The organism is Pseudomonas sp. S2_A10 (assembly GCF_054668465.1).
Window position 1 is genome coordinate 5531526 of the sequence record NZ_CP162773.1, and the last position, 114280, is coordinate 5645805.

101 protein-coding genes and 1 pseudogene (2 of these 102 only partly in view) are annotated in these 114280 nt (G+C 60.3%); 58 read left to right on the top strand and 44 right to left on the bottom strand.

Annotated elements, in window-relative coordinates; translation table 11 throughout:
• Positions 1 to 415: the 5' portion of an AraC family transcriptional regulator gene (locus AB4N41_RS24760; RefSeq protein WP_423663296.1), read on the bottom strand. Its footprint begins 401 nt before the window's first position; the window shows 415 of its 816 coding nt (coding positions 1–415); its start codon is at positions 413 to 415; its stop codon lies beyond the left edge, outside the window.
• A 131-nt stretch (positions 416 to 546) separates the two neighbouring features.
• On the opposite strand from AB4N41_RS24760, the gene AB4N41_RS24765 reads away from it, so the two are divergent.
• Positions 547 to 1065, top strand: a complete 519-nt coding sequence (locus AB4N41_RS24765; RefSeq protein WP_252876554.1) for a carboxymuconolactone decarboxylase family protein — start codon at positions 547 to 549, stop codon at positions 1063 to 1065.
• Positions 1066 to 1251: 186 nt separating this feature from the next.
• On the top strand, positions 1252 to 3483 hold the full coding sequence (locus AB4N41_RS24770; RefSeq protein ID WP_460138147.1) for a response regulator: 2232 nt from the start codon (positions 1252 to 1254) through the stop codon (positions 3481 to 3483).
• Here AB4N41_RS24770 and AB4N41_RS24775 read toward each other — a convergent pair.
• The gene (locus tag AB4N41_RS24775; protein WP_041477048.1) at positions 3451 to 4896 is read right to left on the bottom strand and encodes a SulP family inorganic anion transporter; all 1446 of its coding nucleotides are present in this window, start codon (positions 4894 to 4896) and stop codon (positions 3451 to 3453) included. The two genes, AB4N41_RS24770 and AB4N41_RS24775, sit on opposite strands and share 33 nt — an antisense overlap.
• 160 nt (positions 4897 to 5056) lie before the next feature.
• Between AB4N41_RS24775 and AB4N41_RS24780 the strand changes: the two genes are divergently transcribed.
• Positions 5057 to 5401, top strand: coding sequence for a DUF7693 family protein (locus AB4N41_RS24780; RefSeq protein WP_150634953.1), 345 nt, complete (start codon positions 5057 to 5059; stop codon positions 5399 to 5401).
• Here AB4N41_RS24780 and AB4N41_RS24785 read toward each other — a convergent pair.
• The 6 genes from AB4N41_RS24785 to AB4N41_RS24810 form a co-directional block, all read right to left on the bottom strand.
• Positions 5368 to 6384, bottom strand: coding sequence for a lysozyme inhibitor LprI family protein (locus AB4N41_RS24785; RefSeq protein ID WP_460138149.1), 1017 nt, complete (start codon positions 6382 to 6384; stop codon positions 5368 to 5370). The two genes, AB4N41_RS24780 and AB4N41_RS24785, sit on opposite strands and share 34 nt — an antisense overlap.
• Before the next feature lie 184 nt (positions 6385 to 6568).
• Positions 6569 to 7102, bottom strand: a complete 534-nt coding sequence (locus AB4N41_RS24790) for a cysteine hydrolase family protein (protein WP_460138151.1) — start codon at positions 7100 to 7102, stop codon at positions 6569 to 6571.
• A gap of 64 nt (positions 7103 to 7166) precedes the next feature.
• Entirely contained in the window at positions 7167 to 8894 is a 1728-nt protein-coding gene (gene ggt / locus AB4N41_RS24795) for a gamma-glutamyltransferase (RefSeq protein WP_460138153.1), read from the bottom strand.
• 148 nt (positions 8895 to 9042) lie between these two features.
• Positions 9043 to 9630, bottom strand: coding sequence for an NUDIX domain-containing protein (locus AB4N41_RS24800; protein WP_024013397.1), 588 nt, complete (start codon positions 9628 to 9630; stop codon positions 9043 to 9045).
• Positions 9631 to 9728: 98 nt separating this feature from the next.
• A complete protein-coding gene (locus tag AB4N41_RS24805) occupies positions 9729 to 10364 on the bottom strand; it encodes a lytic polysaccharide monooxygenase auxiliary activity family 9 protein (protein WP_095182054.1) in 636 nt (211 codons plus the stop codon).
• Positions 10365 to 10571: 207 nt separating this feature from the next.
• On the bottom strand, positions 10572 to 11012 hold the full coding sequence (locus AB4N41_RS24810) for a hemerythrin domain-containing protein (protein ID WP_016775257.1): 441 nt from the start codon (positions 11010 to 11012) through the stop codon (positions 10572 to 10574).
• A 152-nt stretch (positions 11013 to 11164) separates the two neighbouring features.
• On the opposite strand from AB4N41_RS24810, the gene AB4N41_RS24815 reads away from it, so the two are divergent.
• Positions 11165 to 11590, top strand: coding sequence for a GNAT family N-acetyltransferase (locus AB4N41_RS24815; protein ID WP_460138154.1), 426 nt, complete (start codon positions 11165 to 11167; stop codon positions 11588 to 11590).
• A gap of 102 nt (positions 11591 to 11692) precedes the next feature.
• Here the strand turns inward: AB4N41_RS24815 and AB4N41_RS24820 are convergent, their stop codons facing one another.
• Positions 11693 to 12043: a hypothetical protein gene (locus AB4N41_RS24820; RefSeq protein WP_041477055.1), complete on the bottom strand. Its 351-nt coding sequence runs from the start codon at positions 12041 to 12043 to the stop codon at positions 11693 to 11695.
• A gap of 133 nt (positions 12044 to 12176) precedes the next feature.
• Between AB4N41_RS24820 and AB4N41_RS24825 the strand changes: the two genes are divergently transcribed.
• The 7 genes from AB4N41_RS24825 to AB4N41_RS24855 all read left to right on the top strand — a co-directional run bounded on the left by AB4N41_RS24825 (position 12177) and on the right by AB4N41_RS24855 (position 16139).
• A complete protein-coding gene (locus tag AB4N41_RS24825; protein WP_041477057.1) occupies positions 12177 to 12506 on the top strand; it encodes a DUF6388 family protein in 330 nt (109 codons plus the stop codon).
• Between the two features lie 165 nt (positions 12507 to 12671).
• Entirely contained in the window at positions 12672 to 13064 is a 393-nt protein-coding gene (gene tusD, locus AB4N41_RS24830; RefSeq protein ID WP_041477377.1) for a sulfurtransferase complex subunit TusD, read from the top strand.
• A 2-nt stretch (positions 13065 to 13066) separates the two neighbouring features.
• Positions 13067 to 13423 carry a sulfurtransferase complex subunit TusC gene (gene tusC, locus AB4N41_RS24835; RefSeq protein ID WP_095182056.1) on the top strand — a complete coding sequence of 119 codons (357 nt, stop codon included), beginning with the start codon at positions 13067 to 13069 and terminating at the stop codon, positions 13421 to 13423.
• The gene (gene tusB, locus AB4N41_RS24840; protein ID WP_056788919.1) at positions 13423 to 13716 is read left to right on the top strand and encodes a sulfurtransferase complex subunit TusB; all 294 of its coding nucleotides are present in this window, start codon (positions 13423 to 13425) and stop codon (positions 13714 to 13716) included. Before tusC ends, tusB begins: the two co-directional genes overlap by 1 nt.
• A complete protein-coding gene (locus tag AB4N41_RS24845) occupies positions 13713 to 14048 on the top strand; it encodes a TusE/DsrC/DsvC family sulfur relay protein (protein ID WP_016770652.1) in 336 nt (111 codons plus the stop codon). The genes tusB and AB4N41_RS24845 overlap by 4 nt, the downstream gene beginning before the upstream one ends.
• Positions 14045 to 15046, top strand: a complete 1002-nt coding sequence (locus tag AB4N41_RS24850; RefSeq protein WP_375122372.1) for a glycosyl transferase family protein — start codon at positions 14045 to 14047, stop codon at positions 15044 to 15046. The genes AB4N41_RS24845 and AB4N41_RS24850 overlap by 4 nt, the downstream gene beginning before the upstream one ends.
• Positions 15047 to 15137: 91 nt before the next feature.
• Entirely contained in the window at positions 15138 to 16139 is a 1002-nt protein-coding gene (locus tag AB4N41_RS24855; RefSeq protein ID WP_150634945.1) for a glutathione S-transferase family protein, read from the top strand.
• Positions 16140 to 16233: 94 nt separating this feature from the next.
• On the opposite strand, the gene cysG is transcribed toward AB4N41_RS24855, so the two are convergent.
• The 6 genes from cysG to ftsK form a co-directional block, all read right to left on the bottom strand.
• Positions 16234 to 17628 (bottom strand): siroheme synthase CysG, encoded by a 1395-nt coding sequence (cysG, locus tag AB4N41_RS24860; protein WP_460138157.1) that lies wholly within the window; start codon positions 17626 to 17628, stop codon positions 16234 to 16236.
• On the bottom strand, positions 17629 to 18909 hold the full coding sequence (gene serS, locus AB4N41_RS24865) for a serine--tRNA ligase (protein WP_041477066.1): 1281 nt from the start codon (positions 18907 to 18909) through the stop codon (positions 17629 to 17631).
• 15 nt (positions 18910 to 18924) lie between these two features.
• Positions 18925 to 19299, bottom strand: coding sequence for a fluoride efflux transporter CrcB (crcB, locus tag AB4N41_RS24870; protein ID WP_016775261.1), 375 nt, complete (start codon positions 19297 to 19299; stop codon positions 18925 to 18927).
• The gene (locus AB4N41_RS24875) at positions 19299 to 20621 is read right to left on the bottom strand and encodes a replication-associated recombination protein A (RefSeq protein WP_051600478.1); all 1323 of its coding nucleotides are present in this window, start codon (positions 20619 to 20621) and stop codon (positions 19299 to 19301) included. The genes crcB and AB4N41_RS24875 overlap by 1 nt, the downstream gene beginning before the upstream one ends.
• Positions 20622 to 20816: 195 nt before the next feature.
• The gene (gene lolA / locus AB4N41_RS24880; protein WP_016775262.1) at positions 20817 to 21437 is read right to left on the bottom strand and encodes an outer membrane lipoprotein chaperone LolA; all 621 of its coding nucleotides are present in this window, start codon (positions 21435 to 21437) and stop codon (positions 20817 to 20819) included.
• 67 nt (positions 21438 to 21504) lie between these two features.
• Positions 21505 to 23913 carry a DNA translocase FtsK gene (ftsK, locus tag AB4N41_RS24885; protein WP_041477069.1) on the bottom strand — a complete coding sequence of 803 codons (2409 nt, stop codon included), beginning with the start codon at positions 23911 to 23913 and terminating at the stop codon, positions 21505 to 21507.
• Between the two features lie 521 nt (positions 23914 to 24434).
• Between ftsK and aat the strand changes: the two genes are divergently transcribed.
• The 3 genes from aat to infA all read left to right on the top strand — a co-directional run bounded on the left by aat (position 24435) and on the right by infA (position 26212).
• On the top strand, positions 24435 to 25115 hold the full coding sequence (gene aat / locus AB4N41_RS24890) for a leucyl/phenylalanyl-tRNA--protein transferase (RefSeq protein ID WP_095182060.1): 681 nt from the start codon (positions 24435 to 24437) through the stop codon (positions 25113 to 25115).
• Between the two features lie 58 nt (positions 25116 to 25173).
• Complete coding sequence (locus AB4N41_RS24895; protein ID WP_041477071.1) at positions 25174 to 25881, top strand: arginyltransferase; 708 nt, start codon at positions 25174 to 25176, stop codon at positions 25879 to 25881.
• 112 nt (positions 25882 to 25993) lie between these two features.
• Positions 25994 to 26212 carry a translation initiation factor IF-1 gene (gene infA, locus AB4N41_RS24900; RefSeq protein ID WP_002553999.1) on the top strand — a complete coding sequence of 73 codons (219 nt, stop codon included), beginning with the start codon at positions 25994 to 25996 and terminating at the stop codon, positions 26210 to 26212.
• 984 nt (positions 26213 to 27196) lie between these two features.
• Here infA and clpA read toward each other — a convergent pair.
• Both clpA and clpS read right to left on the bottom strand, forming a co-directional pair.
• Complete coding sequence (gene clpA, locus AB4N41_RS24905) at positions 27197 to 29467, bottom strand: ATP-dependent Clp protease ATP-binding subunit ClpA (protein WP_016775266.1); 2271 nt, start codon at positions 29465 to 29467, stop codon at positions 27197 to 27199.
• Between the two features lie 30 nt (positions 29468 to 29497).
• Positions 29498 to 29881, bottom strand: coding sequence for an ATP-dependent Clp protease adapter ClpS (gene clpS, locus AB4N41_RS24910; protein WP_011334948.1), 384 nt, complete (start codon positions 29879 to 29881; stop codon positions 29498 to 29500).
• Positions 29882 to 30105: 224 nt separating this feature from the next.
• On the opposite strand from clpS, the gene AB4N41_RS24915 reads away from it, so the two are divergent.
• On the top strand, positions 30106 to 30387 hold the full coding sequence (locus AB4N41_RS24915; protein WP_236168574.1) for a cold shock domain-containing protein: 282 nt from the start codon (positions 30106 to 30108) through the stop codon (positions 30385 to 30387).
• A 78-nt stretch (positions 30388 to 30465) separates the two neighbouring features.
• Here AB4N41_RS24915 and icd read toward each other — a convergent pair whose 3' ends face one another.
• Positions 30466 to 31722, bottom strand: a complete 1257-nt coding sequence (gene icd / locus AB4N41_RS24920) for an NADP-dependent isocitrate dehydrogenase (RefSeq protein WP_056788899.1) — start codon at positions 31720 to 31722, stop codon at positions 30466 to 30468.
• Between the two features lie 481 nt (positions 31723 to 32203).
• On the opposite strand from icd, the gene AB4N41_RS24925 reads away from it, so the two are divergent.
• The 23 genes from AB4N41_RS24925 to AB4N41_RS25035 all read left to right on the top strand — a co-directional run bounded on the left by AB4N41_RS24925 (position 32204) and on the right by AB4N41_RS25035 (position 58748).
• Positions 32204 to 34429 carry an NADP-dependent isocitrate dehydrogenase gene (locus tag AB4N41_RS24925; RefSeq protein ID WP_460138159.1) on the top strand — a complete coding sequence of 742 codons (2226 nt, stop codon included), beginning with the start codon at positions 32204 to 32206 and terminating at the stop codon, positions 34427 to 34429.
• A gap of 203 nt (positions 34430 to 34632) precedes the next feature.
• Complete coding sequence (locus AB4N41_RS24930; protein WP_016775271.1) at positions 34633 to 35079, top strand: NUDIX hydrolase; 447 nt, start codon at positions 34633 to 34635, stop codon at positions 35077 to 35079.
• A 59-nt stretch (positions 35080 to 35138) separates the two neighbouring features.
• Positions 35139 to 36263: a tRNA 2-thiouridine(34) synthase MnmA gene (gene mnmA, locus AB4N41_RS24935; RefSeq protein WP_041477077.1), complete on the top strand. Its 1125-nt coding sequence runs from the start codon at positions 35139 to 35141 to the stop codon at positions 36261 to 36263.
• Positions 36260 to 36883 (top strand): high frequency lysogenization protein HflD, encoded by a 624-nt coding sequence (gene hflD, locus AB4N41_RS24940; RefSeq protein WP_039763308.1) that lies wholly within the window; start codon positions 36260 to 36262, stop codon positions 36881 to 36883. The genes mnmA and hflD overlap by 4 nt, the downstream gene beginning before the upstream one ends.
• 125 nt (positions 36884 to 37008) lie before the next feature.
• A complete protein-coding gene (purB, locus tag AB4N41_RS24945) occupies positions 37009 to 38379 on the top strand; it encodes an adenylosuccinate lyase (protein ID WP_003223822.1) in 1371 nt (456 codons plus the stop codon).
• A gap of 86 nt (positions 38380 to 38465) precedes the next feature.
• Positions 38466 to 39635, top strand: coding sequence for a ribosomal protein uL16 3-hydroxylase (locus AB4N41_RS24950; RefSeq protein ID WP_016775274.1), 1170 nt, complete (start codon positions 38466 to 38468; stop codon positions 39633 to 39635).
• Positions 39628 to 40053 (top strand): GNAT family N-acetyltransferase, encoded by a 426-nt coding sequence (locus AB4N41_RS24955; protein ID WP_016775275.1) that lies wholly within the window; start codon positions 39628 to 39630, stop codon positions 40051 to 40053. The genes AB4N41_RS24950 and AB4N41_RS24955 overlap by 8 nt, the downstream gene beginning before the upstream one ends.
• A gap of 164 nt (positions 40054 to 40217) precedes the next feature.
• Positions 40218 to 40979 carry a secretin N-terminal domain-containing protein gene (locus AB4N41_RS24960; RefSeq protein WP_024013416.1) on the top strand — a complete coding sequence of 254 codons (762 nt, stop codon included), beginning with the start codon at positions 40218 to 40220 and terminating at the stop codon, positions 40977 to 40979.
• Between the two features lie 474 nt (positions 40980 to 41453).
• Positions 41454 to 42779 carry an isocitrate lyase gene (aceA, locus tag AB4N41_RS24965; protein WP_016775277.1) on the top strand — a complete coding sequence of 442 codons (1326 nt, stop codon included), beginning with the start codon at positions 41454 to 41456 and terminating at the stop codon, positions 42777 to 42779.
• Between the two features lie 645 nt (positions 42780 to 43424).
• A complete protein-coding gene (locus AB4N41_RS24970; protein ID WP_003223812.1) occupies positions 43425 to 43838 on the top strand; it encodes an NADH-quinone oxidoreductase subunit A in 414 nt (137 codons plus the stop codon).
• Positions 43839 to 43848: 10 nt separating this feature from the next.
• Positions 43849 to 44523: a NuoB/complex I 20 kDa subunit family protein gene (locus tag AB4N41_RS24975; protein ID WP_016775278.1), complete on the top strand. Its 675-nt coding sequence runs from the start codon at positions 43849 to 43851 to the stop codon at positions 44521 to 44523.
• A 69-nt stretch (positions 44524 to 44592) separates the two neighbouring features.
• Positions 44593 to 46377: an NADH-quinone oxidoreductase subunit C/D gene (gene nuoC, locus AB4N41_RS24980; RefSeq protein WP_056788887.1), complete on the top strand. Its 1785-nt coding sequence runs from the start codon at positions 44593 to 44595 to the stop codon at positions 46375 to 46377.
• 2 nt (positions 46378 to 46379) lie between these two features.
• Positions 46380 to 46877, top strand: a complete 498-nt coding sequence (gene nuoE, locus AB4N41_RS24985; protein ID WP_003223804.1) for an NADH-quinone oxidoreductase subunit NuoE — start codon at positions 46380 to 46382, stop codon at positions 46875 to 46877.
• On the top strand, positions 46874 to 48229 hold the full coding sequence (nuoF, locus tag AB4N41_RS24990; RefSeq protein ID WP_024013417.1) for an NADH-quinone oxidoreductase subunit NuoF: 1356 nt from the start codon (positions 46874 to 46876) through the stop codon (positions 48227 to 48229). Before nuoE ends, nuoF begins: the two co-directional genes overlap by 4 nt.
• 136 nt (positions 48230 to 48365) lie before the next feature.
• Positions 48366 to 51080 (top strand): NADH-quinone oxidoreductase subunit NuoG, encoded by a 2715-nt coding sequence (gene nuoG, locus AB4N41_RS24995; protein ID WP_095182067.1) that lies wholly within the window; start codon positions 48366 to 48368, stop codon positions 51078 to 51080.
• A complete protein-coding gene (nuoH, locus tag AB4N41_RS25000; RefSeq protein WP_039763316.1) occupies positions 51077 to 52084 on the top strand; it encodes an NADH-quinone oxidoreductase subunit NuoH in 1008 nt (335 codons plus the stop codon). Before nuoG ends, nuoH begins: the two co-directional genes overlap by 4 nt.
• Before the next feature lie 11 nt (positions 52085 to 52095).
• Positions 52096 to 52644, top strand: coding sequence for an NADH-quinone oxidoreductase subunit NuoI (nuoI, locus tag AB4N41_RS25005; RefSeq protein WP_016775283.1), 549 nt, complete (start codon positions 52096 to 52098; stop codon positions 52642 to 52644).
• 9 nt (positions 52645 to 52653) lie between these two features.
• Complete coding sequence (gene nuoJ / locus AB4N41_RS25010; protein ID WP_007951462.1) at positions 52654 to 53154, top strand: NADH-quinone oxidoreductase subunit J; 501 nt, start codon at positions 52654 to 52656, stop codon at positions 53152 to 53154.
• Between the two features lie 3 nt (positions 53155 to 53157).
• Positions 53158 to 53466, top strand: a complete 309-nt coding sequence (nuoK, locus tag AB4N41_RS25015; RefSeq protein ID WP_003180046.1) for an NADH-quinone oxidoreductase subunit NuoK — start codon at positions 53158 to 53160, stop codon at positions 53464 to 53466.
• Positions 53463 to 55316 (top strand): NADH-quinone oxidoreductase subunit L, encoded by a 1854-nt coding sequence (nuoL, locus tag AB4N41_RS25020; RefSeq protein WP_024013419.1) that lies wholly within the window; start codon positions 53463 to 53465, stop codon positions 55314 to 55316. Before nuoK ends, nuoL begins: the two co-directional genes overlap by 4 nt.
• 39 nt (positions 55317 to 55355) lie before the next feature.
• The gene (gene nuoM / locus AB4N41_RS25025; RefSeq protein ID WP_016775285.1) at positions 55356 to 56888 is read left to right on the top strand and encodes an NADH-quinone oxidoreductase subunit M; all 1533 of its coding nucleotides are present in this window, start codon (positions 55356 to 55358) and stop codon (positions 56886 to 56888) included.
• 7 nt (positions 56889 to 56895) lie between these two features.
• On the top strand, positions 56896 to 58359 hold the full coding sequence (gene nuoN, locus AB4N41_RS25030) for an NADH-quinone oxidoreductase subunit NuoN (protein ID WP_024013420.1): 1464 nt from the start codon (positions 56896 to 56898) through the stop codon (positions 58357 to 58359).
• Positions 58360 to 58490: 131 nt separating this feature from the next.
• Positions 58491 to 58748, top strand: coding sequence for a hypothetical protein (locus tag AB4N41_RS25035; RefSeq protein WP_236168571.1), 258 nt, complete (start codon positions 58491 to 58493; stop codon positions 58746 to 58748).
• A 267-nt stretch (positions 58749 to 59015) separates the two neighbouring features.
• On the opposite strand, the gene AB4N41_RS25040 is transcribed toward AB4N41_RS25035, so the two are convergent.
• From AB4N41_RS25040 to AB4N41_RS25065, 6 genes are read right to left on the bottom strand one after another with little or no spacing between them, the layout of a single operon-like run.
• Positions 59016 to 60758, bottom strand: a complete 1743-nt coding sequence (locus AB4N41_RS25040) for an ABC transporter substrate-binding protein (RefSeq protein ID WP_016775286.1) — start codon at positions 60756 to 60758, stop codon at positions 59016 to 59018.
• A 47-nt stretch (positions 60759 to 60805) separates the two neighbouring features.
• Positions 60806 to 61078, bottom strand: a complete 273-nt coding sequence (locus AB4N41_RS25045) for a DUF2160 domain-containing protein (protein ID WP_038861868.1) — start codon at positions 61076 to 61078, stop codon at positions 60806 to 60808.
• Positions 61079 to 61088: 10 nt separating this feature from the next.
• Complete coding sequence (locus AB4N41_RS25050) at positions 61089 to 61889, bottom strand: carbohydrate ABC transporter permease (protein WP_073471306.1); 801 nt, start codon at positions 61887 to 61889, stop codon at positions 61089 to 61091.
• A 9-nt stretch (positions 61890 to 61898) separates the two neighbouring features.
• A complete protein-coding gene (locus AB4N41_RS25055) occupies positions 61899 to 62765 on the bottom strand; it encodes a carbohydrate ABC transporter permease (RefSeq protein ID WP_007912484.1) in 867 nt (288 codons plus the stop codon).
• Complete coding sequence (locus AB4N41_RS25060; RefSeq protein WP_016775290.1) at positions 62762 to 63874, bottom strand: ABC transporter ATP-binding protein; 1113 nt, start codon at positions 63872 to 63874, stop codon at positions 62762 to 62764. Before AB4N41_RS25060 ends, AB4N41_RS25055 begins: the two co-directional genes overlap by 4 nt.
• Positions 63874 to 64968 carry an ABC transporter ATP-binding protein gene (locus AB4N41_RS25065; RefSeq protein WP_016775291.1) on the bottom strand — a complete coding sequence of 365 codons (1095 nt, stop codon included), beginning with the start codon at positions 64966 to 64968 and terminating at the stop codon, positions 63874 to 63876. Before AB4N41_RS25065 ends, AB4N41_RS25060 begins: the two co-directional genes overlap by 1 nt.
• A 384-nt stretch (positions 64969 to 65352) precedes the next feature.
• On the opposite strand from AB4N41_RS25065, the gene AB4N41_RS25070 reads away from it, so the two are divergent.
• A complete protein-coding gene (locus AB4N41_RS25070) occupies positions 65353 to 67188 on the top strand; it encodes a sigma-54-dependent Fis family transcriptional regulator (protein ID WP_252876569.1) in 1836 nt (611 codons plus the stop codon).
• Positions 67189 to 67369: 181 nt separating this feature from the next.
• Here the strand turns inward: AB4N41_RS25070 and cysS are convergent, their stop codons facing one another.
• Both cysS and AB4N41_RS25080 read right to left on the bottom strand, forming a co-directional pair.
• A complete protein-coding gene (cysS, locus tag AB4N41_RS25075; RefSeq protein ID WP_460138162.1) occupies positions 67370 to 68752 on the bottom strand; it encodes a cysteine--tRNA ligase in 1383 nt (460 codons plus the stop codon).
• Between the two features lie 18 nt (positions 68753 to 68770).
• A complete protein-coding gene (locus tag AB4N41_RS25080; protein WP_375122384.1) occupies positions 68771 to 70468 on the bottom strand; it encodes a glutamine--tRNA ligase/YqeY domain fusion protein in 1698 nt (565 codons plus the stop codon).
• A gap of 251 nt (positions 70469 to 70719) precedes the next feature.
• On the opposite strand from AB4N41_RS25080, the gene AB4N41_RS25085 reads away from it, so the two are divergent.
• Both AB4N41_RS25085 and lpxH read left to right on the top strand, forming a co-directional pair.
• A complete protein-coding gene (locus tag AB4N41_RS25085; RefSeq protein ID WP_150634928.1) occupies positions 70720 to 71226 on the top strand; it encodes a peptidylprolyl isomerase in 507 nt (168 codons plus the stop codon).
• Complete coding sequence (lpxH, locus tag AB4N41_RS25090; RefSeq protein ID WP_252876571.1) at positions 71223 to 71969, top strand: UDP-2,3-diacylglucosamine diphosphatase; 747 nt, start codon at positions 71223 to 71225, stop codon at positions 71967 to 71969. Before AB4N41_RS25085 ends, lpxH begins: the two co-directional genes overlap by 4 nt.
• Positions 71970 to 72149: 180 nt before the next feature.
• Here lpxH and AB4N41_RS25095 read toward each other — a convergent pair whose 3' ends face one another.
• The 9 genes from AB4N41_RS25095 to AB4N41_RS25135 all read right to left on the bottom strand — a co-directional run bounded on the left by AB4N41_RS25095 (position 72150) and on the right by AB4N41_RS25135 (position 84825).
• A complete protein-coding gene (locus AB4N41_RS25095) occupies positions 72150 to 73679 on the bottom strand; it encodes a DHA2 family efflux MFS transporter permease subunit (protein ID WP_310216934.1) in 1530 nt (509 codons plus the stop codon).
• Between the two features lie 238 nt (positions 73680 to 73917).
• Positions 73918 to 75120: an HlyD family secretion protein gene (locus AB4N41_RS25100; protein ID WP_016775298.1), complete on the bottom strand. Its 1203-nt coding sequence runs from the start codon at positions 75118 to 75120 to the stop codon at positions 73918 to 73920.
• Between the two features lie 15 nt (positions 75121 to 75135).
• Complete coding sequence (locus tag AB4N41_RS25105) at positions 75136 to 76605, bottom strand: efflux transporter outer membrane subunit (RefSeq protein WP_252876572.1); 1470 nt, start codon at positions 76603 to 76605, stop codon at positions 75136 to 75138.
• Positions 76595 to 77077: a MarR family winged helix-turn-helix transcriptional regulator gene (locus AB4N41_RS25110; protein ID WP_016775300.1), complete on the bottom strand. Its 483-nt coding sequence runs from the start codon at positions 77075 to 77077 to the stop codon at positions 76595 to 76597. The genes AB4N41_RS25105 and AB4N41_RS25110 overlap by 11 nt, the downstream gene beginning before the upstream one ends.
• Positions 77078 to 77328: 251 nt before the next feature.
• Positions 77329 to 81003 (bottom strand): translocation/assembly module TamB domain-containing protein, encoded by a 3675-nt coding sequence (locus AB4N41_RS25115; RefSeq protein ID WP_460138165.1) that lies wholly within the window; start codon positions 81001 to 81003, stop codon positions 77329 to 77331.
• Positions 81000 to 82727 carry an autotransporter assembly complex protein TamA gene (locus AB4N41_RS25120; RefSeq protein ID WP_252876574.1) on the bottom strand — a complete coding sequence of 576 codons (1728 nt, stop codon included), beginning with the start codon at positions 82725 to 82727 and terminating at the stop codon, positions 81000 to 81002. Before AB4N41_RS25120 ends, AB4N41_RS25115 begins: the two co-directional genes overlap by 4 nt.
• A 66-nt stretch (positions 82728 to 82793) precedes the next feature.
• Positions 82794 to 83444 (bottom strand): GNAT family N-acetyltransferase, encoded by a 651-nt coding sequence (locus tag AB4N41_RS25125; protein WP_041477100.1) that lies wholly within the window; start codon positions 83442 to 83444, stop codon positions 82794 to 82796.
• 245 nt (positions 83445 to 83689) lie between these two features.
• Positions 83690 to 84526 (bottom strand): IS3 family transposase, encoded by an 837-nt coding sequence (locus AB4N41_RS25130; RefSeq protein ID WP_041475818.1) that lies wholly within the window; start codon positions 84524 to 84526, stop codon positions 83690 to 83692.
• Positions 84523 to 84825: a transposase gene (locus AB4N41_RS25135; protein ID WP_252876575.1), complete on the bottom strand. Its 303-nt coding sequence runs from the start codon at positions 84823 to 84825 to the stop codon at positions 84523 to 84525. The genes AB4N41_RS25130 and AB4N41_RS25135 overlap by 4 nt, the downstream gene beginning before the upstream one ends.
• Before the next feature lie 191 nt (positions 84826 to 85016).
• On the opposite strand from AB4N41_RS25135, the gene xthA reads away from it, so the two are divergent.
• Both xthA and AB4N41_RS25145 read left to right on the top strand, forming a co-directional pair.
• Positions 85017 to 85829, top strand: a complete 813-nt coding sequence (xthA, locus tag AB4N41_RS25140; protein WP_041477104.1) for an exodeoxyribonuclease III — start codon at positions 85017 to 85019, stop codon at positions 85827 to 85829.
• A gap of 179 nt (positions 85830 to 86008) precedes the next feature.
• Entirely contained in the window at positions 86009 to 87343 is a 1335-nt protein-coding gene (locus AB4N41_RS25145; RefSeq protein WP_252876576.1) for a substrate-binding domain-containing protein, read from the top strand.
• Positions 87344 to 87518: 175 nt separating this feature from the next.
• Here AB4N41_RS25145 and AB4N41_RS25150 read toward each other — a convergent pair whose 3' ends face one another.
• A complete protein-coding gene (locus tag AB4N41_RS25150; RefSeq protein WP_016775307.1) occupies positions 87519 to 88748 on the bottom strand; it encodes an acyl-CoA dehydrogenase in 1230 nt (409 codons plus the stop codon).
• A 171-nt stretch (positions 88749 to 88919) separates the two neighbouring features.
• On the opposite strand from AB4N41_RS25150, the gene AB4N41_RS25155 reads away from it, so the two are divergent.
• From AB4N41_RS25155 to AB4N41_RS25165, 3 genes are all read left to right on the top strand, one after another.
• Positions 88920 to 89849, top strand: coding sequence for a LysR family transcriptional regulator (locus AB4N41_RS25155; protein ID WP_056788837.1), 930 nt, complete (start codon positions 88920 to 88922; stop codon positions 89847 to 89849).
• Positions 89850 to 90048: 199 nt separating this feature from the next.
• Positions 90049 to 90450, top strand: a complete 402-nt coding sequence (locus AB4N41_RS25160) for a MerR family transcriptional regulator (RefSeq protein ID WP_041477108.1) — start codon at positions 90049 to 90051, stop codon at positions 90448 to 90450.
• Between the two features lie 145 nt (positions 90451 to 90595).
• Positions 90596 to 91495, top strand: coding sequence for a hydroxymethylglutaryl-CoA lyase (locus AB4N41_RS25165; protein ID WP_252867878.1), 900 nt, complete (start codon positions 90596 to 90598; stop codon positions 91493 to 91495).
• A gap of 651 nt (positions 91496 to 92146) precedes the next feature.
• Here the strand turns inward: AB4N41_RS25165 and AB4N41_RS25170 are convergent.
• On the bottom strand, positions 92147 to 93844 hold the full coding sequence (locus tag AB4N41_RS25170; protein ID WP_460138168.1) for an AMP-binding protein: 1698 nt from the start codon (positions 93842 to 93844) through the stop codon (positions 92147 to 92149).
• 300 nt (positions 93845 to 94144) lie between these two features.
• Between AB4N41_RS25170 and AB4N41_RS25175 the strand changes: the two genes are divergently transcribed.
• The 4 genes from AB4N41_RS25175 to AB4N41_RS25190 all read left to right on the top strand — a co-directional run bounded on the left by AB4N41_RS25175 (position 94145) and on the right by AB4N41_RS25190 (position 99895).
• Positions 94145 to 95308 (top strand): isovaleryl-CoA dehydrogenase, encoded by a 1164-nt coding sequence (locus AB4N41_RS25175; protein WP_024013438.1) that lies wholly within the window; start codon positions 94145 to 94147, stop codon positions 95306 to 95308.
• Between the two features lie 100 nt (positions 95309 to 95408).
• A complete protein-coding gene (locus tag AB4N41_RS25180; RefSeq protein ID WP_252876578.1) occupies positions 95409 to 97013 on the top strand; it encodes a carboxyl transferase domain-containing protein in 1605 nt (534 codons plus the stop codon).
• A 120-nt stretch (positions 97014 to 97133) separates the two neighbouring features.
• Positions 97134 to 97946 carry a gamma-carboxygeranoyl-CoA hydratase gene (locus AB4N41_RS25185; protein WP_252876579.1) on the top strand — a complete coding sequence of 271 codons (813 nt, stop codon included), beginning with the start codon at positions 97134 to 97136 and terminating at the stop codon, positions 97944 to 97946.
• Entirely contained in the window at positions 97946 to 99895 is a 1950-nt protein-coding gene (locus tag AB4N41_RS25190) for an acetyl/propionyl/methylcrotonyl-CoA carboxylase subunit alpha (protein WP_252876580.1), read from the top strand. Before AB4N41_RS25185 ends, AB4N41_RS25190 begins: the two co-directional genes overlap by 1 nt.
• Before the next feature lie 42 nt (positions 99896 to 99937).
• Here AB4N41_RS25190 and AB4N41_RS25195 read toward each other — a convergent pair whose 3' ends face one another.
• Positions 99938 to 100597 carry a LexA family protein gene (locus AB4N41_RS25195; protein ID WP_071172928.1) on the bottom strand — a complete coding sequence of 220 codons (660 nt, stop codon included), beginning with the start codon at positions 100595 to 100597 and terminating at the stop codon, positions 99938 to 99940.
• Positions 100598 to 100727: 130 nt separating this feature from the next.
• Between AB4N41_RS25195 and AB4N41_RS25200 the strand changes: the two genes are divergently transcribed.
• Entirely contained in the window at positions 100728 to 101126 is a 399-nt protein-coding gene (locus AB4N41_RS25200) for a DUF6124 family protein (protein ID WP_252878187.1), read from the top strand.
• A gap of 104 nt (positions 101127 to 101230) precedes the next feature.
• Here AB4N41_RS25200 and AB4N41_RS25205 read toward each other — a convergent pair whose 3' ends face one another.
• On the bottom strand, positions 101231 to 101449 hold the full coding sequence (locus tag AB4N41_RS25205) for a hypothetical protein (protein WP_095182091.1): 219 nt from the start codon (positions 101447 to 101449) through the stop codon (positions 101231 to 101233).
• Positions 101450 to 101544: 95 nt separating this feature from the next.
• Between AB4N41_RS25205 and AB4N41_RS25210 the strand changes: the two genes are divergently transcribed.
• On the top strand, positions 101545 to 102696 hold the full coding sequence (locus AB4N41_RS25210) for a M14 family metallopeptidase (RefSeq protein WP_252876581.1): 1152 nt from the start codon (positions 101545 to 101547) through the stop codon (positions 102694 to 102696).
• 59 nt (positions 102697 to 102755) lie between these two features.
• Here AB4N41_RS25210 and AB4N41_RS25215 read toward each other — a convergent pair whose 3' ends face one another.
• Together AB4N41_RS25215 and AB4N41_RS25220 are read right to left on the bottom strand one after the other, a co-directional pair.
• On the bottom strand, positions 102756 to 103301 hold the full coding sequence (locus tag AB4N41_RS25215; protein WP_041477122.1) for a cytochrome b: 546 nt from the start codon (positions 103299 to 103301) through the stop codon (positions 102756 to 102758).
• Entirely contained in the window at positions 103298 to 104404 is a 1107-nt protein-coding gene (locus AB4N41_RS25220; protein WP_252876582.1) for a catalase family peroxidase, read from the bottom strand. Before AB4N41_RS25220 ends, AB4N41_RS25215 begins: the two co-directional genes overlap by 4 nt.
• 156 nt (positions 104405 to 104560) lie before the next feature.
• Between AB4N41_RS25220 and AB4N41_RS25225 the strand changes: the two genes are divergently transcribed.
• The 4 genes from AB4N41_RS25225 (at position 104561) to AB4N41_RS25240 (ending at position 108691) form a co-directional block, all read left to right on the top strand.
• A complete protein-coding gene (locus AB4N41_RS25225; protein WP_056788806.1) occupies positions 104561 to 105067 on the top strand; it encodes an RNA polymerase sigma factor in 507 nt (168 codons plus the stop codon).
• Positions 105064 to 105819, top strand: a complete 756-nt coding sequence (locus tag AB4N41_RS25230; protein WP_122703728.1) for an anti-sigma factor family protein — start codon at positions 105064 to 105066, stop codon at positions 105817 to 105819. Before AB4N41_RS25225 ends, AB4N41_RS25230 begins: the two co-directional genes overlap by 4 nt.
• 208 nt (positions 105820 to 106027) lie before the next feature.
• Entirely contained in the window at positions 106028 to 107158 is a 1131-nt protein-coding gene (zapE, locus tag AB4N41_RS25235; protein WP_252876583.1) for a cell division protein ZapE, read from the top strand.
• Positions 107159 to 107377: 219 nt separating this feature from the next.
• Positions 107378 to 108691 carry a leucine-rich repeat-containing protein kinase family protein gene (locus tag AB4N41_RS25240; RefSeq protein ID WP_252876584.1) on the top strand — a complete coding sequence of 438 codons (1314 nt, stop codon included), beginning with the start codon at positions 107378 to 107380 and terminating at the stop codon, positions 108689 to 108691.
• 102 nt (positions 108692 to 108793) lie between these two features.
• On the opposite strand, the gene AB4N41_RS25245 is transcribed toward AB4N41_RS25240, so the two are convergent.
• Positions 108794 to 109498, bottom strand: a complete 705-nt coding sequence (locus AB4N41_RS25245; protein ID WP_041477129.1) for a YebC/PmpR family DNA-binding transcriptional regulator — start codon at positions 109496 to 109498, stop codon at positions 108794 to 108796.
• A 221-nt stretch (positions 109499 to 109719) separates the two neighbouring features.
• Between AB4N41_RS25245 and AB4N41_RS25250 the strand changes: the two are divergent.
• Positions 109720 to 111109, top strand: a pseudogene (locus tag AB4N41_RS25250) (type VI secretion system Vgr family protein).
• Between the two features lie 8 nt (positions 111110 to 111117).
• On the opposite strand, the gene AB4N41_RS25255 reads toward AB4N41_RS25250, so the two are convergent.
• Together AB4N41_RS25255 and AB4N41_RS25260 are read right to left on the bottom strand one after the other, a co-directional pair.
• Positions 111118 to 112509: an FAD-dependent oxidoreductase gene (locus AB4N41_RS25255; protein ID WP_252876586.1), complete on the bottom strand. Its 1392-nt coding sequence runs from the start codon at positions 112507 to 112509 to the stop codon at positions 111118 to 111120.
• A gap of 72 nt (positions 112510 to 112581) precedes the next feature.
• Positions 112582 to 113907, bottom strand: a complete 1326-nt coding sequence (locus AB4N41_RS25260) for an MFS transporter (RefSeq protein WP_460138173.1) — start codon at positions 113905 to 113907, stop codon at positions 112582 to 112584.
• A gap of 270 nt (positions 113908 to 114177) precedes the next feature.
• Here AB4N41_RS25260 and AB4N41_RS25265 point away from each other — a divergent pair, with 270 nt between their 5' ends.
• A protein-coding gene (locus tag AB4N41_RS25265; protein WP_252876587.1) for a LysR family transcriptional regulator crosses the window boundary here: on the top strand, positions 114178 to 114280 show its 5' portion. The gene runs 770 nt beyond the window's last position; 103 of the gene's 873 nt are visible here — the first part of the coding sequence; it begins with the start codon at positions 114178 to 114180; its stop codon lies off the right edge, out of view.

Sequence of the window (114280 nt, forward strand, 5' to 3'; positions counted from 1 at the left end):
CCATCACCGCCACGCGCCCGCAATGCCCTTCAAAGGCTTCATTGAACAGCCAGTCAAGGGTGCTGCGCAGTACCGGGATGTCGGTGAGTTTCAATACCAGATAGTCCGGTAACGCGGCGGCCAGGGCATTGCCCGAGCCACCGTCGAAGGTCAGCGAGGCACAGACAATCTGACTGGCCATGGCTTCGTCGGCAAACATTCGATGGGTAAACGGCCGGGGAAAGAAAATCAGTGACGGTTCGTCCAGACGGATCTCCCGCTCGTTGCCCGGTTTGAGCAGCAACGCCCCGGCTTGCAGAACATGCACGTGCCCGACCGGCTCGCCTTCGTGAACGCTCACGCCGCAAAACGCGCCGCTATGGAAGGTGCCGGCGTTCACGCCGAAATGACTGAGTAATGTGGAAAGGCGATCCATGGCTGACTCCCGAAGGCATATCTGGACGATCTGCCGCATATCCTCGACGATTTGCCGCCAAAGCGCCATTGGCAGCCCCTAAGATCTCTCCATCGCCGCTGCACTTCGCTGCGGAATTTCGGAGAATCACCATGAGCCGCATCCCCGCTATCAGCCTCGACACCGCCACCGATGCCACCCGTCCTGCACTGGAAGGCGTGAAGAAAAAAATCGGCTTCCTGCCCAACGTCTTCACTACCCTCGCCCAAGCGCCAGTTGCATTCGACACTTACCTGCAAGCTTCGGCGATCCTCGGCAAGACCTCGCTCAGCGCCCAGGAAAAAGAAGCCGTCTACCTCGCCACTTCGCAAGTAAACGGCTGCGACTACTGCCTGTCCGCACACACAATGTTCGCCGGCAAGGCCGGGCTCTCGCCACAGGACATCGTCGCGGCCCGTCAAGGCGAACTGAATGCCTACGCCGCCCTCGCCCGCCAACTGACCGAAACCCGTGGCCACTTGAGCGATGAACAGTTGGCCGCTGCTCGCGCTGCCGGTATCGATGACCGCAAGATTATCGAAGTGATTGCCCTGGTGGCCGTGCAGACATTGACCAACTACCTGAACAACACGGCGTTGACCGACATTGATTTCCCGACCGTCGAGGCCTGAGCAGTCGCTCACGAACTGAAGAAAAATCCGCTGGCGAAAAGATGCTCTTTTCGCCAGCGCTGTTTTTTGCTGCCATGATGTAGGTCAGAATAATTCGCAGCGCAAACAGTGTCTGGTGCGCTGAAACCAAACACCCTGCGCGCAGGTCTTTGTTCTCAGACAAATGCCCGGAAAGATACGAACCCCATGACAGACTGGTTGCAAGACAACGGCGAGATGGCCGGGCAGATCCGCCGTCACGACTGGGCGAATTCGCCCCTCGGCCCGTTGGAAAACTGGCCCGATGTACTCAAGACCACTGTCTCGCTCAGTCTCGCGTCGCATTTCCCTCAGGCGATCGTCTGGGGCCCGCAATTGATCACTCTCTATAACGACGCCTTCGTGCCGATTCTCGGCGACAAGCCGCATGCGCTGGGACGTCCTTTCAGCGACATCTGGAAAGAAGCCTGGCATGAGATCAGCCCGATAGCCGAGGCGGCCTATGCCGGCCAAGCCACCTACATCGAAAACTTTGCCCTGAAGATCGAACGCGGCAACGGTCCGGAGCAGGCGTTCTTCACTTTCTGCTACAGCCCGATTCGTGACTCGCTGGGCAATGTCGTCGGCATGCTCGACACGGTCACCGAGACCACCCAGACCGTTTATCTCAACCAACGCCTGGCCGTCCTCGATGCCATCGGCGAAGCGGTGACCAATGCCACCGATGCGCAAGCAATCCTGGCGGCGAGCACCCGGCTGATGGTCGAGCAGTTGCAATTGTCCAACTGCGCGTACGCCGACATGGATGCCGACGAGGACGGCTTCACCATTCGCGGCGACTATGCGGCACCGGGTTCGCCAAGCATCGTCGGCCACTACCGCCTGCGCGATTTCGGTGAGAAGGCAGTGCGTCTGCTGCGCGCCGGGGAACCGCTGGTCATCCATGACAACCGCAGCGAGCTACCACCGGAAGAGTCGGCGACCTTTCAGGCCATCGGTATTACCGCGACCATTTGTGTACCACTGATCAAGCAGGGCCGTCTGACCGCATTGATGGCCGTCCACGACAAAGTGCCGCGGGTCTGGTCGCAATTTGAGCAGGCATTGATGAGCGAAGTGACCGAACGGTGCTGGGCGCACATCGAGCGGGTGCGCGCCGATGCCAATGTGCGCGAAGGCCTGCTGGCGCTGGCGGAGCTCAACGCCACGCTGGAGCAACGGGTCGAAGAGCGCAGCTTGCGCCTGGCCCAGGCCGAGTCGGCGTTGCGCCAGTCGCAGAAGCTCGAAGCCATCGGCCAATTGACCGGCGGCGTCGCCCACGACTTCAACAATCTGCTGACGATCATTCGTTCGTCGGTGGACTTTCTGCGCCAGCCCAACCTGCCGGAAGAACGCCGTCAGCGCTACATGCGCGCGGTGTCCGACACCGTCGAGCGCGCCTCCAAGCTGACCAGCCAGTTGCTCGCCTTCGCCCGCCGCCAGCCGCTCAATCCGCAGGTAGTCGACGCCGGCGAACGTTTGGCAAACATCGGCGAGATGCTCGAATCGGTCACCGGCGCGCAGATTCACGTGTGCGTCGAACGCCCGGATCACCCCTGCTACATCCGTGTCGACCTCAGTCAGTTCGAAACCGCGTTGATCAACATTGCGCTTAACGCCCGCGACGCCATGAATGGTCAAGGTGAGCTGAAATTGCGCCTGGAGTGCCACAAAGCGCTGCCGCCGATTCGCGGTCACGCCGGGTCCAGCAGCCATTTCGTGTCGATTGCCCTGGCCGACACCGGTGCCGGCATCGACGCACACACCCTTGAACACATCTTCGAACCGTTCTTTACCACCAAGGCGGTCGGCAAAGGCACGGGGCTGGGGCTGTCGCAGGTGTTCGGCTTCGCCAAGCAATCGGGCGGCAACGTCGATGTTTCCAGCGTCCTTGGCCAAGGCACCGAGTTCACCTTGTATTTGCCGCAAGTGCCGGCGGACGAGGCTGAACAGGACAACACTGAGGACGATGGCGAGGTGCAGCCGGCCTGCGAAAAACGCCGGGTACTGGTGGTCGAGGACAATCTCGATGTTGGTCGTTTTGCCAACCAGATCCTCCAGGATCTGGGCTATGAAACCGCATGGGCAACCAACGCTGAAGAAGCCCTGCAGTTGGCGGGCGGCGATGCCAGCGCGTTCGATGCGGTGTTTTCCGACGTGGTCATGCCGGGCATCACCGGCGTCGCGTTGGCCAGGGAGCTGCGCCAGCGCCGCCCCGATCTACCGGTGATTCTGACCTCCGGCTACAGCGAAGAACTGGCCCGCAGCGGTTACGAAGGTTTCGAGTTTCTCGCCAAGCCCTACTCCGCCGAACAGGTCTCACGGATTCTCGGCAAGACCTGGCTCAAGGACGCAAAACCAGCGGCGTCAGTCGTGATCGACGCCGGCGCGCTTGAGTAATTTCTTGCAGCGTTCCGACAGATGAAACACCTGTAAGTGCTTGCCAGCCTTGGCGTAGCGTTCACGCAAGGTTTTCAACGCGGCAATCGCCGAGTAATCGACAAAGCTCAGGTGTCGGCAGTCGAGAGTGACTTTCGCCGGATCGTTGGCCGGATCGAACTGATTGAGAAACGGCGTGGTCGAGGCAAAGAACAGCGTGCCGTGCAGGCGATAGAGCTTGCTGCCGTCGGCCTCCAGGTGTTCATCGGCGTACAGTTCGCGCGCCTGCTGCCAGGCGAAGTTGAGCGCGGCGATGATGATCCCGCACAGCACGGCCGTGGCCAGATCGGTGAACACGGTGATGGTGGTCACGGCGATGATCACCAGCACATCGTGCAGCGGCACCTTGTTGATCACCCGCAACGACGCCCAGGCGAACGTCTGCTGCGATACCACAAACATCACCCCCACCAGTGCGGCCAGCGGAATACGCTCGATCAGCGGCGACAGAAACAGAATGAACAACAGAATCAGCACACCGGCAACAACACCGGACAAGCGCCCGCGCCCGCCGGAGCTGAGGTTGATCACGGTCTGGCCGATCATCGCGCAACCGCCCATGCCGCCGAACGCACCGGACACCATGTTGGCCGCGCCGAGCGCCACGCACTCACGATCCGGATAGCCACGGGTCTCGGTGATTTCGTCGGTCAGGTTCAGTGTCAGCAAGGTTTCCAGCAGGCCGACCATCGCCATCAGGATCGCGTACGGAGCGATGATGCGCAGCGTTTCCAGGCTCCACGGAATGTCCGGCATGGCGAAAGTCGGCAGACCGCCGGCAATGTGCGCCATGTCGCCGAGGGTGCGGGTCGGCAGGCCGAAGAGGTAAACCAGCAGGCCGACACCAAGGATCGCCACCAGCGCCGGCGGTACCGCTTTGGTCAGGCGCGGCAGGATGTAAACGATGGCCATGGTCAGTAGCACCAGCCCGGTCATCAGATACAGCGGCGTACCGCTGAGCCAGTGCTCGCCGCTTTTGAAGTGCTCCAGTTGCGCCAGGGCAATGATGATCGCCAGGCCGTTGACGAAACCGAGCATCACCGGATGCGGCACCATGCGCACCAGTTTGCCCAAGCGCAACAGCCCGAACGCCATCATGATCAGACCGCCGAGCAGCACCGTTGCCAGCAGATATTGCACGCCGTGTTGCACCACCAGCGCGACGATCACCACCGCCATCGAGCCCGCCGCGCCGGAAACCATGCCCGGCCGGCCGCCAAACAGCGCCGTCAGCGTACAAATGATGAAAGCGCCATACAGGCCCATCAGCGGATTGAGATGCGCGACCAGGGCGAAAGCAATGCATTCGGGCAACAGGGCGAACGAGGTGGTGAGTCCGGCGAGGACATCGGCGCGCAGACGAATCGGTTTCATGGCTTACCTGACTGAGCGGCCGCTGGGCACGGCTGCTGTTTTCGCGAAAAAAGAGGGAGGCGAATGTTACGGAATTGTTCGGCCTCGGGCCAGTGAAACGCTGACATGGAGTGGCGCGGGCCTTATCCTTGCAGGCTTGTCCATCGAATCGAGTCGCAGCATGTCAGCGTTTTTGTCCGCCCGGGATGTGTGTCAGCGTCTGCGCGAAGCTGCGCTGGGCGTGCTTGCGTTCGAAGTCTGCGAGGTAATGTCCCAGTCCGGGCTGATTGCCGTTTACATCGAGGGCTGGCATCTGCTGTTGGACTTCGCCGAGGGACACTTGCATCACTGTGAATACGCGCGCAACTGCGCCGGGGACGAAGCGACGCTGGACACTTGGCAGCGTTATGGCACGGACCCGGTGAGTCTGCTCAGCACATGGGAACTGGCGCAGATCGAGCGGTTGCTGTGTGAGGCGGATGGAGATGTGGCTCAGGGCATCATTTCCAGAACCAGTGACGACTGATTTTCTTGCATGCGGTCATACCAACCCTGCAGCACATCGGGCAACCGCTTCTTCCACTTCGCCACGTTGGTGTAGTACCGCAGATGTTCATGGCCCTGATCATCGTAGCTTTTGAAGATCAGCCAGACCTGTGCGTCTGCAGCACTCATCAGAATGCCGATGCCGCCGAGACCGCGCATCCACATTTCTACAACCTGAGCATCGGCCACATCTTTTGAGTCTTCGCCGACCTGCAAGGAACCGGAGGTCTCTACCAGTTTCTGGTAGTCGGTCTTGAACAGCGAACGCAGTACCTGATCTTCTGCGGGTGTGCGAGCCAGACCCAGGCTGAGCAGATCGTAATCCAGCTTCAGCGGTTGTTCGGAGGCGACATACCGACCGGCGTAATACACGCCCATGCCACCGCCGCAGTCGGAATCCGCACCGGTTTGCGTCACGTTCAGTACGCCATTGATGGGCGTGAAGGCGAGTTTGCAGGCGTCCTCGGCGTACAGGGCTGTTCCATCCTTGAGTATGGCAACGCCGGTCAAGTCTCCGGAATTGGCGCCCTCGCCTGCTGAGATATCGATGGCGATATGCGTGGCATCACGACGTTGGGTGACAAGGGTCGCCGAGGTCGAGGTGCCGGGCGGGATCAATTGCCAATTGGCGTCCCAACTGAACGGTTGGACGGCGTGTCCGAGTTCGCTGAGGCGCATCAGATATTCACGACGCAGACACGCACTCTGTGCACCGCAAGCGTTGCGGTGTTTCAGCCACTGGCGTTGGTCGGATTTCAGAGTTTTGGGATCAGCAACGTTGCCCAGCGTGTTCCGCCATTGCGTGGCGAGCTTGTCGTCGAGGCTTGAGAGGTAGGGATCGCTACAGATCGCTTTTTCGGTTTTGCTGTCGGCACTGGTGCAATCGAAACTGCTGGCGTGGGCGGTGCAGGCAATGACGAGAGAGGCCAGCGCCACGGCGTGACGCAGGTAGATAGCGAACATGAGAGATTCCATTCTTCGGGCGGCGGGGATTATGCCAGTGCTGCTGCCGTAAATCGCTGTTGTCGTAGAGCCTGCTCACCCAAGGAGCGAGCCTGCTCGCGAAGGCGGTATATCAGTCGGTTTGATCTTGGCTGTCATAGCGCTTTCGCGAGCAGGCTCGCTCCCACAGGGGTTATGTGTGAGTTCAGAAGGTGATCTCGGCTGCCGGTTTGACGTCGATCCGTGCCACGGAACTGGTCAGGGCGGCGAAGTCCTTGTTGTGTTGGGCAATGATGTCTTCGGCGCTCATGTTGCCGTTATCGACCGTCGAATGCGCATCCCGCGCGACGACGATGTCGTAGCCCAGTGAATGCGCGCTGCGCACCGTGGCGTTGACGCAATAATCGGTCTGCAGACCGCAGATGATCAGACGTTCGAAGTCTTCGCTGGGCAGCAGCTTGCCGAGATCGGTCTGGTAGAAAGAATCCCCGGTAGTCTTGCCTACACGCAGGTCTTTCGTCGAAGTCAGCAAACCTTCGGCCAGTTGCCAACCGTCCGCGCCATGCACGAACGGACCGACCTTTTCTTCGTGTTGAATCAACACCACCGGAACGCCAGCTGTGCGGGCGCGCTGGCTGAGATCATTGATCGTGGCGATCACGCGGTCGATTTCAAAACACTGATATTCACCAGCACACAGTGCTTGCTGGACGTCGATGATCAGTAATGCGGTGGTCATGTCGAGCCTTCCTTGATCAGTCCTTGAGATGGGGCGGACCTGAGCCCGCCCCTTTTTACTCCGCTCAGTAACCCAGTGACAAGCCGGTATTACGCCGTGGATCATTGGCGCCGTAGAAGCGATTCTTGCCAACCGGTTTGCCGTCCAGTGACGGCGCGCCGACCAGAATCGCGGCGATGTGGTTGGGATCCTGCGGGCCGGCAAACTTGTGGCCCCAGCTCTCGAGGAGCTTTTTCGTATCCGGGCTGGCGGCGAAGTCTTCGAGGTTGGTTTCCTCCGGCATCCACTGCTGATGGAAGCGCGGCGCGTCGACCGCTTCCTGCAGCCCCATGCCGTAATCGATCACATTGAGCATGGTCAGCAAGGTCGCGGTGATGATCCGGCTACCACCCGGCGTGCCGACCACCATCACCACTTTGCCATCCTTGGTGACGATGGTCGGACTCATTGACGACAGCGGCGCCTTGCCCGGTGCGATGGCATTGGCCTCACCCTGGACCAGCCCGTACATGTTCGGCACGCCGACCTTGGAGGTGAAGTCGTCCATTTCGTCGTTGAGGATCACCCCGGTCTTGCTCGCCATCACGCCAGCGCCGAACCAGTCATTAAGGGTGTAGGTGACCGAAACGGCATTGCCCCACTTGTCGACGATAGAATAGTGCGTGGTGTTGCTGCCTTCATGCGGCGCTACACCGGGTTTGAGCTCAGCCGACACGCCGGCCTTTTGCGGCTGGATGGCGTTGCGCAGTTTGGTCGCATAGTTCTTGTCCAGCAGGTGCTCGATCGGATTCTTCACGAAATCCGGATCGCCGAGGTAGCTGTTGCGATCAACGTACGCGTGGCGCATCGCTTCGATCTGGTAGTGCATGCCCTGAGCGGAATGGAAGCCCAGGTCCTTCATCGGATAGCCTTCGAGGATATTCATGATCTGGCAGATCACCACCCCGCCGGAGCTGGGCGGTGGCGCCGAGACTACGTGATAGCCGCGATAATCGCATTCCACCGGGGCCAGTTCGCGAGTCTTGTATTTGTCCAGGTCGGCCTGGCTGATGATGCCTTTGTTGGCTTGGCTGGACGTGACAATGGCATCGGCGACCCAACCTTTGTAGAAGCCGTCGGCGCCCTTCTCGGAAATCGTCCGCAGGGTTTTCGCCAGATCCTTCTGCACCAGTTTCTGCCCGACCTGCATCGGCTCGCCGTTGCTGAGGAAGATCGAGCCGGAATCGCGCATGTCCTTCTTGAACACATCCGTCGCGTATTCGAGCAGCTCGACATCGCCCTGCTGCAGCTCGAAACCGTCTTCGGCCAGTTTGATCGCCGGGGCAATCATGTCATTGCGCTGTTTGGTGCCATATTTGCTCAGCGCCAGCTCCATGCCGGACACAGTGCCCGGCACCCCGACGGCCAGATGGCCGCGCGTGCTCAGTTCCGGAATGACGTTACCGTCCTTGTCCAGATACATGTTGGCGGTCGCTGCCAGCGGGGCTTTCTCGCGGAAGTCGAGAAAGGTCTTGCGCCCGTCCGCCAGTTGAATGGTCATGAACCCGCCACCGCCAAGATTGCCCGCAGCCGGGTAGACCACCGCCAGCGCATAGCCCACGGCCACTGCCGCATCCACGGCATTGCCGCCGTTTTTCAACACATCGACGCCGACATGGGTCGCCAGATGTTGCGCGGTGACCACCATGCCGTTTTCCGCCGCCACCGGCGCCACCGATGCCGCGTGAGCCATCAGACAGCTGAGCGCCAGGGAGGTCGCAATGAGCGATCTGGCCAAAGGTTCGTACTTCATGAGTCGATCTCTTTTTGTTTTTGGGGACTGCGCAAAACGCAGGGCAACGCTTCAGAAGCAACAAGCAGTATGGTCGGCTTTGCGTATTGCGCCTCCCCGTTCAGCCAGTATGCTGAGCCATCGCAGCCGTTGGCAGCTCCTGCCCGAATCAAGCGAAGAGGTTGTTCATCGCTGCGTATTGCAACAGCATGATGGTCTTGGCGTCACAGATCTCGCCGCGTTGAAATGCTGCCAGTGCCTCATCGAAGCCCCACTCGAGCACTTCCAGTTCTTCGGTTTCCTCTTCCAGCCCACCACCGTCGCTGACTTTGGACGCGGCGTCGTATTCGGCGATAAAAAAGTGCAGCTTCTCCGTCACCGAGCCGGGGCTCATATACGCCTCGAATACCTTCTTCACGTCATGCACGCGATAACCGGTTTCCTCCTCGGCTTCGTCACGAATGCGTTGCTCAGGGGCGGCACCTTCCAGCAACCCCGCCGCCACCTCGATCAACAATCCATCGTGGCCGTTGACGAACACCGGCAAACGAAACTGGCGGGTCAGCACCACCGTGCGCTTTTCGCGGTTGAACAGCAGAATCGCCGCGCCGTTGCCCCGGTCGTAGACCTCGCGGGTCTGGCGCTGCCATTCGCCGTTGTTGCGGTGGTAATCAAAAGTGATTTTCTTCAACAGATACCAGTCGTGGGACAACACCTGTGTGTCGACGATGTTGACCCGTTCGGCTGTGTTGGACATCGCGTCTGATCCTGTTTTCATGGGGGACTGCCATGGTCGGACAATTGCGCCGACAAAAAAAGCCCGGCAGCGCTACCGGGCTCGTTCAGCCTGGGTTGTTACTGGAAGTCGACGTCGAAGGCCTGGTAGAAGGCGTTGCCGGTGTTGGCGACGATCCACATCAGCACAATGACGTGATGACCCTTCTTGTTCGTCGGCAGTTGCACTTGGTGATCAACCTTGGCCTTCAATTCGCCGGCATGGCTGTAATACGGCACTTGCGGGTAGAAGTCTTCGAAGAACGGCTGGGTTTCGAGCTGCGCACGGCTGATGCGTTGCTGTGGATCCCAGCCGTCTTTGGTGATCAGCCAGCGATAACCACGGGTGGTGTGCGGCGCGGTGTACGCCCAGCTGACCTCGAGAATCTGCCCCGGATCGACATTAAGCAGCGGCCAGTTGAATGAACGGCCGAGCTTCTTGCTCATCTCGTCGTCGGTGTAATTGACGCAATCGCGGGCATCGGTCTTGCCGCCGCTGAGAATGTAGCCATCGGCCGGCGGCGCGACGCTGTCCGAGTCGGTCTCGAAGGGTTGCGGGAACGGCCCGGCATTCACGGCCGGAAAGTTTTTGCCGCCCTCCATTTCATTGACTTGCCAAGCGCCGAGCAAGCCGAGGTCAATGGCCACTGCGCCGCGACTTGCTGGCGAGATGACACGACCGTGTTTGAGTTGGGTTTGTGGGATTGCCTGATTCATCGTCTTCACTCCGTTGATTTGAGAACTCTCCTTCCCGAGGAGAGGCCTTCAAGCTAACGGAGGTGAATTTTTTGTCCATTGGCGCTTTTGTCGCAATGCGATTTTGCAGGACGTAAAAAACCCTAAAACACTGGATGGATAACCAGTTCAAGTCGACACGTCGCACTCAACGTGTAGCTGAACACCTACACGCCGAGTCGCCTTTGGTCATTCAGACAGTTGCGCCTGATACTCCTTTTCGTACTGCCCGGCGAGTTGCGTTTTCTGTTTATCGTCGAGCAGTTTGCCGGCCATTTGGAAGAACTTGTGCTCTTCTTCCTCAAGGTGGTGATGAACCTTGTCGGAAAGCTTCTTGGCCGTGGCCAGCCACGCCGGACTGGACATTTCGGTCTCGTCGAGTTCTTCCATCATTTCGTCCATTTCGTGGTGCTCGGCGATGGCGTGGCGGCTCAGGTCAACGCCTTCGTCGATTTCCATCAACGGGATGTAGAAGTGCCGCTCTTCAGCGGTTTCATGCGCTTGCAGTTCTGCTTTGAGCTGCTTGTAGGCCTCGACCCGCTCAGGGCTGTCGCCGCTGGTCGCGATCAGAGCCTTGGCGTAAGTGCGCTGGCGCTCGTGGCTTTCGCGCAGGGCTTCAAAAATATTCACGGGATTTCCTCATCAATCGCGCTCAGGGAAAGACGCGATAAAAGCCTAGACCGCAACGCTGGTTTGACGGTTCCGCTTGTTCGATCGAAGGGCTTGGAGGCGTTTGCCCGGACGGGTTAGGCTGGGCGTTCAATCACACAAGGAAGTCATGCATGAATTTGCGTATCGAGTTGACGGACAATCCTACCGAGGAACAGCGTCAGGCCATTCTCCAACCGTTAATTGAATACAACGATGCGAAGACCGGCATATCGAAAACCGAACCGTTCGCCTTGATGGTAAAAGATGAGTATGGCGCGATACTGGGCGGGTTGTACGGGCGAGTGACTTTGCGCTGGATGTTCATCGATTTGCTGTCAGTACCGGAACAAGGGCGCGGACAGGGGGTTGGTTCCCGGTTAATGGCACAGGCAGAAGCGTTGGCCGAAGATAGAAACTGCTACGGAATCTGGCTCGACACCTTCGATTTTCAGGCGCCGGAGTTCTACAAGAAGCTGGGCTTCAGCCAGTTCGGTGAGATCGTTGACTATCCACCGGGGCACAAGCGGCATTTTTTCCAAAAGCGGCTGATCAACTGACTGTGTCGCTCTTTGCGCAAGCAGGCTCGCTCCCACACTGGAAAGCATTCAATCGGTGGGAGCGAGCCTGCTCGCGAAAGCGCCAGCCGCCTCGACACACAATCAGAGGCAGGTCGCCATCGCCGCCATGCGCCGCATCGCGACAAAATCACTCTGCTGTGCGTAGTAATTCAAAGTCGTACCCGAGGCTTCGGTAATCACATCGACAAACGACTCCGCTGAACGCGTGTAGACCGTCGTGCCGCCAGACTCGCGCGGCTCCAGATAGGCCGCCGCGTCGACGCCGAAAACCGCTTCGTCCTGCCAGGCGAATTGCACGCACCGGGCGACGTCTTTCTCCGGCTTGTCCGAGGTCAGGACCTTGTCCGGGCTCTTGCTGCGAGCATCGTTCATCACCGAACCGGCGCACCCGGCCAACAGGGCCGCCGCCAGCACTACCATCAGCATTCGCATTGCATTTGCTCATCGAGAAAAAAGCGGACTGTAGCACTGCAACGCGGCAAATCGTTCTGCTTTACTGTTTTTATGCGCGACACGCGTGAGCAGCTGCGGCACTCTGAGATCTTCAGCCACACAAGGACATTACATGGCGCCTAGCGACCAACGACATGAACACGCCTTGAAACTGTTTCTCGATGCGCGACCCGAACTGCGTGAGACTCTCGACCACCTCAATCCGCTGTTGGCTCAGGCCAAGGGTGAAACCCAGGCGCAGTACCGCGAAGAACGCTTGCATGAAGCATTCGAGGCTGAGGCGGAAAGCCAGGGGTTGTTTGCCTGGGAGCTGACGTTGCAGCTGACCGCTGATTCACCGGAGGACTATCAGGCGCAACGCCTGGAAGTGCATCGGGAAGTGGCGGAAATGGCGGGGATGGACTGGATCGAGTATTGCGATCTTTACGGCATCACCCCGTAATCGATGTAGGAGCTGCCGAAGGCTGCGATCTTTTGATTTTGCTCTTCAAGATCAAAAGATCGCAGCCTTCGGCAGCTCCTACAAAGGTATCTGCGTAAAACTCGGGTTTCGCGGCACGAGCGATAAAGCTTTATCATGGCCGCAGTTTCGCTGATCGAGTCCATCATGAAGTTCGCCATCGCGCTGTTTTCCGCCGCCCATGCGCCCTCCTCGCGCCGTGCCCTGCTGTTTGCCCAGGCCGCGCTGGCCGGCGGCCATGAGATTGTTCGGCTGTTCTTCTATCAGGACGGCGTGTTCAACGCCTCCGATGCCGTGGTGACGCCGCAGGATGAACAGGACTTGCCCAAGCAATGGCGCGCCTTCATCAACGAAAAGCAACTGGATGGCGTGGTCTGCATCGCCGCCGCTCTGCGCCGTGGTGTGTTGAACGAAGAAGAAGCCAAGCGTTACCAGCGTGAAGCGATTTCGCTGAGCGCGCCGTGGGAATTGTCCGGTCTGGGTCAATTGCACGATGCCGTGCAGGACGCTGACCGTCTCATCTGTTTCGGAGGCGCTTGAACATGGCCAAATCGCTGTTGATCATCAGCCGCCAATCGCCATGGTCCGGCCCCGGTGCGCGGGAAGCGCTGGATATCGTGCTGGCCGGTGGCGCCTTTGATCTGCCGATCGGTTTGCTGTTTCTCGATGACGGCGTGCTGCAACTGGCCGCCGGGCAGAACGCCAAGGCCTTGCAGCAGAAAGACCTCAGCGCCAATCTGCAGGCGCTGCCGATGTTTGGTGTCGAAGAGCTGTTCTATTGCGCCGAAAGCGCCAATGCTCGCGGTCTTGGCAACCTGTCGCTGGACGAGGCGCAGCCGCTTGCTGCTGACCACATCACCGCCCTTATTGACCGTTACGATCAGGTGATCACCCTCTGATGTCGACTTTGCATGTGTTGTCTCATTCCCCGTTCGGCGACGATCGTCTGAGCAGTTGCCTGCGCCTGCTCGGCAGCGCCGATGCGGTATTGTTGTCCGGCGATGCGGTGTATGCGCTGCAACCGGACACTGTGCCGTTCTCAACCCTTCAAGAGCGAGCAATCAGACTGTTTGTATTGATTGAGGACGCACAGGCGCGTGCGATCGAGATTCCAGACTGGGCCGAGGCCATCGACTACCCGGCGTTTGTCGAACTGTCGATCCATCACGCCAAGGTCAACAGCTGGCTATGAATTCAATGACCGTCGGCGCCCGCGCCATCGAACTGGACAAGGATGGCTTTCTCGTTGACCTCAGCGACTGGTCGGCTGAAGTCGCCAGCGCCCTCGCCGCCGCTGAAGACATCGAGTTGACGCCCGAACACTGGGAAGTCCTTGAGCTTCTGCGTAGCTTCTACGCCGAATTCCAGCTATCGCCGGCCACGCGGCCGCTGATCAAGTACACCGCGTTGAAACTTGGCGCGGACAAAGGCAACAGCCTGCACCTGAACCGACTGTTCAAAGGCACCCCTGCCAAACTCGCCGCGAAACTGGCGGGCCTGCCCAAACCGACGAATTGCCTATGAACGACTTTCCAGCTTTGACCCTCGAAACGCCTGCCGAGCATCCGTTCGCGCAATTCGTGCGCATTCTCGGCAAGGGCAAGCGCGGCGCCCGCGACCTGACGCGCGAAGAAGCCCGCGAGGCCATGGGCATGGTGCTCGATGACCAAGTCGAGGATACGCAACTCGGCGCCTTCCTGATGTTGCTGCGGCACAAGGAAGAAAGTGCCGAGGAAATGGCCGGATTTACCGAAGCCCTGCGCGCACGCTTGCACGCGCCCGCATTGAATGTCGACCTGGACTGGCCGACCTACGCCGGCAAAAAACGCCACCTGCCGTGGTATCTGCTGGCGGCCAAGTGCCTGGCGCAAAACGGCGTACGCATCTTCATGCATGGCGGCGGCGCGCACACGGCCGGGCGCCTGTATAGCGAACAACTGCTGGGCGAACTGAACATTCCCCTGTGCCGCAATTGGCAGCAGGTCGGCGCGGCACTGGACAACGGCGGCCTGGCGTTTATGCCGCTCGTGGACTGGGCGCCGCAGTTGCAAAAGATGATCGACCTGCGCAATACCTTGGGCCTGCGGTCGCCGATCCACTCGCTGGCGCGGATTCTCAATCCGTTGGGCGCACGCTGCGGCCTGCAAAGCATTTTTCACCCGGGTTACCAGGCGGTGCATCGCGATGCCAGCGGCTTGCTCGGCGACGCGGCAATTGTGGTCAAGGGTGATGGCGGTGAAATCGAGATCAACCCCGACGCCACCAGCCACCTTTACGGCACCAGCGGCGGTCAGAGCTGGGACGAAGAATGGCCGCAGCTGTCAGCGCAGCGCCACGTCAAACCCGCTTCGCTGGAAATCGAGCACTTGAAAGCCGTGTGGCGTGGCGATGTGGTCGACAGTTACCCGCAAATGGCCTTGATTGCGACCATGGCCCTCGCCCTGCGCGGTCTCGGTCAGAATCGCGAACAGGCCTTTGCGACCGCAGAGCAATATTGGGCGGCACGCAACACATCGATCTAACCGATCATTAGCGCCCGATCTTTGCGCTTTTTGTTCGAACTCATCGGAATAGACTCGACTCCAACGAATATTGGTTTTGGGAGTCTTGATCATGGGTTTACTCGTCGACGGCCACTGGCAGGACAAGTGGTACGAAAGCAGCAAGGACGGCGCGTTCCAGCGCGAACAGGCGCAACGCCGCAACTGGGTGACCGCCGACGGTCAACCAGGCCCCAGCGGTGAAGGCGGTTTCACTGCTGAAGCCGGGCGCTATCACCTCTATGTTTCCCTCGCCTGCCCTTGGGCGCATCGCACGCTGATTCTGCGCAAACTCAAAGGGCTGGAAGGTCTGATCGACGTGTCGGTGGTCAGCTGGCTCATGCTGGAGAACGGCTGGACCTTCGACAAGGCGTTGGGTTCGACAGGCGACAAACTCGATGGCTTCGATTTCATGCATCAGCGATACACCGCCGACACGCCTGATTACACCGGGCGCGTGACGGTGCCAGTGCTGTGGGACAAGAAACTCAAGCGCATCGTCAGCAATGAATCGGCGGAAATCATCCGCATGTTCAACAGCGCCTTCGACGGGATCACTGGTAACGATCTGGACTTTTATCCGGCGCCGCTACGCAACGAGATCGATGCGCTGAACGAGCGGATCTACCCGGCGGTGAACAACGGTGTCTATCGTGCCGGGTTCGCCACCTCGCAACAGGCATACGAACAGGCGTTCGATGAAGTATTCGCCGAACTGGATCATCTGGAGCAACTGCTGGGTGCCAATCGCTACCTGAGCGGGGAATACCTGACCGAGGCCGACGTGCGCCTGTTTACCACGATGATTCGCTTTGACGCGGTGTATCACGGGCACTTCAAGTGCAACCTGCGGCGGATTGCCGATTACCCGAATCTGTCGAACTGGCTGCGCGAGATGTATCAATGGCCGGGTATTGCCGAGACGGTGGATTTCCAGCACATCAAGCATCACTACTATGGCAGCCACAAGACCATCAACCCGACCGGCGTGGTGCCGAAGGGGCCGCAGCAGGATTTCAGCGTAGCGCATGACCGGTCGCGGTTGATCGGGAAAGGGGTTTGGTTAAAGGGCTAACAGCAGAAGCAAAAGATCGCAGCCTTCGGCAGCTCCTACATGAGAATGCGTTCCTCTGTAGGAGCTGCCGAAGGCTGCGATCTTTTGATCTGACTCAGACCTGCGCCTGAGCCCCTTCAAACCACGCCAGCTTCTCGCGCAGTTGCACCACCTCGCCGACAATCACCAGAGTCGGCGCATGCACTTCATGCTCCGCCACCATTCGCGGCAGATCCGCCAGCGTCCCGGTGAAAACCCGCTGATTGACTGTAGTGCCCTGCTGAATCAACGCCGCCGGGGTATCCGCCGCGCGACCATGCTTGATCAACTGCTCGCAGATGATCGGCAGGCCCACCAGGCCCATGTAGAACACCAGCGTCTGCGCCGGAGCCACCAGGTCAGCCCATGGCAGATCGGTGGAACCATCCTTCAAGTGGCCAGTGACAAACCGCACGGACTGCGCATGGTCACGGTGGGTCAGCGGGATCCCCGCATAAGCGGCGCAACCGCTGGCCGCCGTGATTCCTGGCACCACCTGGAATGGAATACCGTGGGCCGCCAGCTCTTCGATCTCTTCGCCTCCGCGGCCGAAAATAAACGGATCGCCGCCCTTCAATCGCACCACACGCTTGCCGGCCTTGGCCAGATCGACCAGTTGCTGGTTGATCTGATCCTGCGGCACGGCGTGCTCGGAGCGCCGCTTGCCGACATATACCCGCTCGGCATCGCGACGGCACAACTCGAGAATCGCCGGCGCCACCAGGCGGTCATAGAGCACCACATCGGCTTGCTGCATCAGACGCAGTGCGCGGAAGGTCAACAGATCCGGATCACCCGGGCCGGCACCGACCAGATAAACCTCGCCAGTGGTGACCATTGGCTCGCCATCGACCTTGGCCTGCAACAGGCGCTCGGCTTCAGCGCCCTGCCCGGCCAGTTGACGATCGGCGATCGGGCCCTGGAAAACGTCTTCCCAGAAGCCGCGACGCTGCTGCACATCAGGAAACAGGTTTTTCACCTGATTGCGGAAACGCGCAGCCAACCCAGCCAACTGGCCGTAAGTCGAAGGAATCCAGGTTTCGATTTTTGCGCGGGTCAGGCGCGCCAGTACCGGCGCATCGCCGCCGCTGGACACGGCGATGATCAACGGCGAGCGATCGACGATCGCCGGGAAGATCACGCTGCACAAGGCCGGCGCATCGACCACGTTGACCGGCACGCAACGGCGGTGGGCATCGGTGGAGACTTGCGCGTTGAGCGTTTCGTCGTCGGTAGCGGCAATGATCAGCCCGCAACCGTCCAGATCCGTTTCGGCGTAACCGCGCAACAGGCACTCACCGCCACTGGCAGCGACCAGTTCGGCCAGTTGCGTTTCGATTTCAGGTGCGACCACCCGCAGCAGCGCACCGGCATCGGCCAGCAGGCGGGATTTGCGCAAGGCAATTTCCCCCCCACCGACAACCAACACACGACTGCCGCGCAGGTTGTGAAACAGCGGCAGATATTTCATTTAGCCGATGACCTCAAGGCCACCCATGTACGGCTTGAGCACGTCCGGAACGCGGATCGAACCGTCGGCCTGCTGGTAGTTTTCCAGTACCGCAACCAGAGTACGACCGACCGCCAGACCAGAGCCGTTCAAGGTGTGCACCAGCTCAGGCTTGCCGGTTTCCGGGTTACGGAAACGCGCCTGCATGCGCCGCGCCTGGAAGTCGCCGCAGTTGGAGCACGAGGAGATTTCGCGGTATTTGTCCTGGCTCGGAATCCACACTTCCAGGTCATAGGTCTTGACGGCGCTGAACCCCATGTCGCCGGTGCACAGCGCCAGGGTGCGGTAAGGCAGGCCGAGCAGCTGCAGGACTTTTTCGGCGTTGGCAGTCAGGCTTTCCAGCGCTTCCATCGATTGCGACGGCTCGACGATCTGGACCATTTCGACTTTGTCGAACTGGTGCTGGCGGATCATGCCACGCGTGTCGCGACCCGACGCACCGGCTTCGCTGCGGAAGCACGGGGTGTGGGCGACAAACTTGATCGGCAGCAGTTTGGAATCGACGATTTCGCCGGCAACGATGTTGGTCAGCGACACTTCGGCGGTTGGAATCAGGTACAGATCGGCTTCGCCTTCGCGGGCAATCTTGAACAGATCTTCTTCGAACTTCGGCAGCTGGCCGGTACCTTGCAGCGCCGGAGCCTGAACCAGATAAGGCGTGTAAGCCTCTTCGTAGCCATGTTCGGTGACATGCAGGTTGATCATGAACTGCGCCAGTGCGCGATGCAGACGCGCGATCGGGCCGCGCAGCAAGGCGAAACGAGCACCGGACAGCTTGGCGGCGGTTTCAAAATCCAGCCAGCCGAACTTCTCGCCGAGGGCGACGTGGTCTTTCACTTCGAAATCGAACTGGGTCGGGGTGCCCCAGCGGCGCACTTCGACGTTGTCGTCTTCGTCCTTGCCGACCGGAACCGATTCGTGCGGCAGGTTGGGGATACCGAGCAGGATCGAATCGAGTTCGGTCTGGATCGCGTCCAGCTCGACCTTGCCAGCGCTCAGCTCGCCTGCCATGCGCTCGACGTCCGCCATCAGCGGCGCGATGTCTTCGCCGCGCTGCTTGGCCTGCCCGATGGATTTGGAACGCGCGTTACGCTCAGCCTGCAGTGCTTCGGTGCGGGTCTGGACGGTCTTGCGCTGTTCTTCCAGCGCTTCGATGCGCGCGGTGTCCAGGGCAAAGCCACGGGAAGCCAGGCGGTCCGCTACGTCCTGAAGGTTGCTACGTAACAGTTTGGAATCGAGCATGTCGGTTTCTCGTTATCAAAGTTTGGTCAGGGACAGGCCGGCCCACGTCGCGAGCAGCCCGCCGAATACGCTGAGTGCCGCGTAGCCCAGGGCCAGCAACACTTGCCCGCTTTCCAGCAGGCGCACCGTATCCAGTGAAAAGGATGAAAAAGTCGTCAGCCCCCCGAGGAAGCCGACCATCAACCCGGCGCGCACCTCGATCGGCACCTCCGGGCGTATCAGAAACAGGCCGTACAACACGCCAATCAGCAGGCAGCCCACGATATTAACGGCCAGCGTCGCGGTATAGAAGTGCCGCGGCCAATTGGCGCTGACCCAATTACCGGTGGCGAAGCGCAACAAGGTGCCGGCAACACCGCCGACCGACACTGCGAGTATCAATGGAACCACTATTTTCTCCGCTGCCGAGGGCTCAGACGATCGAGTTGAGCGAGGTGATTGAGTTTTTCGCCAATCTTCAACTCCAGGCCGCGGGGCACGGGCTGATAGAACGGAATCGGCTCGAGTTCTTCCGGAAAATAGTCTTCACCGGCAGCATAAGCATCCGGTTCATCATGGGCATAGCGGTATTCGTCGCCGTAACCCAATTGCTTCATCAGCTTGGTCGGTGCGTTGCGCAGATGCAGCGGCACTTCCAGCGAGCCGTTCTCAGCCGCCGCGCGCAGCGCGGTTTTGAAGCCCATGTACACCGCATTGCTTTTCGGTGCACAGGCCAGATAAGTAATGGCTTGGGCGACTGCCAATTCGCCCTCGGGGCTGCCAAGACGCTCCTGCACTTCCCACGCCGCCAGGCACAGGCTCAGCGCACGCGGGTCGGCGTTGCCGATGTCTTCGCTCGCCATGCGCACCACGCGTCGCGCCAGGTACAGCGGATCGCAACCGCCGTCGATCATCCGCGCAAACCAGTACAGCGCGCCGTCGGGATTGGAGCCGCGCACGGATTTGTGCAGGGCCGAGATCTGGTCGTAGAACGCTTCACCGCCCTTGTCGAAACGCCGACGCGTATCGCCGAGCAGGCTTTGCAGCAGCTCGATGCCGATTTCGCTGTTGTCTTCGGCCAGATCGGAGGCGTTTTCCAGCAGATTGAGCAGACGCCGGCCATCGCCATCGGCGGCCGACAGCAGCATCTGGAAGCCTTCATCGCTCAGGGTCAGGTTGCGCTTGCCCAGGCCGCGCTCTTCGGTCAAAGCCCGATGCACCAGTTTGCGCAGCGCCGCCTCGTCGAGGCTTTTCAGCACGTAGACGCGGGCACGCGATAACAAAGCGTTGTTCAGTTCGAACGAAGGGTTTTCGGTGGTGGCGCCGATGAAGATCAGCGTGCCGTCTTCAACGTAGGGCAGAAACGCGTCCTGCTGCGACTTGTTGAAGCGGTGCACTTCATCGACAAACAGGATCGTGCGCTTGCCGTACTGGCCGGCCTGCTGCTTGGCGATTTCAACGGCCTGGCGGATTTCCTTGACCCCGGCGAGCACCGCCGAAACCGTTTCGAAGTGCGCATCGGAGACTTCTGCGAGCAAGCGCGCCAGGGTGGTCTTGCCCACGCCCGGCGGTCCCCAGAAGATCATCGAATGCAGCGCGCCCTGCTCCAGCGCCTCACGCAAAGGCTTGCCGCGAGCGAGCACGTGTTCCTGACCGACGTACTCATCCAGATTGGCCGCACGCAGACGGGCGGCCAAGGGTTGGGCAATCGGTGCACTGCGAAACAGATCCATCACGTAGCGTTGAAACCTCTGATTTTCTGAAATCTGCTGAAGAACCTGTGGTGAGCGGATTTATCCCCGTTGGGCTGCGAAGCGGCCCCAAAAGCGACGACTGCTGCGCAGCCGGACGGGGATAAATCCCCTCGCCACAATAGCCCCTCAATAGCAGGCCCTCACCACAAAGGCCCTGACACAAAGTGCCGGTGTTTATTCCTGGATAACGTCGGCACCTTTGGGAATGTCGAATTTGAACTTGGACGCAGGCACCGCTTCGTTGGCCTTGACCCCGGTAAACAGGATATTGGTGCGCTGGCCGACGCTGTCAATCAGTTGCATGTCATTGAGCAGGCCGTTGCGGAACGACAGGCGCAGATTGTCGAACAGGGTGTCCTTGGTTTTCGGCTTCAGGGTGAAGTCGATCACGCCGCCCGCCTCTTTCGCGCTGATATCGAAGCTCTGGCTGATCTTCGAGACATCGCCGGACAACAGCAAGGCCGGCGTCTGGGTCAGACGCTCATCGAGCTTCTTGATGGTTGCCTGCTCCAGATCCGGGTCCCACAGGGTGACTTTCTTGCCATCGGAGACCATGGTCTGCTCGGCCGGCGCATTGGTGTGCCAGTAGAACAGGCCCGGACGCTGCAGGGTCATGTTGCCGGTGGTTTCCTGCAACTGGGTGCCGGTGCCATCGAGGGTCAACTGCGAAAAGTTCGCCGACAGGGTTTTCGATGTTTCGAGCAATTGGGTCAGACGCGCCACGTCCTTTTCATCGGCGTGGGCCGTGAGTGTGGTCAGCGCCAGTACTGGCAACAGCATGCGGATAAGGCGCATGAGAGTCCTCTTGAATACTCGTGGGAGAGCGAGTGGCGCGTCATTGCGCCACTCGAGTCGTTGCGTTTCAGTCGCGTACCGGCCCCGGGGCCAGGACTTCACGCGAACCGTTGGTGTTCATTGAGGTAACGACGCCGGCCATTTCCATCGCCTCGATCATCCGCGCGGCACGGTTGTAGCCGATCTTCAGCTTGCGCTGCACAGCGGAAATCGACGCACGACGACTTTCGAGGACGAACTGCACCGCTTCGTCATACAGCGCGTCGGCTTCTGGATCATCACCGTCGCCACCACCGCTGCTGCCTTCAAAGCCGCTGCCCGCCTCTTCGACACCGTTGAGAATGTCGTCGTTGTACTCAGGCGCACCGCGCAATTTCCAGGCCTCGACCACGCGGTGAACCTCATCGTCGGAGACGAACGCGCCGTGAACCCGGATCGGCAAACTGGTGCCCGGCGGCATGTAGAGCATGTCACCGTGACCGAGCAGTTGCTCGGCGCCACCCTGGTCGATGATGGTTCGCGAGTCGATCTTGCTCGATACCTGGAACGCCATACGTGTCGGGATGTTGGCTTTGATCAGACCAGTGATCACGTCCACCGACGGGCGCTGGGTCGCAAGAATCAAGTGAATCCCCGCCGCACGCGCCTTTTGCGCAATACGTGCGATCAGCTCTTCAACCTTCTTGCCGACGATCATCATCATGTCGGCAAATTCGTCCACCACTACGACGATGGTCGGCAGTTTCTGCAGCAGCGGCGCTTCGTCGTGAATGCTTTCGCGCTTGTACAGCGGATCGCTCAACGGCTCGCCGGCATCTTGGGCTTCCTTGACCTTGGCGTTGAAGCCGGACAAGTTACGCACGCCCATTTTCGCCATCAGCTTGTAGCGACGCTCCATCTCGGCAACGCTCCAGCGCAAGGCGTTGGCAGCGTCCTTCATGTCGGTCACAACCGGGCAGAGCAGGTGCGGAATGCCTTCGTAGATCGACAGCTCAAGCATTTTCGGGTCGATCATGATCAGCTTGGCGTCGTCCGGGCCGGACTTGAACAGGATCGACAGGATCATCGCGTTCACGCCCACGGACTTACCGGAACCGGTGGTACCGGCCACCAGCAAGTGCGGCATCTTCGCCAGGTCGGTAATGACCGGCTTGCCGCCGATATCATGACCGAGCGCCAGGGTGACCGGGGATTTGAAGTTGTCGTACTCGGGGGTCGACAGCACCTCGGAGAAACGCACGATCTGGCGGTCTTCGTTGGGAATCTCGATACCGACAGTGGTCTTGCCCGGAATCACCTCGACCACCCGCACACTGGTCACCGCCAGCGAACGCGCCAGGTCTTTGGCCAGGTTGGCGATGCGGCTGACTTTTACCCCGGCGGCAGGCTGGATTTCGTATCGGGTAATCACTGGACCCGGATGGATCGAATCAACGGTGACTTCGACGCCGAATTCCTTGAGCTTGATTTCCAGCAAGTGGCCGACCGCTGCCAAGGACTCAGGCGAATAGTTGAGCTGTTTCTTTTCCGCAGGATCAAGAATGGAGATCGGCGGCAAGGTGCCTTCGACCGCGCTGTCGACGAACAACGGCGCCTGCTTCTCTTTCTGCACGCGCTTGCTCGGCTCCGGCGCCTTGGCCGGTGCCGGCGCGATCACCGGTGGCACCTGCTTCTCGCGGTCGGACATGTGCTTGCTCAACGCTTGCTCGCGCTCGATCAGGCGTTCCTTGACCTTGGCCTGTTCGCGTTTGTCGGTGACAGTCGGTGCGACCACATCGTGGACGCGGTCATCGACCTCACGCAGTTGCGCAACCAGTTGCTTGCGTTCTGTGCGCGCCGACCACCAGCGGTTGAGCGCGCCCTGGAACAGTTCGAACAGATCGAGGGTGATCTTGCCGGTGACATCCATCACCTTGAACCACGACAGGTCGGTGAATACGGTCAGGCCGAACAGGAACAGAGCGATGAACAGCAAAGTGCTGCCCTGAATGTTCAGCGCATTCTTCGCCAGATCGCCAAGGCTTTCGCCCAGGGCACCGCCAGCGCCGGCCGGCAGACCGGTCGCGGCATGGAAATGAATGTGCGCCAGCGCAGCACCGGAGAGCACGAGGAATACCAGGCCGATCAGACGCCAGGAAAACAGCCAGCCGCTCCACTGCCATGGTTCGTGGCGTTGACGGAAGATCTGGTACGCCTTGACCGCCAGCAGCAACGGAAAGATATAGGCGAAGTAACCGAGCACCATGAACAGGATATCGGCGCTGTACGAGCCGGCCGGGCCGCCGAAGTTCTGCACATCGTCGATCTTGCTGTTATGGCTCCACCCCGGATCGTCCTTGCCGTAGGTCAGCAAAGCCATCATCAGGAACAGGCACAAAGCGCCAATGGCGATCAATGCACCTTCCTTGAGCCGGTAGTGCAGTTGCTGGCGCCAGAGCGGAACGACTGTTTTGGGTGCTTCGGTGGTCTTCTTCAAAACGCTTCTTTTCCTGCGCCCGAGGCGCGTCCATCTATTGAATGACGATAAAAAACTGCCCAATCCAGGCAGGTAAAAAAGGTGAAAAGCTCAACTGGGACTACTTTTAACACTGTGCCACTGGTTTTATAAACACAGCCATAAACACTGTGCGCAGCGTATAGCCTGTCACAACCCGGCATTGTACGGGTTTGTGCGTCCGATGCCATGTTTGAGACCCCAGCCTTGAGCATAGCCAAACGTACATGCACTGCGTTGCAATTGGAGCATGCATTGTCTTTTGTGACAAAGGCTTATGAGCTGTATTTGATGAACGTAGCGAACCTGGCCGGATCAGGCTCACAGGAATGCTCGACAGCATCGGTACGGTGACGCTTACGACCACGGGCGACACATCAAGTTGCAGCTCAATGCTCACTGCAGCAGACATCTGTGCAGGACAGCGGCGCCGTTTCGCGGCAAACTCTTTCGCGGGGCCTGCACGCCCCTGACTGCCCTCCCCTTCTGCAAGCCTGGATGCCATGCTGACTTGGTTACAACGTAACTCCCTGACCTTTCCGCCACTGGAAAAAGCCATGCGCGAGCCGAACGGATTGCTCGCCGCCGGCGGCGATCTTTCCGCCGATCGACTGATCCAAGCCTATCGCCATGGCTGCTTCCCCTGGTTTTCCGAGGGCCAGCCGATTCTCTGGTGGTCGCCAGACCCTCGCACCGTGCTGTTTCCCGACGAACTGCACGTCTCGCGCAGTCTCGGCAAGCTGCTGCGCAAGCAACGCTATCAAGTGACCTTCGATCAGGATTTCGACGCCGTCATCCGCGCCTGCGCTGCACCGCGTGATTACGCCGACGGCACCTGGATCACCGAGGCCATGCAGGATGCTTACGTAGAATTGCATCGGCGCGGTTTCGCGCATTCGGTTGAGGTCTGGGACGAGGGACAGCTGGTCGGCGGCCTGTACGGCCTGGCGATGGGCCAACTGTTTTTTGGCGAGTCGATGTTCAGCCGCGCTGACAACGCGTCCAAATATGGCTTTGCCACGCTGGTCCAGCATTTGAAAGCCGCCGGTTTTGTGCTGATCGACTGCCAGATGCCGACCGATCACCTGCACAGCCTCGGTGCGCGGTCGATTCCGCGCGGCGAATTCGCCGACTATCTGCGGCGCCATCTAGATCAACCGAATTCAGCGACCTGGGTTTGCTGAGCGACTTTTGCGCAGGTGGCTTACACTTAATCCACCAGCTTATCCCGAGGGTTGATTCATGACCGAGTTGGCGCGTTTGAAGTTTTATGCCACTCAGCCCCACTCTTGCAGTTATCTGCCCGAGGAGCAGGCCACGACGCTGTTTCTCGACCCGAGTCAGCCCATGGATGTGCATGTCTACGCAGACCTGTCGGAAATGGGCTTTCGTCGCAGCGGCGATCATTTGTACCGGCCGCATTGCCAGAATTGCAATGCGTGCGTGCCTGCGCGCATTCCCTCCGCACAATTCATCACTAATCGCCAGCAAAAGCGCATCTACAAACGCAACGCGGATTTGCAGGTGCAGCCGGTCAAACCGCACTTCAGCGAAGAATATTTCGACCTGTACCAGCGCTACATAGAACAGCGCCATGCCGACGGCGACATGTACCCGCCAAGCCGCGATCAGTTCTCGACGTTCCTGGTGCGTGACCTGCCCTTCTCGCGCTTCTACGAGTTTCGACTCGACGGACGGTTGCTCGCGGTGGCGGTGACCGATCTGCTGCCCAACGGTTTGTCAGCGGTGTACACCTTCTACGAACCGAACGAAGAACGCCGCAGCCTCGGCCGTTACGCAATCCTCTGGCAAATCGCCGAGAGCCAGCGTCTGGGCCTTGAGGCCGTGTACTTGGGTTACTGGATCAAGAACTGCAAAAAGATGAACTACAAGACGCAATATCGGCCCATCGAATTGCTGATCAATCAGCGCTGGGTCATCCTGAACTGAACCCGCGGCCTAAACCCCTTGGCGTAAACACCATTTTTCGGGCACAATGCACGCCGCTTTTGCCTGGCGCAGTTGCACCGGGCCATTCATTGGATACCGAGGGCTTTACTGCATGTCGAAAGAAGACAGCTTCGAAATGGAAGGCACTGTCGTCGACACCCTGCCCAACACCATGTTTCGTGTGGAGTTGGAAAATGGGCACGTCGTAACCGCGCATATTTCCGGCAAGATGCGCAAGAACTACATTCGTATTCTTACCGGTGACAAAGTGCGCGTCGAGCTGACGCCCTATGACTTGAGCAAAGGGCGGATCACTTACCGCGCTCGTTAATCAAGTCAATACAGAACGCCCGGGTTATGCCGGGCGTTTTTGTTTGTCTGGGGTTTGGATTTTTGTGGGTTTTGCTGGCATATCCGTTGCTGCGGGTGCTGCGGCTGGCGGTTTCGCTCTTACAGCGACTCACTTTTTCAAACGCCGGAGTGCCGGCCCAGCAAAAAGTAAGCAAAAGGCTTTGCCCCGGCCTTCGGCCCACTCGCTGGGGCTCGGGGTTCCTTCGTTACGGGATCGATCCGGGCGCAGCGTCTCCGGTTTGCTTCGCTGCACCTACACTCGCTGTGTACGACTGCGTCGTACGGTCGCTGCGCTCCCACGCCCGGATCGATCCCGTAACGAAGCCTGCCGAAGGGGCAAAAGATCAAGAGCCAGAGCAAAAGCAGAAGCCAGATCAAAAGATCGCAGCCTTCGGCAGCTCCTACAGTTGGATCGTGGGTCTCTGATGGAAATTGGTTGACCAGCAGGGCGCCATCGCGAGCAGGCTCACTCCTACAATTGGATCGATTACAACCTCAAGAAACAGGTCGGCTGTCAGGCCGCCTTCGCGAGCAGGCTCGCTCCCACAAAAGGCAAAGCAGCGCAGCTGCCCGCGGCGAAGCCGCACCACTCAACAATGAGCGTTAGCTCGAGTGCTTTTGATCTTGATCCACCGGCGACGTCGGAAGGCTGAGCGGAGGGATTGATCCGGGCTTGGGAGCGCAGCGACCGTCTGGCGCAGCCAGACACAGCGGAAGGAGGTGCAGCGAAGCAAACCGGAGCCGCTGCGCCCGGATCAGTCCCGCAGCGAAGGAACCCGAGCCTGCGAGGGCCGAACGCAGGAGCTAGCGTTTTTTGCTTACTTTTTTAGGCGCTTGTAAAAAAGTAAGTCGCCGTCAGGCGAAACCGTCAGTGGCCGCTACCGAAGCAACGGATATTCACCCAAACCCACCAAACAACGAGCAACAAAAAGGCGCCCGAAGGCGCCCTCTTGATATACGACCGTCAGGCCATCTCAGCCGTGGTTTCGAAGTCGAACGTCAACTCCCCATCCTTGATGTCGATGTGCACCACACCGCCATGCTCGGCCAGCTCGCCAAACAGAATCTCCTCCGCCAGCGGACGCTTGATCTTGTCCTGGATCAGACGCGCCATCGGACGTGCGCCCATCGCCGAGTCATAACCACCCGCCGCCAGCCAGCTGCGTGCCGCATCAGTAACCTCAAGCAACACACGCTTGTCTTCCAGCTGCGCCTGAAGCTCGGTGAGGAACTTGTCCACCACACTTTTGATGACCTCATGGCTGAGGCGACCAAACTGGATAATGGTGTCCAGACGGTTACGGAATTCCGGCGTGAAGCTCTTCTTGATCACTTCCATCGCATCGGACGAGTGGTCCTGATGGGTGAAACCGATCGAAGCCCGCGCTGCCGTCTCGGCACCGGCGTTGGTGGTCATGATCACGATCACATTGCGGAAGTCCGCCTTGCGCCCGTTGTTGTCGGTCAGCGTGCCGTGGTCCATGACCTGCAACAGCAGGTTGAAGACTTCCGGATGCGCCTTCTCGATTTCATCGAGCAGCAATACGCAATGTGGCTGCTTGGTGATCGCTTCGGTCAGCAGACCGCCCTGGTCGAAACCGACATAGCCTGGAGGGGCACCGATCAGACGCGATACGGTGTGACGCTCCATGTACTCGGACATGTCGAAACGCACCAACTCGATCCCCAGCGCCTTGGCCAGCTGTCGCGCGGCCTCGGTTTTACCGACACCGGTAGGCCCGGCAAACAGGAACGAACCGACCGGCTTGTCCGGCGATTTGAGCCCGGCACGGGACAGCTTGATCGCAGTCGACAGCGAATCGATCGCCGCGTCCTGACCAAACACCGTCAGCTTCAGGTCACGCTCCAGGTTACGCAGCAGCTCCTTGTCGGAACTGGTGACGTGCTTTGGCGGAATCCGTGCGATCTTCGCGACGATGTCCTCGACCTGTGGCACTTCGATACGCTTGACGCGCATCTCCACCGGTTGCAGACGCTGGTAGGCCCCCGCCTCGTCGATCACGTCGATGGCCTTGTCCGGCATGTGCCGGTCATTGATGTAGCGCGACGCCAGTTCGGCAGCGGCACGCAACGACTCATCGCTGTATTCGATATTGTGATGCTGCTCGAAACGCCCTTTCAGGCCACGCAGGATACCGATGGTGTCTTCCACCGACGGCTCGACGACATCGACCTTCTGGAAGCGACGCGCCAAGGCACGGTCCTTCTCGAAGATGCCGCGAAATTCCTGGAACGTGGTCGAACCGATGCAGCGAATGTCGCCAGACGACAGCAGCGGCTTGAGCAGATTGGATGCATCCATCACGCCACCGGACGCTGCGCCCGCACCGATGATGGTGTGGATCTCGTCGATGAACAGGATCGCCTGCGGACGTTTCTTCAGCTCATTGAGCAGCGCCTTGAAGCGCTTCTCGAAATCACCGCGATACTTGGTACCCGCGAGCAGAGCGCCGAGGTCGAGCGAATAAACAACCGCATTGGCCAGCAGATCCGGCACCTGATTGTCGACGATGCGCTTGGCCAGGCCTTCGGCAATCGCGGTTTTACCCACGCCTGCCTCACCCACCAGCAGCGGATTGTTCTTGCGCCGGCGCGCAAGAATCTGCGCGACACGCTCGACTTCCGACTCACGACCAACCAACGGATCAATGCGACCCTGGCGCGCGAGTTCGTTGAGGTTACTGGCATAAGCATCCAGAGGATTGCCTGAAGAAGAAGACTCACCGCCCTCGTCGTCCTGCATATCTTGTTCACCTTCAGAGTGATCGCCGTGCCCCGGTACTTTCGAAATGCCGTGGGCGATGTAGTTGACGACATCGATGCGCGCCACGCTCTGCTGTTTCAGCAGGAACACGGCCTGACTCTCTTGCTCACTGAAGATGGCGACCAGCACGTTGGCGCCGGTCACTTCGCGCTTGCCCGAGCTCTGTACGTGAAAAACAGCACGCTGCAGGACACGCTGGAAGCCCAGGGTTGGCTGGGTTTCGCGATCCTCGTCATGCACGGGGATCAATGGCGTGGTGGAGTCGATGAACTCCTGCAGATCATGCTTGAGTTTGTCGAGGTTTGCGCCGCAGGCACGCAAAACGGTGGCGGCAGCCTCATTATCCAATAGGGCCAGCAGGAGATGTTCGACGGTCATGAACTCATGACGCTTCGAACGAGCCTCCTTGAAGGCAAGATTGAGGGTGACTTCGAGCTCGCGGTTTAACATAGCTTCACCTCATACCCAAGTGGTCGGCGATTAACCGTCCTTCTCGATTTCACAGAGTAGCGGATGCTGGCTTTCCCTGGCGTACTGGTTGACCTGCATGGCCTTTGTCTCGGCGATGTCGCGGGTAAACACTCCACATACTGCCCGTCCTTCTGTATGGACGGCCAGCATGACCTTGGTCGCCAGCTCGCGATTCAGGTTAAAAAACACCTCGAGCACTTCGACGACGAAATCCATCGGTGTGTAGTCATCGTTGAACAAAACCACCTTGTACATCGGCGGCGCCTGTAACGCGGGCTTTGCTTCCTGAACAGCAACGCCTGCCGAATCGTCGTCGTGCTCCTGTGGAAGATCCTTTTGGAGAAGCGGGCGATCCTGATTGAATGTTAGTCGAATCTGGCTGATTGCATGCATGGAAAAAAAGGTTCGTCAGTTGTGCGAATACAGTGGTGGGGGCGGTTGCACACGTTTTCAACTACGACTGCCCGGTCACCTTGACTATCGGGAAAACGGTGTTACAACCAATAGAGCCCACAGTGGGTAAAAAAGATCCGCGGAGTCAATTCTTTTATCGAATTCGATTGCGGATGTCGTGGATGATACTCCAGCGATGGAGTCTGTTGCAGAGGGATTTGAGCATGGCTGTCGGCAAGGTGAAATGGTTCAACAATGCCAAGGGATTCGGCTTTATCAATACCGATGCCCGGGAAGGTCGCGATGAGGATGGCAAGGACATTGACTTCTTTGCCCACTACTCGGCCATTGAAATGGATGGGTACAAGACCCTGAAAGCGGGTCAGGCGGTGAACTTCGAGATCGTTCAAGGCCCTAAAGGGCTGCATGCCGTGAAGATAACTTCGGTCGAAGTCGCTTCGGCGCCGAGCGCGATTGCCACGGAAAAACAAACGGCAACCAGTTGAAGCCTCAAAACATTCGGTCATAAAAAAACCGCCTGACTCAACCCATCGAGTCAGGCGGTTTTTGCGTGCCTGCAACTTTTACATATGCGAAATCAGCGCATCTCCGAACCCGGAGGACGAAACCAGCTTCGCGCCATCCATCAAACGCTCGAAATCATAAGTAACAGTCTTCGCGCCGATCGCACCGTTGGTGCCCTTGATGATCAGGTCCGCCGCTTCAGTCCAGCCCATGTGACGCAACATCATCTCGGCCGAGAGAATCAGCGAGCCCGGGTTGACCTGATCCTTGCCGGCGTATTTCGGTGCGGTACCGTGGGTCGCCTCGAACATCGCTACGGTGTCGGACAGGTTGGCACCCGGCGCGATGCCGATACCGCCCACTTCCGCCGCCAGGGCGTCAGACAGGTAGTCACCGTTGAGGTTAAGCGTTGCGATGACATCGTATTCGGCCGGGCGCAGCAGGATCTGCTGGAGCATGGCATCGGCGATGGCGTCCTTGACCACAACGTTCTTGCCGGTTTTCGGGTTCTTGAACTGCATCCACGGACCGCCATCGAGCAGCGTCGCACCGAATTCTTCGGCCGCCACTTCGTAGGCCCACTCCTTGAAGGCACCTTCGGTGAACTTCATGATGTTGCCTTTGTGCACGATGGTCAGCGAGTCGCGGTCATTGTCGACCACGTATTGCAGAGCCTTGCGCGCCAGACGCCTGGTGCCTTCGCGGGAGACCGGCTTGACGCCGATGCCGCAGTTTTCGTCGAAACGGATCTTGGTGACGCCCATTTCTTCTTTAAGGAATTTGATGACCTTGGTGGCTTCCGGCGAACCGGCCTTCCATTCGATACCGGCGTAAATGTCTTCGGAGTTCTCGCGAAAGATGGTCATGTCGACATCGCCGGGCTTTTTCACCGGGCTTGGCACGCCTTCGAACCAGCGCACCGGGCGCAGACAGACGTACAGGTCGAGCTGCTGACGCAGGGCCACGTTCAGCGAGCGGATGCCGCCACCGACCGGAGTGGTCAGCGGGCCTTTGATCGAAACCACGTAATCCTTGACCGCGTCGAGGGTTTCCTGCGGCAGCCAGGTGTCCTGGTCATAAACCTGAGTGGCCTTTTCGCCGGCGTAGACTTCCATCCAGGAAATCTTGCGCTTGCCGCCGTAGGCCTTTTCAACAGCAGCATCGACAACCTTGATCATCACCGGACTGATGTCGACACCAATACCGTCACCTTCGATGAAGGGGATGATCGGGTTATCAGGAACATTGAGAGAATGGTCTGCATTGACGGTGATTTTGTCGCCGACGGCTGGAACCTGAATCTTCTTGTAACCCATGCTGAACTCCATTGTTTGGATTGAACACCTGGCTTGCTTCGAGCGTAACCCAGTTGAATCAACACGCAAACCCTATGTTCCTGCGCCGCGCACATCTCGTTTCCTACAAGCCTGAAAGCAAAGGGAAAAGCGCCAAACTCCAGCATTCGTAACGAGTCTTTGCCCGGTCGCGCCCTGCGACCTTTAGACCAATGGACGAGAATCGTTGCATATGAACCATCGGCAGATTGCCAGCTACCTATGTATAATGCCGCCCGCTGACCACAGGGTCACGACGGCTGGCCTCTCTAGCACGAGACTTTCCGCCTGATTGGTCGGGTTGTTACCGCAGCCTGACTGCTTGACGCTCTACTGATGCACCCAACATCACCGCGAAGAATCTCGACATTCGGTTCATGGATGACTTTGAACGAACGCGCTTACCCGGCGCCCCTCGAGTTTCTGCGCACGCTTTAGCAAAGAAGAGAGAGTTAATCCGAATATGCCCACCCGCTCGAAGATCATCTATACCTTCACCGACGAAGCTCCTGCCCTCGCCACCTATTCCCTGCTGCCGATCATCGAGGCTTACACCGCCTCGGCCGATATCGCCGTGGAAACCCGCGATATCTCTCTTGCAGCGCGCATCCTGGCAAGCTTCCCCGAGCAACTGGGCGACAAAGCCGTAGCCGACCACCTCGCCGAACTGGGCGACCTGGCCGTTACGCCTGAAGCCAACATCATCAAGCTGCCGAACATCAGTGCTTCGGTGCCACAGCTGCAAGCCGCGATCAAAGAGCTGCAGGCGCAGGGCTACAACCTGCCGGACTACCCGGAAACCGTGACCAGCGACGCCGACAAAGACGCCAAGGCGCGTTACGACAAGGTAAAGGGCAGCGCCGTGAACCCGGTTCTGCGTGAAGGCAACTCCGACCGCCGCGCTCCGCTGTCGGTGAAGAACTATGCGCGCAAGCACCCGCACAAAATGGGCGCCTGGGCCAAGGACTCCAAGTCCCACGTCGCTCACATGAGCACCGGCGATTTCTACGGCAGCGAAAAAGCTGTCCTGATCGACGCCGCTGACGCCGTGAAGATCGAACTGGTCGCCAAGGACGGTGCCGCTACCGTTCTGAAAGAAAAGACCACCGTTCAGGCTGGCGAGATCCTCGACTGCGCCGTGATGAGCAAAAACGCCCTGCGTGCGTTCATCGCTGCCGAGATCGAAAACGCCAAGGCCCAGGGCGTACTGCTCTCGGTTCACCTGAAAGCGACCATGATGAAGGTCTCGGACCCGATCATGTTCGGCCAGATCGTTGCCGAGTTCTATAAAGACGCACTGACCAAGCACGCTGACGTGCTGAACCAGATCGGCTTCAATCTGAACAACGGCATCGGCGATCTGTACGCGCGCATCAAGGCCCTGCCGGCCGAGCAGCAAGCGCAGATCGAAGCCGATATCGCAGCGGTCTACGCCGATCGTCCTTCGCTGGCGATGGTCAACTCCGACAAAGGCATCACCAACCTGCACGTGCCGAGCGACGTCATCGTCGACGCCTCGATGCCAGCGATGATCCGTGACTCCGGCAAGATGTGGGGCACCGACGGTCAGCTGCACGACACCAAGGCTGTGATCCCGGATCGTTGCTACGCGACCATCTACCAGGCTGTGATCGAAGATTGCAAAGCCAACGGCGCTTTCGACCCGACCACCATGGGCAGCGTGCCGAACGTCGGTTTGATGGCGAAGAAAGCCGAAGAGTACGGCTCGCACGACAAGACCTTCCAGATCAAGGCTGACGGCGTTGTTCGCGTCACCGACAGCAAGGGCAAGCTGCTGATGGAACAGGCTGTCGAAGCCGGCGACATCTTCCGCATGTGCCAGACCAAAGACGCGCCGATCCAGGACTGGGTCAAACTGGCCGTCAACCGTGCTCGCGCGAGCAGCACGCCGGCGATCTTCTGGCTCGACCCGATGCGCGCTCACGATGGCGTGGTGATCGAGAAGGTTCAGGCCTACCTGAAGGACCACGACACCAGCGGTCTGGACATCCAGATCATGGCGCCGGTCGACGCGATGAAGTACACCCTGCAGCGCACCCGCGAAGGCAAGGACACCATTTCGGTGACCGGCAACGTACTGCGCGACTATCTGACCGACCTGTTCCCGATCATGGAACTGGGCACCAGCGCCAAGATGCTGTCGATCGTGCCGCTGATGAACGGCGGCGGCCTGTTCGAAACCGGCGCCGGCGGTTCGGCGCCGAAGCACGTGCAGCAACTGGTTGAAGAAAACTTCCTGCGCTGGGATTCGCTGGGTGAGTTCCTTGCCCTCGCCGCTTCCCTTGAGCACCTGGGCGTGAACTACAACAACCCGAAAGCACTGGTGCTGTCGAAAACCCTGGACCAGGCCACCGGCCAGTTCCTCGACAACAACAAGTCGCCATCGCGCAAGGTCGGCAACATCGATAACCGCGGCAGCCACTTCTACCTGGCGATGTACTGGGCTCAGGCCCTGGCTGCCCAGACCGAAGACGCTGCACTGCAAGCGCAGTTCGCGACTCTGGCCAAAACCCTGACCGAGAACGAGGCAACCATCGTTGCCGAGCTCAACGCCGTTCAGGGCAAGCCAGTCGACATCGGCGGTTACTACCACGCCGACGCCGAGCTGATCAGCAAGGCGATGCGTCCAAGCGCAACCTTCAACGCGGCGATTGCTGCGCTGGTTTAAGGTTGTAATGCGGTGAACAGACCCCGGCCTTGTGCCGGGGTTTGTGTTTCCGGGTTTTGTGATCACCACAAAACTTTGTGGGAGCTGGCTTGCCAGCGATGGCGGTTTATCATCCAGCATGGATGGTGACTGAACCACCGCTATCGCTGGCAAGCCAGCTCCCACAGGGATTGGGGTTTAACCAATAGATTGAGGAAGGTTTTATGGAATGGCTCCCCCACATCACCGTCGCCACCATCGTCGAGGACAACGGTCGCTTCCTGATGGTCGAAGAGCACAAAGGTGGGCGTAATGTGCTCAACCAGCCCGCCGGCCATCTCGATCCGGATGAAACCCTGATCGATGCGGCCATTCGCGAAACCCTCGAAGAAACCGGCTGGGACGTCGAACCGACAGGCGTGATCGGCATTTATCTGTACACCGCACCGAGCAACGGCGTGACTTACCAGCGCATATGCTTCAGCGCCAAAGCCGTGCAGCATCACCCGGATTACCAGCTTGACGACGGCATCGTCGGCGCCAAGTGGCTGACCCGCGACGAATTAATCGCCCAGCGCGATAACTGGCGCAGTGAACTGATCATCCGTTGCATCGACGATTATCTGGCCGGTCATCACTTCAGCCTCGAACTGATCCGCCCTTCTCTTTAGCCTTGCGGCCGCGAGCCTGATAGAATCGCGCCCTTTTCCAAGACACTCATTGAATCCCTATGCGTGATCCAGCCCCTTCTGACACATCCAAGAAGCGCGTCATTGTCGGCATGTCCGGCGGCGTGGACTCTTCCGTTTCCGCCCTTCTGCTGATCGAGCAGGGTTACGAAGTGGAAGGCCTGTTCATGAAGAACTGGGAAGAAGACGACGGAACGGAATACTGCACCGCCATGGACGACCTGGCGGATGCTCAGGCTGTCTGCGACAAGATCGGCATCAAGCTGCACACCGCCAACTTTGCCGCCGAGTACTGGGACAACGTGTTCGAGCACTTCCTCGCCGAATACAAGGCCGGGCGCACGCCGAACCCGGACATCCTGTGCAACCGCGAGATCAAGTTCAAAGCGTTCCTCGACTACGCGATGATGCTCGGCGCCGACCTGATCGCCACCGGCCACTACGTGCGCCGCCGTGATATCGATGGTCGCACCGAACTGCTCAAAGGCCTCGATCCGAACAAGGATCAGAGCTATTTCCTGCACGCCGTCGGCGGCGAACAGATCGCCAAGACCCTGTTCCCGGTCGGCGAACTGGAAAAGCCTGAAGTGCGCGCGATTGCCGAGAAATACGAACTGGCCACCGCCAAAAAGAAGGATTCCACCGGAATCTGCTTCATCGGCGAGCGCCGTTTCAGCGATTTCCTCAAGCAATACCTGCCGGCACAACCGGGCGAGATCAAGACCACCGAAGGCGAAGTCATCGGCCGTCACCACGGCTTGATGTACCACACCATCGGCCAGCGTCAGGGCCTCGGCATCGGCGGCTTGAAGGATGCCGGTGACGAGCCGTGGTACGTGCTGCGCAAGGATCTGCAGAGCAACGAGCTGATCGTCGGCCAGGGCAACAACCATCCGTGGCTGTTCTCCAGCGCCCTGCTCGCTTCGGAAATTTACTGGGTCAACCCGATCGACCTGAGCCAGCCGCTGCGCCTGACGGCGAAAGTGCGCTATCGCCAGAGCGATCAGGCCTGCACCCTGGAAAAAACCGCCAGCGGTTATCGCGCCGTGTTCGACGAACCGCAACGCGCGGTGACGCCGGGCCAATCGGTGGTGTTCTATGACGGTGAAATCTGCTTGGGTGGCGGCGTGATCGAAGTGGCCGAGCCGTGGAGCGGCCAGGCATGAGCCCGACTCAGGAGCAACTGACAGCGCTGGGCGGTGTGTTTCTCGCCGCCGTGCTGGTCGATCGCATCGCCAAGACCGGCCAGACCAACGAGGCCGGCCTGAGTTGCATGCTCGGCAGCCTGCTGGTCCGCGACCCGAAAGATACGCTGGACGTGTACGGCGGCGACGACATCAATCTGCGCGAGGGTTATCGCGCGCTGATTGGCGCCCTTGAGCGCGATCCGAGCACCTTGCAGCGCGAGCCGTTGCGCTACGCCCTGTCGATGCTCGGTCTGGAGCGGCAACTGGCCAAGCGTGACGACATGCTTGAGACGATTGCCAAACGCCTGCCGCAGATCCAGTCGCAGGTGGAGCATTTTGGCCCGGCCCACGAAAACGTCGTGGCCGCTTGCGGTGCGTTGTACCAGGACACTTTGAGCACTCTGCGCCAGCGCATTCAGGTGCACGGCGACATGCGCAACCTGCAACAGCCGAGCAATGCCTCGAAGATCCGCGCCCTGCTCCTCGCCGGTATCCGCTCGGCGCGCCTGTGGCGTCAGCTCGGTGGTCATCGCTGGCAGTTGGTGATCAGCCGCCGCAAGTTGCTTAAAGAGCTTTATCCGTTGATGCGCAGCGAGTAAACGCCGCGTCACGAAGCTTTGTAGTCTGTAACGCGTAATACGCCGGTCAGTTGGCGACGGACCGGCGGATTTTTTCATGTATGATACGCGCCCCATTTCGTTGCCCGACTGTCCGAGAACACCCCATGCAGCTCTCTTCGCTCACTGCGGTTTCCCCTGTTGACGGCCGCTACGCCGGCAAAACCCAGGCCCTGCGCCCGATTTTCAGCGAGTACGGCCTGATCCGTGCCCGCGTTCTGGTTGAAGTGCGCTGGCTTCAGCGCCTGGCCGCCCACGCTGGCATCCCTGAAGTGCCAGCCTTCTCCGCCGAGGCCAACGCCGTTCTCAATGAACTGGCTGAAAACTTCTCGCTGGAGCACGCCGAGCGCGTCAAAGAGATCGAGCGCACCACCAACCACGACGTCAAAGCGATCGAATACCTGCTCAAAGAGCAGGCGGCCAAGCTGCCGGAGCTGGCCAAGGTCAGCGAATTCATCCACTTTGCCTGCACCAGCGAAGACATCAACAACCTGTCCCACGCCCTGATGCTACGCGAAGGCCGTGACGACGTGATGCTGCCTCTGATGCGCCAGACCGCCAACGCTATCCGCGAACTGGCGATCCGTTTCGCCGACGTGCCGATGCTGTCGCGCACCCACGGCCAGCCGGCTTCGCCGACTACTCTGGGTAAAGAACTGGCCAACGTGGTTTACCGTCTCGAGCGTCAGATCGCTCAGGTCGCTGCCGTGCCGCTGCTGGGCAAGATCAACGGCGCCGTCGGCAACTACAACGCGCACCTGTCGGCCTACCCGCAGATCGACTGGGAAGCCAACGCCCGCGCCTTCATCGAAGACGAGCTGGGCCTGGGCTTCAACCCGTACACCACGCAGATCGAACCGCACGACTACATCGCCGAGCTGTTCGACGCTATCGCACGCTTCAACACCATCCTGATCGACTTCGACCGCGACATCTGGGGCTATATCTCCTTGGGTTATTTCAAGCAGCGCACCATCGCTGGTGAAATCGGTTCGTCGACCATGCCGCACAAGGTCAACCCGATCGACTTCGAAAACTCCGAAGGCAACCTGGGTATCGCCAACGCATTGTTCCAGCACCTGGCGAGCAAGCTGCCGATCTCCCGCTGGCAGCGCGACCTGACCGACTCCACCGTCCTGCGCAACCTCGGTGTCGGCTTCGCCCACAGCGTGATCGCTTACGAAGCCAGCCTCAAAGGCATCAGCAAACTCGAGCTCAACGAGCAGAAGATTGCCGCTGACCTCGATGCTTGCTGGGAAGTATTGGCCGAGCCGATCCAGACCGTGATGCGTCGCTACAACATCGAAAACCCGTACGAAAAGCTGAAAGAACTGACCCGTGGCAAGGGCATCAGCCCTGAAGCGTTGCAGACTTTCATCGATGGCCTGGACATGCCAGCCGAAGCCAAAGCCGAGCTCAAGCAACTGACGCCGGCCAACTACATCGGCAACGCAGTGGCACAAGCCAAACGCATCTGATCGACCGTTTGCTCCGTTTGAGACGCCCGGCCGCGCCGGGCGTTTTTATTCCCGTCTGAAAAGTGCTTTTTTTCAATAGGTTACATATGAATTCCGATATTCCTCTTCAACTTCTGGGCGGCCTCACAGCACGCGAATTCCTGCGTGACTACTGGCAGAAAAAACCGCTGCTGATCCGTCAGGCGATTCCTGACTTCGAAAGCCCGATCGACGCCGACGAACTGGCCGGCCTGGCCCTGGAAGAAGAAGTCGAATCGCGCCTGGTGATCGAACATGGCGAGCGTCCATGGGAACTGCGTCGCGGCCCGTTCGCCGAAGACGAGTTCAGCAAATTGCCAGAAAAAGAGTGGACCCTGCTGGTGCAAGCGGTTGATCAGTTCGTGCCGGAAGTCAGCGAACTGCTGGAAAACTTCCGCTTCCTGCCGAGCTGGCGCGTCGATGACGTGATGATCAGCTTTGCCGCACCGGGTGGCAGCGTCGGCCCGCATTTCGACAACTACGATGTGTTCCTGCTGCAGGGCCATGGCAAGCGCAACTGGAAAATCGGCCAGATGTGCGATTCCGAGAGCCCGCTCCTGCAGCACGCTGACCTGCGCATCCTCGCTGAATTCCACGAGACCGAAGAATGGGTGCTGGAGCCAGGCGACATGCTCTACCTGCCGCCGCGTCTGGCCCATTGCGGCGTTGCGGTCGACAATTGCATGACCTACTCGGTCGGCTTCCGTGCGCCGAGCGCTGCTGAAGTGCTGACCCACTTCACCGACTTCCTCAGCCAGTTCCTGACCGACGAAGAGCGCTACACCGATGCCGACGCCAAGCCGGCAGTCGATCCGCACCAGATTCAACACGATGCACTGGATCGCCTGAAAAGCCTGCTCGCCGAACACATGAGCGATGAGCGCCTGCTGCTGACCTGGTTCGGCCAGTACATGACCGAGCCGCGCTACCCGGAACTGGTGGTCGGCCCGGAAGACGTCGAAGAAGAGGACTTCCTCGCCGCCCTGCAGGATGGCGCCGTGCTGATCCGCAACCCGAGCGCGCGCCTGGCCTGGTCGGAAGTCGATGACGATCTGCTGCTGTTCGCCAGTGGCCAGAGCCGTTACCTGCCGGGCAAGCTGCGCGAACTGCTGAAGCTGATCTGCGCGGCTGACGCCCTGCACGCCGACAACCTAGGCGAGTGGCTGAGCGACGAAGACGGCCGCAGCCTGCTCTGCGAACTGGTCAAGCAAGGAAGCCTGGGGTTCGCCGATGAATAAAATTCGCGTTCGTGTCGCAGACTGGCAGAAGGATATCGCCGAGATCCGGCGCATTCGTGAAACGGTGTTCATCGCCGAACAATCGGTGCCACCCGAGCTTGAGTGGGACGCCGATGACGCGACCGCCGTGCATTTTCTGGCGTTCGAAGGCGACTTCCCGATCGGCACTGCGCGGCTGTTGCCCGACGGCCACATCGGCCGGGTTTCGGTACTCAAAGACTGGCGCGGAATGAAGGTCGGCGACGCGCTGATGCAAGCGGTCATCGCCGAAGCCGAAGCGCGCGGACTGAAGCAACAGAAGCTCAGCGCTCAGGTGCAAGCCACGGCGTTCTACGAGCGTTTGGGTTTCAGCCTGGTCAGCGAGGAGTTTCTTGAGGCCGGGATTCCGCATGTCGACATGGTTCGGCATTCGGCCTGATGCCGAAACCTCTAGATCCCCTCACCACAAAAGGCCGCCAGCGCACCACAAAACGCCCCGCCATTTTCGGATGCCGGGGCGTTTTGCTGTCTACGATTCAACTTGCCCCACCCCGGGCCGACAAACTGGCAATATCAAGCCTTTCGAACGCGGAGATAACGGACATGTCCCTACGCACCCTGCTCACCACCCTGCTGCTCGGCTGCAGTTTTTCGGTGCTGGCAGCCACAGAAATCGTCCCCCTCAAATACCACACCAGCGCTGATATGTTGCCAGTGGCGCAGGATTTCATCGGCCAGGACGGCCAGGTCAGCGCTTACGGCAATCAGCTGATCGTCAAAGCCGAGCCGGGCAAGATACAGGAACTGAAAGATCTGCTGGCGCAACTCGATACCGCACCGAAGCGCTTGCTGATCACCGTCGACACCAACGAAAACAATGGCCGCGGCGACGAAGGTTATTCGGTCAACGGCGCCCAGCCGAACCAGACCCGGATCATCAGCCGCAGCACCACCAGCCGCAACGGCGGCGTTCAGCAAGTGCAGACCAGTGAAGGCACTCCGGCGCTGATTCAGGTTGGCCAAAGCGTGCCGATCACCAACACCCAGAGCGATTCCTACGGCGGTTACAGCAGCGAGACCCAATACCGCAACGTCACCCAGGGTTTCTACGTCACCGCCAGCGTCACCGGCGAGACCGTTCATCTGGCGATCAGTACCAACCGTGACCGCATGAGCCAGGAACGTCCCGATGTAGTGAACGTGCAAAGCACCGACACAACCGTCACCGGACGCCTCGGCGAATGGATCACCCTGGCGGGCGTCAACAGCCAGACTCAGGCCGACAAACAGGGGCTGACCCGCAGCTACTCGACTCAAGGCCGGGATGACATGACCTTGCGGGTGAAAGTCGACACACTGGACTAAAGCACCGAAAACTGACTGATTAGTCGTATTAGACGAAAGATGTAGTGCCTTAAAAAAAGCACTACAAAACGTTTGACGAGGCCAAAAAGCGAAGGCATGATGGCCTCGCTCCCGCTAATCAGAGGCCCTGGCAAGGGCCTTCGAAGCGCCTTTCGCACCTATCCCGCGAACCGTTTCGTGTCTGTACCGCCCACAAGGTGTGTTTGACGAGGTTGCCGACTGGAACGAAGTTGTCCCGAGGGACGGAAGCGTATTTAGGTAACCCGGCTTCACGCTGCAGACCGTATAAAGGCCCACGACGCCGGAATGCGCCCGCACCGCGCCACTACCTGCTCACTTCCCCTCGAGCCCATCGTTCATCCCGTCGCCTACCCCGCCGAATCCGACTTGACCACCTAAGCTTCTGGTCAGCGAGCGCAGGAATTTTCCACCGCAGAACAACTTTTCATAAAAGACGCGACGAGGTTTATCTCCATGGCACTGACACGCGAACAGCAAATTGCAGCCCTCGAAAAAGACTGGGCCGAGAACCCGCGCTGGAAAGGCGTGACTCGCACTTACTCCGCTGCCGACGTGGTCCGCCTGCGTGGCTCGGTTCAGCCTGAGCACACCTTCGCGAAGATGGGCGCCGAGAAGCTGTGGAACCTGGTTACCCAGGGTGCCAAGCCGTCCTTCCGTCCAGAGAAAGATTTCGTCAACTGCATGGGCGCCCTGACCGGCGGCCAGGCTGTTCAGCAGGTCAAGGCCGGTATCCAGGCGATCTACCTGTCCGGCTGGCAGGTGGCTGCGGACAACAACTCCGCCGAATCGATGTACCCGGATCAGTCACTGTACCCGGTTGACTCGGTACCGACCGTGGTCAAGCGCATCAACAACTCGTTCCGTCGTGCTGACCAGATCCAGTGGAAAGCCGGCAAGAACCCGGGCGATGACGGCTACATCGACTACTTCGCGCCAATCGTGGCCGACGCTGAAGCAGGCTTCGGCGGCGTACTCAACGCCTACGAGCTGATGAAGAGCATGATCGAAGCAGGCGCCGCCGGCGTTCACTTCGAAGACCAACTGGCTTCGGTGAAGAAATGCGGCCACATGGGCGGCAAGGTTCTGGTGCCAACCCAGGAAGCCGTACAGAAGCTGACCGCTGCCCGTCTGGCAGCTGACGTTGCCGGCACGCCGACCATCATTCTGGCCCGCACCGACGCCAACGCGGCTGACCTGCTGACTTCCGACTGCGACCCGTACGATCAGCCATTCGTGACCGGCGAGCGTACTCAGGAAGGTTTCTACAAGGTACGTGCCGGCCTGGATCAAGCGATCGCCCGTGGCCTGGCTTACGCACCGTACGCCGACCTGATCTGGTGCGAAACCGCCAAGCCGGATCTGGAAGAAGCCCGTCGCTTCGCTGAAGCGATCAAAAAGGAATACCCGGACCAGCTGCTGTCGTACAACTGCTCGCCTTCCTTCAACTGGAAGAAGAACCTGGACGACGCGACCATCGCCAAGTTCCAGCGCGAACTGTCCGCCATGGGCTACAAGCACCAGTTCATCACCCTGGCCGGCATTCACAACATGTGGCACAGCATGTTCAACCTGGCGCACGACTACGCCCGCAACGACATGACCGCCTACGTGAAGCTGCAAGAGCAGGAATTCGCTGACGCCGCCAAGGGTTACACCTTCGTTGCGCACCAGCAGGAAGTGGGCACTGGCTACTTCGACGACATGACCACCGTGATCCAGGGCGGCTCGTCCTCGGTGACCGCGCTGACCGGTTCGACCGAAGAAGAACAGTTCCACTGATTCGGCTTCACCTGAGCAAACGGCCTTTGCGGATCGAATAAAAAGCTAACCGCAGAGCCGCAAGACTGACGCCCCGACTGGATCGGGGCGTTTTTTTGCCTGTTGGAATCTCAAAGACACTACAAATCCCCTGTGGGAGCGAGCCTGCTCGCGAAGGCGATAAGTCAGCTTGCACATCTGGAGGCTGATCCACCGCTTTCGCGAGCAGGCTCGCTCCCACAGGGCTACCGTCAGCCGCGAGACGAAACATTGATCTGAACCGGTACAAGCGTCAGAAATTTCCGCTAAAACGGTAGGCTTCGCTACTTGCAGTAACGCGCAAGTAAGACAACTTCCCAGCCACTCACTCGTTAAACAGTTACAAAACCACGCCAAACGATATCAATTATCATTTAGCAGCAACTATGTTCGTTACAAAGCCTACAAAACATAATTGACGGAAACCCGGCTAATGCCCGCAACGCATGGGCCGCAGCGCCTTCAGGAGACGCTATGTCCTTAATCCGGTAAATAATTTCGCCTTTGGAATTTTACTTGCCGGGTGTTTAGCCATAAAATCAGCCCGATTGATTGCTGCGACATATCGTCACTGCCTTATTTCTTATCAAGCTCAGAGACCTTTGCTCTCTGTTAAGGATTACCAGCATGCCCGAAGCGACAGGACTCATGGCCCACAACTGGGGCTTTGCCATTTTCCTTCTGGGTGTCGTCGGCCTGTGTGCCTTCATGCTTGGCGTCTCCAGCCTCCTCGGGTCAAAAGCCTGGGGTCGCAGCAAAAACGAACCGTTCGAGTCGGGCATGCTACCTACCGGTGGCGCCCGCTTGCGGCTCTCAGCCAAATTCTATCTGGTCGCGATGCTGTTCGTGATCTTCGATATCGAAGCCCTCTTTCTCTTTGCATGGTCTGTGTCCGTCCGCGAAAGCGGCTGGACCGGATTCGTCGAAGCTCTCGTTTTCATAGCAATTCTGTTGGCAGGTCTTGTCTACCTGTTCCGAGTGGGCGCCCTTGACTGGGCTCCGGAAGCTCGTCGCAAGCGGCAGGCGAAGCTGAAACAATGAGGCTTTGGCAATGCAATACAATCTCACCAGGATCGACCCCGATGCTCCTAACGAGCAGTATCCGATTGGCCAGCGGGAAACCGTTGCCGATCCGTTAGAAGATCAAGTTCACAAAAACATTTTCATGGGCAAGCTGGAAGACGTGCTGAGTGGCGCGGTCAACTGGGGACGTAAGAACTCCCTGTGGCCGTACAACTTCGGCCTGTCGTGCTGCTACGTGGAAATGACCACCGCCTTCACGGCGCCCCACGACATCGCGCGCTTTGGCGCCGAAGTCATCCGGGCCTCGCCGCGTCAGGCCGACTTCATGGTTATCGCCGGTACCTGCTTCATCAAGATGGCGCCGATCATTCAGCGTCTCTACGAGCAAATGCTCGAACCGAAATGGGTTATCTCCATGGGTTCGTGCGCCAACTCCGGCGGCATGTACGACATCTACTCCGTGGTTCAAGGGGTGGACAAGTTCTTGCCCGTGGACGTCTACGTACCTGGCTGCCCGCCCCGTCCGGAAGCATTTCTGCAAGGCTTGATGCTGTTGCAGGAATCGATTGGACAGGAGCGTCGTCCGCTTTCCTGGGTCGTTGGTGATCAAGGCGTGTATCGCGCCGACATGCCATCGCAGAAGGAACAGCGCCGCGAACAGCGAATCGCAGTCACCAATCTGCGCAGCCCTGACGAAGTCTGATCCAGTTCTGTTCCAAGTAACGAGAAGCTGGCTTCATTCTTTACGTTGACCGAAAGCGAAAAAATAACCATGACTACAGGCAGTGCTCTGTACATCCCGCCTTACAAGGCAGACGACCAGGATGTGGTCGTCGAACTGAACAACCGTTTTGGCGCCGAAGCGTTCACCGCGCAGGCAACCCGCACCGGCATGCCGGTGCTGTGGGTGGCCCGTGCCAGACTGGTTGAAGTCCTGACTTTCCTGCGCAACCTGCCCAAGCCGTACGTCATGCTCTATGACCTGCACGGCGTGGACGAGCGTCTGCGCACCAAGCGTCAAGGGCTGCCGACCGGCGCCGATTTCACCGTGTTCTATCACCTCATGTCGCTGGAGCGTAATAGTGACGTGATGATCAAGGTGGCCTTGTCCGAAGGCGACCTCAGCATGCCTTCCGTCACCAGCATCTGGCCCAACGCCAACTGGTACGAGCGCGAAGTCTGGGACATGTTCGGCATCGACTTCAAAGGCCACCCGCACCTGTCGCGCATCATGATGCCGCCGACCTGGGAAGGTCACCCGCTGCGCAAGGACTTCCCGGCGCGCGCCACCGAATTCGATCCGTTCAGCCTCAACCTCGCCAAGCAGCAGCTCGAGGAAGAAGCCGCGCGTTTCCGTCCGGAAGACTGGGGCATGAAGCGTTCCGGTGCCAACGAGGACTACATGTTCCTCAACCTCGGCCCGAACCACCCTTCGGCGCACGGTGCGTTCCGCATCATCCTGCAGCTGGACGGTGAAGAGATCGTCGACTGCGTCCCGGACATCGGATACCACCACCGTGGCGCCGAGAAGATGGGCGAGCGTCAGTCCTGGCACAGCTACATTCCGTACACCGACCGTATCGACTACCTCGGCGGCGTGATGAACAACCTGCCGTACGTGCTCTCGGTCGAGAAGCTCGCCGGCATCAAAGTGCCGCAGAAGGTCGATGTCATCCGCATCATGATGGCCGAATTCTTCCGGATCACCAGCCACCTGCTGTTCCTCGGTACCTACATCCAGGACGTCGGCGCCATGACCCCGGTGTTCTTCACTTTCACCGACCGCCAGAAGGCGTACACGGTGATCGAGGCGATCACCGGTTTCCGTCTGCACCCGGCCTGGTACCGCATCGGTGGCGTCGCCCACGACCTGCCGCGCGGCTGGGAAAAACTGGTCAAGGATTTCGTCGAGTGGATGCCCAAGCGTCTGGACGAATACACCAAGGCCGCCCTGCAGAACAGCATCCTCAAGGGGCGTACTGTCGGCGTCGCTGCCTACAACACCAAAGAGGCCCTGGAATGGGGCGTCACCGGTGCCGGCCTGCGTTCGACCGGTTGCGATTTCGACCTGCGCAAAGCGCGTCCGTACTCGGGCTACGAGAACTTCGAATTCGAAGTGCCACTGGCCGTCAACGGCGATGCCTATGACCGCTGCATGGTCCGCGTCGAAGAGATGCGCCAGAGCATCAAGATCATCGATCAATGCATGCGCAACATGCCGGAAGGCCCGTACAAGGCGGATCACCCGCTGACCACGCCGCCGCCGAAAGAGCGCACGCTGCAGCACATCGAAACCCTGATCACGCACTTCCTGCAGGTTTCGTGGGGCCCGGTCATGCCGGCCAACGAATCCTTCCAGATGATCGAAGCGACCAAGGGCATCAACAGTTATTACCTGACGAGCGACGGCGGCACCATGAGCTACCGTACCCGGATCCGTACTCCGAGCTTCCCGCACCTGCAGCAGATCCCTTCGGTGATCAAAGGCAGCATGGTCGCGGACTTGATTGCGTACCTGGGTAGTATCGACTTCGTTATGGCCGACGTGGACCGCTAAGCATGAACAGCACGCTTATCCAGACAGACCGTTTCACCTTGAGTGAAACCGAGCGCTCGGCCATCGAGCACGAGCTGCATCACTACGAAGACCCGCGCGCGGCGTCGATCGAAGCCCTGAAGATCGTCCAGAAAGAACGCGGCTGGGTGCCGGATGGCGCCCTCTACGCGATCGGCGAGATCCTCGGCATCCCGGCCAGCGACGTTGAAGGCGTGGCGACGTTCTACAGCCAGATCTTCCGTCAGCCGGTCGGCCGCCACATCATTCGCGTCTGCGACAGCATGGTCTGCTACATCGGCGGCCACGAGTCGGTGGTCAGCGAAATCCAGAACAATCTGGGCATCGGCCTGGGTCAGACCACCGCCGACGGTCGTTTCACCCTGCTGCCTGTTTGCTGCCTCGGCAACTGCGACAAGGCACCGGCGCTGATGATCGACGACGACACCTTTGGCGACGTGCAGCCTGCTGGCGTGGCCAAACTGCTCGAGGGCTACGTATGACCCTGACATCTTTTGGTCCAGCCAACCGCATCCAGCGTTCGGCCGAGACACACCCGCTGACCTGGCGTCTGCGTGATGACGGCGAAGCCGTGTGGCTCGACGAGTACCAGGCCAAGAACGGTTACGCCGCTGCGCGCAAAGCCTTCGCCGAGATGGATCAGGACGCCATCGTCCAGACCGTCAAAGACGCCGGTCTCAAAGGCCGCGGCGGTGCCGGCTTCCCCACTGGTGTGAAGTGGGGCCTGATGCCCAAGGACGAATCCATCAACATCCGCTACCTGCTGTGCAACGCGGATGAAATGGAGCCGAACACCTGGAAAGACCGCATGCTGATGGAGCAACTGCCCCATCTGCTGATCGAAGGCATGCTGATCAGTGCCCGCGCGCTGAAAACCTACCGTGGCTACATCTTCCTGCGCGGCGAATACACCACCGCCGCCAAGCACCTCAACCGTGCCGTGGAAGAAGCCAAGGCGGCCGGCCTGCTGGGCAAGAACATTCTCGGTTCGGGTTTCGATTTCGAGCTGTTCGTCCACACCGGCGCCGGGCGTTACATCTGCGGTGAAGAAACCGCACTGATCAACTCCCTCGAAGGCCGCCGCGCCAACCCGCGCTCCAAGCCGCCCTTCCCTGCCGCCGTCGGCGTGTGGGGCAAGCCGACCTGTGTGAACAACGTCGAAACCCTGTGCAACGTGCCGGCGATCATTGCCGACGGCGTTGACTGGTACAAATCGTTGGCCCGCGAAGGTTCCGAAGACATGGGCACCAAGCTCATGGGCTTCTCCGGCAAGGTCAAGAACCCGGGCCTGTGGGAACTGCCATTCGGCGTCACCGGTCGTGAACTGTTCGAAGATTACGCCGGCGGCATGCGCGACGGCTTCAAGCTCAAGGCCTGGCAACCAGGGGGTGCCGGTACCGGTTTCCTCCTGCCGGAGCACCTCGACGCGCAAATGTACGCCGGCGGTATCGCCAAGGTCGGCACCCGGATGGGTACCGGTCTGGCGATGGCGGTGGACGACAGCGTCAACATGGTCTCGCTGCTGCGCAACATGGAGCAGTTCTTCGCTCGCGAATCCTGCGGTTTCTGCACCCCGTGCCGCGATGGTCTGCCATGGAGCGTCAAGCTCCTGATGGCCATCGAACAGGGCAAGGGCCAGCCGGGCGACATCGAGACCCTGCTGGGTCTGGTCGGTTTCCTCGGCCCGGGCAAGACCTTCTGTGCTCACGCACCGGGTGCCGTGGAGCCGCTGGGCAGCGCGATCAAATACTTCCGTCCAGAGTTCGAAGCCGGTATCGCGCCTGTCAGCGCCGCCGTCCCGCCTCTGGCAAGGCCGATCGTAGTCGGCGCGTAAACGCTTAAAAAGGCGAAGGGTCCGTGCCCTTCGCCTTTCGTCCGATGACGCCCTCCGGGGCTGTTTGGATTCGGACGCATAACAAGATTCCATTAGCCACGCCCGCTGACACCGGGCCAACGAAGACCTTTGAACCATGGCCACTATCCACGTAGACGGCAAAGCGCTCGAAGTCGACGGGGCAGACAACCTGTTACAGGCATGTCTGTCGCTGGGCCTCGACATTCCATATTTCTGCTGGCACCCCGCGCTTGGTAGCGTCGGGGCCTGCCGCCAGTGCGCGGTCAAGCAGTACACCGACGAGAACGACACCCGTGGTCGTATCGTCATGTCCTGCATGACCCCGGCCACCGACAACACCTGGATCTCCATCGACGATGAAGAATCCAAGGCGTTCCGCGCCAGTGTTGTCGAATGGCTGATGACCAACCACCCGCACGACTGCCCGGTGTGCGAGGAAGGGGGTCACTGCCACCTGCAAGACATGACAGTGATGACCGGCCACAACGAGCGCCGTTATCGCTTCAGCAAACGCACCCACCAGAACCAGCAACTCGGCCCGTTCATTTCCCACGAAATGAACCGCTGCATTGCTTGCTACCGCTGCGTGCGTTTCTACAAGGACTACGCCGGCGGTACCGACCTCGGTGTATTCGGCGCCCACGACAACGTGTACTTCGGTCGCGTTGAAGACGGCACCCTCGAGAGCGAGTTCTCCGGCAACCTCACCGAGGTCTGCCCGACCGGCGTGTTCACCGACAAGACTCACTCCGAGCGCTACAACCGCAAGTGGGACATGCAGTTCGCCCCGAGCATCTGCCATGGCTGCTCGAGCGGTTGCAACATCTCCCCGGGCGAGCGTTACGGTGAACTGCGTCGCATCGAAAACCGTTTCAACGGTTCGGTGAACCAGTACTTCCTCTGCGACCGTGGCCGTTTCGGTTATGGCTACGTCAACCGCACCGACCGTCCACGTCAGCCGCTGCTGGCCGACGGCACCAAGCTCGGCCTCGACGCTGCGCTGGACAAAGCCGCCGACCTGCTGCGCGGACGCAACATCGTTGGTATCGGTTCGCCGCGTGCCAGCCTTGAGAGCAACTACGCGTTGCGCGAACTGGTCGGTGCCGAGCACTTCTATTCGGGTATCGAAGCCTCCGAACTGGAGCGCATTCGTCTGGTCCTGCAGGTGCTGAACGACAGCCCGCTGCCAGTGCCGAACATGCGCGACATCGAAGACCACGACGCGATCTTCGTCCTCGGCGAAGACCTGACCCAGACCGCCGCGCGTATGGCGCTGGCTCTGCGTCAGTCGGTCAAGGGCAAGGCTGAAGACATGGCCGAAGCCATGCGCGTACAGCCTTGGCTCGACGCGGCGGTGAAGAACATCGGCCAGCACGCGCTGAACCCGCTGTTTATCGCCAGCCTCGCCGAAACCAAACTCGACGACGTTGCCGAAGAATGCGTACACGCAGCTCCGGATGATCTGGCGCGCATCGGTTTCGCCGTGGCTCACGCGCTGGATGCCAGCGCGCCGGCCGTTGAAGGTCTGGACACCGAAGCCCTGGAACTGGCGCAGCGCATCGCCGATGCCCTGCTCGCCGCCAAGCGTCCGCTGATCATCGCCGGTACTTCGCTGGGCTCCAAAGCCTTGATCGAAGCCGCCGCGAACATCGCCAAAGCCCTGAAGCTGCGCGAGAAGAACGGTTCGATCAGCCTGATCGTGCCGGAGGCCAACAGCCTCGGCCTGGCCATGCTCGGTGGCGAGTCGGTCGACGACGCGCTGCAAGCGGTCATCGATGGCAAGGCCGACGCGATCGTCGTGCTGGAAAACGATCTGTACACCCGCACTGCCAACGCCAAGGTCGATGCCGCATTGAACGCCGCGAAAGTGGTGATCGTCGCCGACCATCAGAAAACCGCCACCACCGATCGCGCGCACCTGGTTCTGCCAGCAGCGAGCTTCGCCGAGGGCGACGGTACGCTGGTCAGCCAGGAAGGCCGCGCCCAGCGCTTCTTCCAGGTTTTCGATCCGCAATACATGGACGCGAGCATTCTGGTGCACGAAGGCTGGCGCTGGCTGCACGCCCTGCGCGCGACCCTGCTGAACCAGCCGATCGACTGGACGCAACTCGACCACGTCACCGCTGCCGTTGCCTCGAGCACCGCGCAACTGGCGCGCATCGTTGATGCTGCACCGTCGGCTGCTTTCCGCATCAAGGGTCTGAAACTGGCCCGTGAGCCGCTGCGTTACTCCGGTCGCACCGCAATGCGCGCCGACATCAGCGTTCACGAACCACGCACTCCGCAAGACCAGGACACCGCGTTCGCTTTCTCCATGGAAGGTTACTCGGGCTCCGCCGAACCGCGTCAACAAGTGCCATTCGCCTGGTCGCCGGGCTGGAACTCGCCACAAGCCTGGAACAAGTTCCAGGACGAAGTCGGTGGTCATCTGCGCGCTGGCGACCCGGGCACACGCCTGATCGAAAGCACTGGCGACTCGCTGAACTGGTTCGCTGCTGCGCCGCGCGCATTCAATCCGGCGCCGGGCACCTGGCAGGCCGTGCCGTTCTACCACCTGTTCGGCAGCGAAGAAAATTCTTCGAAAGCCGCGCCGGTGCAAGAGCGCATTCCGGCTCCGTACGTGGCTCTGGCGAAATCCGAAGCGGATCGCCTCGGCGTCAACGACGGTGCCCTGCTGAGCCTGAACGTGGCCGGCCAGACATTGCGTCTGCCGCTGCGCATCAATGAAGAACTGGGCGCCGGTCTGGTGGCATTGCCTGCGGGCATCGCCGGCATTCCACCGGCATTCGCCGGCGTATCCGTCGACGGTCTGCAGGAGGCAGCGCAATGACCTGGTTCACCCCTGAAGTGATCGATGTGATCCTGACGGTCATCAAAGCCATCGTGATCCTGCTGGCCGTGGTGGTCGCGGGCGCCTTGCTCAGCTTTGTCGAACGTCGCCTGCTGGGCTGGTGGCAGGACCGTTACGGTCCGAACCGCGTTGGCCCGTTCGGCATGTTCCAGATCGCCGCCGACATGCTGAAGATGTTCTTCAAGGAAGACTGGACCCCGCCGTTTGCCGACAAGGTGATCTTCACCTTGGCACCGGTGGTGGCCATGTCCGCCCTGCTGATCGCCTTCGCGATCATCCCGATCACCCCGACCTGGGGCGTGGCGGATCTGAACATCGGCCTGCTGTTCTTCTTCGCCATGGCCGGTCTGTCGGTGTATGCGGTGCTGTTCGCCGGCTGGTCGAGCAACAACAAGTTCGCCCTGCTCGGCAGCTTGCGTGCCTCGGCGCAGACCGTGTCCTACGAAGTGTTCATGGGCCTGGCCCTGATGGGCATCGTGGTGCAGGTCGGCTCGTTCAACATGCGCGACATCGTCGAATACCAGGCGCAGAACCTGTGGTTCATCATTCCGCAGTTCTTCGGCTTCTGTACCTTCTTCATCGCTGGCGTCGCCGTGACTCACCGTCACCCGTTCGACCAGCCGGAAGCGGAACAGGAACTGGCCGACGGTTACCACATTGAATACGCCGGTATGAAATGGGGCATGTTCTTCGTCGGTGAATACATCGGCATCATCCTGATCTCGGCGCTGCTGGTCACCCTGTTCTTCGGTGGCTGGCACGGTCCGTTCGGCATCCTGCCGCAACTGTCCTTCGTCTGGTTCGCACTGAAGACCGCGTTCTTCATCATGCTGTTCATCCTGCTGCGCGCTTCCATCCCGCGTCCGCGTTATGACCAGGTGATGGATTTCAGCTGGAAATTCTGCCTGCCACTGACCCTGATCAATTTGCTGGTGACCGCTGCGGTTGTGTTGTTGAACACGCCTGCGGTTGCGGTTCAGTGAGGATTTGACCCATGTTCAAATATATTGGCGACATCGTTAAGGGTACCGGTACCCAGTTGCGCAGCCTGGTCATGGTCTTCGGCCATGGCTTTCGCAAACGCGACACCCTGCAATACCCCGAAGAGCAGGTCTATCTGCCGCCGCGCTACCGTGGCCGCATCGTCCTGACCCGCGACCCCGATGGCGAAGAACGCTGCGTAGCCTGCAACCTGTGCGCCGTGGCCTGCCCGGTGGGTTGCATCTCGCTGCAGAAAGCTGAAACCGAAGACGGTCGCTGGTACCCGGACTTCTTCCGGATCAACTTCTCGCGCTGCATTTTCTGCGGTCTCTGCGAGGAAGCCTGCCCGACCACCGCGATCCAGCTGACCCCGGATTTCGAGATGGCCGAGTTCAAACGTCAGGACCTGGTGTACGAGAAAGAAGATCTGCTGATCTCCGGCCCCGGCAAAAACCCTGATTACAACTTCTATCGTGTTGCAGGTATGGCAATCGCTGGCAAGCCGAAAGGCGCTGCGCAGAACGAAGCCGAACCGATCAACGTGAAGAGCTTGCTGCCTTAAGGAAGAACGATGGAATTCGCTTTCTATTTCGCATCGGGTATTGCTGTGGTGTCCACGCTGCGTGTGGTCACCAACACCAACCCTGTGCACGCCCTGCTCTACCTGATCATCTCGTTGATTGCCGTGGCCATGACATTCTTCGCCCTCGGCGCGCCGTTCGCCGGTGTGCTGGAAGTGATCGCCTACGCCGGTGCCATCATGGTGCTGTTCGTGTTCGTGGTGATGATGCTCAACCTGGGTCCCGCCTCGGTGCAGCAGGAACGCACCTGGCTCAAGCCCGGCATCTGGGCAGGACCGGTGATCCTCGCCGCGCTGCTGCTGGCCGAACTGCTGTATGTGCTGTTCGCTCACCAGAGCGGCCAGGCCATCGGCCACACCACCGTAGACGCGAAAGCCGTGGGCATCAGCCTGTTCGGCCCGTACCTGCTGGTGGTCGAACTCGCCTCGATGCTGCTGCTCGCCGCAGCCGTCACGGCGTTCCATTTGGGCCGTAACGAGGCGAAGGAGTAAGACATGCCTGCTATCCCTCTCGAACATGGACTGGCCGTCGCCGGCATCCTGTTCTGCCTTGGTCTGGTCGGCCTGATGGTCCGCCGCAACATTTTGTTCGTGTTGATGAGTCTGGAAGTGATGATGAACGCCTCTGCCCTGGCCTTCATCGTTGCGGGCGCCCGCTGGGCGCAGCCGGATGGACAGATCATGTTCATCCTGGTGATCAGCCTTGCCGCAGCCGAGGCCAGTATTGGCCTGGCGATCCTGCTGCAACTGTATCGCCGCTTCCACACGCTCGATATCGACGCTGCCAGTGAGATGCGCGGATGAACCTACTCTTTCTGACTTTCGTATTCCCTCTGATCGGGTTCCTGTTGCTGTCGTTCTCGCGCGGCCGCTTCTCGGAAAACCTCTCGGCGCTGATCGGTGTCGGTTCGATCGGCCTGTCGGCCATCGTCACCGCTTACGTGATCTGGCAATTCAACGTCGCGCCGCCGGAAGGTGGCGTGTACACCCAGGTGCTGTGGCGCTGGATGTCGGTGGAAGGTTTCCAGCCGAACTTCGCGCTGTACCTGGATGGCCTGTCGGTGACCATGCTCGGCGTGGTCGTCGGCGTCGGCTTCCTGATCCACCTGTTCGCGTCCTGGTACATGCGTGGCGAAGACGGTTACTCGCGCTTCTTCTCGTACACCAACCTGTTCATCGCCAGCATGCTGTTCCTGATCCTCGGCGATAACCTGCTGTTCATCTACTTCGGTTGGGAAGGCGTGGGCCTGTGCTCGTACCTGTTGATCGGTTTCTACTACAGCAACCGCAACAACGGTAACGCGGCACTCAAGGCGTTCATCGTCACCCGCATCGGCGACGTGTTCATGGCCATCGGCCTGTTCATCCTGTTCCAGCAACTGGGCACGTTGAACGTCCAGGAACTGCTGGTGCGTGCGCCGGAGCACTTCAAGGTCGGCGACTTCTGGATCGTTCTGGCAACCCTGATGCTGCTCGGCGGTGCTGTCGGCAAATCGGCGCAACTGCCGCTGCAAACCTGGCTCGCGGATGCGATGGCCGGCCCAACCCCGGTTTCGGCACTGATCCACGCCGCGACCATGGTCACCGCCGGTGTCTACCTGATTGCCCGTACCCACGGTCTGTTTGCGCTGGCGCCGGACATCCTGCACCTCGTCGGCATCGTCGGTGGCGTGACTCTGGTACTGGCCGGTTTCGCCGCGCTGGTGCAGACCGACATCAAACGTATCCTCGCCTACTCGACCATGAGCCAGATCGGCTACATGTTCCTGGCGCTGGGCGTTGGCGCATGGGAAGGCGCGATCTTCCACCTGATGACTCACGCCTTCTTCAAGGCCCTGCTGTTCCTTGCTTCCGGTGCGGTGATCGTTGCCTGCCACCACGAGCAGAACATCTTCAAGATGGGCGGTCTGTGGAAGAAACTGCCACTGGCCTACGCCAGCTTCATCGTCGGTGGTGCCGCGCTGGCCGCTCTGCCACTGGTTACCGCAGGCTTCTACTCCAAGGACGAAATCCTCTGGGAAGCGTTCGCCAGCGGTAACCAGGGTCTGCTTTACGCAGGTCTGGTCGGTGCGTTCATGACGTCGCTGTATACCTTCCGCCTGATCTTCATCGCGTTCCACGGTGAAGCCAAGACCGAAGCCCACGCCGGCCACGGCATTGCCCACTGGCTGCCATTGTCGGTGCTGATCGTGCTGTCGACTTTCGTCGGCGCGATGATCGTGCCACCGCTGCACGGCGTACTGCCGCAAAGCGTTGGCCATGCCGGTGGCGAAGCCAAGCACAGTCTGGAAATCGCCTCGGGCGCCATCGCCCTGGCCGGTATCCTGCTGGCAGCGCTGCTGTTCCTCGGCAAGCGTCGCTTCGTCACGGCAATTGCCAACAGCGGCATCGGCCGTTTCCTTTCGGCCTGGTGGTTCGCTGCCTGGGGCTTCGACTGGATCTACGACAAACTGTTCGTCAAGCCGTACCTTGCGATCAGCCATGTACTGCGCAAAGACCCGCTCGACCAGACCATCGGTCTGATCCCGCGTATGGCCAAGGGTGGTCACACTGCCCTGAGCCGCACCGAGACCGGTCAACTGCGTTGGTACGCCGCCTCGATGGCTGCTGGTGCCGTGCTGGTGATCGGCGCCATCGTGCTGGTAGCGGTCTGATATGAACCTTGCGAATTTGCGAAAGGAAACGAGCCCGTCATGATTCTGCCTTGGCTAATCCTGATCCCCTTCATCGGCGGCCTGCTGTGCTGGATGGGTGAGCGCTTCGGCGCCACCCTCCCGCGCTGGATTGCGCTGTTGACCATGACCCTGGAACTCGCGCTCGGCCTCTGGCTGTGGGCCCACGGTGACTATTCATTCGCACCGGCGCCGGGCGCCGATCCGACCTGGGCGCTTGAGTTCAAGCATGTCTGGATCCAGCGTTTCGGCATCAACGTGCACCTGGCCCTCGACGGCCTGTCGCTGTTGATGATCCTGCTGACCGGTCTGCTGGGTATCCTCTCCGTACTCTGCTCGTGGAAAGAGATTCAACGTCACGTTGGCTTCTTCCACCTGAACCTGATGTGGATCCTGGGCGGCGTCGTCGGCGTGTTCCTCGCCCTCGACCTGTTCATGTTCTTCTTCTTCTGGGAAATGATGCTGGTGCCGATGTACTTCCTCATCGCGCTCTGGGGTCACAGTTCTTCGGACGGCAAGAAAACCCGGATCTACGCAGCGACCAAGTTCTTCATCTTCACTCAGGCGTCCGGCCTGATCATGCTGGTGGCGATCCTCGGTCTGGTGCTGGTCAACTTCAACAACACCGGCGTGATCACCTTCAACTACGCCGACCTGTTGAAAACCAAGATGTCGATGACCACCGAGTACATTCTGATGCTCGGTTTCTTCATCGCTTTCGCGGTCAAGCTGCCCGTCGTACCGTTCCACTCCTGGCTGCCTGATGCTCACGCCCAGGCACCGACTGCCGGTTCCGTCGACCTCGCCGGTATCCTGCTGAAAACCGCTGCGTACGGTCTGCTGCGTTTCGCCCTGCCGCTGTTCCCGAACGCTTCGGCGGAGTTCGCGCCGATCGCCATGACCCTCGGTCTGATCGGGATCTTCTACGGCGCGTTCCTGGCGTTCGCACAAACCGACATCAAGCGTCTGATTGCCTTCTCTTCCGTTTCCCACATGGGCTTCGTGTTGATCGGCATCTACTCCGGCAGCCAACTGGCGCTGCAAGGTGCAGTGATCCAGATGCTGGCGCACGGTCTGTCGGCAGCGGCGCTGTTTATCCTCAGCGGTCAGTTGTACGAGCGTCTGCATACCCGTGACATGCGTGAGATGGGCGGTCTGTGGTCGCGTATCGCTTACCTGCCGGCGATCAGCCTGTTCTTCGCGGCGGCGTCGCTGGGCTTGCCGGGCACCGGTAACTTTGTCGGCGAGTTCCTGATCCTGATCGGTTCCTTCGCCAGCGCTCCATGGGTCACGGCGATTGCCACTTCCGGTCTGGTGTTCGGTTCGGTCTACTCGCTGATCATGATTCACCGTGCCTACTTCGGCCCGTCGAAATCCGACGCGGTGCTGCACGGCATGGACGCGCGCGAACTGATCATGGTGCTCGGTCTGGCGGTGTTGCTGATTTACCTCGGCGTCTACCCGCAACCGTTCCTCGACACCTCTGCCGCCACCATGCATGGCGTGCAGCAGTGGCTCGGCACCGCCTTCTCTCAACTCGCTTCGGCCCGGTAAGAGCGCTATGGAATTCACGATTCAACACTTTATTGCGCTTGCGCCACTGTTGATCACCAGCCTCACCATTATCGTGGTGATGCTGGCAATCGCCTGGCGCCGCAACCACTCGCAGACCTTCCTGATTTCGGTGGCGGGTCTGAACCTGGCCCTGCTGTCGATCCTGCCTGCGTTGAAAGTCGCGCCTCTGGCCGTCACCCCGTTGCTGCAGATCGACGCGTTTGCCTGTCTGTACATGGCGATGATCCTGGTCGCCACGCTCGCCTGCGTCACCCTCGCCCACGCTTATCTGGGTGATGGCGGTTCGGGCTACCCGGGCAACCGCGAAGAACTGTACCTGCTGATCCTGATGGCTGCCGCCGGTGGTCTGGTTTTGGTCAGCGCGCAGCACCTGGCCGGGTTGTTCATCGGTCTGGAACTGCTCTCGGTACCGGTCTACGGTCTGGTGGCTTACGCCTTCTTCAACAAGCGTTCGCTGGAAGCCGGCATCAAGTACATGGTGCTGTCGGCCGCCGGTTCCGCGTTCCTGCTGTTCGGTATGGCGCTGCTCTACGCAGACGCTGGTTCGCTGAGCTTCGTCGGCATCGGTCAGGCCCTGGCTGCAACCGGCCTGCCAAGCCCGCTGGCGCAACTGGGCCTGGGCATGATGCTGATCGGTCTGGCGTTCAAGCTGTCGCTGGTACCGTTCCACCTGTGGACGCCCGACGTCTACGAAGGTGCTCCGGCACCGGTGGCGGCGTTCCTCGCCACCGCTTCGAAGGTCGCGGTGTTTGCGGTGATGGTGCGTCTGTTCCAGCTCTCCCCTGCTGCCAGCAGTGGTGTGCTGAGCGATGTGCTCAGCGTTATCGCGGTCGCCTCGATCCTGTTCGGTAACCTGCTGGCCCTGACCCAGAGCAACCTCAAGCGTCTGCTCGGTTACTCGTCGATTGCGCACTTCGGCTATCTGCTGATCGCGCTGGTGGCGAGCAAGGGTCTGGCGGTGGAAGCCATCGGCGTCTATCTGGTGACTTATGTCATCACCAGCCTCGGCGCGTTCGGCGTGATCACCCTGATGTCCTCGCCGTACAACGGCCGCGACGCCGACGCGCTGTACGAGTACCGCGGCCTGTTCTGGCGCCGTCCGTACCTGACCGCCGTGCTGACCGTGATGATGCTGTCCCTGGCCGGCATCCCGCTGACCGCCGGCTTCATCGGCAAGTTCTACATCATCGCCAGCGGCGTCGAAACGCGTCAGTGGTGGCTGGTCGGCGCACTGGTACTGGGCAGCGCCATCGGCGTGTTCTACTACCTGCGCGTGATGGTCACCCTGTACCTGATCGAGCCAAACCTGCGTCGCCACGACGCCCAGCTGCACTGGGAACAGAAAGCAGGCGGCGTGATGCTGCTGGCCATCGCCCTGGTCGCATTCTTCCTGGGTGTGTACCCGCAGCCGTTGCTGGTGCTGGTACAACAGGCGGGTCTGGCGGGCTGATTGCTCGGCTGATCTGGCTGGAAATGGAAACGGCACCTTCGGGTGCCGTTTTTTGTGGGATTTAAGGCTGCGATCTTTTTGACCTTAAACGCTCTCTCCTTTTCAGGAATTTGCCTTCAAAGGAGTGAGCAATGGCTGATATAGCGCAGAAGGTAATTGCGGTTAAATTTGAGAATCACCTATCAAATGGAGATCCACGAACCATGAAGCGCAATATCATTTCAGAGTTGTCGGATGATTCAGGCACATTGACTGAGCAACGCCAAAGCGAAATAACCGAGGAGAAACCGCCGGTAAAACGTATTGGTTTAATGAAGGGCAGATACAAAACTTCCGATGACTTTGATGCACCACTGCCTGACGCCTTGCTGGACTCCTTCGAAAGCTAAAGCTACCGGTGGTTCCTTAATCCGTCATTTCTACAGATATCCCGCTTGGAGGTGAACCTGCCCGCAATGACGTCATGTCAGTTAAAAATGCGTCGGCTGACCCACCGCTTTCGCGAGCAGGCTCGCTCCCACAGGGACCTAAGGTGTCATCGGATGTTTTTGAGCAGACCTATCCATTGTGAGAGCGAGCCTGCTCGCGAAAGCGGCAGATCAGGCAGCAAAAAAAACGGCACCTTCCGGTGCCGTTCGCTTCTTACATTTCCAACATCATTTACGCGCATCCGCCCAGGATTTCAGCAGTTCGCTATAGCTCACCGTTTCGCCCTTCGGCTTCTCGTTAGCCAGTTTCGGCTTCGGTGCGCCCGGTTGATCGAACCAGTATTGCGCATCGCGTTCCGGGTTCATCTTCGGCGCGCAAGTGGCCTGGGCCTTGGAGCGTTCGAGGCGTTCCATGATGCGGTCCTGATCCTTGGCCAGGCCATCGAGCGCTTGTTGTGGGGTCTTCTCGCCGCTGGCGGCTTCGGCGATATGGCTCCACCACAGTTGCGCCAGACGCGGGTAGTCCGGCACGTTGGTGCCGGTCGGCGACCATTGCACGCGGGCCGGGCTGCGATAGAACTCGACCAGACCACCGAGTTTCGGCGCCAGATCGGTCATCGCCTGCGAGTTGATGTCCGACTCGCGAATAGGTGTCAGACCGACGATGGTTTTCTTCAGCGAAACAGTTTTCGAGGTCACGAACTGCGCGTACAGCCACGCCGCGAGTTTCTGTTTCTCAGGCGTGGATTTCATGAATGTCCACGACCCCACATCCTGATAGCCGAGCTTCATACCCTCTTCCCAATACGGGCCTTTAGGCGACGGCGCCATGCGCCATTTCGGCGTGCCGTCGGCGTTGACCACCGGCAGGCCGGGTTTGGTCATGTCGGCAGTAAACGCGGTGTACCAGAAAATCTGCTGGGCGATGTTGCCCTGCGAGGGCACCGGGCCGGACTCGGAGAAAGTCATGCCGGCCGCTTCCGGTGGCGCATATTTCTTCAGCCAGTCGACGTATTTGGTGGTGGCAAACACGGCCGCCGGGCCGTTGGTGTCGCCGCCACGGGTCACGCTTGAACCGACGGGATGACAGTCCTCGACGCGGATCCCCCACTCGTCCACCGGCAAGCCGTTGGGCAGTCCCTTGTCGCCGCCACCGGCCATGGAGAACCAGGCATCGGTGAAGCGCCAGCCCAGCGACGGGTCTTTCTTGCCGTAATCCATGTGGCCGTAGACGCGTTTGCCGTCGATTTCCTTGACGTCTTCGCTGAAGAATTTGGCGATGTCTTCATAGGCCGACCAGTTCACCGGCACGCCCAGCTCGTAACCGTACTTCTCCTTGAACTTGGCTTTCAGATCGGCGCGCTCGAACCAGTCGGCGCGGAACCAGTACAGGTTGGCGAATTGCTGGTCGGGCAGTTGATAGATCTTGCCGTCCGGTGCGGTGGTGAAGGAGATGCCGATGAAGTCCTTGATGTCGAGGGTCGGCGAAGTGAAGTTCTTGCCTTCGTTGGCCATCAGGTCGGTGATCGATTCGGTCTTGCCGTAGCGAAAGTGCGTGCCGATCAGGTCGGAGTCGTTGACCCAGCCGTCGTAGATGTTCTTGTCCGACTGCATCACCGTCTGCATTTTCTCGACCACGTCGCCTTCCTGCAGCAGGTCGTGGGTGAGTTTGATCCCGGTGATTTCGCTGAAGGCCTTGGCCAGCACCTTGGACTCGTATTCGTGGGTGGTCAGGGTTTCGGAAACGACCTTGATGTCCATGCCACGAAACGGCTCGGCGGCCTTGATGAACCACTTCAATTCTTCAAGCTGCTGTTCGGCCGTCAGGGTCGAGGGCTTGAACTCGCTGCCGATCCATTTTTTCGCAGCATCTTCGTAGGCGTCGGCCCAGGCAGATGCGCTCAAACCGCTGAGTGCCAGCATGGCTGCCAATGAAATGCTATGTCGCAGCTTATTGTTTTTATCGAACATAGAGACCTCCTGTTTAAGTTGTGGAGCCGCGTTGCCGAACGATTCGACTAGCCCCAACGCATCACAGCCAACAGCCACACCAGGGACAACGCGGACGCCACCCAGATGCTCCAGTCGGTGACGCCGATTACCAGCAAATGCAGGTAGGCGCTGCCGAGAAGACCGATAAACAAGCGATCGCCACGGGTGGTGGCAATCGGCAGAAACCCGCGCCGCAGAATGCTCGGCGAGCGCAATTCCCAGGTGGTCATGCCCACCAGAATCAGACCGATGCCGATGAAGAACGCGGCGGTCGGTGTCGTCCAGCTCATCCATTCCATCATCAGCTCCTCAGACTCGACCGAGGGCAAAGCCCTTGGCCACGTGGTTGCGCACAAACCAGATCACCAGCATCCCCGGCAGGATGGTCAATACCCCCGCCGCTGCCAGCACGCCCCAATCGATCCCCGATGCCGACACCGTGCGCGTCATCACTGCCGCAATCGGCTTGGCGTTGACCGAGGTCAGCGTGCGCGCCAGCAGCAGTTCGACCCAGGAAAACATGAAGCAGAAAAACGCCGTGACGCCGATACCGGAGCCGATCAACGGGATGAAAATCTTCACGAAGAACTTAGGGAAACTGTAGCCGTCGATGTAGGCCGTTTCGTCGATCTCCTTGGGCACGCCGGACATGAAACCTTCCAGAATCCACACCGCCAGCGGCACGTTGAACAAGCAGTGCGCCAAGGCTACGGCGATGTGCGTGTCGAACAGGCCGATCGACGAATACAACTGAAAGAACGGCAGCAAAAACACCGCCGGCGGCGCCATGCGATTGGTCAGCAGCCAGAAGAACAGGTGTTTGTCGCCGAGGAAACGATAGCGTGAAAACGCGTAAGCCGCCGGTAACGCCACGCTCAGGGAAATCACCGTGTTGAGGCTGACGTAATACAGCGAGTTCAGATAGCCGGTGTACCAGCTCGGATCGGTGAAGATCACCTTGTAGTTCGCCAGCGTGAATTCCTGTGGGAAAAGCGTCAGGCCGCCGAGGATTTCGGTGTTGCTCTTGAACGACATGTTCAGCAGCCAGTAGATCGGCACCAGCAGGAACAGGATGTACACCAGCAACGGAATAAGCTTTTTCTTGCTCATGGCCGGGCCTCAGCGGTTGGCGTCGGAGTGCGTCATGGCGGTATAGAACAGCCAGGACACCAACAGGATGATCAGGAAGTACACCAGCGAAAACGCCGCTGCCGGACCGAGGTCGAATTGCCCTACGGCCATCTGCGTCAACGTCTGACTCAAAAAGGTCGTGGCATTGCCCGGCCCGCCGCCGGTGAGCACGAACGGCTCGGTGTAGATCATGAAACTGTCCATGAAGCGCAGCATCACCGCGATCAGCAGCACGCTCTTCAGCTTGGGCAACTGAATGTGGCGGAACACTGCCCAGGCCGAGGCGCGATCGATCCGCGCCGCCTGGTAATACACGTCGGGAATCGCCCGCAAACCGGAGAAACACAGCAGCGCGACCAGCGAAGTCCAATGCCAGACGTCCATCACCAGCACCGTCACCCAGGCGTCCATGGTGTTGGCCGCGTAGTTGTAGCTGATGCCCATCGCGTTGAGGCTGGAACCGAGCAGCCCGATGTCGGCGCGGCCGAAGATCTGCCAGATGGTGCCGACCACGTTCCACGGAATCAGCAGCGGAATCGCCAGAATGATCAGCACCACCGAGGACCAGCGACCCTTGGTCGGCATGGTCAGCGCAACGGCGATGCCCAGCGGGATTTCAATCAGCAGCACGCAGGCTGAATAGATGAACTGGCGCAGCAACGAGTCGTGCAGACGCGGATCGAGCAGCACTTGCTTGTACCAGTCAGCGCCAACGAAGTAGCGGCTGGACTGGTCAAAGATGTCCTGCACCGAATAGTTGACCACGGTCATCATCGGGATCACCGCACTGAACGCCACCAGCAGGAACACCGGCAACACCAGCCACCAGGCCTTGTTGTTCTGCACTTTGTTCATGGCTGCGCCTCCTCGTCGCTGACTTCCAGGAGAAATTCATCGGCATAGACCATCAGCCATTGCGCCGGGAAACTGATGTAAGCCGTGCCCTGCGGCACCGGTTTGTCTTCGGCCAGACGCACCTTCAACGGCGCGCCGTCGAGGTTGAGAGTCATGATCTTGTAGGTGCCGAGGTCTTCGACGTGTACGACTTTTGCCTGCATCGCGTCGTCAAACGGCTCGTCCCACACGTGAATGAACTCGGGGCGGATGCCGACCTTGAGATTTTTCCACTGGCCGTGCTCGATATGGCGCTGCAAGGCGTCGGACAACGGCAGGTGCGTCGAGGCGAAACCGACGCCCCCGGGCTGCGGCTGCACCTCGATCAGATTCATCCCCGGGCTGCCGATGAAATAGCCGACAAAAGTGTGGCTCGGCCGCTCGAACAATTCCCGTGGCGTACCGAACTGGACGATCTGGCCGCCGTACATCACTGCGATCTTGTCGGCGAACGTCGAGGCTTCAAGTTGGTCGTGGGTGACGTAGACCATGGTGATGTTGAACTGCTCGTGGATCTGCTTGAGCTTGCGCCGCAGCTTCCACTTCAGGTGCGGGTCGATCACCGTCAGCGGCTCATCGAAGAGGATTGCCGAGACGTCATCGCGCACCAGTCCACGACCCATGGAGACTTTCTGCTTTTCGTCGGCGGTGAGATTGCGCGCCTTCTTGCTCAGCAGATTCTGCAGGTCGAGCACTTCGGCAATTTCCTGCACCTTGCTGTGCACTTTCGCCTCGGCCATGCCCTGATTGCGCAGCGGGAAAGCGAGGTTGTCGAACACGGTCATGGTGTCGTAGACCACCGGAAACTGGAAAACCTGGGCGATGTTGCGCTTCTCCGGCGTGAGGTCGTTGACCGCTTTGCCGTCAAACAACACGTGGCCCTGGGACGGGCTGAGCAGGCCGGAAATGATGTTGAGCAAGGTCGACTTGCCGCAACCGGACGGGCCGAGCAAAGCATAGGCGCCGCCCTGCTCCCAGACGTGATCCATCTCGCGGATCGCATAATCCTCCGCGCCGCTCGGGGTTTTGCTGTAGCTGTGGGCGAGGTGTTGCAAACGGATTTCGGCCATCAGGCAACCCTCGCGACACGCCGGCCCGGTGCTTGCACCAGACGGCCCTGCGCATCGAAAACGAACAGTTTGTGGGTCGGGATATAGATGCGGATCGGCGCATCGACGTCGTATTCATGAACACCCGGCAAGTGCAGCACCAGCAGGAAATGCTCGTTGCGCACATGCAGGAAGGTTTCCGAGCCGCTGATTTCGGCGACCTCGACGGTCACGGCCAGTTCGAGATCGTCATCGTTGCTCGGCACCAGCGAGATATGACTCGGGCGTACGCCGAAGCGGAACTCACCCTCGCCCACCGGGCGCAGATCGACGTTCAACGGAAAGTGGACGAAGTTGGCGAAGCTGACTTCGTTGCCGGCAATGCGTCCCGGCATCAGGTTGATCGGCGGTTCGGAGAACAATTCAGCGGCGAGCACCGACTGCGGCTGGTGATAGACCTCGGTCGACGGGCCGCTCTGAATCACCCGGCCTTCGTGCAGGATGGTCGTGGTGCCGCCGAGGGCCAGCGCTTCGTTGGGTTCGGTGGTGGCGTAAATGGCGATGGTGTGGCGCGCCTTGAACAGCTCGCGCATTTCCTGACGCAGCTCTTCGCGCAGCTTGTAGTCGAGGTTGACCAACGGCTCGTCGAAGAGGATCAGTTCAGCATCCTTGACCAGGGCGCGGGCCATGGCCGTGCGCTGTTGCTGCCCACCGGAGAGCTCCAGCGGATAGCGCTGCAAGAACTTCTCGATGCGCAGCATGCGTGCGGTTTCCTGCACCTTGCTGTGGATGATCTCTTTCGAGATGCCGGCCTGACGCAGTGGCGAGGCGATGTTCTCGAACACCGTCATGGTCGGGTAATTGATGAACTGCTGATAGACCATCGACACGTTGCGCAGCCGCACCGGGCGCTGGGTGACGTCGACACCGTTCATCAGCACGCGGCCGCTGTCGGGCTTGTCGAGGCCGGCCATCAGGCGCATGAGGCTGGTCTTGCCGGACAGGGTGCGCCCGAGCAGTACGTTGAAGGATCCGGGTTCGAATTTCAGGCACGCATCGTCGATCCAGATCTGGCCCTCGACGGTACGGCTGACGTGCTCCAGGGTGAGTGACATGGCTCGGCCTTTTTTATTTTTGGAGTCAAGCGACCGGAGCAACAGAGCGACATTCGTGCCAGAAATGGCAAGTGGTTGATTTGTCTTGAGAAGCAGTGTTTACGGGGGCAAGCGGCGTTCACAGCTGAACACTTTTGAACAGTCGGGGTGATTGACAATGAACAATAGTGAACAACACTCTATGCACGCTTTTGCCCAATCCTGAATGCAAAATGGATCCCCTGTGGGAGCGAGCCTGCTCGCGAAAGCGGTGTGTCATTCAATGAATCCATTGACTGAACCGACGCTTTCGCGAGCAGGCTCGCTCCCACATGGGGATTTGTGTAGTTTTGAAGATCGGGCTCATAACAATAATAAAATCGCTGCACTCAGAGGCTCGCCCCCATGGCCGCACCTGCTTCGCCGCTGTCCCACGACGCGATCGTCCAGACCTCCTGGCAACGTTGCCGCGCGTTCGGCCTCGACCACCAGAGCGCGCCGGCCTTCGATCAATTACCCGCCGCCGGCATTGCACGATTGCTCGACAGCCATCATTCGCTGGTGCAGACCACGCATCAGGAAGTCCTGCCCTACTACGAAAACATCCTCAGCAATTCCAACTGCCTGATCATGCTCGCCGACAATCAGGGCCAAGTGCTGACCTCGTGGGGCACGCAGCGCTTTATCGAACCGAATCTGGCCCGGGGCTTTCAGGCCGGGGCGAGCTGGATGGAGCGCAGCAGCGGCACCAATGCAATCGGCACCGCACTGGCCTGTGAGCAGGCTGTGCACATCGAACACGATGAACACTTCCTCAAGGCCAACCGCTTCATGACCGGCTCCGCCGCGCCGATTTTCGACGCCGAGCGCAAGGTCATCGCCGTGCTCGATGTCTCCAGCGACAGCTATCTGCCACCCTCGCACACTCTGGGCATGGTCAAGATGATGAGCCAGACCGTGGAAAACCGGCTGATCCTCAACCTGTTCCATGGCCAGCACTTTCAACTGACATTCAACACCGGGTTGAACAACCTCGACAGCCAGTGGGCCGGGTTGCTGATCTTCGATGAAAGCGGTCAAGTGCTGTCGGCCAATCGCCGCGCCGACAATTTGCTCGGTGTGCGTTTGTCGCGCGTCAGCGTTGAAAGCCTGTTCAAGGTGTCGCTGCTGGAGTTGATCAATCAGCCCGAGGGTCTGCCGTTTGCCCTGCAGACCTCTGGACGCAACCGTTTCCAGTGTTTGCTGAAACGGCCGAAACAGGCACCGGTGCAGGCGCGAGTGTTTGTCGCCGAGGACAAGCCTGCGCCAGCCAGCGTGATCAGCCTCAACACGCTGCATTTCGGCGACAGCCGTGTGGAAAAAGCCGTGCGCCAGGCCGAGCGTTTGCTGGAGAAAGACATTCCGCTACTGATTCACGGTGAAACCGGCGTCGGCAAGGAAGTGTTCGTCAAAGCCTTGCACCAAGCCAGCTCCCGGCAAAAACAGGCATTCATCGCGGTGAACTGTGCAGCGATCCCCGCTGAACTGGTCGAGTCTGAGTTGTTCGGTTACGAGAAAGGCGCGTTCACCGGGGCCAACCAGAAAGGCAGCATCGGCCTGATCCGCAAAGCCGACAAAGGCACGCTGTTTCTCGATGAGATCGGTGACATGCCGCTGCCAACTCAGGCGCGTTTGTTGCGTGTGTTGCAGGAGCGTTGCGTGCAGCCGGTGGGCAGTAGCGAGTTGTTTCCGGTGGACTTGCGGATCATTTCCGCGACCAACCGTTCGTTGCGCGAGCAGGTGCAACTGGGCCGTTTCCGCGAAGACTTGTACTACCGCATCGGCGGCCTGACCCTGGAGCTGCCACCGTTACGCGAACGCAGTGACAAGCAGGCGCTGTTCAAACGGCTGTGGGAGCAACATCGCGAGCCAACGCAATGGGCGGGGCTGAGCCCGGAGGTGTTGGAGCTGTTTGAAAAGCATCCGTGGCCGGGGAATTTGCGTCAGGTCAGCAGCGTGATGCAGGTGGCGCTGGCCATGGCCGAGGAACAACCAGTGCGACCGGAGCATTTGCCGGATGATTTTTTTGTCGATCTGGAGATGGAGCCGGTGGAAACAGCGGCGCCGCTGGGGCTGGATTTGAATGATGTTGAGGCGTTGAATCGCGAGTTGAAGGCGGCCGGGGGGAATATTTCGCATCTGGCGCGGCGGCTGGGGGTTAGCCGCAATACGCTTTACAAGCGGTTGCGGCAGGCTGAATGACAAGTTGTCTGGACGGGCCTCTTCGCGAGCAGGCTCGCTCCCACAGGGGATCGATCGTTCCCACGCTCCGCGTGGGAATGCAGCCCGGGACGCTCCGCGTCCCTACAGAGCCGAACGCGGAGCGTCCGTTGAGGCATTCCCACGCAGAGCGTGGGAACGATCATGGTAGGGGCTCTGGGCCTCAGTCAGCCAGACGCCAGGTAGTCCCACCCTTGCCGTCTTCCAGCACGACACCCATCGCCGTCAACTGATCACGGATACGATCGGACTCAGCCCAATCCTTACTCGCCCGAGCCGCCAGACGCGCCGCAATCAGCGCATCAACCTCAGCCGCATCGACCCGCCCCTCAGCGCCCGCCTGCAGGAAGTCATCGGCCTCAAGTTGCAACACGCCCAGCACACTCGCCAGTTCCTTCAGACGTGCCGCCAGCCCCGCCGCTGCATCAAGATCGCTCTCGCGCAGACGGTTGATCTCGCGCACCATCTCGAACAGCACAGCGCACGCTTCAGGGGTGCCGAAGTCGTCGTTCATCACCGTGGTGAAACGCTCGACAAACGCTTCGCCACCGGCCGGCGCCACGCTCGGCAGGCCTTTCAGCGCATGGTAGAAACGCTCCAGTGCGCCCTTGGCGTCCTTGAGGTTGTCTTCCGAATAGTTGATCGCGCTGCGGTAGTGGCTCGAGACCAACAGGTAACGCACCACTTCCGGGTGGTACTTGTCGAGCACGTCGCGGATGGTGAAGAAGTTGTTCAAGGACTTGGACATCTTCTCGCCATTGATGCGAATCATCCCGCAATGCATCCACGCGTTGGCGTAGGTCTTGCCGGTGGCCGCTTCGCTCTGGGCGATTTCGTTTTCGTGGTGCGGGAACTCCAGGTCGCTGCCGCCGCCATGAATGTCGAAAGTCTCACCGAGGCAGCAGGTCGACATCACCGAGCACTCGATGTGCCAGCCCGGACGTCCGGCGCCCCATGGCGATTCCCAGCTCGGCTCGCCCGGCTTGGCGGCTTTCCACAGGACGAAGTCGAGCGGGTCTTGTTTCGACTCATCGACTTCGATACGTGCGCCGATGCGCAGGTCTTCGATCTTCTTGCGCGACAGCTTGCCGTAGCCCATGAACCTGGCGACGCGGTAGTACACGTCGCCATTGCCCGGCGCGTAGGCGTAGCCCTTGTCGATCAGGGTCTGGATCATCGCGTGCATGCCGGCGATGTGATCGGTGGCGCGCGGTTCCATGTCCGGCTTCTGGATGTTCAGGCGCGCTTCGTCTTCGTGCATCGCGGCGATCATGCGCTCGGTCAGCGCTTCGAACGATTCACCGTTCTCGCGGGCGCGATTGATGATCTTGTCGTCGATGTCGGTGATGTTGCGCACGTAGGTCAGGTCATAACCGCTGAAGCGCAGCCAGCGTGTCACCAGGTCGAACGCGACCATGCTGCGGCCGTGGCCGAGGTGGCAGTAGTCGTACACGGTCATCCCGCAGACGTACATGCGCACCTTGTTGCCATCCAGCGGCTTGAAGACTTCTTTGCTCTTGGTGAGCGTGTTGTAGATCGTTAGCACGTTAGTTCCTTGACTCACTCACTGGCCCCACGAATCACGCAGGGTCACGGTACGGTTGAATACCGGCTGACCGGGTTTCGAGTCCTTGAGGTCCGCGACGAAGTAGCCTTCGCGCTCGAACTGGAAACGGTCTTCCGGCTGTGCGTTGCCGAGCGATGGCTCGGCGCGACAACCGGTCAGCACTTGCAGCGAGTCAGGGTTGATGTTGTCGAGGAAGCTGGCGCTGTCTTCGGCCTTCTCCGGGTTCGGCGAACGGAACAGGCGATCGTACAGACGTACTTCGCACTCGACGCTGGCGGCGGCCGGCACCCAGTGGATCACGCCTTTGACCTTGCGCCCTTCCGGGTTCTTGCCCAGGGTATCCGGGTCGTACGAGCAACGCAGTTCGACGATGTTGCCGTCGGCGTCCTTGATCGCTTCGTCGGCGCGGATCACGTAGCTGCCGCGCAGACGCACTTCACCGGCCGGTTCCAGGCGCTTGTAGCCCTTCGGCGGTTCTTCCATGAAGTCTTCACGGTCGATGTAGATTTCCCGGGCGAACGGCAGCGCGCGCACGCCCATGTCTTCTTTCGGGTGGCGTGGCAGTTCGAGTTTTTCGACCTGGCCTTCCGGGTAGTTGGTGATGACCACTTTCAGCGGACGCAGCACGCACATGGCGCGCGGGGCGCTGTGGTCGAGGTCGTCACGGATGCTGAATTCGAGCATGCCGAAATCGACCACGCCGTCGGACCGGTTGGTGCCGATCATTTCGCAGAAGTTGCGGATCGATTTCGGCGTGTAGCCACGGCGGCGGAAGCCCGACAGCGTGGACATGCGCGGATCGTCCCAGCCGTTGACGTGCTTCTCGTCAACCAGTTGCTTGAGCTTGCGCTTGCTGGTGATCGTGTAGTTCAGGTTCAGACGGCTGAACTCGTACTGGCGCGGGTTCGCCGGCACCGGCAGGTTCTCCAGGAACCACTCGTACAGCGGACGATGGCTTTCGAACTCAAGGGTGCAGATCGAATGCGTGATGCCTTCGATGGCGTCCGACTGACCGTGGGTGAAGTCGTAGTTCGGGTAGATGCACCACTTGTCGCCGGTCTGGTGGTGATGGGCGTGGCGAATGCGATACATGATCGGGTCGCGCAGGTTCATGTTCGGCGAGGCCATGTCGATCTTCGCCCGCAGCACGCGCGCGCCGTCAGGGAATTCACCGGCCTTCATGCGCGCGAAAAGGTCGAGGTTTTCCTCAACCGAACGGTCACGGAACGGGCTGTTCTTGCCCGGCTCGGTCAGGCTGCCACGGTATTCCTTGGCCTGTTCCGGGGTCAGGTCGTCGACGTAGGCCTTGCCGGCCTTGATCAGCTCGACGGCCCAGTCGTGCAACTGGTCGAAATACTGCGAGGCGTAGCGCACTTCACCGGACCATTCGAAGCCCAGCCATTTGACGTCGCTTTCGATGGCGTCGATGTATTCCTGATCTTCCTTGGCCGGGTTGGTGTCGTCGAAACGCAGGTGCGTGACGCCACCGAACTCCTGGGCCAGGCCGAAGTTGACGCAGATCGACTTGGCGTGGCCGATGTGCAGGTAGCCGTTGGGCTCCGGCGGAAAGCGAGTCACGATCTGGGTGTGCTTGCCCGAGTCCAGGTCTGCCTGGATGATCGGCCGCAGGAAGTTGACCGGCACGGCAGGGCCGGACTTGGCATTCGAGGTAGGGTCGACAGTGGGCTTGCTCATAGGATCCTTGACGTACAGGTGCGCGGCCGCAAAGAGGGGCCAGACAAAACAAAGCCGCTATCATAGCCGATGCTGTCAAGGGCCTGACAGAGCAGCTCTTATAAAGGCACGCATTTAATCGCCGGGAAATGAAAAACCGCCTCGAAATTCGCGCCTGTCACGCTAAACTGCGCACCTTGGCCGAAGCAGGCTGAACCGGTTGTGGGGCTAAAGGTCCCAGAACCACGAATTCCCTATGAAGAGTAATGACCATGACTCAAGTCAAACTGACCACCAACCATGGCGACATCGTCATCGAACTGAACGCTGAAAAGGCGCCGATCACCGTTGCCAACTTCATCGAGTACGTCAACGCCGGTCACTACACCAACACCGTATTCCACCGCGTCATCGGTAACTTCATGATCCAGGGCGGCGGTTTCGAGCCTGGCATGAAAGAAAAGAAAGACAAGCGCCCAAGCATCCAGAACGAAGCGGACAACGGTCTCTCCAACGACAAATACACCGTCGCCATGGCCCGCACCATGGAGCCGCATTCGGCTTCGGCGCAGTTCTTCATCAACGTCGCCGACAACACCTTCCTCAACCACAGCGGCAAGACCACTCAGGGCTGGGGCTACGCGGTATTCGGTAAAGTGACCGCCGGCACCGACGTTGTCGACAAGATCAAAGGCGTGTCGACCACTTCCAAGTCCGGCCACCAGGACGTACCCGCAGACGACGTGATCATCGAGAAAGCCGAGATCATCGCAGCGTGATATTGCTGATTTCAGACTTGCATCTGGAAGAGGAGCGCCCGGACATTACCCGGGCGTTTCTGGATTTGCTCGCCGGACGCGCCCGCTCGGCGAGTGCGTTGTACATCCTCGGCGACTTCTTCGAGGCGTGGATTGGCGACGACGCCATGACGCCCTTTCAGCGTTCCATCTGCCAAGCCCTGCGCGATTTGAGCGACAGCGGCACGGCCATATTCCTGATGCACGGCAATCGCGACTTCATGCTCGGCAAGGCCTTCTGCAAACAGGCCGGCTGCACATTGCTGAAGGACCCGAGTGTCGTGCAGTTCTACGGCGAGCCGGTGCTGCTGATGCACGGCGACAGCCTGTGCACCCGCGACGTTGGCTACATGAAGCTGCGCCGCTACCTGCGCAACCCGATTACCCTGTTCATCCTCCGTCACCTGCCACTGCGCAGCCGCCATAAACTGGCGCGCAAGCTACGCAGCGAAAGCCGCGCACAGACGCGGATGAAGGCCAATGACATCGTCGATGTCACCCCGGAAGAGATTCCGCGAGTGATGCACGAATTCGGCGTGAAAACCCTGATCCACGGCCATACCCATCGCCCGGCAATTCACAAGTTGCAGCTGGGTGAACAAGCGGCGAAGCGGATTGTGCTGGGGGATTGGGATCGTCAGGGTTGGGCGTTGCAGGTGGATGAGAGCGGGTATGCCTTGGCGCCGTTCGATTTCGCCCCGCCGCTGGCATTGCCGCACGGCTGAAGAGCTTTACCCCCTCACCCCAGCCCTCTCCCCCAGGGGGGCGAGGGGGAAAGGGAGCTGATCGCATGCAGTTCAAAACCTGAGTTCGACTCGGTATCGCAAGTCGATGTACCTCGAACATGCACCGCGGTCAGTCCCCTCTCCCCTCCGGGAGAGGGTTAGGGTGAGGGGCTCTTGATTCTAGTGCCCCGAAGCTGCCGGCCCGGCCTTGGCGGCAAACGGCGGTTTCGCCAGCCATACAATCAAAATCAGCCCCATGAATCCCCACCCTAGCAACGTGAAGTAATCCACGGTCGAAAGCATGTACGCCTGGCTGGTGAGGATCTGGTCCATCTGCGCATACGCCGACTGGCTCGCCCCACCCAACTGATTCAAGGTCTCGCGGGTGGCAGGCTCAAACGTGCTGATGCTCTCGCTCATATACGCATGATGCTGATCGGCCCGGCGAATCCAGATCCAGGTGGTCAGCGACGCCGCAAAGCTGCCGCCCAATGTCCGCAGGAACGTCGCCAGGCCTGCGCCATCAGCGATCTGGCTCGGCGGCAAGTCCGACATCAGAATACTCAGGGTCGGCATGAAGAACAGCGCCACACCGATACCCATGAACAACTGCACCAGCGCAATGTGCTGGAAGTCGACTTCGTTGGTGAACTCGGCACGCATGAAGCAGCTCAGACCGATCGCCAGAAACGCAATCCCGGCGAGCAGGCGCAGGTCGAATTTATGCGCGTACTTGCCGACAAACGGCGAAAGCACCACCGGCAGAATCCCGATCGGCGCCACGGCAAGTCCCGCCCAGGTCGCGGTGTAGCCCATTTGCGTCTGCAACCACTGCGGCAGGATCAGGTTGATGCCGAAGAACCCGGCGTAACCCAAGACCAGCACCAGCGTGCCGATGCGGAAGTTGCGATGGGCGAACAGGCGCAGGTTGACCACCGGATGGCGGTCGGTCATTTCCCAGATCACGAACACCGCCAGCGCGACCACGGAAATCGCCGCGCCGACGATGATGAAGTTCGATTCGAACCAGTCCAGGTCATTGCCCTTGTCGAGGATCACCTGCAACGCGCCGACGCCAATGATCAGGGTGATCAGGCCGACGTAATCCATCGGCTGGCGACTGGTCACCACCGGCCGTTTCGCCAGTTGCGAACGCACCACCATCACCGCAAAGATGCCGATCGGTACGTTGATGAAGAAGATCCACGGCCAGCTGTAACTGTCGGTGATCCAGCCGCCGAGAATCGGCCCGGCAATCGGCGCGACCACCGTGACCATCGCCAGCAATGCCAGGGCCATCCCGCGTTTCGCCGGCGGATACACCGCGATCAACAGGGTCTGCGTCATCGGGTACAGCGGCCCGGCCACCAGGCCTTGCAGCACACGAAAGCCGATCAGCTCAGGCATCGAAGTGGAGATACCGCAGAGAAACGACGCCAGCACAAACAGCATCGTCGCCCACAGAAACAGCTTCACCTCACCGAAGCGGCGGCTGAGCCAACCGGTCAGCGGCAGCGCAATCGCGTTGCTCACGGCAAACGAAGTGATGACCCAGGTGCCCTGCTCCGAACTCACCCCGAGGTTGCCGGAAATCGTCGGCAGCGCCACGTTGGCGATGGTCGTGTCGAGCACTTGCATGAACGTCGCCAGCGACAGGCCGATGGTGCTGAGCAACAGGCTGGGCGGCGTGAAAGAAGCGTTATTGCTCATTGTGAATCCTATGAAACCTGATGGTCGCTGCGGTCTGATGAACACAGCAGGCCCTGTGGTAACAGGCCCTTGTGGCGAGGGGATTTATCCCCGCTGGGTCGCGAAGCGGCCCCTCTTTTGGCTCAGGAAAAACGGGCCTGCTGCGCAGTCCAGCGGGGATAAATCCCCTCGCCACAGATAAATCCCCTCGCCACAGATAACCGCTCACCACAGAGCCTACTTCTGATCCGGTGTGCTCTCAGCGCTGCGCGGTCTTGCCTGCTGCTGCGCTGTTGTCGTGAATCAACTGGGCAATCATCGCGTCCGCTTCGGCCAGTTGGCGCTCGTAGACGTTGGTGCTGAACGAGGCCTTTTGCGGCGGTTGCTGGGCCAGCACCGGGCCGCTCTGGTCGTGCAGATTGACCTCGACATTGGTCGACAGACCGACACGCAGCGGGTGCTTGGCCAGCTCTTCGGCATTGATGTGGATACGCACCGGCACACGCTGAACAATCTTGATCCAGTTACCGGTGGCGTTCTGTGCCGGCAGCAGAGCAAACGCGCTACCCGTACCGGCACCGAGGCTGTCGACGGTGCCGCTGTATTTCACGTCGCTGCCATAAATATCGGCCTCGATATCGACAGGCTGACCGATGCGCATGTCACGCAGTTGGGTTTCCTTGAAGTTGGCATCGATCCACAGCTGATCCAGCGGAATCACCGCCATCAACGCGGTGCCCGGCTGCACGCGCTGACCGAGTTGCACGGTGCGCTTGGCGACGTAACCGGTGACCGGCGCGATCAAGGTGCTGCGCGCATTGGTCAGGTAGGCCTGACGCAGATCGGCAGCCGCCGACATTACGTCCGGATGGGACGAGACCACGGTGTCGTCGACCAGTGCGCTGGTGGTTTTCAGTTGCTGTTTGGCGTTAGCCAAGGCGTTCTGCGCCGAGGTCAGGTCGTCGCGGGCGTGGGACAGCTCTTCCTGGGAAATCGCCCCGCCTTGGGCGAGATTTTTCCGTCGGTTGTAGTTGTCCTGGGCTTTCTGCACTTCGGCCTGCTGCGCGTTGACCTGCGCTTTCATGCCGTCGACGTTGCTGTACAAACCGCGCACCTGACGCACGGTGCGGGCGAGTTTGGCCTTGGCACTTTGCAGGCCGACTTCGGCATCGTTGGGGTCGAAGTTGACCAGCACCTGGCCTTCCTGGACCAGATCACCGTCGTCAGCGCCGATGCTGACCACGGTGCCGGTGACCAGCGGCGTGATCTCCACGACGTTGCCATTGACGTAGGCATCGTCGGTGCTTTCGTTAAAGCGCCCGATGAACTCGTGATAGGCCCAGACGCCGGCAATGGCGAGCAGGACGACCACGGCGAGGGCCAGCAGCATCACCTTGCGTTTGCGCGGGTTGCCGGTGTCCGGGGTGTTGTCTTGAGCTTGGGTGTTTTCGGCAGTGGCCATGACAAATACCTTGAATTATGGGTGCGACGAGGCGGGGCTGGCGTTGGCTGCGCTCAGGTTTTCACCCTGAAAGCCGCCGCCCAGCGCTTGCATCAGTTGAATCGACAGGTCGATCTGCTCGGCATTGAGGGTCGCCAGCTGACGCTGTGCCTGGAGCAATTGCTGCTCGATGCTGAGCACGTCCAGGTAGTTGCCGATGCCGGAACCGTAACGCTGGACGACGGTGTTGTAAGAATCCTGAGCGATGTCGGTGGCATGTTGCTGCGCGCCGATCTGCCGGCCGATATCGCGTAACTGATTGATCGTATCGCCGACATCGCCCAGGGCTTTGACCAGACTCTTGTTGTACTGCGCCACCGCCAGATCGTAATCGGCGTCGCGGGCATCAAGGTTGGCGCGCAGGCGGCCGCCATCGAAAATCGGCAGCGATACGGTCGGCGCGATGTTGAAGAAACGGCTGGCCGAACCGAACATCGCATCACCCAGCAACGACTCGGCGCCGGCCGAGGCCGACAGGTTGAGGTTGGGATAGAAGCGGGTTTTCGCCGCATCGATGTCTTTGCTCGCCGCCTCGACCCGCCAGCGCGCCGCGACCAGATCCGGGCGGCGGCCGAGCAGTTCCGCTGGCAACACCGAGGGCACCGCCACGGCGCTGGCTTGCAGAACTTTCGGTCGAGCGATTTCGTTGCCACGATCCGGGCCTTTGCCGAGCAATACCGCCAAGGCAATCTTCGCGCTGTTCAGGCGTTTTTCCGCGTCGATCAGGCTGGCCTGAGAACTGGCTTCCAGACTCTGGGTTTGCTGGAACTGGTACTGGCTATCGATCCCCGAACTCAAGCGGCGCTGACTGAGGTCGAGCATTTGCCGGGTGCGCTTGAGGTCTTCGCTGGCAAGGTCGTAAACGATGTGCGCCTGACCGAGATCGCTGTACGCACGGGCGACGTCAGCGGCAAGTGTCAACTGCGCCGCCTGACGGTCGACTTCAGCAGCGCGCGCCTCGCCGAGTGCGGCTTCCCAGGCATCGCGCTGGCCGCCCCACAAATCGAAGTTGTAATTGAAGCCGGCGCTGACATTGCGCACCGTCGCGTAAGCCCCGCCCTGCCCGCGCGGATCCTGGTCACGAGCCAGCCGCGAACGGCTGATGCCGGCGCTGGCGTCGAGGGTCGGATAACGTTCGGCATCGGCGGCATAGGCGGCGGCACTGGCCTGATGGGCGCGGGCTGCGGCGATCTGCATGTCCGGGCTGTCGTGCAGGGCTTCGCGGATCAGGCCGTCGAGTTGCGGATCGCCGAGGCTGCTCCACCAATCGCTTTTCGGCCACGCCGCTGGCGACAGGGTGACGCCGTCGAGAGACTGCGATGTCTTCAGGCTCTTCGCGTCGAGGCGCTGGCCTTCGGTGTCGAGGCCGCTGTAATTGGCGCAACCGGCGAGGATCATCGCCGACAACAGCAGCGTCAGACTGCTGCGCAAAGTGTTAGCGCTCATTGTGATCACCTAGACGCTGGATGGTGATCGGGTCACCGGCGGCCAGCAGGATTTTCTTCAGGATGTATTCCAGGGTTTTCAGCTCTTCGCGGGAGATCGCGCCGGCCAGTTCATTCATCGCATCGGCACCGATGTGCGGCAGGCGATCAGCCAGTTGCTGGCCCTGCTCGGTCAGTTTCAACTGCACCTGACGCCGGTCGCCTTCGCTGCGCTGACGAAGCAGAAAAGCCTTCTGCTCGAGGCGATCGAGCATGCGCGTCATCGACCCGCTGTCCAGCGACAGATGGCGGCACAGCTCGGCCGGGGTGTCGACGCCGAACTGGGCCATGATGATCAACACCTTGAACTGCGCGGCGGTGATGCCGTGGGGTTCCATGTGGGTATCGATGATCCGGTCCTTGAGCAACGCGGCACGACCGAGCAACAGGCCGAGGTGGCAATGTTTGAATTCTTCCGGGGTGAAATGCTTCATGGGTCGACCTGATGACTGCCTAGGCAGTGAATGTATGTCGAGATGTTACTGCTTAGGCAGCGAATGTCAACGCAATAGTTAGGGGGCTTTGTAATTAATCACTGACCGGCCACGCGGGATCGTTCCCACGCTCCGCGTGGGAATGCAGCCGGGGACGCTCTGCGTCCGTTTTTTTTGAGAGCCGGGACGCAGAGCGTCCCTTGAGGCATTCCCACGCAGAGCGTGGGAACGATCATTGGAGAGAACGCGCTCTAGAAATCCCGCTTGTAGAAAATATCCAGCGAACTCGCCACGCCGCTCGCCGCTTCGACGTAAACCTTCTTGCTCAGCTTGTAGCGCAAGGCAATGGTGCTGGCCGGTTCGAAGACGCCGACGCCGTAGCGCAGGCTGAGTTTTTCGGAGATGTTGCCGCTGGCGACGACGCTGGTGTCATTGCCGCTGCCCTGGGTGTCGAGCTGGAAATCCTCGATGCCCAGATCCTTGGCCAGACCACTGGTGACCCCGGCGCTGCCCATCAGGCCCAGGCCCAGCGCGGCTTGCGCGAGCATGTTGTTATCTTCGCCGCTGGTGCTCAGCGGACGGCCCAGCACCAGGTACGACAGCGCCTGTTCCTGACTCATCGCCGGTTCGGAGAAGATCTGCGTGGTCGGCTGTTCGGCGCTGCCGCTCAGGCGAATACCGGCGATGACGTCGTCGGTCTGGCGGATCGCTTCGATGTCCAGATACGGCTGGTCGATGGGACCGGCGAACAACAGACGCGCGCGACGCACGGTCAGGCGCTGGCCGTAGGCGCGATAGCGGCCGTCGTTGAGCCAGAGTTCGCCACGGGTGTCCATGTTGTCGCCGATGTGCACCTGACCTTGCAGATTGGCGGTCAGGCCGAAACCGGCAAAGCTCAGCTTGTCCTGGCCGACGATCACGTCGATGTCCATTTTCATCGCGATCGGTGGTTTGCCCTCTTCGGTCTGTGCGCCGACGATGATCGTGTCGTCGGAGACTTTTACCGTTGATGGCGGCAGCTCGCGCACGGTGATTTCGCCTTTCGGCACCAGCACCTTGCCAGCAACTTTCAGCTCATCGCCGGCCATGGAAATCTTCAGGTCCGGGGCCATTTCCAGTTTGGCGTAGGGCTCGACGCTGACCGGCAATTGCGTGCCCTTGAGCGCCAGATCGACCACCAGCGCCTGCCCCCAGGCGACGTTGCCGTTGAGGCTGCCCTTGCCAGTCTTGCCGCTGTTCCAGCCTCCGTCCAGGCGCATCGATTCGCCGGCGATCGCCGCAGTCAGTTGCAGATTCTGCAGCTCCATCGGCAGTTCGGCGCCGCACACTTCGCCATCGCTGAGCTGCACGGTGCCGTTGACCAGCGGTGCGAGCAGGCCACCGGAAATAGTGCCGCTGCCGTTGAGCCGGCCGGTGAGTTTTTCCACCATCGGCACGAACGGCCGCGCCACCGACAGATCGAGGCCGGAAAGGCGGAACGAGCCGCTCAGCGGTTTGTTCTTCGGCAGCGGATTGAGCTGCGCCTGTACCAGCAATTCGCCGAGTTTGCCGCCGACAAAATTGAGCTCGGTGTCGACGCGCTTGGGCGTGAGCTTGCTGCTGAGTTTGAGGGTCTGGTAGGGGAAATCCAGCCAGCGATCCTTGTCGCGCACGCGCAGGGTGCCGCCGCTGGCGTCGACACTGACCACGCCGTTCGGGCCGCTCGCCGGCAAGTCCAGTTGCAGATCGGCGTTGAGCCGGCCCTGCCAGGCGAAGTCCTTGGGCAACCATTGCGCAAGGCTTTCGATCGGGAATTGCTTGAGGTGATAACGCAGCTTCGGCTCGGGCATCAGGCGCTGGTCTTCGCCACACAGGCTGGCGTTGCCGGACAGCCAGCAATGCGCGCCGAAATTGATCTGGCCGTCCGCCAGGCGCTCCAGTCTGGCCGGGCTTTGCAGCTTCCAGTCCTGGCCACCGGCCTGAATGTCGCCACTGGCCAAGCGTCCGCGCCAGTTGCCCTTGTCCAGATTGCCGTCCAGCCCCAGCGCCAGTTTCAGCTTCGGTCCGATCAGGTCGAGGTTGAGTTTCTGGCTTTTGATATCGCCCTGAGCACTGGCGGTCAGGGTGCCGAGCGAAGTATCGCCGGTCTGAATGCCGCTGCCTTTGAGATTGATCTTCGCCCGCTGCGCACTGTCGAGCGTGGCGTCGAGGTTGAGGCTTTGCAGGCGATTGTCCTGGAAGGCCAGTTGCGAACCTTGCAGATCAAGCTTGCCCTGTGGCGCCTTCAGCGTACCGGCGACGTTGATCTGGCCGTTGACCTGCCCGCGCAGTTGCGGCCAGAGCTGGGCCAGACGCGGCAGCTTGATGTCGATCTGCCCGCCGAGTTTGTCCTGCAGGCTGCCCTTGCCGTTGATGCTGTTATCGCCGAGGCGGATCTGCAGGGCATTGAGGTTCCAGCGCTCACCCGCGCCGTCAGCCTTGGCCTGCAGAATCGCCGGTTGGCCGCGCAATTTGCCTTTGAGGTCGAGGTCGGCGCTGAGACTGAGCTGATCATTCTTCATCTCGCCCTTACTCTGCAACGGCCCGGCCAGCGTGCCCGGCAGTTCGGCGACCCAGTACGCCGGGTTGAGCGCCGACAGATCCAGCGCGGTATCCCAGGCGATGCCGTCGGCGAAGCGCACATTCACGTGCCCTTCGGCCCTGCCCTGCCCGGCCTGCATGACCAGTTGCGGCAAAGCGATCTGTTCCAGACTGCCGCTGAACGGACTGCTCAAGGTGAACGCCCCGGCCGGACCATCCAGCGCAGCGTCGAAATTACCGAGATACTGGCCGTCGGTGTAGGACACTTCGCCAGTGAAAGTACGCAATGCGACTTGCGGCTCGGCGATTTCCGGATAGAGCCGATGCCACGGGAAGTCTTGCCAGTTGATATTGGCCTGAGCGCTGAGGCCTTTGCTCCAGTCGACGTTGCCGGTGAGCTTGAGGCTTTGCTTGTCGTTGGCATTAAGGTCGAGCCCGGCGATCTGCGCGCCGTTGGCGTCAACCTTGCCCTTGAGCAGCAGCGCCACCGGTGATTTCTCGGCGGGCAACGATGCGTTGCCGAGCAGTTGGTAACCGTTTTTCAGGTCGCCTTCGCCCGTGAGCACAAGCTGATTGAATTGCAGGGTGTCCGGCAGATCGGCGCTCGGCTTGAACGCATCGCTGGTGATGCGCAGCTTGGCCGGCAGGTTTTCCGCCAGCGCTTGCAGCTCGCCGTTCAACTGGCCGTCGAGGTAGCCGCGGCTGTCGGCGTGCAGGTTGAGGGTTTTCAGCAGGTCGCCGTCGACTTTCAGCGCCAGCGTCCACGGCTCGCTGCCGGGAGAAGGCAAAGTCAAATCGCCCTGAATCGTCAGCGGCCAGTTGCCGCTCGGTTGCAGCAGGCCGGACAGGTTCAGGCTGAGCTCGTCGCGCTGCAATTTCACGCTGTCGATCTGCAGGCCCTGAGCAGTCCAGTGCGCCGCCAGTTGCAAGCCCTTGAGCTGTTCGCTGCCGTTGAACAACAGGCTGCCGACCTCGACGTCGCCCAATTCGATGGCCAACGGCAATTGCAGGTCCGGCAGTTTGATCGGGCCGCTCTCGGTGGTTTCTTCGCTCGGCGGGAATTGCAGGATCACCTGATCGGCCTTGAGCTGATCGATGCACAAGGTCATGCGCGTCAGGCACAGCGGCGACCAGGCGAAGATTGCCTTGTTCAGCTCGACGCGGCTTGTGTCCTGCTGCCACACCAGGTGATCGGCACTCCACTGCCCAGCGAGGCGACCGTGGAAATTCTCCACGGTCAAGCCGGGCACAAGGCCCAGCGCCCAACGACTGCCGGCCTGCGTGCCAAGCAGTGCGGCCAGGCTCAAGACGATCAACAAGACCAGCGCCAACAAAGTCAGCGCCGTTATTTTCACACCACGCTTCACAGCTCAGGCCCCATGGAAAAGTGCAGCCGGATGCCGCCGTCGTCGTCCAGCGCATGGGCCAGGTCAAGGCGGATCGGCCCGACCGGCGAGACCCAGCGCACACCTACACCGACCCCGGTCTTGAGGTCGGGCAGTTCGAGTTTGTTGAAAGAGTTGCCTTGGTCGACGAAGGTCGCGACCCGCCATTTCTCGGCGATCGAATACTGATACTCGACGCTGCCGGCAATCATGTAACGGCCACCGATGCGGTCGCCGTCAGAGTTTTTCGGCGACAGGCTCTGATAGTCGTAACCGCGCACGCTCTGATCGCCACCGGCAAAGAAGCGCAGCGACGGCGGAATCGAGTTGTAGCCGTTGGTGGCGCTGCCGCCGACCTGCACGCGACCGAGCAAGCGGTGCTTGTCGAACACCGTGGTCAGGCCCTTGACCAGCGCGGTGCCGTATAAAAGGTTGTTGTCCGAACCGAGGCCTTCCTTGGCCACTTTGCTTTCGAAGCTCAGGCGATAGCCGTTACGCGGGTCGATGCGGTTGTCGCTTTTCAGATAGGAATAACTGATGCCGGGCATGAGCAACGTGCTCAGGCCGGAGTCGTCGCCGAGTTCGTATTCTTCACGTTGCCATTTCAGCGAGATCACCCGCTGCCAGCCGCTGGGCAACTTGCTGTGCCATTCCGGGCCGAAAGTCAGCAGTTTGCTGAGGGTGTCGGAGCCTTCGATATCTTCGAACTGATAGCCGCCGGCCCAGCGCAGTTTGTCGGTCAATGGCGGGTCGAGCGGGATGTCGTAGAACAGCCCGACGTTCTGCCGGGGCGCCGAGAGCTCGGCCTCCCAGCCATAGCTGTCGCCCTGCGGGTTGACCCAGTGACGCGTCCAGTTGGCCTTGATCCGTGGCCCGACGTCGGTCGAATAACCGAGGCCCAGGCCCATGGTGCGCGGCTTGCGCGTGTCGAGTTTGACGGCGACCGGAATCACATCGTTCTGCGCTGCCGTCGGTGCCGCGTCGACGCGCACGCCTTCGAAATAGCCGCTCGATTGCAGATCGCGATTGAGTTCGGCGATCAGTTCCGAATCGTAAGGCTCGCCTGCCTTGAACGGCACCATGCGTTGCAGCAGGTCTTCGTCGAACGGCGTGTCGCCCTCGAAACTGACTTTGCCCAGCGCATAACGCGGGCCGCTGGCGTAGATCAATTCGATATCGGCGACACCTGCGCGCGGGTCGACCATGAGTTTCTGGCTGGTGAAATGGCCACTGAAGTAACCGAAGCGCGAGGCCTGATTTTGAATCACGCGCTTGGCGTCTTCGTAACGGCCATGGTTGAGCACGGCGCCGGACTTGAGCAGGTCGCTTTTCGGCACGCGAAAGGATTTCTGCGAGGCTGCCGGGCCATCGACGCGCACGGTGACGTTGCGCAGGCGAATCGGCTCGCCGGGATCGATGTTCAACACCAGACGCGGTTTTTCTCCGCCCTTGACGTCACTGTCGATCTGCGGCTGGTAGTAGCCCAGCGCCTGAGCCGCTTTGCGCGCCTGCTCTTCGGCGCCGCGACTGAAACGCAGCAAGGCTTCTTCGTCGCGATCGCCGAGGCTGCCGATATAGCCTTCTATATTGGCCTTGAGTTCATCGTTGGACGGCTTGATCCGTACATCCAATTCACTTTGCGCCAGCGCCGCGCAACTGGATAACAGCATCAGCACGCCGCTGGTAAATCTTCGTGGAAACTTCATAGGCGCGGATGCTATCACGGGCTCGGGAGCCTGATAGAACAGGTAATTTGTGAAGAAGTTCGATCATTATCCCGTTGCTGTTTGTAACACCTGCGGATTGGCGTGGAAAAATACGTGTTCGCGCACCGGCCCGACGGCAACCTCGCCGATCTCCTGATAACCCTGCCTTTTATAGAATTCCAGGTAGCGTGGGTTGCCGGTGTCGAGCACCACGCCTTGCGATGTTTCATCAACGGCGCACCAGTTGTGCACGGCAGTGAGCAATTGTTCGCCGTAGTGCTTGCCCTGAAACTGCGGGTGCACACCGAGCAGCGGCAGCATGTGCACCGAATCACCCGGCACGCATGCAGCAACGGCATCGTGGTATTCCAGATAACGCCGGGTGCAGCGAAAACCGGTGCTGAGCACCATGCGCAGGCGCCATGCCCAGCTTTCGGTAACGCCCAGGCGCCGTTGCGGCGGTGCGATCAGGGCGATGCCGATCAAGCGATCGTTGACCAACAGGCCGATCGCCGGCAGGTCCTGGAGAAAATGCTGTTTGACCAACTCGCGCACCGTCGCGCGCACCCGTTGCTCATAGCCGGGACGTTCGGCTTCGAACAGGTAGCCGAAGGTCGGCTCGTGGCGATAGGCCTGATACAGCAACGAGCGGGCTTCGCGCGAATAGCCGCGGTCGAGCATGTGGATGTCGGCAACGGCGGTCTGGGTTTCAGGCATTGCAGTGATTCTCCCCGGGGGCGCGCTCGGAGGCTGGCGCGCTTGTTGGTACGAACCTTGGGCGGGTGATGTGGTTCCCCTGACAGGTTAGACCAGCCTCGGATCTTCATCGACTGGGCGGGCCTCATCGCTGGCAAGCCAGCTCCCACAGTGTCTGCGTCGTTCACAACATTTACATACACCACAGAAACCTGTGGGAGCTGGCTTGAACTGGTCAAGTAATATTGGACACCAGTTAGGGTTTTTCAGGCCGCCATTTTCTCCATGGCGACCGGTGACCGGTAGTTGTTGTAGCTATGGAGTCTGGTGTTGTTGTAGCGCATTAGGTAGCGCTGCAAATCAACCCGTGCTTCGTACTCGGAGCGGTACCCCGCTTCAGGTACCCACTCCGATTTCAGACTTCCAAAGAAACGCTCCATCGGTGCGTTGTCCCAACACTCTCCCTTGCGACTCATGCTCTGCCTCAGCCCGTGCGCTAGCAGCTCATTCCTGAATTTATGGCTGGTGTACTGGCAGCCTTGATCGGAGTGAAACAGCACGTCTTTAGGTCTGCCTCGCAACTCAACGGCCATTCGTAAGGCCTCACAGGTCAGTTCCGCATCCGAGATCATTGAAAACGCCCAACCCACCAGTCGGCGGGCGAAGAGATCCAAAACCGCAGCGAAATACATCCACCGGGTGCCGACCTTGATATACGTGACATCGGCGCACCACACCTCATTGATTGATGTGACATCGAACTGGCGCTTGAGCACGTGCGGTGCGACCAAAGCCTCTACGCCTGATGATTTGTATTTATGGCGCCGGCGCTGACGGCTAGTCACTCCGGCTTCACGCATCAAACTACGAGCCATGTACCGCCCGACTCGATGTCCTTTGGCCTGTAGTTCCCGGGAAAGGGTGCGTGCCCCGGCCGATGCTCTCGATTCCTTATGATGCTCAACCAGCATGGCTTTGAGTTTCTCCCGCTCAGGACTCACCTTGCCTTGGCGCTGACGCCAGGCATAAAAGCTGCTGCGGCAAACATCAAACACACGGCAACAGTCGTTAACGCCGTATAGCTCTGCCAGCTCATTGATCAATGAGAATGATCTTTGGCGTCCAATAGCAGCAGAGCACTGGCTTTTTTTAGGATTTCAATATCCCGGTCTTTTTGCCTGAGCAAGGCTTTGAGTTCTTGAATCTCTCGGTGGTCAGCTGTAATCGCTTTGGCCCCCACCGGCGTTGTACCCAGGCGCTCTTTGCGAACCTGGGCGACCCAGCGACGCAACGCGGTAGGGCCGATGTCTAGACTGGCACAGACTTCGGGAACCGATATCCCCTCGTCCAATACCATGCCGACAGCCTTGAGTTTGAATTCAATTGAATAAGAGTTACGCATATCCGAACACCTCAGATTTGGACGCCATCATAGCGCCTGATTGAAGTGTCCAAAATCATTAGGCCAGTTCAGCTTGCCAGCGATGGGGCCGGGACAAGCGCTATAAATCCCACAGGTGAAATTGATTTCTCCCACACTGGCCCATCTCCCCCATGTCAGCTAGCATCGCCCTTTTGCCAGGACTGCCGACCATGAAGATTGTTTCCTTCAACATCAACGGACTGCGTGCCCGTCCGCATCAGCTGGCAGCGCTGATCGAAAAACATCAGCCCGACGTGATCGGCCTGCAGGAAACCAAGGTCCACGACGACCAGTTCCCCCTCGAAGACATCCGCGCCCTCGGCTACCACGTGCACTTCCATGGCCAGAAAGGTCATTACGGGGTCGCCCTGCTCTCGCGCAACGAACCGATCGCCATCCACAAAGGCTTTGCCACCGATGAAGAAGACGCGCAACGGCGCTTTATCTGGGGCACTTTCGCTGATGCCAATGGCGTGCCGGTGACGATCATGAACGGCTATTTCCCACAAGGTGAAAGCCGCGACCACCCAACCAAATTCCCTGCCAAGGAGCGTTTCTACAGCGACCTGCAAGCGCTGCTGGAAAGCCAGTTCCACAATGAACAGCCACTGGTGGTGATGGGTGATGTGAACATATCCCCGGAAGACTGCGACATCGGCATCGGCCCGGACAATATGAAGCGCTGGCTGAAAACCGGCAAATGCAGCTTCCTGCCGGAGGAGCGCGAGTGGATGGCGCGCCTGAAAAACTGGGGCCTGACCGACAGCTACCGTCACCTCAATCCCGACGTGAGCGACATGTTCAGCTGGTTCGACTACCGCAGCCGTGGCTTTGAAGATGAGCCCAAACGCGGCCTGCGCATCGATGTAATTCTGGCTTCCCATGGCCTGCTGCCACGGGTCAAGGATGCCGGCGTGGACTACGAACTGCGCGGCATGGAAAAGCCATCGGACCATGCGCCGATCTGGCTTGAGCTGGCCTGAGGGAATTTTCATTGTGGGAGCGAGCCTGCTCGCGAATGCGGTGGATCAGCGACGAATTTTTCGACTGACACGGCGCCTTCGCGAGCAGGCTCGCTCCCACAGGTAATCCCCTGTCATATTTCGGTCACGCGCCTGACTTAATCTCCCCGGCAATCCCCTTGGCTTGATTCGGTGCCGGCATGACCCTGCGTGTTCTCTGCATTTTCCTGTTGAGTGGCTGGTTGTCGATCTACGCCGCCGCCCTGCCGATCCCCGAAAACGGCCCGGCTCTACGCATTCAGGGCTCCAACACCATCGGCGCCGATCTCGGTCCGGCGCTGGTCGAAGGTCTTTTGCAGGAACAAGGCCTGCTGAAAATCCACCGCGAAACCCCGGACACCGCCAACGAACAACGCATCGTCGGCCAGACCGCACAAGGGCAACGCGTGATCATCGAAGTCGCCGCTCACGGTTCCAGCACCGGTTTCGCTGCGCTGAAAAACGCCAGCGCCGATCTAGCCGCCTCTTCCCGTGAGATCAAAGACAGCGAACTGCTTGCCCTGCAAGCCCTCGGCGATCTGAAAAGCCCGGCGGCCGAACAAGTCATTGCCATCGACGGCCTGGCGATCATCCTCAACCCGGCCAACCCGCTTGAGCAGTTGAACACCGAGCAACTGGCGCGGATTTTTGCCGGCGAAGTGAAAACCTGGGAAGAACTCGGTGGCCGTGGCGGCGCCATTCATTTATATGCGCGGGATGATCAATCGGGGACGTACGACACGTTCAAGGAACTGGTCCTGAGCCGGCGTGGGAAAAGTCTCGGCAGCGCGGCGAAGCGTTTCGAATCCAGCGAGCAATTGTCCGATGCGGTCAGAAACGATCCGCAAGGTATCGGCTTCATCGGCTTGCCCTATGTGCGTCAGGCCAAAGCCGTGGCGATTGCCGATGGCGCCTCGCAAGCGATGCTGCCGCTGAACAGTCTGATCGCCACCGAAGACTATCCGCTGTCGCGGCGCTTGTTCTTTTATCTGCCGCCGGACAGCCGCAATCCGTGGGCGCAGGCGTTGGCCAGCTTTGCCCAGAGCCCAGAGGGTCAGGCGATCGTCGCGGCCAGCGGTTTTGTCAGCCAGACCGTACAAGCCATGAGCGTGGCGCCGAATGCGCTGATGCCCGAGGGTTACCAATCCCTCAGCCGGCATGCCCAGCGTCTGACAGTGAATTTCCGTTTTGCCGAGGGCAGCGCCAGTCTGGACAACAAGGCGCGGCAGGATCTGGCGCGGGTGCTCGACTATATAAAGCGCCATGGCAAGACCGAACGGGCGGTTACGCTGGTGGGGTTTGGTGATTTGAAGGATGACCCGGCGCGGGCCGATCTGCTGTCGAAGCTGCGAGCGATGGCGGTGCGGCGCGAGCTGGTCAGGAACGGTGTGGTCATGCGCGAAGTACGCGGCTTTGGTGCGCTGATGCCGGTGGCGACCAACAGTGCGGATGAGGGGCGGATCAAGAACCGGCGGGTTGAGGTTTGGGTGTATTGATCCTGACGCCTGATCGTTCCCACGCTCCGCGTGGGAACGCATCCCGTGACGCTCCGCGTCACAGTGGACGCAGAGCGTCCATGGCGGCATTCCCACGCAGAGCGTGGGAACGATCAGATGTTCACTGTAGATCCTTGTGGGAGCGGGCTTGCCCGCGATGAACGATAACGCGGTGTTACTGGCCGCTACGCAGCATTTCCTTCGGCACATACTTGCCGATCTCGAACTTGCCAATCGCCGCGCGGTGCACTTCGTCCGGGCCGTCGGCCAGACGCAGGGTGCGCTGCATCGCATACATGTAGGCCAGCGGGAAATCGTTCGACACCCCTGCCCCGCCATGCATCTGGATCGCCCGGTCGATCACCCGCAGGGCGACATTCGGTGCGACGACTTTGATCTGCGCAATCTCGCTTTTCGCCACTTTGTTGCCGACGGTGTCCATCATGTACGCCGCTTTCAACGTCAGCAGACGCGCCATGTCGATCTCCATCCGCGAGTCGGCGATCTTGTCGATGTTGCCGCCCAGACGCGCCAGCGGTTTGCCGAATGCGGTGCGGCTCACCGAGCGTTTGCACATCAGTTCCAGCGCACGCTCGGCCATGCCGATCGAACGCATGCAGTGGTGAATCCGCCCTGGGCCAAGGCGACCCTGAGCGATTTCGAAGCCGCGTCCTTCACCGAGCAGAACGTTTTCGTACGGCACTCGAACGTTGTCGAACAGCACTTCGGCGTGACCGTGCGGTGCGTCGTCGTAGCCGAATACCGGCAGCGGACGGACGATTTTCACCCCGGGGGTGTCGACCGGCACGAGGATCATCGAATGCTGGGCGTGACGCGGCGCGTCGGGGTTGCTCAGGCCCATGAAGATCAGAATCTTGCAGCGCGGATCGCAGGCGCCGGAGGTCCACCATTTCTTGCCGTTGATCACCCACTGATCGCCATCACGCACGGCCCGGGCGGCCATGTTGGTCGCGTCGGAAGATGCCACGTCGGGCTCGGTCATGGCGAACGCCGAACGGATCTCGCCGCGCAGCAGCGGCTCGAGCCAGCGCTGTTTCTGCTCTTCGTTGGCGTAGCGCACCAATACTTCCATGTTGCCGGTGTCCGGCGCCGAGCAGTTGAACGGCTCCGGCCCCAGCAGGGAACGGCCCATGATTTCCGCCAATGGCGCATATTCGAGGTTGCTCAGGCCGGCGCCCAGCTCGGACTCAGGCAGAAACAAATTCCACAGCCCTTCAGCCTTGGCCTTGGCCTTGAGCTCTTCCATGATTGCGGTCGGCTGCCAGCGATCGCCCTCGGCGACCTGGCGTTCGAAAACCGCTTCGGCCGGGTAAACGTAAGTGTCCATGAACGCAGTCACGCGCTCACGCAGTTCCTGAACCTTGGGCGAATAAGCGAAATCCATGGGTAGTTACCTTCTCGGGCAGAGGTTGTTCAAGTCATGCAATCGATGCTAGAACAGCGCTGATCATTTACCTAGCCTATTCTCGGCGTGTATAAACATTCATCACCAATATATGATCCGCTGATCGTCAGCCCCAAAACACTTGCACTTAATAACAAGAGAAGCCGCGTTATGAATCTGAGCAAGGTCGACCTGAACCTTTTCATCGTCTTCGACGCGATCTACACCGAAGCCAACCTGACCCGTGCCGGGCAGATTGTCGGCATCACCCAGCCGGCGGTGTCCAATGCCCTGGCGCGGTTGCGCGAAACCTTCAACGACCCGCTCTTCGTGCGTACCGCTCAGGGCATGGTGCCCACGCCGATGGCGCAGAACATCATCGGCCCGGTGCGCAACGCCCTGTCGCTGCTGCGCGTGTCGGTGCAGGAAAGCCGCATCTTCAACCCGGCGCAGGCGGCCAAGACTTACCGCATCAGCATGACCGATTTGACGGAGGCAATCATTCTGCCGCCCTTGTTCCAGCGTCTGCGCCGCCTGGCGCCGACGGTGATCATCGAAAGCTTTCTGTCCAAGCGCCGGGAAACCACCAAGGAACTGGCCGCCGGGCGTCTGGATTTCGCTGTGGATGCGCCGCTCAACACCGACCCGCAGGTACGCCACGTCAAGCTGATGGACGACCGTTACGTCTGCGCCATGCGCAAGGGCCATCCAATGGCGGGCAAGGAAAAACTCAGCCTCGATGACTATTTGTCGCTGACTCACATCCATATTTCCAGCCGCCGCAGCGGGCTGGGTTATGTCGATCTGGCGCTGGGCAAAATGGGCATCCAGCGCAAGATCGCCCTGCGCTCGCAGCACTATCTGATGGCCTCGCAAGTGATGCAGCAGACCGACATGGTCATGACCGTGCCGGAACGCTTCGCCCGCCGCCATGATCTGCAATCGTTCAATTTGCCGGTGAATGATGTGCCCTCGGTGGAAACGCACCTGTATTGGCATGAGAGCACCGACCAGGACCCGGCCAACCGCTGGATGCGCGAGCAGATGATCGAGTTGTGCCAACAGGTGACGGCGCAGGAGAAGAAGCTGGAGAAGGTGTAGGGCTTTTTTACCGCGTTATCGTTCTTCGCGAGCAGGCTCGCTCCCACAATGAATTGCATTTCATCTGAAGGAACGCGGTCGAATGTGGGAGCGAGCCTGCTCGCGAAGAGGCCTGTACGGACACCCCAAAACCATCCCGCTTGACGTAAACGTAAACCACCGATTAGCTTAGCGCCATGCCCCTTTTCCGAGCGCTTTCATGAGCAGTCAGACCTATAGCATTTCCGACCTCGCCCGCGAGCTGGACATCACCACCCGGGCGATCCGCTTTTATGAAGAGCAAGGCCTGCTCAGCCCCGAGCGTCGTGGCCAGGAACGTATCTATTCGCCGCGCGACAAGGTCACTCTGAAGCTGATCCTGCGCGGCAAGCGCATCGGTTTTTCCCTGGCCGAATGCCGCGAGCTGATCGAGCTCTATGACCCTTCCGGTGGTAACACCAAACAGCTCAACAGCATGCTGGCGAAAATCAGCGAACGCCGCGAACAGCTCGAACAGCAGTTGCTGGATATCGAACAGATGAAGCTCGAGCTGGACACTGCTGAAGAGCGCTGCGTGCAGGCATTGGAGCAGACGCTCAAAAGCCAGCAAATAGCCCAGTAGTCTGGCACTACACCTCTCCCTGTGGGAGCGGGCTTGCCCGCGATGGCGTCGGGTCAGTCAACATCATTGCAGGATGTTCCGGCCTCATCGCGGGCAAGCCCGCTCCCACAGGGATCACCACGAATCCACGAAGCAGGTCCCACCCATGTCCCTCCCCTCCCAAGTACGCCTGATCGAAGTCGGCCCGCGCGATGGCCTGCAGAACGAAGCCCAACCGATCAGCGTCGCTGACAAAGTGCAACTGGTCGATGCCCTGAGCGCCGCCGGGCTCGGCTATATCGAAGTCGGCAGTTTCGTCTCGCCCAAGTGGGTGCCGCAGATGGCCGGCTCCGCCGAGGTGTTCGCGCAAATTCAGCGCAAGCCCGGCGTGACCTACGGCGCGCTGGCGCCGAACCTGCGCGGCTTTGAAGACGCGCTCGCCGCCGGAGTCAAGGAAGTCGCGGTGTTCGCCGCCGCCTCCGAGGCGTTCTCGCAGCGCAACATCAATTGCTCGATCAGCGAAAGCCTGGCGCGGTTTGCGCCGATCATGGAGGCCGCCAAACAACACGGCGTTACCGTGCGCGGTTACGTTTCCTGTGTGCTGGGCTGCCCGTATGAAGGCACGGTCGCGCCGGAGCAAGTGGCGATGGTCGCGCGCGAGCTGTACGCGATGGGCTGCTACGAAGTGTCGCTGGGCGACACCATCGGCACCGGCACGGCGGGCGCGACCCGGCGCCTGTTCGAGGTGGTCTCGGCGCAGGTACCACGGGACAAGCTTGCCGGGCATTTCCACGACACCTATGGCCAGGCCATGGCCAATATCTACGCCAGCCTGCTCGAAGGCATTGCGGTGTTCGACAGCTCTATCGCCGGCCTTGGCGGCTGCCCTTACGCCAAAGGCGCGAGCGGTAACGTCGCGACCGAAGACGTGGTGTACCTGCTGGATGGCTTGGGCATCGAGACCGGTATCGACCTGGACGCCTTGATTGCTGCGGGCCAGCAGATCAGTGCAGTGCTCGGCCGTCCAAGCGGTTCGCGAGTGGCCAAGGCACGCAGCGCGCAGTGAGGTGTTACCGCTGGGTCAGTGCTGTGGGCAAAAGCGAGTAACACGGAAACAAATTGTCTGGCTTTGCCCTGGGGTGAAAAAGCCCGAAAAACTTAAATCACTGATTTATAAGACTTTTTAAAAGTTGGCACGACACCTGCTATCTCTATGGCATAACAAGAATAAAAAGCCGCAAACCAATAAAAACAAGACGAAACGACTCTGACATAACAAGAACAACACGGCAGAGACGCAGCTAACAGATTTTTTTGGAGAAGGTGTGCTTTTCAGGGTGCTCTCAGGAGTGACCCGCAACCGGGCAGAGAACAATAAAACTACCTTCAGGTAGCTCCCGAATCGGTTGGATCGTTAAACGAGAAAGCAGATCAGCGCTCAAAAAAATACGTTTGCTCTTGACCCCGGATGGGGGTCGCCAAAAAGCTGTACAGGGCCACGGTTGCCAAAAACAACAACAGACCGACCCTCAATAATAAAAAGAGCACGCAACGACAAATTAAAGGGGAGCTTCGGCTCCCCTTTGTGCTTTCTGCAATTCCTGAATCCCCCGATCCCTGTGGGAGCTGGCTTGCCAGCGATTGCGGTAGAACATTCAACATTGATGCTGGCTGACCTGACGCCATCGCTGGCAAGCCAGCTCCCACAGGGTTTAGGTTACCGCTCGGTTATTTTCAGCTCCTCGATACTGATCTCACGCATCCTGAATTTCTGGATCTTGCCCGTCACCGTCATCGGAAACGCGTCGACGAATTTGAAGTAGCGCGGTGTCTTGAAATGGGCGATGCGCTCCTTGCACCAGGCTTGCAGCTCCAGCTCCGAGGCGCTGTGGCCGGGGTGGAATTTGATCCAGGCGACGATTTCCTCACCGTAGCGCGAGCACGGAATACCGATCACCTGCACGTCCGCCACCGCCGGATGGGTGAAGAAGAATTCCTCCAGCTCACGGGGATAAACATTCTCGCCGCCACGAATGATCATGTCCTTGTTACGCCCGGCGATGTTGACGTAACCCTCCTCGTTCATGCTCGCCAGGTCGCCGGTGTGCATCCACCCCGCCTCATCGATGGCTTCGGCGGTGGCCTGCGGGTTGTTCCAGTAGCCGAGCATCACGCTGTAGCCGCGCGTGCACAGTTCGCCAATGGTGCCGCGCGGCACAAGGTTGCCGGCGGTGTCGATGATCTTGCTTTCCAGTTGCGGCTGGGTGCGGCCGACAGTGGTGACACGCAACTCCAGCTCATCCGCCGGCCCGGTCTGCAACGACACCGGACTGGTTTCGGTCATGCCGTAGGCGATCTGCACTTCGCTCATGTGCATTTCGTTGATCACCCGGCGCATGACCTCGATAGGACAGGTGGCGCCGGCCATGATCCCGGTGCGCAGGCTCGACAGGTCGAAAGTCTGCCGCTGCGGCTGATCGAGCATGGCGATAAACATGGTCGGCACACCGTACAGCGCCGTGGCTTTTTCTTCGGCCACCGCTTGCAGGGTCAGGGCCGGATCGAAAGCGTCATTGGGGTAAATCATCGTGCTGGCGTGGGTGACGCAACCGAGGTTGCCCATGACCATGCCGAAGCAGTGATACAGCGGCACCGGAATCACCAGACGATCGGCAGTCGTCAGGCCGAGGCTTTCGCCGACCATGTAGCCGTTGTTGAGAATGTTGTAGTGACTGAGGGTCGCGCCCTTGGGGAAACCGGTGGTGCCGGAGGTGTACTGGATGTTCACCGGTTGATCGAAATGCAGACTGGCGCTGCGTTCGCGCAATTGATCGGGCGAGAGGCTGACGGCCAGATCGCTGAGCTGCGACCACGGCAGAAAACCGGGCGGCGGATTGGCATCGAGGCTGATCACGCCGCGCAACTCCGGCAGGCGTTCGCTACGCAGCTGACCGATGGCGTGCTCAGCCAATTCCGGCGCCAGGCTCTGGAGCATTTCGTGGTAATTCGAGGTTTTGAACGCTCCGGCACAGACCAGCCACTGGCAGCCGGATTGCTTGAGCACGTACTCGAGTTCGGAGCTGCGGTAGGCGGGATTGATGTTGACCAGGATCACGCCGATCTTCGCCGTGGCGAACTGGGTGATGCACCACTGCGCGCAATTCGGTGCCCAGATACCCAGGCGATCACCGGTCTGCAAGCCCAGTGCGAGCAAGGCCCTGGCCTGCTCATCCACCGCCTCGGCCAGTTGCCGCCAGGAGTAACGCAACTGTTGATGGCGCACCACCAAAGCCTCGCCGTCCGGGTATTGCGCGACAGTCTGATCGAAGCGCTGACCGATGGTCATCGCCAGCAGGGCTTTGTCCTGAGAGCCACGGGTGTAGCTGCGCTGCGGGTTTGCACTGGGTAGATCCATGACGACCCCTATTGTCTTTATTAGTGGGTTTTCCCGGTTTTGAATCCCTGTGGGAGCGAGCCTGCTCGCGAATACGCTGCGTCATTCAGCCTTGAGGGCGACTGATACAGCGCTTTCGCGAGCAGGCTCGCTCCCACCAGAAACAAACCGATATCTGATCCTGAACTGTCCTTACTCTCGCCCAAGTTGACGCTTACGTAAAGCCGATTGACAGTCGAACTCCGGAAGCTTTACGTTAACGTAAAGCTGAACGCCGATTCGTCGTGCGCTCCACCCGATAAAAAAGCCAAAAGGTGCCTCATGAGCTATCCATCCCTGAATTTCGCCCTCGGTGAAACCATCGACATGCTGCGCGATCAGGTGCAGTCCTTCGTCGCCGATCAGATCGCCCCGCGTGCCGCGCAGATCGACCACGACAACCTGTTCCCCGCCGACATGTGGCGCAAATTCGGTGACATGGGCCTGCTCGGCATCACCGTGCCGGAGGAGTACGGCGGCGCAGGTCTGGGTTACCTCGCGCATGTGGTGGCGATGGAAGAAATCAGCCGTGGCTCGGCGTCGGTGGCGTTGTCCTATGGCGCGCACTCCAACCTTTGCGTCAACCAGATCAACCGCAACGGCAACCACGAACAGAAAACCAAATACCTGCCGAAGCTGATCAGCGGCGAGCACGTCGGCGCCCTGGCGATGAGCGAGCCCAACGCCGGTTCCGACGTGGTCTCGATGAAGCTGCGCGCCGACAAACGCGGCGATCGCTTTGTACTCAACGGCAGCAAAACCTGGATCACCAACGGCCCTGACGCCAATACTTACGTGATCTACGCCAAGACCGATCTGGAAAAAGGCCCGCACGGCATTACTGCGTTCATCGTCGAGCGTGACTGGAAAGGCTTCAGCCGCAGCAACAAGTTCGACAAGCTCGGCATGCGCGGCTCCAACACCTGCGAGCTGTTTTTCGATGACGTCGAAGTACCGGAGGAAAACATTCTCGGCGTGCTCAACGGTGGCGTGAAAGTGCTGATGAGCGGCCTCGATTACGAACGCGTGGTGCTTTCCGGTGGCCCGACCGGGATCATGCAGTCGTGCATGGACCTGATCGTGCCGTACATCCACGACCGCAAGCAGTTCGGCCAGAGCATCGGCGAATTCCAGCTGATCCAGGGCAAAGTCGCCGACATGTACACCCAGCTCAATGCCAGCCGTGCCTATCTGTACGCGGTGGCCCAGGCTTGCGAGCGCGGCGAAACCACGCGCAAGGACGCTGCCGGGGTGATCCTCTACACCGCCGAACGCGCCACGCAAATGGCCCTCGACGCGATCCAGATTCTCGGCGGTAACGGCTACATCAACGAATTCCCCGCCGGCCGCCTGCTGCGCGACGCCAAGCTCTACGAAATCGGCGCCGGCACCAGCGAGATCCGCCGCATGCTGATCGGCCGTGAACTGTTCAACGAGACGAAATGAATTTCGTCAGCTGCAAGCCGCAAGCTGCAAGAGAACCACGCTCTTGCCCCAACCTGCAGCTTGCCGCTTGTAGCTAGAAGCTGCTTACGGAGTAAGCCCCATGATTCTGCACACTCAGCTCAACCCGCGTTCAGCGGAGTTCGCCGCCAACAGTGCGGCGATGCTCAAACAGGTCGACGCGCTGCACACCTTGCTCGCTCAAGTCGCGCAGGGTGGCGGTGTCAAAGCGCAGGAACGCCACACCTCGCGGGGTAAATTACTGCCGCGCGAGCGCATCAATCACTTGCTCGATCCGGGCTCGCCGTTTCTCGAAATCAGCCAACTGGCCGCCCATGCGGTTTACGGCGAAGACGTGCCGGCTGCCGGGGTGATCGCCGGGATCGGTCGCGTTGAAGGCGTGGAGTGCATGATCGTCGCCAACGATGCGACGGTGAAAGGTGGCTCGTATTACCCGCTCACCGTGAAAAAACACCTGCGCGCGCAGACCATCGCCCAGCAGAATCGCCTGCCGTGCATTTATCTGGTGGATTCCGGTGGCGCCAACCTGCCGCGTCAGGACGAGGTGTTTCCGGATCGCGAGCATTTCGGGCGGATATTCTTCAATCAGGCCAACATGAGCGCCATGGGCATCCCGCAGATCGCTGTGGTGATGGGTTCGTGCACCGCAGGCGGCGCGTATGTGCCGGCGATGGCAGACGAAGCGATCATGGTGCGCAACCAGGCGACGATTTTCCTCGCCGGCCCGCCGCTGGTAAAAGCCGCGACCGGCGAAGTGGTCAGCGCCGAAGACCTCGGCGGCGCCGATGTGCACTGCAAGACCTCCGGCGTGGCCGACCATTACGCCGAGAACGACGAACACGCCCTCGCCCTCGCCCGCCGCAGCGTCGCCAACCTCAACTGGCGCAAGCTCGGCGAGGTGCAGCAACGCACACCGATCGCGCCGCTGTACGCCAGCGACGAGTTGTACGGCGTGGTTCCGGCTGACGCCAAGCAGCCATTCGATGTGCGCGAAGTGATCGCGCGGCTGGTCGACGGTTCGGTGTTCGATGAATTCAAAGCGCTGTTCGGCACCACGCTGGTCTGCGGTTTCGCGCACTTGCACGGCTACCCGATCGCGATTCTGGCAAACAACGGCATCCTCTTCGCCGAAGCTGCGCAGAAAGGTGCGCACTTCATCGAACTGGCCTGCCAGCGCGGCATTCCGCTGCTGTTTCTGCAGAACATCACCGGTTTCATGGTCGGCCAGAAATACGAGGCCGGCGGCATCGCCAAGCACGGCGCGAAACTGGTGACCGCGGTGGCCTGTGCCAAGGTGCCGAAATTCACCGTGATCATCGGCGGCAGCTTCGGTGCCGGCAACTACGGTATGTGCGGGCGCGCTTACGATCCGCGTTTCTTGTGGATGTGGCCGAACGCGCGGATTGGCGTGATGGGCGCCGAACAGGCCGCCGGTGTGCTGGTGCAGGTCAAGCGCGAACAGGCCGAACGCAGCGGTCAGGCGTTCAGCGCCGAGCAGGAGACCGAGATCAAGCAGCCGATTCTCGATCAGTACGAAGAACAGGGTCACCCTTATTACTCCAGCGCTCGGCTGTGGGACGACGGCGTCATCGACCCGGCGCAGACCCGCGATGTACTGGCCCTGGCCTTGTCCGCGTCGCTGAACGCGCCAATCGAATCGAGCCGCTTCGGCGTGTTCCGGATGTGATGTTTTTTTGTGGGAGCGAGCCTGCTCGCGAATGCGCTCTGTCAGGCAGCGGATAGATCGACTGATACCCCGCTTTCGCGAGCAGGCTCGCTCCCACAAGAACCGTGGAGACGGATGAATATGAGCGACTTCAATACCCTCGAACTGCAAAACGACCCACGCGGTTTCGCGACGCTGTGGCTAAATCGCGCGGAGAAAAACAACGCGTTCAACGCCGAGATGATCCGCGAACTGATCCTCGCCCTCGACAAGGTCGCCAGCGATTCGAACCTGCGTTTCCTGCTGCTGCGCGGGCGTGGCAAGCATTTCAGTGCCGGTGCCGACCTGGCCTGGATGCAGCAATCGGCGGAACTCGATTACCACACCAATCTTGACGATGCCCGCGAACTGGCCGAGCTGATGTACAACCTCGCCAAGCTGAAAATCCCCACTCTGGCTGTGGTTCAGGGCGCGGCGTTTGGTGGCGCGCTGGGCTTGATCAGTTGCTGTGACATAGCGATCGGCGCCGATGACGCGCAGTTCTGCCTGTCGGAAGTACGCATCGGCCTGGCACCGGCCGTGATCAGCCCGTTCGTGGTGCAAGCGATCGGTGAGCGTGCGGCACGGCGCTATGCGCTGACTGCCGAGCGCTTCAGCGGGCAGCGGGCGCGGGAGATCGGCTTGCTCGCCGAAAGCTATCCTGCGGCTGAACTGGAGCAACAGGTCGAACAGTGGATCGACAACCTGCTGCTCAACAGCCCCGCGGCCATGCGCGCCAGCAAGGACTTGCTGCGCGAAGTCGGCAACGGCGCGCTGACCCCGGCCCTGCGCCGCTACACGGAAAATGCCATCGCGCGGATTCGCGTCAGCCCTGAAGGCCAGGAAGGCTTGCGCGCCTTCCTGCAAAAACGCCCACCGAACTGGCAAGCCGCACCCACCAAGGAGTCGCGTTGATGAGCGCACCTGTGATTACCACTGTGCTGGTGGCCAACCGTGGCGAAATCGCCTGCCGGGTCATGCGCACCGCCAAGGCCTTGGGCCTGACTACCGTCGCTGTGCACAGCGCCACCGACCGCGATGCGCGCCACAGCCGTGAAGCCGATATCCGCGTCGATCTGGGCGGCAGCAAGGCCGCCGAGAGTTATCTGCAAATCGATAAATTGATCGCCGCCGCCAAGGCCAGCGGTGCCCAGGCGATTCATCCCGGCTACGGTTTTCTCTCGGAGAATGCTGGATTCGCCCGCGCCATCGAAGCCGCCGGGCTGATCTTCCTCGGCCCGCCCGCCTCGGCCATCGACGCGATGGGCAGCAAATCCGCCGCCAAAGCGTTGATGGAAAAGGCCGGTGTGCCTTTGGTGCCGGGCTATCACGGCGAGGCGCAGGACCTCGACACCTTCCGTGAAGCCTGCGAACGCATCGGTTATCCGGTGCTGCTCAAGGCTACGGCCGGCGGCGGCGGCAAAGGCATGAAAGTGGTCGAGGATGTCAGCCAACTCGCCGAAGCCCTCGTCTCGGCGCAGCGCGAAGCGCAATCGTCGTTTGGCGACTCGCGGATGCTGGTGGAAAAGTATTTGCTCAAGCCACGTCATGTGGAGATTCAGGTGTTCGCCGATCAGCACGGCAACTGCCTGTATCTCAACGAGCGCGATTGTTCGATCCAGCGTCGTCACCAGAAAGTCGTCGAAGAAGCCCCGGCGCCGGGTCTGACGCCCGAGTTGCGCCGGGCGATGGGCGAAGCGGCCGTGCGTTCAGCGCAGGCGATCGGTTATGTCGGCGCCGGTACCGTGGAGTTTTTGCTGGATGCGCGCGGCGAGTTTTTCTTCATGGAGATGAACACGCGGCTGCAGGTCGAGCACCCGGTGACCGAAGCAATCACCGGGCTGGATCTGGTCGCCTGGCAGATTCGCGTCGCCCGTGGGGAAACGCTGCCGATCACCCAGGCGCAGGTGCCGCTCAATGGTCATGCGATCGAAGTGCGCTTGTATGCCGAAGATCCGGCGAATGATTTCCTGCCGGCCACCGGGCGTCTGGACTTGTATCGCGAATCGGCGCAGGGACCGGGGCGGCGGGTGGACAGCGGCGTTGAGGAAGGTGACGAGATATCGCCCTTCTACGACCCGATGCTCGGCAAGCTGATTGCCTGGGGTGAAGATCGCGAACAGGCACGCTTGCGTCTGTTGAGCATGCTCGACGAGTTTGCGATTGGCGGGCTGAAGACCAACATCAATTTCCTGCGCCGGATCATCGCGCATCCGGCGTTTGCGGCGGCAGAGCTGGATACCGGGTTCATTCCGCGCTATCAGGAGCAATTGCTGCCCGCACCAGGCACGTTGAGCGATGAGTTCTGGCAGGCGGCGGCGCAGGCGTTTGCGCAGAGTCTGCCGCAGCGTGCGCGGGCGGATGATCCCGCGTCGCCCTGGTCTCGCGGTAGTGGTTTGCGCGCAGGTTTGCCGGCGCAAATCACCTTGCATTTGAGTTGCGAGGGACAGGATCGCGCGCTGACTTTGGGCTCTGCGGCCTCTGCGACACTGCTGGGCGAAGCGCTGACCGTCGAGCATGACGGCGTGCGCCGCACATTGCGGGCGATTCGTCAGGCTGGCGCGTTGTATCTGGAATGGGACGGCGAGTTGCGGCGCATCGAAGCGTTCGATCCGATCAGCGCCGTCGAGGCCAGCCACAGCCATCAGGGCGGCCTGACCGCGCCAATGAACGGCAGCATCGTGCGTGTGTTGGTCGAAACGGGACAGTCGGTTGAGGCCGGGGCGCAACTGGTGGTGCTTGAAGCCATGAAGATGGAACACAGCATCCGCGCGCCGCAGGCCGGTGTGATCAAAGCGCTGTATTGCCAGGAAGGCGATATGGTCAGCGAAGGCAGCGCTTTGGTTGAACTGGAAGAAGGATGAAATAAAAGGATCGATCCTGGCCTTGAGCGAGGATCGATCCGTTCAGTAACGCGCCGTTGCCTGAACCACCACGCCGATAATCCGGCATTCATCGGTGAGCAGGGTTTTCGGCCAGGTCGGGTTGAGCGGCACCAGGTAACGCTGGCCGGCCTGTTCGTCGAGCTTGCGGAAAATCGCTTCTTCGCTGTCCGGCCACTGGGCGATCACCAGTTTGCCAGGCACTGCCTCCAACTCCGGATCGACCAGAATCAGCATGCCCTCGGCAACGCTCTGGCCGCTCGGCGCGGTCATCGAATCCCCGGTTACTGTCAGCCAGAACGCGGCACCGCCGCGAGCGTGGTAATCCGTGAGTTCGAAGCGCTGCTTCGCTGATGCTCCGGGATAGCTCGCCGCAGTGTCACGCACTTCGCACGGTGCACGCCAATCACAGACCGGATAACGGAAGTACGGGTTGTACTTCTGCGCCAGCGGCATTTCGTCTTCCGGCGTCGGCTGCGGTTCGCGGATCACCAGAACGACTTCGAGGAAGTCCATTCCCAGCGCCTTGAGCACGCGGTTCATTTCGGTAACACCGGGTTCGCGACGCTTGTTCAGCCAATGACCGATCCCGCCCTGGGACATGCCGACGCGCTCTCCGAGCTCTGTTTGAGTGACTTTGAGTTCACTCATCTTGGCCTTGACCAACTCAATCCATTTATCCATGTGCCGCACCTTACGCGGACGTCTTCGACCGGCAAAACACATATTGTAGTATTTAAATCCTAGTCACAAATACAGGCGGTACTATCCTAGAGGAACGGACTTTCAATCGAACATGGAGTGACGTTTCATGATGAACATCAGCAGCAAAGACCTGCCCGATCTGCAAATCGACACCAGCTTCACCTCCCCTCAAGGCAATGCCGCCGCACAGCGCGCGCTGGACTACTACTTGAAACCGGCTGTTTCGAAATCCGAGACGGACGAACGTTTTTTCAATGTCAAAGGCCATCTCAGCGGCGAGGAAGCACTGGTGCACGCCTCGGACTTGTTGCGATGTGCAGCCGCCACCGCATTCAAGGCCGCAGAAAACCTGCAAGGCACCAGTCGCGATCTGGCCTTTTCGGTGGTGCACATGGTGGATATGGCGCGGGCGATGGTCGACCATTCGATCGACAACGACGAAGTCACGGCGGACAAGGTACGGGCGGACAGGAAAGAATTTTCCCATCGCGCAGATAAAAACATTTGACTTGCAAATGATAATGATTATTATTGCAAGCAGCTGGTCGCGAGATCAGTCGATGGACCAGAGACCTTAGGTCGGTCTTCTGGACTATCTCCTCATCAGGCTAATCACGGTTTTTGACCCGGCTTTTTGCCGGGTCTTTTTTTGCCCGTTTTTCGGGCTTGTGTCTTCAGGCTAATGAAGTCTTTGGGTGCTGCAAATTCGATGGCGCGGATAATATCAAAAGAATATCGATTGGCAAGCCGAGCCCAGCCACATTGGGCGAAACTAATGGCAATCAGCACTTGAGAATCAATCGCATAGCCTCTAAGCTGCTGGCGCGTCACGGAAGACGCCCCCCGCTACACCCGCGATTCCCCTCGGTTTCAGCCCTGCCTGCGTGTAAAGTACCGGTCATAAAAATCCTGATCAGGAACCGACCATGACCGTGGCCAAATCTTCGTTCGACATCAGCGCCAATTTCGACAGCGGCAATATCCAAGTCATCGATATCAGCAACCCGCTCAGTCCCGTCCTGGCCATCCGCCCGGACACCCGCAGCGCTCATTTTCAGTGGTTCCACTTCAAGGCCAGCGGCCTGCATGTGCATCAGGAACACTGGTTCCGCCTGGTCAACGCCAGCCAATCGACCTACAGCAAAGGCTGGCCGGGCTATCAAGCGGTGGCGTCGTATGATCACGTCAACTGGTTCCGCATCCCTACCAGCTTCGAAGGCGACAGCCTGCGCTTCTGCCTCGAAGCCGAACAGACCCACGCCTGGTTCGCCTACTTCGAACCCTACAGCCGCGGCCGTCACGATTGGTTGATCGAGCAAGCGCTGAGCAAGGCTGGCACCGAATTGCTGGCGACCGGCAAAAGTGTCGAGGGCCGCGACATTCAGCTGCTGCGCAAAGGTACCGGTGCCGAAGGCCAGCGCAAGATCTGGATCATCGCCCAGCAGCATCCGGGCGAGCACATGGCTGAATGGTTCATGGAAGGTGTGATCGAGCGTCTGGAACGACAGGACGATCCGGTATTGAACAAACTGTTGGCCAGCGCCGATCTTTATCTGGTGCCGAACATGAACCCGGACGGCGCCTTCCACGGCCACCTGCGCACCAATGCCATGGGGCAGGACTTGAACCGGGCGTGGCAGAGCGCCAGTCAGGACATCAGCCCGGAAGTGCTATTCGTTCAGCAGCAGATGCAAAAGTATGGCGTCGATGCGTTTATCGACGTACACGGCGACGAAACCATACCTCACGTTTTCACCGCCGGCTGTGAAGGCAATCCTGGTTTTACGCCGCGCATCGAAAAGCTTGAAGAGCATTTCCGCAGCCACTTGAAGCACACCACCAAAGACTTCCAGACCACCTATGGCTACACCCGCGACGAACCGGGACAGGCCAACATGACCCTGGCGTGCAACAGCGTCGGGCAGAAATACGACTGCCTGTCGCTCACCCTGGAGATGCCGTTCAAGGACCACGACGACCACCCGGACAAGATCACCGGCTGGTCGGGCAAACGTTCCAAGCAATTGGGCAAGGATGTGCTGACCACCCTCGCCGACATGGTCGACACCCTGCGCTGATCCCCTCCCCTGCAACAACAAAAGATCGCGGCCTGTCCGCGATCTTTTGCTTTAACCGGTCAGCCGCGATCGCGCCCGCGCAACATGCTGTCGAGCACTTCGTCACGCCGCACCCAGCCATGGAACAGCGCCGCCGCCAAGTGCAGCAGCACCGTCAGAAACAGCAGATACGCCAGATAGCCATGGGACTTGCGCAGCAATGCAAACAGTTGCGCATCGGCCGGCACAATCGACGGCAGATGCAGCGACGACGTCAGCATCACCGGCTCGCCCGAGGCACTGATCATCGCCCAGCCGAGCAACGGCAACACCAGCATCAACGCATACAACAAGACGTGGGAAGCCTTGGCTGCGAGCACCTGCCAGCCCGGCAGATCATCCGGCAGCGGCGGTTGGCGCGTGGTGAAGCGCACCAGCAGGCGCACGATCACCAGCGCCAGAATCGCGATGCCCAGCGGCTTGTGCAGATGAATCAGCCATTCATGGCGAGACGACACCGAAGTGACCATGCCCGCGCCGATAAACAGCATGGCGATGATCATCAGCGCCATCAGCCAGTGCAGCAGGCGCGCCAGCAAAACGAAATGCGTCGGTTGCTTGTTCATGGACGAGCCTCCTGTTTGGCGGCGGGCAACTGGCTGACTTCGCTGGTGCGACGCAGGTAGGAATCGGCATAGCCGGCAGAACGCGCGGCCAGCAGTGGATCTTCCGAGCCTTGAATCCCGGCCGGCAGAACCAGCGGGTCGTAGTTGATGTCACGGCACTCGCCACTGAGTTGCGGCTGGGTCTTCTCCAGCACCAGGGTTCCGGCGTTCAACACTTTGCGATCTGCGGGCCAGGTCTTGCTGGCATCGTTCACCGGGTCACCGGCGTTGGCCAGGGTGATGTTCAACTGAAAGCGCAAGGGTGCGGCGGCCAGGCGTTGCACCAGATCCTTCTCGAGAAAGTCCGCGCCTTCAGGGGCCGTGGCACCCGCCGCGTCCTGCGCCAGCGGCGTCATGCTCCAGCGTACGGCCTGTTTTTTACCGTTGCCATCGATCAGATAGAACGCATTGATGCTGTTATAGGTTTCGGTGGCGTAGCTGGCCGAAGGCTTGGCGGTCTTCACCCACGTCAGAAACGGCACGGCTTCCGGATGTGCGGCAAAAAACGCCGGCACCTTCGTCGGGTCTGGCTTGCCGGTGGCTGGATCCGGCGACTGCGCCTGCTGCAATTGGTAGAACGCTTCAGGCGTGCCCACCGGAAACACCGGCATGCTGTTCATGCCGGTGCGCCATTGCTGACCGTTCGCCTGGGTGAAGCGCAGCGCCAGACTGCGGATCGGTACGGCGCTGTCCGGCGCGTAGGGATTGCCGGCCGGCAAGGCGAAACGCCCCACCACCGGTGTCTGTGGCAGGTTGAACACCTGTGCCGTGGAGAACGCGCGCGCCTCGCCGCTGCTTTCGAAATGGCCGATCACGCAGACACCCTTGGCGTGATTGCGACGAAAGCCGGGATGCACGCCGTTGTTCTTTTCCAGCACATCGACCAACGCTTTTGGCGTCAATCGTTGTGGGTCAAGATTGCCATGCACGTAGGCAAACGCCCCGGCCACGGCAGCGACAATCACGGCAATGCCGCCCAGACGTAAAACCAGGCTCGCGGCGCTCAGTGGCTCGCGCGGCGGCCTGCCGGGCGGTGCAGCGTTTGGGGACGAGCGATCAACCATGAATATCTCCAGGCCATCGGCCACAAGTGGAAAGAGTCAGCAAGACGCACCCCGTCCGGGTTTATTCCACGGCGCGGTATTTATTTTTGCGCACGGGGAATAACCTGCGCTGACGGGCGTCTTCCTAGTCCACAGCGTAGCGACCAGCAGACATTCATGAGCGAATTCGACGAACAGTTGAGAGAAATCATTCCCAGATTGCGCCGCTTCGCCGTGTCGTTGACGCGCAACAGCAGCAGCGCTGACGATCTGGTCCAGGCCAGCCTCGAGCGGGCACTCTCGGCGTGGGGCGAAAAACGCGCTGACGGCGACGTGCGCGCCTGGCTGTTCGCGATCCTCTATCGGCAATTTCTCGATGCGCACCGTCGTTCGCGGCGCTATGCGCGAATGCTCGAGTTTTTCACCGGTCGCGACGATGCCGAGCCCTCGGTGGAACGCACGGTGATTGCCCAGTCGACCCTGCAAGCCTTCGAACGCCTGCCCACCGAACAGCGCGCCTTGCTGCTGATGGTCTCGGTGGAAGGCCTGTCCTATAAAGAGGTCGCCGAGATCCTCGGCGCCCCGATCGGCACCGTGATGTCGCGCCTGTCCCGCGCCCGCCAGGCCTTGCGCCAACTCAGCGACGGCGAAATCAGCAGCCCTTCCTTGCGGATACTCAAATGATCAGCCTGCCTCCCAGCGAACGTGATTTGCACGCCTACGTCGACCACCAGCTCAGCGACGCCGATCGGCGCGTGCTCGAGACCTGGCTGGCCAGCCACCCCGAAGAAGCGGCGCAGGTGCGCGCCTGGCAACGCGACGCCCAGCAATTGCGCGCAGCGCTGAGTGGCGCGTTGCAGCAACCGGCCAATCCGGCGCTTGACCCGATGATGATTCGCCAGCGCCGCCGCCAGCAGTCCCGTCGGCACCTGGCCAGCGCGGCGGTGCTGCTGATTGCCGTGAGCATTGGTGGTTTCAGTGGCTGGCAGGCACGGGAAATGACCTTGGTGCGCCCTGCGCAATTGCCGATGACTGACGCGTTGCAAGCCTATCGCCTGATCGCCCAGCAAGGCGTACTGCCCGCCGATTACAAGGTCGACAGCGACGGCGACATGCAGCGTTGGCTCGACCGCTACTTCAGCGGTGCCGGGCGCTTGCCGGACTTGAAAGCTGCCGGATTCGAGCCGGTCAGCGGGCGCTTGCTCAGCACCGATGAAGGCGCGGCGGCGATGGTGATGTATGAGGATGGCAGCGGTCACAAAGTGAGCTTTTACCTGCGTCCACCGGGGCCGAAAAACACCCTGCTGCCGCGTGGCTCGCGCAGCGATGGCGATCTGCAGGCCGATTACTGGTCAGGGCCGGGCTACAACTATGCGGTGGTCAGCCCGACCGACTCGCCGGCAGCAGAGTTGCTCAAGCAATCGCCACCGTTCTGAAATCCGCCTCTGGTAGGAGCTGACGAGTGCAACGACGCTGCGATCTGTTGGCGGCAACCAAGATCAAAAGATCGCAGCCTCGTTGCACTCGTCAGCTCCTACAGGGGACCGTGCACATATTTCATGGAGCCGACGCCTGAGCTCTGGTTACACTTGGGCCACCGCGCTCCCGGTGGAGCCCGCCCAATCAAACAGGAGCCTTTCCCGCGTGCCCGCCCGAACGCCGAAACGATCACGACTGAGCCAACGCTGGCCGTTGTTGCGCCGCCTGTTCGGCAAAAGCCTGCCCGTCAGCGCCGGGCACGATGCTCATGCCGCGACCATCCGCGATTATTTCCGCGACAAGGCCAAAAGCCAGGGCTACACCCTCAGCCGCAGTCAGCAGCACGTCATCGACTGCATGGCGCAGCAGGCCAGCGTACTGCTGGGCGACAGCGGCCACACGCCGCCGAGTCTGTACCTGTACGGAGCCGTCGGGCGCGGCAAGAGCTGGTTGCTCGACGGTTTTTTCCAGGCACTGCCGATCCCGCGCAAACGTCGCCTGCACTTCCATCAGTTTTTTGCCCGGCTGCACGACGGCATGTTCCGTCACCGCCTGCAGGAAGACGCGCTGGAAATCACCCTGGATGAGTTGCTGGAAGATTGCCAGGTGCTGTGTTTCGACGAATTTCATGTGCACGACATCGGCGACGCGATGCTGATCACGCGTTTGTTCAAGGCCCTGTTCAAACGGCGGATCATGCTGCTGGTGACCTCCAACTATGCACCCGAGGGCCTGCTGCCCAACCCGCTGTATCACGCACGCTTCAAACCGGTGATCGAGCTGATCAACACGCGCATGCAGGTGATGGAAGTCGGCGGCGACCACGACTACCGCACGCTGAACCGCCAGCATTCGCATCAAGTGTTTACCCAAGGGCATTACGTCTGGCCGGCTTCAACAGCGCAGCGCCAGGCTCTGGACCTGCCACCGGCCGACGCGCCTGCCCTTGCCCTCGAAGTTGGCAAGCGCCAGCTTCAGGCCCGTTTCTGCCAAGGCCGGCGAGTCGCGTTCACCTTCAACGACCTGTGTGAACAGCCAACGGCAGTGATGGATTATCTGCAACTGTGCCAGCGTTTCGACCAGTGGATCATCGATGACCTGCCGCCGCTCGGCGAGTGTCCGATCGCCGTGCAACAGCGCTTCATCAATCTGATCGACGTGCTCTACGATCAGGACAAGCACCTGACCCTGCTCGGCCAACTGCCGCTAGGCCAGAGCCTGGAAGGTCACGCCATTGACCTGGCGCGCACGCGCAGCCGGTTGGGTCAGTTGCAGGAAATTCACGAACCCAACTGACACCCTACCCTGTGAGAGCGAGCCCTGTGGGAGCGAGCCTGCTCGCGAAAGCGGTATGTCAGTCAGAGTTCATTTAACTGATACGCCGCTTTCGCGAGCAGGCTCGCTCCCACAAGGTCCCGGGACAACTCAAAATCCGTTCAGCATCCGCTTTACCGCTATCATGTCGCCCATTCCCGCGCCCCCGCGTCGCTCCACCGATCAATAGCGAAACCAGACATGCACACCCTTGCTCAACTGCGCGCCGGCGAGCTGTCAGGCATTACCCGCCTCGACCTGTCCTGCGGGCTGACCGAATTCCCCCGCGAAATATTCCAACTGGCCGACACGCTGGAAGTGCTCAACCTCAGCGGCAACGCGCTGAGCAGCCTGCCCGATGACCTGCATCGCCTGACCCGCCTGCGCGTGCTGTTCTGCTCCGACAACCAGTTCAGCGAACTGCCGGCGTGCCTCGGCCAATGCACCGCGCTGACGATGGTCGGCTTCAAGGCCAACCGCATCGTCAATGTCCCTGGTGACGCTCTGCCGCCGCAGCTGCGCTGGCTGATCCTCACCGATAACCGCATCGCAAGCCTGCCCAGCGAACTCGGTGAACGGCCCGCCCTGCAGAAGCTCATGCTCGCCGGCAATCGCCTGCGCTCGCTGCCAGACTCCCTGCGTCACTGCCATCGGCTGGAATTGCTGCGCATCGCTGCCAACCAACTCAGCGAACTGCCGCAATGGCTGCTGACCTTGCCGAGCCTGACCTGGCTGGCCTACGCCGGCAATCCGCTGGAAACCGAAGCCGATGCCGCTGCCCTTGAGGCTACGCCGCTGATCGACTGGTCAGCGCTGCGCCTGGAGCAGCAACTGGGCGAAGGCGCTTCCGGGGTGATTTCCCAGGCGGTCTGGCAGCGTGACGATGGCACGGCGCAAGCGGTTGCGGTGAAGCTGTACAAAGGCGAGATGACCAGCGACGGCTCGCCATTGCACGAGATGAACGCCTGCATCACTGCCGGTTTGCACCCCAACCTGATCCGCGTCGAGGGCCGCATCAGCGGCCACCCCGATCAGCAGCAGGGATTGGTGATGCAGTTGATAGATCCGAGCTTCGGCAATCTCGCCGGCTTGCCGAGCCTGGTCTCGTGCTCGCGGGATGTTTATGCCGAGGACTGCCGGTTCACGGCGGAGGTTGCCCTGCGCGTCGCCCAAGGCATCGCCTCAGCGGCCGAGCACCTGCACCACCAAGGCATTACCCACGGCGATCTGTATGGCCACAACATTCTGTTGAACGATCAGGGCGATTGTCTGCTCGGGGATTTCGGCGCGGCGTCGTTTCATGCAACCCGCGATGATGTGCAGACGCGCGCATTGCAGCGCCTGGAAGTCCGGGCGTTCGGTGTGTTGTTGGGGGAGTTGCTGGAGCGTGTCGACTCAGGATTGAGTACGGAGCGGCGCGCGCACCTGGAGGCGCTGGAACGACGTTGCTGTCAGGCGGATGTGCTGGGGCGGCCGGGGTTCAGTGAAGTCATCGAGATGCTGGAGAATCTGTGACCGCTGCGCGGTCATTCGCGAGCAGGCTCGCTCCCACATTGGAATGCATTGCAAATGTGGGAGCCAGCCTGCTCGAGAAGAGGTCATTACTGGCGCGACGGATCAGCCAGCCAGACCAACAAACATGTCCTGCACGTCATCATGGTTGTCGAGGCCTTCGAGGAACGCCTCGACTTCAGCCATCTGCTCGTCGCTCAAGCCGCTGACCGGGTTCTTCGGCTGGTAGCCGAGCTTGGCCGAGAGCACGGTGAAGCCTTGTTCCGGCAGGGCTTTCTGCACAGCGTCGAGGTCGGTCGGGTCGGTGAGGAACAGCGTCGCGCCCTCTTCGCCCGGCTCGAAATCCTGGGCACCGGCTTCGATCGCAGCCATTTCCGGATCGGCTTCCGGGCTGTCCGGCGAGGCTTCGATCATGCCGACGTGGTTGAACATCCACGCCACCGAACCCGAAGCGCCCAACTGGCCCTTGCGGAACGCCACACGAATTTCCGCGACGGTGCGGTTGATGTTGTCGGTGACGCATTCGACGATCAGCGGCACCTGATGCGGCGCGAAGCCTTCGTAGGTCACGCGATGGTATTGCACGGTTTCACCCAGCAGACCGGCGCCTTTCTTGATCGCGCGATCGAGGGTTTCTTTTGGCATCGAGGCTTTTTTCGCCTGTTCGACCACCAGACGCAGGTGTGCGTTGGTGGCGGTATCGGCACCGTTGCGCGCAGCAATGGTGATTTCCTTCACCAGTTTGCCGAAGATCTTCCCTTTGGCGTTGGCTGCCGCTTCTTTGTGTTTAACCTTCCACTGTGCGCCCATTACTCACTCTCTTGATCTGTGGCGCCGAGACATCTATTGGCCGACGCGTGGCGGCAAGTTTATACGGCCTAAAGTCGGCAATCGACCAAAAAAACAGCCGACGGAATCGACATCTTCACCAAAGCATGTAGGGGGATTCTGAAAAGCGCCTTTGACATGACCATTCAGCCCGACGGTTTCGTACCCTTGAAACCCCGTATCGCCTGACAGGGCCTGCTCGAATGCTCAATGACAAGGAAAGTCCCTTCACCCTTACGCTGACCGACAGCGGATTGCGCCTGCCGGTGGTGCGTTTTCGGGGGCGAGGAAGCGCTGAACCAGCCTTACCGTTTCGACATCGAACTGCTCGGACTGGCCCCGGCCATCGTCCCGGGATCCTTCCTGCACAGGCCAGCCTTTTTGCGGCTCAGTGAGCAGCACGGATTCCACGGCGTCATTTCCAGCGCCAGCTGCGAACATCGCGGGACGCATCGGGTCGGCTATCGACTGATTCTGGTGCCGCATCTGCAACAACTGGCGCAAACGCATAAGCGCCGCGTGTTTACTCACCTGAGTGTGCCGCAGATCATTCAACAACTGCTCGAAGAACATGCCCTGCCAGCGCACAGCTACCGCATTGAAATGAGCGTCGGTCACTACCCTGCAAGGGCGTTTTGCATTCAGTACGAAGAAAGCGATCTGGCACTGGCGCAGCGGCTATGCGAAGAAGAAGGCATCCACTATCACTTCGAACATGGGCCGGACGGACACGTCGTGGTCTTCGCTGACGACAGCCTGAGCCTGCCGCAGGAACCGGTCGAAATCCCTTTCAGTGCTGATGAGCAACCACCGTCGCCCTGCGTCAGCGCGCTCTATCAACAGCATCGCGCGGCGCCTGTACCGATGCTGCATGCGGTGCGCAATCGCGGTCAGCCAACCGGCAATGCCGAAGCCGCCAACGAGGTCTCGACCGAGTTGCCGATGCCCGCGCGATCGCCGGAACGTCTGCACGCCGAACAACGCAGCCGACGTCATCTGCAACGCCAACGCTGCCAGTTGCGCTCCATTCACGGGCGCAGTGATTGCAGCGATTTGCTCAGTGGACGACTGCTGCTTGTGGCCGACCACCCGATTCATCATTTCAACGAACAATGGCTGATCAGCGCGGTGCGCCACCACGGGCAGCACCCTTCGATCCTTGATCCGGCGCCAAGCGTTCAGCGTTATCACAACGACTTCACTGCGCAGCCCTGGTCGACCGATTTCCGTCCGCCACTCAAACAAGCTCGCCCGAATATTGCCGGTTATCACTTGGCAAAAGTGGCGGGTGCGCCTGGGCAACCTGCGCAAGTGGACGAAAACGGCTGCCTCGCTGTAAGCCTGTGGCCGGCTGAGGATAAATCCGCCAGCGACGCCCTGTGGCTGCCGATCGCCATGAGCCGGCTCAGCGGCCCCGTCGCCGTCGATCAATTACCGCGCGCCGGCAGTGAAGTGTGGGTGAGTTTCCTCGACAGCGATCCGGACCGACCGATCCTTTGCCTCAGCCACGCACGCCAGCCGCCGGAGCGCGAATCAGAGCCCGTGCGCGACAGCCTGTTGCTCGACTGGCTGAGCCACCGCGCCGAGCATTGATCGGCGCCTCAGCCTTTGTCCGCCTTGCCCGCCGCCGCCGCGAACCTGGCCAGGCGCACGTCCAGATGCCGAGGCCGGCGCCCGTGATCTTCGGCGCGCTCCTTGCGGCGGATGGCGTTGCGCACCATCAACGAGCCGAGGTAGCGGATGGGTTCCGGCGGGAAATAACCCAGCGGCCCGTTGACCAGCGACGAGCGGGTCCACGGGTTATCCAGGCCCTGCACCAGCGCGGCGAGAATCTGCCCACCCATGTGACACGGGCCGACGCCGCTGCCGGAATAACCGAAGCCGTAAAACACGTTGCCCGCCGAGCTCATCTGGCCGAAAAACGGTAAACCGGTCACCGAACGATCCGACGGGCCGTTCCACGTCGCGTCGATTTTGACATCGGCGAACGCCGGAAAAAAATCCGCGAGACTGCGCTTGAGCAATCCGGCATAAGGCGACGGCTGATCGAACACCGGCAGCATCCGCCCGCCATAGGCGAAGGTGTTGCCGCCCTTGCCGAGCATGATCCGGCCGTCCGGGGTGTTGTGGTAGTAATGCACGAAAATCCGCGAATCGAGGACGCTGACGCCGCTGGTCAAACCGATTTGCTGCAGCAGGTCCGGGCGCGGCTCGGTGATCAGCATGTCACTGGAAACGATCGCCACACTGCGCTCGAACTGAGGAAACGCGCGGGCCATCCACGCATTCATCGCCAGCACCACGCGGTCGGCGATGACCTTGCCGCCAGGCGTGTGAATACGTGCCGGGCGGCCCTCTTCCAGTCCGGTCATCGCCGTACCCTCATGGATTTTCACGCCCGATTGCAGCGCCACCCGGCGCAGGCCGCGCACCAGTTTGCCCGGTTGCACGCTGGCAGCCGCCGGGGAAAACCAGCCCTCCAGGTGTTTCGCTGAACCAGCCATGCGCTGCACATCGGCGAGCGGGCGCTGGCTGAACGAGTTGATGCCATTACGCTCCAGCGCCGCGATCACCGCGTCAGTTGCGCCGACCTGGGCGCGATTGGTCGCGGTGTACAGCGTGCCGTCGAGGCGGTAGTCGGCATCGACGCCGTACTGCTCGCAGAACTCGCCGATCGCATGGATGCTGCGCTCGGATTCCTTGACGAGACGCACCGCCTCGTCGACGCCGAACAAGCGTTCCAGGGTGAAATACTTGGCCGACCATGACAGTGCGCAACCACCGTTACGGCCACTGGCGCCGGCACCGCAGATGTCTGCTTCGATCAGCAGCACATCCAGCTCGGGGTTTTGCTGCTTGAGCATGATCGCCGTCCACAATCCGGTGTAGCCGCCGCCAACGATGCACACATCGGTGCGCACCTCACCTTGCAGCGGTGGACACTGTTCGGATAGGTCGGCCTGCAAGGCCTGCTCGAGCCAGAACGGTCGCATGGGAAATCTCCAGTCAGAAAGCCACGACGCAGCCTGCCGCGCACCGCGCAGCAGGCCACGGGGCGAAGGGTTTCAGGAACGCAGCGGTTTGACGCTCAGCGGGCAGTTGGGGATCGTTGCGCGCGGCTCCATCACGCCGACCGGCCGACTGTTCCAGTGCGGAATCAGCACCAGCGCCGAGAACAGCGCGCATCCGGCGAAGACGATGAACACCGTCACCGAGTCGAAGTAGCCCGGCAGCAAACCGCCGAGCACTGCGCCAACGGAGCCGCAGCCGTTGACGAAACCGGCGGCGGTGGCACCGGCCTTGGCCTTGCCGAAATCGATGGCGGCCGCGCCGCTGATCATCGAGTCCGGGCCGTACAACGTCAGGCCCATGACGAACAGCAACGCGACAACCAGCAACACGCTGCCGGTGTTCAGCGCAGCCATGAACAGCGCCAGCGTTACGGTCAGCGCCAACAGACTCAGCACGCAGGCCGGCATGCGTCGGGCGCCGAAGAGTTTGTCCGAGGCCAGGCCGATCATGATCGGCCCGAGCAATCCGGCCAGTTCAAACGCGGTTGGAATGATCGCCGCGCCGACCTTGCCGACACTGGGCATCTGCTCGAAAACAATCACCGGGCCCCACAACAGAATCGCGTAGCGCGCCGGTTTCAGCAGGAAATACGCCAGGCCCAGCACCAGCACCGTGCGGTTGCGCAGGATTTCCTTTAACGGCTCCCACACGCTGAGTTTGCTGTTGGCTGCGGTTTCCTCGGCGGTCAGTTCCGGCTCGGGCTCCACCGCCGGCAAGCCGACGTCTTCCGGTTTGTTGCGCTGGAAGATAAAGAACAGCACGGCGACCACCGCGACCACCGCCGCGCTGGAAATGAATGCCGCGTGCCAGGTGCCGACCAGCGTGTAGGCCCACCAGCCGGCGAACGGCGAGGCGACCAGACCACCAAACGCGTAACAGGAACTCCACAAGCCGAGCACGCGCCCGCGCTGCTCTGACGGGAAGAAGCTGCCAAGGTTTTTACACAGCCCCGACCAGCCAGTGGACTGCGCCAGACCTTGAATCAACATGCACGTGGCGAAGATCGGCAATGTAGCGAAACTGCCCATCACCAGCGCCGCAGCGGCGGATATCAGCAAACCGCCAAGCACCACCACTCGCGGGCCAAAGCGATCGGCGAGCATGCCCCAGGTGAACTGTCCGAGGGCATACGCCGCCAGATAGATCGCGTCGAGGTTGGCCATGGCCATTTTGTCGAGGGTGAAATCAGGGTTTTCGGCGATGCCCAGTTTGGCCACCGAAAAGGCTTTGCGGGTGAAGTAGAACGCGGCGTACGCGAGCCAGGTAATAGCGAAGATCTGCACGCGCCAACGCGCCAGGGTGCCGATGTGCTTGTTCATGGTGGTTCTGACCTCAGGGTGTGAGTGTGCCGGCAGAATCGTTAAGAAAAACGCCTGTGTTTTTTATTGTTGAGCACTGCGATACCGCCCCTTCCCTTCGGCGATAACGGTCAGATGAGTCTGCTGTTGCACGCACAGGCTCATGGGCCGGCGCCGCTGCTCGACCGAGCAGTCAGCGATGGCGTGAGCCGATCAAAGCAATTACTGTTTAATAAATAAAATCGATTTATCGTATTTCACACATAAGCTGAGCTTGTTACTGGAGCCACCATGTCTGTCTCTCACGCCCAACTCAAAGCGTTCCACGCGGTGGCCGTCCATGGCAGCTTCACCCGCGCCGCCGAGCGGCTTTATCTGACGCAACCAGCGATTT

Excerpts from the sequence above, each read along its gene's own strand:
- AB4N41_RS24765 (WP_252876554.1), top strand. The coding sequence starts at position 547 with ATGAGCCGCATCCCCGCTATCAGCCTCGACACCGCCACCGATGCCACC.
- AB4N41_RS24770 (WP_460138147.1), top strand. The coding sequence starts at position 1,252 with ATGACAGACTGGTTGCAAGACAACGGCGAGATGGCCGGGCAGATCCGC.
- AB4N41_RS24775 (WP_041477048.1), bottom strand. The coding sequence starts at position 4,896 with ATGAAACCGATTCGTCTGCGCGCCGATGTCCTCGCCGGACTCACCACC.
- AB4N41_RS24780 (WP_150634953.1), top strand. The coding sequence starts at position 5,057 with ATGTCAGCGTTTTTGTCCGCCCGGGATGTGTGTCAGCGTCTGCGCGAA.
- AB4N41_RS24785 (WP_460138149.1), bottom strand. The coding sequence starts at position 6,384 with ATGTTCGCTATCTACCTGCGTCACGCCGTGGCGCTGGCCTCTCTCGTC.
- AB4N41_RS24790 (WP_460138151.1), bottom strand. The coding sequence starts at position 7,102 with ATGACCACCGCATTACTGATCATCGACGTCCAGCAAGCACTGTGTGCT.
- ggt (WP_460138153.1), bottom strand. The coding sequence starts at position 8,894 with ATGAAGTACGAACCTTTGGCCAGATCGCTCATTGCGACCTCCCTGGCG.
- AB4N41_RS24800 (WP_024013397.1), bottom strand. The coding sequence starts at position 9,630 with ATGTCCAACACAGCCGAACGGGTCAACATCGTCGACACACAGGTGTTG.
- AB4N41_RS24805 (WP_095182054.1), bottom strand. The coding sequence starts at position 10,364 with ATGAATCAGGCAATCCCACAAACCCAACTCAAACACGGTCGTGTCATC.
- AB4N41_RS24815 (WP_460138154.1), top strand. The coding sequence starts at position 11,165 with ATGAATTTGCGTATCGAGTTGACGGACAATCCTACCGAGGAACAGCGT.
- AB4N41_RS24820 (WP_041477055.1), bottom strand. The coding sequence starts at position 12,043 with ATGCGAATGCTGATGGTAGTGCTGGCGGCGGCCCTGTTGGCCGGGTGC.
- AB4N41_RS24825 (WP_041477057.1), top strand. The coding sequence starts at position 12,177 with ATGGCGCCTAGCGACCAACGACATGAACACGCCTTGAAACTGTTTCTC.
- tusD (WP_041477377.1), top strand. The coding sequence starts at position 12,672 with ATGAAGTTCGCCATCGCGCTGTTTTCCGCCGCCCATGCGCCCTCCTCG.
- tusC (WP_095182056.1), top strand. The coding sequence starts at position 13,067 with ATGGCCAAATCGCTGTTGATCATCAGCCGCCAATCGCCATGGTCCGGC.
- tusB (WP_056788919.1), top strand. The coding sequence starts at position 13,423 with ATGTCGACTTTGCATGTGTTGTCTCATTCCCCGTTCGGCGACGATCGT.
- AB4N41_RS24845 (WP_016770652.1), top strand. The coding sequence starts at position 13,713 with ATGAATTCAATGACCGTCGGCGCCCGCGCCATCGAACTGGACAAGGAT.
- AB4N41_RS24850 (WP_375122372.1), top strand. The coding sequence starts at position 14,045 with ATGAACGACTTTCCAGCTTTGACCCTCGAAACGCCTGCCGAGCATCCG.
- AB4N41_RS24855 (WP_150634945.1), top strand. The coding sequence starts at position 15,138 with ATGGGTTTACTCGTCGACGGCCACTGGCAGGACAAGTGGTACGAAAGC.
- cysG (WP_460138157.1), bottom strand. The coding sequence starts at position 17,628 with ATGAAATATCTGCCGCTGTTTCACAACCTGCGCGGCAGTCGTGTGTTG.
- serS (WP_041477066.1), bottom strand. The coding sequence starts at position 18,909 with ATGCTCGATTCCAAACTGTTACGTAGCAACCTTCAGGACGTAGCGGAC.
- AB4N41_RS24875 (WP_051600478.1), bottom strand. The coding sequence starts at position 20,621 with ATGGATCTGTTTCGCAGTGCACCGATTGCCCAACCCTTGGCCGCCCGT.
- lolA (WP_016775262.1), bottom strand. The coding sequence starts at position 21,437 with ATGCGCCTTATCCGCATGCTGTTGCCAGTACTGGCGCTGACCACACTC.
- aat (WP_095182060.1), top strand. The coding sequence starts at position 24,435 with ATGCTGACTTGGTTACAACGTAACTCCCTGACCTTTCCGCCACTGGAA.
- AB4N41_RS24895 (WP_041477071.1), top strand. The coding sequence starts at position 25,174 with ATGACCGAGTTGGCGCGTTTGAAGTTTTATGCCACTCAGCCCCACTCT.
- infA (WP_002553999.1), top strand. The coding sequence starts at position 25,994 with ATGTCGAAAGAAGACAGCTTCGAAATGGAAGGCACTGTCGTCGACACC.
- clpA (WP_016775266.1), bottom strand. The coding sequence starts at position 29,467 with ATGTTAAACCGCGAGCTCGAAGTCACCCTCAATCTTGCCTTCAAGGAG.
- clpS (WP_011334948.1), bottom strand. The coding sequence starts at position 29,881 with ATGCATGCAATCAGCCAGATTCGACTAACATTCAATCAGGATCGCCCG.
- AB4N41_RS24915 (WP_236168574.1), top strand. The coding sequence starts at position 30,106 with ATGGCTGTCGGCAAGGTGAAATGGTTCAACAATGCCAAGGGATTCGGC.
- icd (WP_056788899.1), bottom strand. The coding sequence starts at position 31,722 with ATGGGTTACAAGAAGATTCAGGTTCCAGCCGTCGGCGACAAAATCACC.
- AB4N41_RS24925 (WP_460138159.1), top strand. The coding sequence starts at position 32,204 with ATGCCCACCCGCTCGAAGATCATCTATACCTTCACCGACGAAGCTCCT.
- AB4N41_RS24930 (WP_016775271.1), top strand. The coding sequence starts at position 34,633 with ATGGAATGGCTCCCCCACATCACCGTCGCCACCATCGTCGAGGACAAC.
- mnmA (WP_041477077.1), top strand. The coding sequence starts at position 35,139 with ATGCGTGATCCAGCCCCTTCTGACACATCCAAGAAGCGCGTCATTGTC.
- hflD (WP_039763308.1), top strand. The coding sequence starts at position 36,260 with ATGAGCCCGACTCAGGAGCAACTGACAGCGCTGGGCGGTGTGTTTCTC.
- purB (WP_003223822.1), top strand. The coding sequence starts at position 37,009 with ATGCAGCTCTCTTCGCTCACTGCGGTTTCCCCTGTTGACGGCCGCTAC.
- AB4N41_RS24950 (WP_016775274.1), top strand. The coding sequence starts at position 38,466 with ATGAATTCCGATATTCCTCTTCAACTTCTGGGCGGCCTCACAGCACGC.
- AB4N41_RS24955 (WP_016775275.1), top strand. The coding sequence starts at position 39,628 with ATGAATAAAATTCGCGTTCGTGTCGCAGACTGGCAGAAGGATATCGCC.
- AB4N41_RS24960 (WP_024013416.1), top strand. The coding sequence starts at position 40,218 with ATGTCCCTACGCACCCTGCTCACCACCCTGCTGCTCGGCTGCAGTTTT.
- aceA (WP_016775277.1), top strand. The coding sequence starts at position 41,454 with ATGGCACTGACACGCGAACAGCAAATTGCAGCCCTCGAAAAAGACTGG.
- AB4N41_RS24970 (WP_003223812.1), top strand. The coding sequence starts at position 43,425 with ATGCCCGAAGCGACAGGACTCATGGCCCACAACTGGGGCTTTGCCATT.
- AB4N41_RS24975 (WP_016775278.1), top strand. The coding sequence starts at position 43,849 with ATGCAATACAATCTCACCAGGATCGACCCCGATGCTCCTAACGAGCAG.
- nuoC (WP_056788887.1), top strand. The coding sequence starts at position 44,593 with ATGACTACAGGCAGTGCTCTGTACATCCCGCCTTACAAGGCAGACGAC.
- nuoE (WP_003223804.1), top strand. The coding sequence starts at position 46,380 with ATGAACAGCACGCTTATCCAGACAGACCGTTTCACCTTGAGTGAAACC.
- nuoF (WP_024013417.1), top strand. The coding sequence starts at position 46,874 with ATGACCCTGACATCTTTTGGTCCAGCCAACCGCATCCAGCGTTCGGCC.
- nuoG (WP_095182067.1), top strand. The coding sequence starts at position 48,366 with ATGGCCACTATCCACGTAGACGGCAAAGCGCTCGAAGTCGACGGGGCA.
- nuoH (WP_039763316.1), top strand. The coding sequence starts at position 51,077 with ATGACCTGGTTCACCCCTGAAGTGATCGATGTGATCCTGACGGTCATC.
- nuoI (WP_016775283.1), top strand. The coding sequence starts at position 52,096 with ATGTTCAAATATATTGGCGACATCGTTAAGGGTACCGGTACCCAGTTG.
- nuoJ (WP_007951462.1), top strand. The coding sequence starts at position 52,654 with ATGGAATTCGCTTTCTATTTCGCATCGGGTATTGCTGTGGTGTCCACG.
- nuoK (WP_003180046.1), top strand. The coding sequence starts at position 53,158 with ATGCCTGCTATCCCTCTCGAACATGGACTGGCCGTCGCCGGCATCCTG.
- nuoL (WP_024013419.1), top strand. The coding sequence starts at position 53,463 with ATGAACCTACTCTTTCTGACTTTCGTATTCCCTCTGATCGGGTTCCTG.
- nuoM (WP_016775285.1), top strand. The coding sequence starts at position 55,356 with ATGATTCTGCCTTGGCTAATCCTGATCCCCTTCATCGGCGGCCTGCTG.
- nuoN (WP_024013420.1), top strand. The coding sequence starts at position 56,896 with ATGGAATTCACGATTCAACACTTTATTGCGCTTGCGCCACTGTTGATC.
- AB4N41_RS25035 (WP_236168571.1), top strand. The coding sequence starts at position 58,491 with ATGGCTGATATAGCGCAGAAGGTAATTGCGGTTAAATTTGAGAATCAC.
- AB4N41_RS25040 (WP_016775286.1), bottom strand. The coding sequence starts at position 60,758 with ATGTTCGATAAAAACAATAAGCTGCGACATAGCATTTCATTGGCAGCC.
- AB4N41_RS25045 (WP_038861868.1), bottom strand. The coding sequence starts at position 61,078 with ATGGAATGGATGAGCTGGACGACACCGACCGCCGCGTTCTTCATCGGC.
- AB4N41_RS25050 (WP_073471306.1), bottom strand. The coding sequence starts at position 61,889 with ATGAGCAAGAAAAAGCTTATTCCGTTGCTGGTGTACATCCTGTTCCTG.
- AB4N41_RS25055 (WP_007912484.1), bottom strand. The coding sequence starts at position 62,765 with ATGAACAAAGTGCAGAACAACAAGGCCTGGTGGCTGGTGTTGCCGGTG.
- AB4N41_RS25060 (WP_016775290.1), bottom strand. The coding sequence starts at position 63,874 with ATGGCCGAAATCCGTTTGCAACACCTCGCCCACAGCTACAGCAAAACC.
- AB4N41_RS25065 (WP_016775291.1), bottom strand. The coding sequence starts at position 64,968 with ATGTCACTCACCCTGGAGCACGTCAGCCGTACCGTCGAGGGCCAGATC.
- AB4N41_RS25070 (WP_252876569.1), top strand. The coding sequence starts at position 65,353 with ATGGCCGCACCTGCTTCGCCGCTGTCCCACGACGCGATCGTCCAGACC.
- AB4N41_RS25080 (WP_375122384.1), bottom strand. The coding sequence starts at position 70,468 with ATGAGCAAGCCCACTGTCGACCCTACCTCGAATGCCAAGTCCGGCCCT.
- AB4N41_RS25085 (WP_150634928.1), top strand. The coding sequence starts at position 70,720 with ATGACTCAAGTCAAACTGACCACCAACCATGGCGACATCGTCATCGAA.
- AB4N41_RS25095 (WP_310216934.1), bottom strand. The coding sequence starts at position 73,679 with ATGAGCAATAACGCTTCTTTCACGCCGCCCAGCCTGTTGCTCAGCACC.
- AB4N41_RS25100 (WP_016775298.1), bottom strand. The coding sequence starts at position 75,120 with ATGGCCACTGCCGAAAACACCCAAGCTCAAGACAACACCCCGGACACC.
- AB4N41_RS25105 (WP_252876572.1), bottom strand. The coding sequence starts at position 76,605 with ATGAGCGCTAACACTTTGCGCAGCAGTCTGACGCTGCTGTTGTCGGCG.
- AB4N41_RS25110 (WP_016775300.1), bottom strand. The coding sequence starts at position 77,077 with ATGAAGCATTTCACCCCGGAAGAATTCAAACATTGCCACCTCGGCCTG.
- AB4N41_RS25120 (WP_252876574.1), bottom strand. The coding sequence starts at position 82,727 with ATGAAGTTTCCACGAAGATTTACCAGCGGCGTGCTGATGCTGTTATCC.
- AB4N41_RS25125 (WP_041477100.1), bottom strand. The coding sequence starts at position 83,444 with ATGCCTGAAACCCAGACCGCCGTTGCCGACATCCACATGCTCGACCGC.
- AB4N41_RS25135 (WP_252876575.1), bottom strand. The coding sequence starts at position 84,825 with ATGCGTAACTCTTATTCAATTGAATTCAAACTCAAGGCTGTCGGCATG.
- xthA (WP_041477104.1), top strand. The coding sequence starts at position 85,017 with ATGAAGATTGTTTCCTTCAACATCAACGGACTGCGTGCCCGTCCGCAT.
- AB4N41_RS25145 (WP_252876576.1), top strand. The coding sequence starts at position 86,009 with ATGACCCTGCGTGTTCTCTGCATTTTCCTGTTGAGTGGCTGGTTGTCG.
- AB4N41_RS25150 (WP_016775307.1), bottom strand. The coding sequence starts at position 88,748 with ATGGATTTCGCTTATTCGCCCAAGGTTCAGGAACTGCGTGAGCGCGTG.
- AB4N41_RS25155 (WP_056788837.1), top strand. The coding sequence starts at position 88,920 with ATGAATCTGAGCAAGGTCGACCTGAACCTTTTCATCGTCTTCGACGCG.
- AB4N41_RS25160 (WP_041477108.1), top strand. The coding sequence starts at position 90,049 with ATGAGCAGTCAGACCTATAGCATTTCCGACCTCGCCCGCGAGCTGGAC.
- AB4N41_RS25165 (WP_252867878.1), top strand. The coding sequence starts at position 90,596 with ATGTCCCTCCCCTCCCAAGTACGCCTGATCGAAGTCGGCCCGCGCGAT.
- AB4N41_RS25170 (WP_460138168.1), bottom strand. The coding sequence starts at position 93,844 with ATGGATCTACCCAGTGCAAACCCGCAGCGCAGCTACACCCGTGGCTCT.
- AB4N41_RS25175 (WP_024013438.1), top strand. The coding sequence starts at position 94,145 with ATGAGCTATCCATCCCTGAATTTCGCCCTCGGTGAAACCATCGACATG.
- AB4N41_RS25180 (WP_252876578.1), top strand. The coding sequence starts at position 95,409 with ATGATTCTGCACACTCAGCTCAACCCGCGTTCAGCGGAGTTCGCCGCC.
- AB4N41_RS25185 (WP_252876579.1), top strand. The coding sequence starts at position 97,134 with ATGAGCGACTTCAATACCCTCGAACTGCAAAACGACCCACGCGGTTTC.
- AB4N41_RS25190 (WP_252876580.1), top strand. The coding sequence starts at position 97,946 with ATGAGCGCACCTGTGATTACCACTGTGCTGGTGGCCAACCGTGGCGAA.
- AB4N41_RS25195 (WP_071172928.1), bottom strand. The coding sequence starts at position 100,597 with ATGGATAAATGGATTGAGTTGGTCAAGGCCAAGATGAGTGAACTCAAA.
- AB4N41_RS25200 (WP_252878187.1), top strand. The coding sequence starts at position 100,728 with ATGAACATCAGCAGCAAAGACCTGCCCGATCTGCAAATCGACACCAGC.
- AB4N41_RS25210 (WP_252876581.1), top strand. The coding sequence starts at position 101,545 with ATGACCGTGGCCAAATCTTCGTTCGACATCAGCGCCAATTTCGACAGC.
- AB4N41_RS25215 (WP_041477122.1), bottom strand. The coding sequence starts at position 103,301 with ATGAACAAGCAACCGACGCATTTCGTTTTGCTGGCGCGCCTGCTGCAC.
- AB4N41_RS25220 (WP_252876582.1), bottom strand. The coding sequence starts at position 104,404 with ATGGTTGATCGCTCGTCCCCAAACGCTGCACCGCCCGGCAGGCCGCCG.
- AB4N41_RS25225 (WP_056788806.1), top strand. The coding sequence starts at position 104,561 with ATGAGCGAATTCGACGAACAGTTGAGAGAAATCATTCCCAGATTGCGC.
- AB4N41_RS25230 (WP_122703728.1), top strand. The coding sequence starts at position 105,064 with ATGATCAGCCTGCCTCCCAGCGAACGTGATTTGCACGCCTACGTCGAC.
- AB4N41_RS25240 (WP_252876584.1), top strand. The coding sequence starts at position 107,378 with ATGCACACCCTTGCTCAACTGCGCGCCGGCGAGCTGTCAGGCATTACC.
- AB4N41_RS25245 (WP_041477129.1), bottom strand. The coding sequence starts at position 109,498 with ATGGGCGCACAGTGGAAGGTTAAACACAAAGAAGCGGCAGCCAACGCC.
- AB4N41_RS25255 (WP_252876586.1), bottom strand. The coding sequence starts at position 112,509 with ATGCGACCGTTCTGGCTCGAGCAGGCCTTGCAGGCCGACCTATCCGAA.
- AB4N41_RS25260 (WP_460138173.1), bottom strand. The coding sequence starts at position 113,907 with ATGAACAAGCACATCGGCACCCTGGCGCGTTGGCGCGTGCAGATCTTC.